This window comes from Amycolatopsis sp. cmx-11-51, from assembly GCF_047608665.1.
In the GTDB taxonomy this organism is placed as follows: Bacteria; Actinomycetota; Actinomycetes; order Mycobacteriales; family Pseudonocardiaceae; genus Amycolatopsis.
On record NZ_JADNQO010000004.1, the window covers coordinates 508,341 to 620,851 of the forward strand.

The window sequence follows — 112,511 nt, forward strand, 5'->3', positions numbered from 1 at the left end:
GCACCTAAACGTTTAGGCGCCTAACGTTTTGTCTCCGAACGATACTCCAATCGTTCGGGCACCCAACGATTGGTTAGACTCGTCACATGGAGAACTCGGCCGAGGAGATGCCTGCCCGGTGGCAGGGCCTGCCCAGCTGGCTGCTCACGCAGACGGCGAACCACGCGCATCGCCTGGTGACCGACGGGTTCTCCGCCGTCAACGCCCGGGGCTACCACTACCGCGTGCTGGCGACGCTGGAGGAGTTCGGGCCCGCCAGCCAGGCGACACTCGGCCGCCGCAGCGGAATCCACGTCAGCGAGATGGTCGCGACGATCAACGAGCTCGCCGAACGTGAACTGGTCGAGCGTGCCCCGGATCCCGCCGATCGGCGGCGCAACGTCATCTCGCTGACCACCGCGGGCAAGCGGCAGCTGCGACGGCTGGAAAAGCAACTGGCCGAGCGCCAGGACGAACTGATGGAGCCGCTGTCGCCCGGCGAGCGGGAGCGGTTCACCGAGCTGCTGTCGAAGCTGCTGGATCACCACAACCGGCGAACCGGCGAGGACTGGCTCGACTAGGCCGGTCTCGCGGATCGGGCACGGCGCCGGATTGTGGCCTTCCCCACGTGGACTGAACTGCGAATATCCAAGATCGAACGACAAAACGACTTCGTATTGTAGACACTCTGAGCGTGCTCCGAGAAGTCGACGATCTTGCTCAACCCGCCGGTCCCGAGGCGGCACCCCACCAGGGGCGTCCGGCGCGTGCGTTCGAGAGAGTTCTCGACCGGCTGGCCTGGTCGCCGTATCCGAGGGCGATCCTGCTGTATCTCGTGATCCGCACGGCCAGTGTCCAGTTGCTCGACCTGCTGGCCGCCGGGCGCGGCGGGACGCTGACCGATCGCCTGACCGCCTGGGACGGGCAGTGGTATCTGCGGTTGGCGGTGCACGGGTACGCCGATCTGCCGGGGACGCTGGACGCGGCGAGGCAGCCGTATTCGGACGCGCCGATGGCGTTCTTCCCGCTGTATCCGAAGCTCGTCGAGGCGGTGATGTGGCTCGGGCTCGATGTCGTCACCGCGGCGCTGGCGGTGTCGGTGCTGGCCGGGATGGTGCTCGCGTGCGGCTTGATCCGGATCGGGCGGGCGGTGTCGGCGGAGCGGGGTGACCGGACCGGTCTGCTGCTGGTGGCGCTGTGGGCCGGGGCGCCGATGGCGATCGTGTTCTCGATGGCTTACACGGAAGCGGTGTTCTGCGCGTTGGCGGTGTGGGCGCTGGTGAGTGTGCTGGAGCGGCGCTGGCTGCCTGCCGGGTTGTTCGCGTTCGCGGCAGGGCTGTCGAGGTCGACGGCGGTGGTGCTGGTCGCGGTGGTCGTCTTCGCGGCGCTGATCGCGGCCATCCGGCGCCCCGGGGAGCGGGCGCCGGCGCTGGCGGGTGCGGTGGTCGCGCCGCTGGGGGTGGCGGGGTACCTGGGGTTCGTGGCCTACCGGACGGGGAGCTGGACCGGTTGGCAGGACATCGAGCTGCGGGGCTGGAACACCGAGTTCGATTTCGGGGTGGAGACCTGGGAGTCGGTGCTGGCGCGGTTGACCGCGGACGACTCGGTGTTCAGCACGCTGACGGTGTTGATCCTGCTCGGGGCGGTGGCGCTGGTCGTGGTGGCGGTGTGCGCGCGGGTGCCGTGGCCGTTGACGCTGTACGGCATCGGGGTGCTGTTGCTGGCGATCGGTACGCGGGGGCTGCCTGACGCGAAGATCCGGTTCATCCTGCCCGCCTTCCCGGTGTTGGTCCCGATCGCGATCGGGCTGTCGAAGCGGCGGACGGCGACGGCGGTGGTGGCCGCGACGGCGTGGGTGGTCCTGGGTGCGTGGTTCTCGGCTCACGCGCTGACGGCGTGGCGGTACGCGATCTAGCCGGATTCCCTGCCGGAAGCGGCAGACACTGTATCGGCCTAGCCCGCCTGCCGGGTCCGATGGTCGGCGACGTGGACCCTGGTCGCGCAGCGGGTGGAGCAGAACCGGCGGCGTCCGTTGCGGGAGACATCGACGTAGACCGTTTCGCAGCCTTCGCGGGAGCAGACGCCGAAGCGGTCCGGAGCGTCGCAGACGAGGTGCGCGAGTCCGCCGGCGGTATAGGCGTGGACCCGGGCGACGGTGCCGGCGTGGGCGTCGACGTAGTGCAGGTGAGGCGCTTTGCCTTCGTGAGTGGAGATGTACGGCTTCGACGCGGAATCGAATAGCAGGGCGTTGACGAGGTCGACGCGCTCGGCGGGGTCCGCTTCGAAGACGCGGCGGAGTCGCCGGGTCCAGGCGACGATTTCGGTCGCTTCGCGCTTCTGGACGGCGGCGACCGTCATGCGGTCTTGGAAGATCGCGGTCAGCTCGACGGGCCCGGCGTCGTCACCGAGGTTCACCAGGTCGGCGGCGATCTGAGCCGCTGCCCCGCCGTAAGGGTTGAAGTGCATTAACTCATTACAGCACGATCGGGGCATGGAGTCGAAAGAGTGCCCGCGGTGCGGGTGGCCGCTGACCGAACTGCCCGCAAGCGCGACGAATTCACAACGGGTCTCCCGGGGGAGTCTCGAGTACATCCGGTGTCTGTGCGGGAGCTGGCTCGCACGCGTCGACGGTGTCGTGATCGGTGCGACGAAGTCCCAGCTGGGACAGGCTCAGCTCTGACGGTGGCGCGCGTCGGCGAGCAGTTGCGCGAGCGCGTGCACGGGAGAGGTCTCCAGTTTGTGCCGGTGGGCGTCATAGCGGTCGCGGGTGGTGCGGATGTCGGCGTGACCCAGCAGGTCCTGGACCTTCTGGACCGGGACGTCGTTGGCCAGCAACAAGGTGCCGGTGGTCCGCCGCGCGGTGTGCGGGGAAATGGTGTTCGCTTCGGCGAGTCCGGCAGCACGGGCCTGTGTCCGAAGAAGGAACCAGACGTCGCGCTGTGCCAACGGCTTTCCGCCGGGTTTGGTGCCGTCGTAGCGGTGGGGCATGGTCGCGAGCAGCGGGCCGGTCAGTTCGTCGGGGCGGACGCCGGTGCGGGCGGCACGCAGGTCGAGGTAGCGGCGTAGCGGGTGCTGGGCGGCGGGGACGAGCGGGACGAAGTCGCGGTGGCCGCCTTTGGCGGTGTAGCGCAAGATCGTGTGCCCGGCGTCGGTGTCGAGGTCGCGCACGGTCGCGGTGGTCAAGCCGGAGACACGCAACCCGGTGTAGAACAGGATCGCGACGACGGCGGCGTCACGCCACGACGGTTCGGTGTCGTTGGCACGGGCCCGGTTCTCCATGTGGTTCAGCAGTTTCGCCGTCGACTCGCCGCCGAGCGCCGGCAGCGGCGGGGTCTTGCCGGTCTTGGGCCGGTTGACCGCGGACACCGGGTTGCGGTCGGCGATGTCGTTGGACTGCAGGTACCGGTACCAGCTGGAGATGCCGGCGAGGGTGCGCGCGACGGTGGAATCGGCGGCCGGCCGGGGCACGCCGTCCCTGCCGGTGACGGTGAGGGTGTTCTTCCAGGCGTCGACGTCGGCGCGCCGGGCCGTCAGCGGGTCGAGCCCGGTGCGGGCGCACCAGCCGAGCCAGGCGGAGAGGTCGGCGTAGTACGCGCGGCGGGTGTGGTCGGTCTTGTCGGTTTCGAGCCAGAGCGCGGTGATGTGCCGGATCGCGTACCGGTCGAGCGGGTCGGCAGGCGGGAGCGCGGGCAGCAGCGCGACGGCTTCGGCGAGGACCTGCCGCCGGTTCTCGGCCCTGGTCTCCGGCAGCCCGGTCTTCGGTGGCTCCAGCGCGGCGGGAACGAGTTCGGCGGACATCGTGATCACCCTAACGCAAGGTGACCGCCACGAGTCGGTTCGCGTTTCGTGAACCAGGCGACGGCGAAAATCGAGCTGCTGGAGCAGATCCCGGTGACAGGGCCGATTCTGGCCCCGTCACCGGACTTCCGTTTCGCCGGGGCTCAGGTGTAGTAGCCCTCCACCGGAAGCCTGGCTTCGTCGAACAGCGCCGGACCCTCCAGCCGTACCGCTGGTGCGGTGGACGGCGGCTTGAGCGCGTTGACCTGCTCACCTGAGAGGGCGAACACGACCCGTCCCAGACCGGAGCGTTCGATGGCCCCCTGGCACATCCCGCACGGCTGGCAACTGGTGTACATCGTCGTCCCGGCCGCGACGGACGGCTCCAGTTCGCGCGCGGCCCAGACGGCGAGCTTCAGTTCCGGGTGCAGGCTGATGTCCGACTGCGACACCGTGGTGTTGTGTTCCTCGGCCAGAACCGAGCCGTCGGGGCCGACGAGAAGCGACCCGAAGGGCGGGTCGCCGTCCGTGCGGGACTTCGCGGCCAGCTCGATGGCGTGGCGGAGGAACTTCTCGTCTTCTTCGGTCATGATCGCTCCCGTTCCGGCCGGTATCGGCCCAGTTCCCAGTGTGCGGCCACGGTCGCCAGCGCCTGCCAGGCGGCTTCCGGGCGGAGGGTCTCTTCAGGGTCGCCGGAGAACGGGTCGAGCACGACCGTCTCGGCACCGAGGTGGCGAAGCCGGTCGAGGTCGTCGACGATCTGCTCGATCGTGCCTTCTCCGGCGAGGCGGTCCGGTCCGGTGACCGGACGGCCGGTGATGTTCAGCAGGATCCGCGGGGTGAACGCGGGGACGGGCCGGTCGTGGGCGTCGGCGATGGTCTTGACCCTGGTGAGCGCTTCGGTGAGCCAGGGGAGGGTGGCCCTCAGCGGATGCCAGGCGTCACCGACGCGGACGGCGCGGCGGATCCCCGCGTCGCTGTTGCCGCCGACCCAGATCGGGATGTCGCCGGCACGGTAGTCGGCGTCGTTCGCCCAGGCCTTCCGGACGGCGTCGAGATGGTCGTCGGTCAGCCGCCCCCGTTTCTCGAACGGGACATCGAGTGCTTCGAACTCCTGGCGGGCCCAGCCGGACGCGACGCCGAGCACGAGCCGTTCGCCGCTGAGCTGGTTCAGGTTCGCGGCCATCCGGGCGATCAGCAGCGGATGCCGGTACGGGACGATGAGCACGGTGGTGCCCAACCGGATCCGGCTCGTCACTCCGGCGAGCCACGACAGTGTCGTGAACGGTTCGTAGAACGGCGCCGGGTATTGCTCGGCGACGTCGGGGGTGATGGCGACGTGGTCGGACACCATGAGCAGGTCGTAGCCGAGGCCTTCGACCGTGGTGGCCCAGCCGCGGAGGATTCCGGGGTCGGTCCCCGGTCCGAAATTCGGGACATTGACACCTATTCGCACAGGTCAAGGCTATCCGTGCGGGGGAACGCCGGGAAGAGATCTTTCCCGGTGTAGCGGCGTTCGCGCCGTGGATCTGCCGGTATTCTGGCCTGATGACCGAGACTCTCGACGCGACGGACTGGGCGATCCTGGTCGAGCTCCAGAAGGACGGCCGTCTTCCGCTCACCGAACTGGGGAAGCGGGTCAGTCTGAGCGCGTCGGCGGCGACGGAGCGGGTCAAGCGACTGGAGTCGGCCGGGGTGATCACCGGCTATCGCGCCGACGTCGACCTCGAAAAGGCCGGGTACGTGGTGCTCGCGGTGGTACGGCTGAAGTACCCGGGCAGCAAGCACACGCCGTTGCACAAGCTCCTGGCGGAGCGCACCGAGATCCTCGAGTGCCTCCGCACGACCGGTGACGACTGCTATGCGCTGAAGATCGCGGCGCCGTCGATGGGGCGGCTGGAGGAGATCGTGAACGAGCTGGCGCTGTTCGGGAGCACGAACACCAACATCGTCTACAACCAGACGCTGCCCTACCGGGGGCCGCAGGGCCCGTAACCTCCCAGAGACCCATGACGTGCCATCTCGCCGACCGCCCTCGGAAGACCTCCCGGTAGAAGCCGCGTGCCCGCTCGCCGTCGTGGAACGGGATCTCGAAGTGCGCCACCCGTCCGGTCGTGGTCATCGACCCCTGTCTTGGCAGAGGACTTCGGCCTCCCCGAACCACCGGCGCAGCGCTCCGAGCAGCTCCTGCTGGTCTTCGCCGGCCCATGCCACGTGACCGTCCGGCCGCAGCAGCACGGCGGGTACATCCAGCTCTTTGCCGACGTCGACGACGTGGTCGACCCGGTCTCCCCAGTCCCGCACCGAAAGCCTGCCGGTCCGGTCGAGCAGCAGGCCGCGGCCGCCGTGCATGAGGCCGTAGAGATGCCCCTGCTCGAGTTCGAGGTCCCGCATCCGGCGGCCGAGCAGTTCGTGCCCGTCACCGAAGTCGTAGTGGATTCCGGTCGCGATGATTTTCTCGGTCAGGTACCGGTTCACCTCCTCGAAGTCCATCAGCTCCGACAGCAGCCGCCGCACAGCCTGGGCGCCCGGATCGAGTGACATCAGCAGCATCTGCGCGCGGGTGTTGTTCAGTACGCCGTCGGCCACCGGATGGCGTTCGGAGTGGTAGGTGTCCAGCAGGTCATCCGGTGCCCAGCCGTCGACCGTGGCGGCCAGCTTCCAGCCGAGGTTGAAGGCGTCCTGGATGCCGAGGTTGAGTCCTTGCCCGCCGACGGGTGGGTGGACGTGCGCGGCGTCGCCCGCCAGGAACACGCGGCCGACCCGGTAGCGCTCGGCCAGCCGGGTCGCGTCGCCGAAGCGGGAGAGCCAGCGTGGGGAATGCGCGCCGAAGTCGGTCCCGGCGGTGGCGACGAGCTGACGTTTGACCTCGTCGAACGACGGCGGGACCCGGGGATCTTCGCTCACGCCGTCGGCGGGCACGACGACCCGGTACACCCCGTCCCCGATCGGACCTGCGCCGAAGCGCAACTGGGTCTTGCGGACTTCGGTCATCACCGCGACCACGGTTTCCGGGTCTGCGGTCAGTTCCATCTCACCGAGCAGTGTCTCGACAGTGGTCGGCTCGCCAGGGAAATCGACGCCGAGGAGTTTCCGCACCGTGCTGCGGCCGCCGTCGCAGCCGACGAGGTAACGCGAGCGCAGCCGTGTTCCGTCGGCCAGTTCGACCTCCACCCCGTCTTCGTCCTGCCTCAGCCCGGTCACTTCGCGAGCGCGCCGGATCTCGACACCGGCCTCGGCGGCGTGTTCGATCAGCAGCCGGTCGGTGATGGTCTGGGGGATACCGAGAACGTAGGCGTGAGCGCTGTCCAGCGACGAGGCCGGTTTGACGATGCCCGCGAAGTACCCCGTGATCGGAGCCTGCTTGCCGTGCTCCAGGAATCGCTCCAGCATGCCTCGCTGGTCCATCACCTCGATGCTGCGCGCGTGCAGGCCCAGCGAGCGGACGACCTTGGTCGGTTCCGGCTCCCTCTCCAGGACGACCACCCGCACACCGTGCAGTCGCAGTTCGGCGCCCAGCATCATGCCGGTCGGACCGCCACCGGCGATGATCACGTCGATCAAGAGTTCCCCCTGTGTTCTCGTGGCTACGGCGGGAGATTCTGCGGTACGACAGGGGTCTTGCCGCAAGCCCCATGATGCGCTATATGTTGGAGGTGGCGGGGAGAGTCGATCTCCCTGCCTTTGCCATGTCCGGATGGTGTGACCTGCGTCGAACATGTCGGAGATGGGGCTCTGTAGGTCGTTCTTGACGACGCACGTGTTCGCGGACGGGGAACCGGAGCGCCCGTTCGGGATCGGTGCGATGATCGGCGGCGGTGCCAACGCCACTGTGCCAACGCCACTGTGGCCGCCCTGGCCGTCCGGGCTGCCCGGCGGGCGTTCGGCCCGGCACCGCAGGCGTGGCCCGAGGCCTCGCCGAATCTCGCGCTTCCGCCGCTGGATTCTCGTGATCAGCGCTCCTGACCGGCACCGTAACCGGCCGCTTCTCGCGCCTGCCCGACGTGGTATCCGGAGCGGCGAAATCGGCGTGGGCTGCTCGATCGCCTCCGGGCACAATGATCGGGATGTCCAGCAGTCCGCGCTCGGGAAGGCGCTGGTGAAGGGGGAATGGTGACGTCCTACCGGTAGGCGCGGCTCAACGGAATCGCGTCGTCGAGCCGGACGAGCTGGTGCTCAGACCGGTTCGTGCTGGGAGCGCCGGGCGTAGGCGCGGGCGGCGCGGGCCCGGTCACCACACCGGACCGAGCACCACTGGCGCCGTCCGTTGCGCAGGAAGAACCGGCTGCAGGGAGCCGACCCACAGGCTGCGATCCGCTCGGCGTCCGGCCCGGTGAGCAGGTCCGCGGCGTTGGCGGCGAGCGTCGCCAACGCGTGCTCGACGATCTGGGTGATCGGATGCGACGCGGCGCGGTACAGCCCTCGGATCGGGTCCCAATGCAGGAGTTCCGCCGTGGGGACTTTGCTCAGTGCATCGTTGACGGCGTTGAGGGCGCTCTGCGGAGCCGGTTGCGAGCAGGACCGCGAGGCGAGCAGTATCCGCACTTGCTCACGCAGTGAGCGGACCAGCGACGCGCACATCTCCCGCAGACCGGCGTCGATCGGCGCGAGTCCTTGGTCGACCAGCCAGTCCGTCACGGCGGCCGGGGTGCCGAGGAGATCGACGCACTGCCCGCCGGGCAGTGCGATCGCGGTGTTGGCGAGGGCGAGCGCGACGTACTGCTCCGCACCCGGCGCGGGCGGCAGGTCGGTACCGGCGGTGTCGTCCACGTCCTCATCGTAAGTGCCACTCAGTCCTCACGGAAACTATTGCACTTTTTCGTGAGGAAACGCTAGCGTCACTCACGGAAAGAATTAGGATTATCCGTGAGGTGGAAGATGAGCGAACAGTTCTCCGTCCAGGTCTTCGGCGGGCCGACCGCGCTGATCCACTACGGCGGCTTGCGGTTCCTGACCGATCCGACCTTCGACGAGCCCGGCTACTACGGGGAGCCTGACGGCAGGCCCGGCCTGACCAAGACGGCCCCGGCTTCGGCGAAGCCCACCGACCTCGGCCACGTCGACGCCGTCCTGCTGTCCCACGACGAGCACCCCGACAACCTCGATCACTCCGGCCGGGCACTGCTGGCCGACGTGCCATTGACACTCACCACGCCCAGTGGAGCGGGACGGCTGGGCGGCACCGCGAAAGGGCTGGAGACCTGGGAAGCGGTCGAACTGACCCGGCCGGACGGGGGAGCGGTGACCGTGACCGCCGCGCCCGCGCTCCACGGTCCGGAAGGGGCGGAGAAGGTCACCGGCGACGTCGTAGGCTTCGTGCTCACCGCACGGGATCTGCCGACCGTCTACGTCAGCGGCGACAACGCCTCGCTCGACGCCGTCCAGCAGGTCGCCGACCGGTTCGGCCCGGTTGACGCCACCGTGCTCTTCGCCGGGGCCCCGCGACTGAAGCCGGTTTTCGACGGCGCCCTGCTCGTCCTCGACAGTGCCCTGGCCGTGGAGGCGACGAAGATCCTCGGTGCCCGCACGGTCATTCCCGTGCACATCGACAGCTGGGACCACTTCACCGAAGGCCGTGACGACGTGGTGGCCGCGTTCACGGCCGCCGGTCTGGCGGATCGGCTGCAGTTCGGCTGACGCTGAAAGCCGCGGAGTTCGACATCCGCACCCCGCACTGGTTCGGCGCCACCGGCGCCGGTCCCGTCGAGTACCTGAGCCTCATCGGGCAGTAAGGCGAACGCGCGCACCTCCGCGTCGCGCCGTCCCGGTAGCAAGAAAGGAAGTACCGCCATTCCCACCGTGACACCGCAGATCCCCACCCCGGACGGTCAGGCCGACGCTTTCGCCGCCTTCCCCGACGGTGACGGGCCGTATCCGGGCGTTCTCCTCTACCCGGATGCCTTCGGGCCGCGCCCTGTCCTCCATGAGATGGCCACCGAACTCGCCGAGCACGGCTACTACGTCCTCGTCCCCAACGTCTTCTACCGGCACCGCCCGGCACCGGTGTTCGACCTTCCCGAGCACGTCACGGCCGAAAACCGGCCCGGGATCTTCGGCCAGATCATGCCCTTGATCGAGGCGCACACCACCGAACACGCCCTGCGCGACGCCGACGCCTACCTCCGATTCCTCACCACCCAGCCCGAGGTCCGCTCCGGTCCCGTCGCCGCGATCGGCTACTGCATGGGCGCCGTCCTCGCGATGCGCACCGCGACCGCCCACCCCGACCAGGTGGCAGCCGTCGCCGGATTCCACCCCGGCGCCCTGGTCACCGACGCGACCGACAGCCCACACCGACAGGTTCCGAAACTCACCGCCCAAGTCCACCTCGGACTCGCCGAGAACGACATGACAACCGGGGCCATCACCGAGATCAGCCAGGCGTTCGACACCGCCGGCGTCGGCTACACCTGCGAGATCTACCCCGGAACCGTCCACGGCTTCACCATGTCCGACACCGACGCCTTCGACCCCGAGGGATCCCGGCGCCACTGGGACCGGCTGCTCGACCTCCTCGGCCGCACCCTCACCTGGAGCCACTCGATCCAGACGTTGCGGAACCCCGGGTTCGCCCCGGGATCGCCGTGGTCCTGCAACCGGATCGGGGCAGGCGGCGGACTCTCCGGGCGACCGGCCCCGGTCTTGCCGTCGATCGCTACGTCGTCGTGCACCCGCTCCCCGTTCCACCACAGGCTCACCCGCGCGTCGGCGCCCTTGATGCCTTCGAGTCATAGCGCGCCGCGCGGAACCTGATGTCGTAGGTCTGCCACTTGCCCGGCGCGGTCGCCGCGTTCACGTCCGGCGCCTTCTTCGTGTAGCCGGTCGGGCCAGGACAGTCGGGGTTCGACTCCCCGGAACCGCACTCCCGACGCCCCTGTAGCCCAAACGCGCTTATAGAGGGGGAAGGTCACACGTGTCGTGCTCGTGGGCGGGGCTGGTGGTGGGGTGAAGGCTCCCTTCGCCGCGTCTGATGCGGCGAAGGGAGCCTTCGGCTCTGAGGTCATGACCGGGCCGGTGACGTGGGGACTGTGCGACATCGGAGGACGCCGGCGGTCCCCCGCCTGTGCGCGACACGTTTTGTCTTCCCCCCGAAGGACGCGTCCAGTCCAGGTTCAAATCCTGGGGGAGCAGCACGCCCGATCCCGAGGGTGTAGCGGCAGCACGACGGACTTTGGACCCGTCGGCCCAGGTTCGAACCCTGGACCGGGAGCCGACAGGTCGTGCCATACGCCTGCGAACGAGGCCAGCCTCAACAACGCCCAGCGAACCTTCACACCTTGTTGCGCGATCCCGGCGAACCCGTCTTACTCGGGCACCAGCTTCTCCACCGCGGCGACGCTGAGTCCTGCGGCGTCACCGACCAGTTGACTGTCGTGACCACCCCGCCTCCGGTGCCCGAAGCGCAAGCCGCTGACCAGGCACAATGCTCTCAGGTCGCCGCTGAGCGCCGAAATGCGACGACCGGGTGTCCTCTACCCCGGTGATTCTTTGTTCTCAACGAGCGCCTTCGCGAAACGACCTACCTACTTTGCGTGCCCAATCTGATCGAGCGCGACGGCCGAACGAGCCCCGTCTATAGGTACTCCGTCGATGCTCAGTCATAAGGGGCATTATCACGGTATCTCGCCTCGCCCGAAGTTACGCGTTAAGCGGACGCGTTACTGATTTAGCGTATCGCGTATCACCTCGAAAACCAGGTTCGCCAGGGAGCGCCGGATTTCGCCGGTGGCGATACCGGCGATCCGCAGGCGGTCGCCCCCCTACCGTGGCCGCATGAACTCACCGATCACGGGCACGGCTGCCGGAGTGCCGTTCACCGCGTTACCACCGGACGGCGACGAGAACACGCCGCTGATCGTCACCTGGCACATGCTGGACGCGCCGAGGTCTGACGCGGCGTTCGCCGCCGCGCTGCCGATGCACGGTCTGCCCGCGTGGCGGGTGCACCTCGGGATGCCGATGTGCGGGGCGCGGATGGTCGACGGCAGCATGGACGCCGGCCTGGCGCTGATGCGCGAGGACGTCCTGATGTCCTTACTGCACCCGTTCGTTCGGCAGGCGACCGAGGAGTTCCCGGCCGCGCTGGCCTCGCTCCGGGCACAGCTGCCGGTCGACGACGGCCCGATCGGAGTGCTCGGCGGCTCACTGGGCGGTGCTGTCGCGTTGCGGGTTCTCGCTGACACCGAGATCCCGGTCTTCGTCGGCGCCATCGTGAACGCCGCTGTCCGGATGCGGTCGGTCGTCGACCTGTTCCCCGGCGACTACCTCTATGACACTGAGTCCGAGAAGGCCGTCGACAGCCTGGACTTCGTTCCCAAGGCGGACGTCCTCGCCGAGCGGGCGCCGTTGCTAATCGTCAGCGGCGAGCGGGACCACCCGGATCTCCGCGCCGACGCGATCCGGCTCGCCGAGGCGATGGGGGACCGGTCCGAGCTGCTGTCGATTCCCGGGCTGGAACATCCGCTGGCCGAGGAGCCCGGCATCGAGCCCGCGCCGCAGCTGCCGTCGGCTCGCGAGGTGGACGCCGGGCTCACCGCCTGGTTCCGGCGCCACCTCGCGCGAACGGGCTAGCTCACCATGCCGCCGTCCACCCGCAGGACCGTGCCGGTCACGTAAGAGGAACGGTCACTCAGCAGCCACGCGGCCGCCTCCGCGACCTCCTCCGGCTCGGCCACTCGTCCCAACGGGGTCTGGGCGTTGAGCTGCTCCAGGATGCCAGGAGAGGCCTCGGCCCACTCGGTGAACATCTCGGTCATCGTCGTGCCGGGGGCGACGGCGTTGATGCGGATCCCTTCCGGGCCATAGGTGACGGCGGCCGAAGCGGTGAGGCTGTTGACGCCTCGCTTCATCGCGCCGTACGCGGGAAGGTCCGGGTTGGCCATCAGGCTGCCGACGCTGGTGTTGTTGACGATGGCGCCGGTTCCCGCGGTGGCCCGGATCGCGGCGATCTCGGCGAGCATCGCCAGCCACGGGCCTTTGAGGTTGACCGCGTAGATGTGGTCGAAATCGGCCTCGGTCACCTGGTCCATCGGGCCGGGCGGCACGTTCGTCGCGCCGTTGTTGAACGCGACGTCGAGCCTGCCGTGCAGTTCCACGGCACGGTCGACGGCCGCGCGCACGCTCGCCGCGTCACCCAAGTCGCACACCACGTGGTCCGCGATGCCGCCCGCCGCGCGGATCTCCTCGGCCACGGTCTTCAGCTGGAGCTCGGTACGGGCGGCGAGCACGACCTTGGCGCCTTCCCTGGCGAACAGCCGCGCCGCAGCGGCACCGATCCCTCGCCCGGCGCCGGTGATGAAAGCGACCTTGCCGTCCAGCAGGCCCGAAACAGTTGTGTTGGTCATGCCTCCGAGAGTTCACCGGCACCGAGGGTCTTATCCAGGCATCGCCGGTACCTGACTGCCGCGCCGCCATCGTCCACACTGGAGGGGTGGACAGACGACAACTGGGCGACTTCCTGCGCAGCAGGCGTGAGCGGATCACCCCCGCCGACGTGGGCCTGCCCGCCGGGCCGCGCCGCCGCACACCGGGACTGCGCCGCGAGGAGGTGGCGCAGCTGGCGTTCATCTCGACCGAGTACTACACGCGGCTGGAGCAGGCCCGCGGTCCTCAGCCTTCCCGCGAGGTCCTGGCGGGGCTGACCAGGGCGCTGCGACTGTCGGACGCGGAACGCGATCACCTGCATCACCTCGCGGGCGCCCCGCCCGGTCCGCCGCCGGGACCGTCCCGTGAGGTCCGCCCGAGCATTCTCGCGTTGTTGCGACGTCTTCCGCAGGCCGCGGCGATCGTGCTGTCCGCGACCTACGAGGTCATCGCCTGGAACGACCTCGCCGCGGCCCTGATGGAGGACTTCTCCGCGCTGCCACGCCGCGATCGCAACCTTGTCCGGCGCGCGTTCCTCGGAACATCGGAGCGACGGATGTACGGGGTGTCCGACGTCGACGAATTCTCCGCGAGCGCGGTCCGGAACCTGCGGGCCACCGCCGGCCGCTATCCCGACGATCCCGAAGTCACCGGACTGATCAGCGAACTCCTCGACGGTAGCGACGTGTTCGCCCGGCTCTGGGCCGCGCACGACGTGTGTGCCGCGCCCACCCTGTGCAAGACCTTCCAGCATCCGATGGTGGGCCCGGTGTCGGTGAACTCCGACGTCCTCGACATCAGCGACCGCGACCAGCAGGTCGTGATCTACACCGCCGAACCCGGCAGCCGGTCGGAAGAGGCGTTGCGGTTGCTATCGGTCGTCGGGACGCAGCGGATGGACGTCCCGCGCTGAACGTTTTGTAGGTTCCCTCGATACCAGTGGATCGACGCGCAGCGCGATCGCCAGCGCGAACCGGCCGGCCGGATCGTCGACCGTGCCACCGAACAGTGTCCGCAACTGCCGGATCCGGTATCGAACGGTCTGGACGTGGACGTGCAGTTCGCCGCCGATCGCCTGCGGCTGGTCAGGGCGCGCGAGCCACGCGGCGAGGGTGGCGGTGAGCCGTTGCCGCGCCGGTTCGGGCAGACCGGCCAGTGGCGCGAGGACGTCCTTCGCGAACTCGGCGGCGAGTTCGGGATCGGCGGTCAGCAACAGGTCGATGCGGTGATCTGTGGTGTGGACGAGGGCGCTGCCGCCGAGCGCGCCGGTGCGGGTCAGCCGCCACAGCGCACTCGCCCGGCGGGCGCTGAGCGCGGCCGAGCGAAGCGGCACCACCGGGCCGACCCCCGCCTGCTCGTGGCCGAGCAGGTCACGCAGCCTGGCGAGGTACCACTCGAACCGGTCGGCGGGCATGACGACGGCCGTGAGGTCGTGGTGGCGGCCGATCAGCACCCGTCCCGGCATCCGGTCGAGCAACTGCGGCGCGACATCGGCATTGGTGACGGCCACGACGAGACGGCCGGGCAACACCCACGCGGCCTGGCTCGCCGCGTCGTCGAGCACGTCGCGGGTGGGCGCCGGTTCGGTGAGCAGGAGGCCGAGGAGCCGGTCCCGCCGCGCTTGCCCGGCCCGCGCCGCCTGTGACCGCGCTTCGGCGTATCCGTCGGCGGCCGCGGCGGAAAGTTCCGCGATGAAGGCGAAAAGTGCCTCGCCGAGCTCGACGATCGCCTGGGTCGGCAGATCCACGGCGGGCGCCGCCGAGGTGAGCTGCCGCCAAACACCCAGCGCGGCCGACTGGTAGAAGCCGAGCATCTCCTCCAGGCTGCGGCCCGCGGTGTGCTGGGCCCTGCCTTGTGCGCGGTAGACCTCGCGGTCGGTGGTGATGTCGGGATGGCCGGTCTCGCTGAAGAAGGCGTCCAGTGCGACGTCGAGGGTGAGGTGGAGGTTCGCCGCGGTGCGATCGTCCAGCGGCGTCCGCAACCCGGCGCGGACCTGGTCCATCGCGGCGGACGCGATCGCGGCGGTGTCCGGCTCCAGCCGGGTCAGCACCGAGGCGTCCAGCCGTCGCCACGGTTGCGCCGACGGCGTAGTCATAGCGACAACATAGAGGCAACCTACAAAACTCCGGACAAGAACGCGCGGCTGGAATCTAGTGAGTCACCCACCATCCGGCGGACGCTGTTCGCGGCATTCGACGACGCATGCAGGAGGCGGCAGTGACACGTTCTCGCTGGAGAAGATTCGTTCGTAGCGCCGCGGTGGCGGGCACCGCGCTGACCCTCGTCGGAATCGGGACACCTGCCCTCGCGGCGGAACGCCAGGTGTACGTCGCCATGGGGGACTCGTTCTCCGCGGGCTCCGTCGTCCTGCCGCAGTCCGATCTGCTCACCTGCGCGCGGTCCGCGATCAACTACGCGGGCCTGCTGGCGAAGCAGCTCAAGGTCGACGAACTGCGTGACGTCACCTGCGGCGCCGCGACCACGGCGAACTTCCCCAACCCGCAGAAGGGCATCATCTCCGGCACCAACCCGCCGCAGTACGACGCGCTCTCGGCCGACACGACACTGGTGACCGTCGGCATCGGCGGCAACGACATCGGACTGGTCGGGCTCGCCACGTCGTGCGTGAACCTGCTTCCGGTGGGCGCGTCGTGTAAGGCGGCCAACACCGCGGGTGGCGTGGACAAGTACGCGAACAAGATCGACGCCTTCGCCGCGACCTACGGCACGGTCATCGAGACCATCCGTCAGCGCGCCCCGCAGGCGAAGATCGTCATGGTCGGCTACCCGACCGGGATCAAGCCCGGTGGCTGCTGGCCGGTCGTCCCGGTGCTGCCGCAGGACGCCGACTACATCCAGGCCAACATCGACCGGCTCAACGCGCGGATGGCCGAGCAGTCCGCGGCGCACGGCGCGAAGTACGTCGACATCCGGACGCCGAGCATCGGTCATGACGCCTGTCAGCCGATCGGCGTCAAATGGATCGAAGGACTGATCCCGTCGGTGGTGAACAACAGCTTCGCGCCGCTGCACCCGAACGCCGCCGGACTCGCGGCCGTGGTGCCGAGCATCCGCAAGGTGCTGTAGCCAACCGCTACTCGCCTACCCACGTGTGACATCGACGGCCCCGGCACGGCTGAGTGGGGAAGTTCCGGGACGTTGAACGTCCCGGAACTTCCCCACTCGGCCCATCCGGGGTTGACCAATCTGGGCGTGGATCGAAGCCAGCGGACAGGCCGATGCCGGTCCGCACCACTCACGAGCTGGTGATCAGGCGGTCGGCGCCCAGTACAGGAGCCGGTTCGGGGAACCGGAGCCCGGGTTGGTCACCTTGTTCGGGGTGGCCGCGTTGATCAGGGCGGTGGCCACCTGTGCGGGCGTGGCGGTCTTGTTGTTCTGCAGGAAACGGGCCGCGACGCCGACCACGTGCGGGGTCGCCATCGAGGTGCCGCTGATGGTGTTCGTCGCGGTGTCGCTGGTGTGCCACGACGACGTGATGCTCGTGCCCGGCGCGAAGATGTCCACCAGGCTGCCGTAGTTGGAGAAGCTGGACCGCGCGTCGGTGTTGGTGGTCGAGCCGACGGTGATCGCCTGGGTCACGCGGGCGGGGGAGAAGCCGGACGCGTTCGCGTTGGAATTCCCGGCGGCCACGCCGTAGGTGACGCCCGCGGCGATCGACCGGCGGACGGCGTCGTCGAGGGTGGTGGAGGCGCCGCCGCCGAGGCTCATGTTGGCCGCGGCGGGCTTGACGTGGTTCTTGGTGACCCAGTCGATGCCGCCGATGACACCGGCGGTGGTGCCGCTGCCGGAGTTGTTGAGCACGCGGACGCCGTAGATCGTGGCGCCCTTGGCGATGCCGTACTGCGAACCGGCGATGGTGCCGGCGACGTGGGTGCCGTGGCCGTTGCCGTCCTGGGCGACGGCGTCGTTGTCGACGAAGTCGTACCCGTTGCGGGCGCGGCCGCCGAAGGTCTGGTGGCTGATCCGCACGCCGGTGTCGATGACGTAGACGTTCACGCCCGCGCCGGTCGAGGTGTAGCTGTAGCGCTGGTCCAGCGGGAGGTTGCGCTGGTCGACGCGGTCGAGACCCCAGGACGGCGGGTTGACCTGCGTCGCGTCCGCGTGGACGACCTGGTTCTGTTCGACGGACACCACTGAGGGGTCGGCGGCGAGGCGCTTGGCCTGTCTCTCCGACAGGGTCGCGGAGAAGCCCTTGAGCGAGCTGCTGTAGACCTGCTCCACCTTCGCGCCGAAGCGACTGGCCAGCGCGCCCACGACGCCGGCATCCTTCAGCGTGACGATGTAGCTGTTCGGGATCGCTTCGGGGGCTCCCGCGGCGAGGATCTGTCCCTCAGCGGCCTGCGCGGGAGCGGCGGTCACGCTGATCGCCACTGCGACCGCGCTCGCCAATCCGGCACGGCACAGCCAACGCGCTTGTCTCATCTCTCGCATGTGTTCGTCCTGTCATTCGCAGGGGACCGGCCGGTCAAGACCACAGCGGCGGAAAGCGGTCCAGCTCGACCGCATGGGACGGCACCTGCCGAATCCCACGAAGATCGAGGTTATTGAGCGTTTGACATGGCCGATATCGACTGAATGGGGCAGGACCCGACCTTCGTCTGACGGCCATTGGCGGCGGGTGCCCTGCACGGAAAGTGCACGTCGCCCCCTCCGTACGCTGTGGACGGAACACCTGCCGAGCATCTGGAGTCCGAACCACCGTGCCTGTCACTTCGAGCCTGCGAGCCGACTGCGAGAACTGCTTCGGTCTGTGCTGTGTCGTCCCGGCCTTCGCGGCGTCAGCCGATTTCGCGATCACCAAACCGGCCGGACAGGCGTGCCCGAACCTGCGCGAGGACTCCCGGTGCGGCATCCACGACAAGCTCCGCAAGACGGGCTTCACCGGCTGCACGGTCTACGACTGCTTCGGCGCGGGCCAGAAGGTCTCCCAGATCACCTTCGACGGCGAGGACTGGCGGAAAGCGCCGAAGACGGCGAAGTCGATGTTCGCGGTCTTCCCGGTGATGCGGGACCTGCAGGAACTGCTCTACTACCTCACCGAAGCGGCCGCCCTGCCGACGTCCGCGACGATCCGCGACGACCTGGCGGCGCTCATCGACCAGACCGAGGCGATGACGCTGCAGCCGCCCGGCGTACTGCGGGAACTGGACGTCCACGCGCACCGGGGCGCGGTGAACGGCCTGCTGCTGCGGGCGAGCGAACTCGCCCGCGCCGATGTGCCGGGCAAGAAGAAGGACCGGCGTGGCGCCGACCTCATCGGCGCGAAGCTCAAGGGCTCGAATCTGCGCGGCGCGCTTCTTCGCGGGGCTTACCTGATCGGCGCGGACCTGCGTGGCGCCGATCTGCGACAGGCCGACGTCATCGGAGTGGACCTGCGCGACGCCGACCTCCGTGGCGCCGATTTCCGGGAGGCCCTCTTCCTCATCCAGTCGCAGTTGGACGCGGCGAAGGGTGACACGACGACGAAGCTGCCGGAGTCGCTCTCACACCCCGCTCACTGGTGATCCTTTGTGGACGATGTCTGCTGCGCGGAAAAGTGTGCATCGGATGAGCGGTTTGACTGCGAGACTGGGCCCATGCGTGCCGATCGCCTGGTGGCCACCCTCCTGCTGATGCAGGCTCGTGGCCGTGTCACGGCTTCCGAGCTGGCCGACGAACTCGAGATCTCGGTCGCCACGGCCCGGCGCGACCTCGAAGCGCTGTCGGCGGCGGGTGTGCCGGTCTACCCGCAGCCGGGACGAGGCGGTGGATGGTCGCTGATCGGCGGCGCTCGGACCGACCTCAGTGGACTGTCGGCGTCGGAAGCGCAGGCGTTGTTCCTGCTCGCCGGGCCGGCGGCGTCGATCTCACCCGAGGTCAAATCCGCGCTGCGGAAGCTGGTCCGGGCCTTGCCGAATACCTTTCGCGCCGATGCACAGGCCGCCGCGGACGCGGTCGTCATCGACCCGTCGCGATGGGGCGAGCGGGAGAAGGAACGGCCCGAACTGCTCACCGTGCTGCAGGCGGGCATCGTCCGTCGTCGCAAAGTCCGCTTCGGTTACGCGAAGAGGGGCGCGGAACCGGTCGAGCGGGTCGTGGATCCGTGGGGACTCGTGGACAAGGACGACGTCTGGTACCTCATCGCGGGCACCGAGAAGGGTCAGCGCACCTTCCGGGTCGATCGCATCTCCGACGCCGAGGTGAGTGACCTGCCCGCCGGGCGGCCGGACGACTTCGAGTTGTCGCGGGCGTGGGAGCAGGTGGTCGACCAGGTCGAGCGACGCCGGTCGGGGCTGGACGCGACCGTGCTCATCGCCGAGCGGCACCTGCCGATTCTGCAGGACCACTTCGGGCGCCAGTCCATTGTGGAGGGGACGCTCGACGACGGGCGCGTGCGAGTGACGGTGTCGGCACCGGTGGCGTGGATGATCGCCCAGCAACTCGCGGGCTGGGGCTCGATGATCGAGGTGCTGGGCCCGCCGTCGGTGCAGGCAGAACTCGCGCGGATCGGCGCGGAACTGGTCGAGCGCTACGCGACAGCAGTGCGGTAACCCTGAGGGCTGATGCCGTGCTCGCGTTTGAACGCGGTGCTGAGCGCGAACGAACTGCCGTAGCCGACCTGCCGTGCGACCGCGCCGATCGTGACGTCGGGGTGCTGGCGCAGCAGATCCGCGGCGAGTGCGATGCGCCAGCCCGCGAGATAGGCCATCGGCGGTTCGCCAACCGCGGCGGTGAACCGCCGGGCGAACGCGGCACGGGAGACACCGGTGTCGGCCGCGAGAGACGCCACCGTCCACGGCTCGGAAGGTTTGTGCTGCAACAGTTTCAGTGCCCGCCCGACGACGGGGTCGCGGTGGGCGCGGTACCAGGTGGGCGCCGCGGCGCCGGGCCGGTCGAACCAGGTCCGCAGCGCGGCGACCAGGAGCAGGTCGAGCACCCGGTCCAGGACGGCTTCCTGGCCCGGCGTGTCCTTGACGATCTCCCCGGCGAGCAGCGGCACGAGCGGATTCTCCCACTCCTCGTCCCGCACGACGAGCAGCGACGGCAGCGCGTTGAGGAGCCGTTTGCTGATCTCGCCTTCGAGCGGGTACGTGCCGGTGAGCAGCACGACGGGGCCATCCGGGTCGCTGCCCCAGGTGCGGACGCCGAAGTCGGACAGTTCGGTGAGGTGCTGCCCGTCCGGGGTCAGACATTCCTGCCCCGGCAGGATCATCGCCTGCGGCGGTGTGGCCGGATCATCGGCGACGACATACGGATCCGGGCCACGGGCGATGGCGATGTCGCCGGTGCCGAGACGGACGGCGTCCCCGTGATCGGGCACGACCCAGGACTCGCCGCGAACCTGGGCCATCACCGTCAGCGGTGCCTCGTCTGCGACGCGCAGTGACCACGGCGGGGTCATGACCGACTTCAGCAGGAACGCGCCACGCGCACGGGGTCCGTCGAGTAGTCCAGCGAGAGGATCCATGCCGCGAAGTGTAGACGATGAAACATGGAAGAGAGCCTCTGAACTATGTTCCGTCTCATCTCGGGGCGCTTAACTAAGGCCATGACAAACACGAAGAACAACGAGACGGTGCTGGTCCTCGGAGCGACGGGCAAGACCGGGCGCCGCGTGGCGCAGCAACTGACCGACCGGGGGATCGAGGTCCGGAAGGCCTCGCGGCCCGCGTTCGACTGGGACGACCGATCGACCTGGACGGCCGCGGTCACCGGCATCAGCGCGGCCTACCTGACCTACTACCCCGACCTCGCCTTCCCCGGCGCCGCCGAGGCGATCCGCGACTTCTCGAAGCTGGCCGTGGAACACGGCGTCCGTCGGCTGGTGCTGCTGTCCGGCCGCGGCGAGGAGGAAGCCGTGGTCAGCGAACAGGGTGTGCGTGACTCCGGTGCCGAGTGGACGGTCGTGCGGGCCAGCTGGTTCGCCCAGAACTTCAGCGAGCACTTCCTGCTGGAACCGGTGCTCGCCGGCGAGATCGTGCTACCCGCCGGGCAGGTGACCGAACCCTTCATCGACGTCGAGGACATCGTCGACGTCGTGGTGACCGCACTGACCACCGACGGGCACGACGGCCAGGTGTACGAGCTGACGGGGCCCCGGTTGCTGGGTTTCGCGGACGCGGCGGCGGAAATCAGTAAAGCTGCGGGGCAGGATGTCCGGTACGTTCCGGTTTCCGCGGCGGAGTTCGCCGCGGGCGCGGCCGAGCAGGGCGTGCCGGAGGAAGAGATCGAAGGCCTGACCGACTTGTTCACGCGGGTGCTCGACGGCCGGAACGAATCACTCACCGGTGACGTCGAGAAGGTGCTGGGCAGGCCCGCGAGGGACTTCTCCGAGTACGCGGCGAAGGCCGCGGCCACTGGGGTCTGGAATCGATGAGACGAGCGGGGATCGGAAGGGAGGCGACAGGAATGTCGACGCTGAGCGAAATCGTCCTGATCGCGGCCGTCATCGCGGCGGGGTTGATCGCGGGCTTGTTCTACGCCTACACATGCTCGGTCATGCCGGGACTGGCACGGGCCGACGCCCGGACGTACGTGACGGGGATGCGGGAGATCAACATCGCGATCCTCAACGGCTGGTTCGCACTGAGCTTCGGCGGTGCGCCACTGCTCGCCGCGGCGGCGGCGGCGCTGCACTTCCGATCGGAGCTGCGGTCCGCGCTGCCGTGGCTCATCGCGGGGTTCGTGCTGCTGCTGGTGATGCTGATCGTGACCATGGCGATCAACGTGCCGCTGAACAACGCGCTCGAAGCGGGCTTCGACGGGAACAACACCGACTTCGAGGCGCTGCGGGCGAAGTTCGAGGGCGTCTGGGAACGGTGGAACCTGGTCCGGACCCTGGCCGCGATCGGCGGCTTCGGTGCTCTGGTGGGCGGGTTGATCGTGCACGTCCGCGCCTGATCCGCCACCGCGCGTGTGATGAACGGACCTTTCCTAACAAAAATGTGTCAGGAAAGGTCCGTTCATAGTCGGCGGCGAAACCGCCATGGTCACCGGGGAAGTAGGTTGGCTCACCCCGAGAAGACCGGCGGCCAGGACAGCGGCCTCGTGCACGAGCTGCGCGGCCGAGGTCTCCCCGACACCGACGACAATCCGCGTCCTCGACGCCTTCAGCGCTCGTAGTCCGGGGGTGAAACTCCCGATCGCCTTCATCAGATGCACGATGAAGAACTCGAAGTTCTTCGCCATCTCCGGCCGGGACACCGCCTTCCGGCCGCTCGAAACCGGCGGTTCCTCGCTCCCGCTGCCGAGCAGGCGCTGCGGGAGATCCCGCGCGGGTCGTAGGTGATCACCGTGTGGTGCTCGGCGAGCGGGGCGAACATGCCGGAATCGGCTGCACCGCCGGGAACGCACGGCAGCACCGGACCGCTGCCGGTAACGGTTTTCGGGACTTGTCGCCCACCCACGAACGGCGTCAGGAGATTTCGGCGAGTTTCCCCGACAGGTAGGCGCGCTCGGCGTCGGTGCCGGTGAGCGCGAGCGCCTCGCGGTAGGCCTCGGCGGCGTCGGCGAACCGGTCGAGACGCCGGAGGAAGTCCGCGCGGGTCGCGGGAAGCAGGTGATAGCCGGGGAGGTTGCCGTCCGCAGTGAGCTTGTCGACCAGTTCCAGCCCGGCCTCGGGACCTTCAGCCATGGCGACGGCGACCGCGCGGTTCAGTTCGACGACCGGCGAGGGCACGAAACGCAGCAACTCCCCGTAGAGGGCCGCGATCTGGGCCCAGTCGGTGTCGGAGGCGCGGGCCGCCGTCGCGTGACAGGCGGCGATGGCGGCTTGGATCTGGTACTGCCCCGGCACTCCGCGACGGAGCGCGGTCTCCAGCAGTTCGGCGCCCTCGCCGATCTCGGCGGCGTTCCAGCCGCCACGGTCCTGGTCTTCGAGCGAAACAAGGGTGCCCTCGCCGTCGACCCGGGTGGCCCGGCGGGCGTCGTGCAGGAGCAGCAGCGCCAGCAGCCCGAGGACTTCCGGTTCGCCGGACATGAGGTCGGCGAGGACCCTGGCCAGGCGGATGGCCTCCGCGGACAGGTCGGGCCGCAGCAGATCGGTGCCCGCACTGGCCGAGTAACCCTCGTTGAACAGCAGGTACAGCATTCCCAGCACGGCGGACGTGCGTTCGGGCAGCAGATTCGACGGCGGAACGCGGTACGGGATGCCCGCGGTGCGGATCTTCCGTTTCACCCGGACCAGGCGCTGCGACATCGTCGCCTCGGAGACTAGGAACGCGCGGGCGATCTCGGCGGTGGTGAGCCCGGCCAGGGTCCGCAGCGCGAGCGCGACCTGGCCTTCCATCGGCAGGGCGGGGTGGCAGCAGGTGAAGATCAGGCGGAGCCTGTCGTCGCGGACGCCGCTCTCGTCCCACTCCGGCTCGGCGGCCGCGGTCAGTTCGGCGGCTTCTCGCAGCTTCTCCGCGCCGACGGCCTCCCGCCGGATCCGGTCGGTGGCGCGATTGCGGGCGGTGGTGGTCAGCCAGGCACCGGGTTTCGCCGGGATGCCGTCGCGGGGCCAGGTGCGCAGCGCGAGCGCGAACGCCTCCTGGACACACTCCTCGGCCAGATCCCAGTCGCCGGTGACCCGGATCAGGGTGGCGATCACCTGCCCCGACTCCTCCCGGAACGCCTGGGTGATCGCGGCGTCGAGTTCGGCGGTCATCGGAGCAGCCCTTCGAGCAGCGGAACGGTCTTCTCCGGTGGTGGGTACGCGGCGACCTCATCCCGCAGTCGCCTGGCCGTCTCCCGGTAGGCCGGTTCCCGCAGTACGGAGGACACGGCGTCCCGGATGTCGCCCGGTGTCGCCTCGATGACGTCGAGGACCACGCCGAGCCCGAGTTCGGTGACGCGGTCGCCGTTGTGGGGCTGGTCGGCGCCCATCGGCAGCAGGACCATCGGCAGTCCGTGCGCGATCGCGCCGAGCAGGCTGCCCGAGCCGCCGTGGGTGAGGACCGCGTCGCAGTACGGGAGGACGTCGTCCTGCGGCAGGTACTTCGCGAGGTGGATGTGGTCCGGCTGAGGGCCGAACTCCGCCGGGTCGATGAGATTCCCGACGGTCACCACGCAGGTCGCGTCGACCTCCCGCAGGCCGGCCAGCACCCGGCCGAACAGATCGCCGGACTCGGTGTTGAAAATCGTGCCGAGGGTGAAATAGAGCGTCGGCCGTCCCTCGACGTGCCAGCCCGGCACCGGGCCGCGGCCGGGAACGGGTGCGTGGAAGGACTGCGCGGTCGGTGGCAACGGGAAGCGGGGATCGCGGAAGCTCGCGGGGAACGGGGAGAGCACGAGATGGCGGTAGGCCATCTCCAGGTTCCGTTGCGGGGGAAGCCCGTGGTCGGCACGGACCTCGTTGAGCGCGGCGTCGACCAGATCGGGGCGGATGAGGGCACCGGCGGCGGTGACCAGGACGGTCGCGTGGGGAAGACCGAGCTTCTCCGCGACGATCATCGAGCCGTGGTCGGCTTCGTCGCACACGAGCAGATCCGGTGCCCAGTCCTCGCAGAGTGTCGAGATGTCCTCCGCGCGCCGGGGCGCGGTGCGGCGGACGAAACCGTCGCGGAGGTCGGCGTCCTCACGCTCCCGGTCGACGGGGAGCAGCGGGTGCCGGTCGCCCTCGCCGCCGAGGTTGGGGCCCGACGGGAAGGCGGTGAATCCGGCCGCCTCGACGATGGGGACCATCAGCGGCTCGCCGGTGAACGCGATCGTGTGACCCGCGGCGGCGAGCGCGCGGGCGATCGGGAGAAGCGGCCGGAAGTGGCCGTTGCCGCCGGCGAAGCTGAACAGGATACGCACGTGGTCGACCCTATCGGCGGGACCTACGGTTCTTCCCGGCGTTGCCCGCTTCCCACCCCACGGGGCAGCGCTACCCTGCTGCGGTGATCGATACGGACGCCGACGAAGTCCGGCTGTGCGCGTTGGAAGGCTGCGAGAATCCCTTGCCCCCGCCCGCGGTGGACGCCGAGGGGAAACGCAAGGGCGGCCGGCCTTCGGCCTACTGCGGTAAGACGCACGCCGACGCCGCGTCGCGGGCCCGGCGGGCGGCCGCGGTGGCGAGTGTGGCCGATCCGCTGCTCGAGGTCCGCCGGATCGCCGACGAGTTCACCCCGGCGGCGGCGTCGCTCGTGGAGCTGCTGGACACGATGCGCGCCCGGTTCGACGACGCCGCCGGGGCGGCGCTGGGCCGGGTCACCGAAGCCGAGACCGAGGCGGCCACAGCACGGCGCGAGGCCGAGGACGCCCAGCAGGCTGCGGCGAAGGCCGACGCCGCCCGTGCGACGGCGCTGGCCGCGTCCCGGGACGACAAGATGGCCAAGGCCAAAGCGGAACGCACCGCCGAACAGGCCTTGAAGGACGCGGAGGAGACCCGCCAGCGTTCGTGGACCGAGGTCGCCGCCCACGAACGAGCCCGAGGCGCCGCGGAAGCCGCGACCGTCGCGGCCGAACGCGCCCGCGACGCGCTGGTCTCCGATCTCCGGACGCTGCGGGAGGACTTCGCGGCCGTCCGGGACGACAAAACGCGGCTGACCGCGGATCTGGGCGAGCGGGACACGGCGCTGGCACGCGCGGTGGCCGAACTCGAAGCCTTGCTGGACCGGCTCGACGAGGCGAAAGCCCGGGTGACGGTGTCCGAAAAGGACTGCGCCGCCGCACGGGAGGAATCCGCCGGCCTCCGGGGCGAGCTGGATCGCGTCCGGGGCGAGCTGGCGCGGGAGCACACCGTCCGCAGCCTGGCCGAGGCGCGGGCGGCGGCGCTGGGTGAGGAACTGGAGCGCGCGCAGGCCCGTGCGGTCGCGGATCAAGCGCGGTACGACGACGTCGTGCGGCAGCTGGCCGAACTCGCCCGCCCGGCGGCCGTCGTGGAGGAAGCTCCTGTGGCCGAGGAGCCGCCGGCCTCGTAAGTGGCGATTCGGGTCAGAGCCAATCGTGTCTCGAATACCTGCCGTCGGGCGGCACGTGTGCTCGAAGGGACGACTCGCGGCGGGACCGGCTGCGTCCGCGTGTCGTCCGTCCAGTCACGCGTGTCGTCCGTCTGATCACACGTGTCGTCCCCTCAGTCACGCGAAACCACCAACTCGCTGCCCTCATGAGTGGCGATCCGGCCGGGAACCTGAATCGCCGCTCATGAGGGCAGCAGCTGCTCGACCCCGTCCAGGATCCGTGCCAGCCCGAACCGGAAGGTGTGCAGGGGCGCGCTCGCGGCACCGTGCGCCGCCCCGGCCGCCTGGCCGATCCGTGCCGCCAGCGGGAACAGTCCCGCGTCGGCCTCCGGGATCTCCGCGAGCACCGGGGCGCTGGCCGTCCACCACTCCAGGTCCGTCAGCCCGGACCGCCGCACGAGGCTCGCCGATTCGACCGATCCGCGTGCGATGCCCTGGACGAACCCGTTGACCATCGCCACCACGGCGTCCATCTCCAGATCGGTGAGCCCGATCGCGTCGACGGCGCCCAGTTCGCGTTCGTGTTTGGCGAAAGTGTTCGGGCCGAGGGGGAGGCGGCTGGTGGTGAGCTGGAGCAGCCACGGATGCCGGTGGTACATCTCCCAGGCGTCCTCGGCGAGGATCGTCACGGTGACCCGCCAGTCGTGGCTCGGCGGCGGGTCGGTCAGCTCGCCGTGTACCCGGTCCATCATCAGGTCGAGGAGTTCGGCACGGCTGGGGATGTAGGTGTAGATGGCCATGGGGGAGACCCCGAGCCGTTCCGCGCCGCGGCGCACCGACAGCGCGGCGATCCCCTCCGCGTCCGCGAGTTCGATCGCGGCGGTGACGATCCCCTCGACCGTGAGCTTCGGCTTGGGGCCGCGGCGAGGCTTTTCCCGCACACCCCAGAGCAGTTCGATGGTCCGCCGTGGATCGCCCGTCCCGGTGTGGTCCGCGTCGCTCATCCCGCTTCTCTCTACAGTGTACAGAATTGTGTTATCCTGAAATGTACACCGTACAGAGATTGGGGCTGAGTGACGTCTCACGACGGTTTCGACAGTGTCGTGTTCGAACCAAAGAATCCAGCGCGGACCAGCGGATTCGTCTTCTGGAACGCCGACGGGCACATACCGGCCGCCGAGGAGGTGACGGTCGCCCTGCCGGAGATCCGGACGGTGCCGTGCGTCCGGCTCCCGATGGCCGAGGCGCTCCCCGCGCTCCTGCGGCTGCGCACGAGTGACGACCCTTCCGCGTGCTTCTGGAGCACAGCGGCCACGGCGGCTTTGAAGCTCGCCGAGGCGGGCAGGCTGCTTCCCGGCATCACGGAGTCCGATGTGGACGCCTGGCGCGCGGGGCCCTTGGAGCCCGCCGATGCCTACTGGCTGCGCGAGCTGTCCGAGGCGATGCCACCCACGGCACGAGCGATCCCGGGCGAGGGAAATCTGTTGCCCGCACGGTATCCGCTGCTGCGCGCGTTCCTCGACGCCGTGGCCGACACCCTTCCCCGGACACCCGCGGCCGCGCAGGCGGCCGGCGTCAAGCCCTTCGCCGCCCCGCCCTCGCACCGCGTCCCGCAGCTGCGGGACTGGGCGGCCGAGGTCGCGGCCGGGCTGGACTCCGGCGTCCGGGTCTCAGTGCGGATCGAGGCACCCGGAGACGACTTCACCAGCGGCCGGTTCAGCGGGGTCGTCCAGGTGCACAGCCTCGCCGATCCGGGTGTCCTGATCGACGCCGCCGCGTTGTGGTCGGGTGACGACCGTTTCGGCCCGCGGGCGCGGATCGACGTGATGCTGGCTCTGCGCCGCGCCGCCCAGCTCTGGCCACCGCTGGAACCCCTGCTCGGCGCGGCTGTCCCCGACGAGGTCGGACTCCGCGACACCGACGTCACCGAACTGCTCACCACCGCCGCGCCGCTGCTGGCCACCGCGGGCATCGACGTCCATTGGCCCGCAGAGCTCGCCCGTGACCTGAGTGCGAAAGCCGTCATCGGCGGCGGTGCCGCGCCACCGGACAACCTCCCGGCGTTCTTCTCCGGCGGCAAACTGCTGCAGTTCGACTGGCAGCTGGCACTCGGCGGTGCACCGCTCACCGCCGCCGAGATGGATACCCTGGCCGAGGCTCACCGTCCCGTCGTGCGGTTGCGCGATCAGTGGGTACTCGTCGACCCCGCACTGGCGGCGAAGGCACGGGACCGTGCCCTGAAACCGCTGACACCGATCGACGCGCTCGGCGCCGCCCTGAGCGGGACGGCCGAGGTCGACGGCGAACGCGTCGACGTCCTCACCGACGGCTGGCTCACCGCACTACGGGAACGGCTGCTCGCGCCACCCGAACCGCAGGCGCCACCGCCGGGTCTGGCCGCGACCCTGCGTGACTACCAGATGCGTGGCCTGCAGTGGCTCACCGCGATGACGTCGATCGGGCTCGGCGGCTGCCTCGCCGACGACATGGGGCTTGGCAAGACGATCACGCTGATCTCGCTCCACCTGCATCGCGCCGAAGGCCCGACGCTGGTCGTCTGCCCCGCCTCCCTGCTGGGCAACTGGGAACGCGAGATCACCCGGTTCGCCCCCGGCGTCCCGGTCCGGCGGTTCCACGGCACCGAACGCTCGCTCGACGAACTCGGCGACGGCTTCGTCCTCACCACCTACGGCACCTTGCGCGTCGACCCGGAACCACTGGGAGGCATCCACTGGGGACTGCTGGTCGCCGACGAGGCCCAGCACGTTAAGAATCACCGCTCCGGCACGGCGAAGGCGTTGCGGACGCTGACGTCGTCGGCCCGGGTGGCGCTGACGGGCACACCGGTGGAGAACAACCTCGCCGAGCTGTGGGCGATCCTCGACTGGACCACCCCCGGACTCCTCGGCACGATGGCCGATTTCCGCCGGGTGTGGGCGAAACCGGTCGAGTCCGGAAAGGACCCCGACGCCGCGGAGCGCTTGTCCCGGCTGGTCCGCCCCTTCCTGTTGCGGCGGCGCAAGTCCGATCCGGGGATCGCGCCGGAACTGCCCGCCAAGACCGAGACGGACAGGCCGGTCACGCTCACCACCGAGCAGGCTGCCCTGTACGAGGCGACCGTGCGCGAACTGATGGCCGAGATCGCCGTCAGCGACGGCATCGCGCGCCGCGGCCGGATCGTCAAGCTGCTCACCGGGCTCAAACAGATCTGCAACCACCCGGCGCAGTACCTCAAGGAACCGTCGGAAGCGGTGCTGGACGGCCGGTCCGGCAAGCTCGAACTGCTCGACGAACTCCTGGGCACGATCCTCGCCGAAGACGGCGCGGTCCTGGTGTTCACGCAGTACGTCGCCATGGCGCGGCTGCTCGAACGCCATCTCGCGCAGCGCGGGATCACCACGCTGCTGCTGCACGGCGGCACCCCGGTGCCCAAGCGTGAGGACCTCGTGCGCCGGTTCCAGGCCGGTGAGGTGCCGGTGTTCCTGCTGTCGCTCAAGGCGGCGGGGACCGGGCTCAACCTGACCCGCGCCGATCACGTCGTGCACTACGACCGCTGGTGGAATCCCGCGGTGGAGGACCAGGCGACCGACCGCGCGTACCGGATCGGGCAGACCCGCCCGGTGCAGGTGCACCGGCTCATCGCCGAGGGCACGGTCGAGGACCGGATAGCGGCGATGCTGCGGGAGAAGCGCGCGCTCGCCGACGCGGTGCTCGCCGGTGGCGAGGCCGCCCTGACCGAACTGACCGACGCGGAACTGGCCGATCTGGTCGAGTTGAGGAGCCGCCGATGAGTACGCCCGACGATCGCGTCCGCGGCTTCCCCGCCTTCGGGGCCCAAGGCGCGCGAGGCCAGTTCGCTCGCTCGTGGTGGGGCCGCGCGTGGGTCAGCGCGATGGAGGACACCGCACTGGACCTGCGGCAGCTCAAACAGGGCCGTAAGTACGCCGCGGCGGGCCGGGTCGGCCCGATCACGGTCAGCCCCGGCCGTATCGCCGCCGTGGTCGACGACCAGGATGGCCAGTACCGCACCGAGGTCCGGCTCGCGGAGCTGACCGGTATCGAATGGGACCGTTTCCTCGACCGGGTCGCCTCCCGTGCCGGGCATCTCGCCGCCCTGCTGGACCGGGACATGCCGCACGACCTCGTCGAGGCCGCCGATGACGCCGGGGTGCACCTGCTGCCAGGGATCGGCGACCTGGACCCGGACTGCGACTGCCCCGGCTGGGAACTGCCGTGCCGCCACGCCGCGGCGCTGTCGTTCCAGGCATCGTGGCTGCTCGACGCGGATCCCTTCGTGCTGCTTCTGATGCGGGGCAAGGGAGAGCGGGAACTCCTCGACGAGTTGCAGCGGCGCAACGCGCCTCGGTTCGTGCGCACCGGTGACGACGACACCCCGGCCGAGCAGGCCTACGCCGACGAACCGGGCCCGTTGCCGGATCTCGCCGGGTTCGTACCCGCCGGGGGCCCGACCGTGCCGGACGCACCCGGTATCCCGGCGGAGACCTTCGCCCTGCTGGCCGCCAACGCGAGCCAGGCTGCCGAGGCACTCCTGACGTCGCAGCCGAAGCTCACCCGCAAGCAGGACGCCGTCCGTCTCGCCGCGACCCGGCCGGAGACCGCCGACAGGCTGCGCCCGGCGGAGAGCGGGGAGAACTTCGACCGCGCGGTACAGGCGTGGCGGCACGGCGGCCGAGCCGGTCTCGAGGTCCTGGAGACCGTGTGGACGCCGCCGTCGCAGGCGATGGGCCGGGCACGAGCCGCCTTCACCGAAGTGATGGACGATCCCGGCGAGGGCCTGGACGTCGAACGCAACCACTGCAGCGTCCACGGGACAGGCGTGCAGGTGCGGCTGGGCAAGGACGGGCTGTGGTACCCATACCGGGATCAGTGGCCCGACGGCCCGCCCGAAGCCGATCCCGCCGCGCTGTTCGCCGCGCTGCTCGGCTGATCCCACTGCCGTCCTCGCCGCAGTTCAGACAGTTGCGGCGAGGACAGGTGGAGGATCCGGTACCGGATCTCGTCCGACTCCGGCGCCTCGTCACGCCACAGGCTGTAGCGCACTATTTCCCACCCACGTGGATCGACGGCCAGCGCACCGGAATGCGCGCCGTCCTGCCGCAGGTGCTCGCGAAGCCCGTCGAGCGCTTCGCCCAGGAAGGCGACAGGGTCGGTCTCGGCGGGGATCCGCTCGACGTGTTTTCCCGCCGCCACGGGGGGAGTGCCGAACGCCGGTCCCTCCTCGAATCCGAGCACGGTCCAGTGCTGCACCGCGGGACGCCCGAACGAGTCGATGATGCCGCTGAACGGCCCTCCGAACAGGAAGGCGTTCATCCCGTCCTGGTCGTGCCACAGGTAGAAGGGCGCGTACTGGTTCAGCGTCGAGCCGTCGACGCCGCGCTCACGGATCCCGTACACCTTCAGTCCCAGGCCGCCGAAGTCGTCGAGCAGATGCCCGCGCGTGGTGACGCGTTCGCGGATGATGCCCATGTCGTAGTCGGCGGGGAGGGTGATCTCGTACTGCATCGCATGCATGCCGTACATACTAGTAGGTACAGAACTGTCATTTCCTGCTGAGCCGGACGATTCCTTCCCCACCCTGCACCGCGACGACGACGATCACCTGCCGGTTAATCTGGTGCGCCATCCCCGGCGGACCGGACACCGCCCCGCCCATCCCACCGGACGCGGGGGCCAGACCCACCTTCCCCGCCTGGACCGTGACCGCCAGCGGCCCGGCCCCGCCGTCGTTGGGAATCTGCTCACCGGTCCGCACCAGCACCTCACACTCCCCGTCGGAGCAAGCTCTCAGATTCCGCCCGTCCGCCGCGACGAACGGCGCACCGGACGGGGCCGCGACCCCGTCCAACGGCCCGTTCTCCACCGGCGGGCTCGAACTCACCGCGGCGAAGATCGGCGTCGGCTGGGCCGTCGCACAACCGGCGGCGAACAGCGCCAGGGGAACCAGGGCCAGGCATCTTCGGCGATCGACCATGACCGACGAACGTAGCCGACGAACGCGTCGCTGGATGCACCCGAATTCCGCAATCCAGCGGCCGTTTGCACTGATCAGCGGCCCGGCCGGAGCACCACGTGGTCAGCCGAGCACCGAGTGTCGAACTCAGACCTCCGCACGGGCGATGATTGCCCGCGTGTCCACACCGGACGGAAGCGTCCCGAACGCGACACCCCAGTCGCCGCCCAGCCGTGACGCGCAGAACGCGTCCGCCACCGCCGTCGTCCCGTGCCGCACCAACAACGAGCCCTGCAACACCAGCGCCATCGACTCGACCAGCCGCCGTGCCCGGTACTCGATGTCCGACAGATCGGACAACTCCTTGCGCAGCCTGCCCACCGCGTCGTCCAGCCGCGCGTCGGCACCGGACGCCTGCTCGACCTCCGTGAAGTACGCCGCCACCGTCTCCGGCTGCTTCGCCATCGCCCGCAACGCGTCCAGCGCCGCGACGTTGCCCGAACCCTCCCAGATCGACATCAGCGGAGCCTCACGGTAGAGCCGCGGCATCCCCGACTCCTCGACGTAACCGTTGCCACCCAGGCACTCCAGCGCCTCCACCGCGTGCGACGGACCACGCTTGCACACCCAGTACTTCGTCACCGCCAGCCCCAGCCGCCGGAACGCCTGCTCCTGCTCGTCACCCGGCTGGTCGGTCGCCGCCGCCAGCCGCATCCCGACCGTCGTCGCCGCCTCGGACTCCACGACCAGGTCCGCCAGCACGTTGCCCATCAGCGGCTGATCCACCAGGTTCGCCCCGAACGCCTGACGATGCCGCGCGTGGTGAATGGCCCGCACGGCGCCGTACCGCATCCCCGACGCACTCCCGACCGCACAGTCCAGCCGGGTGTTGTTCACCATCTCGATGATGGTGCGCACGCCGCGGCCCTCGTCGCCGACCAGCCAGCCGATCGCGTCGTCGTACTCGATCTCCGACGACGCGTTGGACCGGTTGCCCAGCTTGTCCTTCAGCCGCTGCAACCGGATCCCGTTACGCGAGCCGTCCGGCAGGACACGGGGGAGGAGGAAACACGACAGCCCACCCGGTGCCTGGGCCAACGTCAGGAACATGTCCGACATCGGCGCCGAGGTGAACCACTTGTGCCCGACGATCACATAGCTGCCGTCACCCAGCGGCCGCGCCGTCGTCGTGTTCGTCCGGACGTCCGACCCGCCCTGCTTCTCCGTCATCGACATCCCGGCGATCAGCCCGCGCTTCGTACTCGGCTCGCGCAACCCGAAGTCGTACTCCGTCGACGCCAGCAACGGCTCGTACCGCTCGGACAGCTCGGGATTGAACCGCAACGCCGGCACTGCCGCGTACGTCATCGAAATCGGGCAGGTGTGGCCTGCGTCGACCTGACCCCAGACGTACATCTTCGCCGCCCGCGCCGCGTGCGCACCCGGCCGGGAATCCCGCCACGGCGCCGCGTGCAGCCCATAGGACACCGCGACGTCCATCAGGTCGTGCCAGTGCGGGTGGTACTCGACCTCGTCGATCCGATTCCCGACCCGGTCGTGCGTCCGCAGCACCGGCTCGTTCTCGTTGACCAGCCTGCCCCAATCCTGAACGTGTTCACTCCCGGCCAGCCTGCCGAGGGCGTGCACCTCCGCCACCGCCCAGCCGGCGCCCGCCCGCTCCAGCCCCTCCAGCAGAGCCGGATCAGCGGCGACGTCGTACTCCGCCAACGGCGGCACCTGGTTGGTGACCTCATGAGTGACCGGCATCGGAACCTCCCAAAGAACGCAGGACGAAAGTGCGCAGCCCGGACACCTCGTCCGCACTGCCGGTGGTCAACGGGCCGATCAGCACCTCGGCCGCCGCCCCGACGAGCGCCGCCGCGGTGACCTCCGCGTCCTGAGCCGGGAGCACCCCGGCACGGACGCCATCAGCCACGTGCTGGGCCACCACATCGCGGAACGCGCGCCGGAACACCAGCCGCTCGGCCTCGATCGGCGCGTCGACAGGCTCGGCCAGCAACGCGTACGCCATCCGCGGGGTCTTCAGCGCACGGCTCGCGAAGGTGTCGAAGACCGCCACGACCCGCTCCGCCGGTGTGCCAGGCCGCTCCGACACCGCGCGTACCGCCTCGACCTCACGCGTGACGACCTTCCGGAACAACTCCACGACCAGTGCGGCCTTGGTGGGGAAGTGGCGGTACACACTCCCCACCGCCACCCCCGCCCGCTCCGCGACCGCCGACACCGAACACCCCGCGTAGCCACGCTCGGCCAACTGCTCCATGGCGGCGGCGAGGACGGCGTCGCGCTGGGCGTCCAGTCGCTCCTGGACCTTCGGGGTTCGGCGGTACGACACTCAAGAAGTGAAGCATTGATTCACACCTTCAGTCAACGAGTCCGCACGAGTTCCTCCAGAGCACCGGCGATGCCCTTCCGGTCATAAGCGCCGGTGGGCATGGTCGCGGAGTGGGCGTGCCGGACCACTCCATCCCGGTCGACCAGCAGGCTGCCGGACTGCTGCAAGGAACCGAACACCTTCTTCGTCAACCCGACAGCCTCATGCGGGGAACCACTCCGACCTGTCACTACCTGCAGCGACAGCCCACGCTTGGCCCGCCAAGCCGCAGCTTCCACCCGGCCCTCGGGAACGGCGACCAGGACCCGCACACCAGCGAGCTTCGCGAGGTCCCTCACATGGCTGTTGCAGACAGGACACGTGGTCGAGCGCATGAAATACAGCAGCAGATTGTCCGTGCCGCGGTGATCCGAGAGACGCACGACCTGCCCGGCAGTGTCCTCCAGGGCAGGGACCGTGGAACCGATTTCGAACATGACGACTCCTCGAGAGATCAGGGAACGGGGTTGCCGAGAAGGTCACGGACCGCCGCCCGCGCCCGATGCAGCCGGGACTTCATCGCGGCCGTACTCAAGCCGAGCGCGTCGGCGACCGCCCGGCCCGAATACCCCTGGATGTCACGCATGATCAACACGCGACGCTGGTCAGCGGGCAACTCGGCGATCACCGCCGCCACCCGCCGCGCCTCCAGCCGCCGCAGGACGTCGTCCTCCGCCGAGACCACCGCGTCCGACCACCCCAAGTCGTCCCCACGCAACGCCCGCCTCGCCCGGCGCAGGCATTCGTTGCGCACGATCCGGAACATCCACGACGCCAGCGCACCGGAAGCCCGCAAGGTGCCGATCCTGCGATACAGGATGATCAGCGCCTCCTGCGCGGAATCCTCCGCGTCCTCCGGCGAGGCACAGAGCGAGCGCGCGAAACGCTGCACATGCGGATGAGACCCCGAGACCAAAGCAGCGATGGCGGCCTCGTCCCCGCCCTGCGCGGCCACGATCAAAGACTCCCTCGGCCACTCGGCCTGCACGGCGACCTCCTCAAGCACCGGGCTTGTCCCGACCCCTACAAGAGCAGCCATCCAGGCCAAAGGATTCAGCCGTACACACGTGACCCCGCTCACGCCCCCAACACGCGACTCACCACCAGCCCGACGCCACCCGATGGCATGATCGCCGCTATGACATGGACCGCCCCCGAGGTGACCCGCCCGTCCGGCGACACCGCCGCCGACGAGCGCATTCTCCTGCCATCGCTCCTGGCCTGGCACCGCAACACCTTCCTCGGCAAACTCGCCGGCCTCACCGGAGAACAACTCGCCCAGGCGTCGGTCCCGCCCTCGAACCTCACCCTCCTCGGCCTCATCCGCCACCTCGCCAAGGTCGAACGCACCTGGTTCCGCCTGCGCTACGCCGCACAGGACATCGAACCCCTCTACGACCCCTCCCTCGGCAAGGACCACGACTTCGAGGTCATCGACGCCACCAAAGCCGAAGAGGCCTACAACACCCTCCTCGAGGAAATCCGCCTCGCTGACGAAGCCGCCGCCAACGGATCCCTCGACGACACCCTCGACCTCGACGGAAACCCGTTCTCGCTCCGCATGCTCTACGTCCACATGATCGGCGAATACGCCCGCCACAACGGCCACGCCGACCTCATCCGCGAACGCATCGACGGCACCACCGGCGCCTAGGAAGTGACCATGGAATACGGATTCATCGGCGCGGGTGAGATCACCGCCGCCATCGTCGAAGGCCTCAGCAAGGACATCGCCGACCCGCCCTCGATCTACCTCTCGCCACGCAGCCGCAGCGTCGGACAAGAACTCTCGGCACGCTTCGCCAACGTCAAAGTCTGTGACAACAACCAAGCCGTCGTCGACAGCTCCACCACGATCATCCTCGCCGTCCGCGCGCCGATCGGCGAAGAAGTCCTCCGGGACCTCACCTTCCGGCCCGAGCACGTCCTGATCAGCGCACTCGCCGGCGTCCGTCTCGACCAGCTTCGCGACTGGGCCGCACCAGCAGGCGACGTCGTCCGCAGCATCCCACTGCCCCCGGCCGCCCGCCGCCAAAGCCTCACGGCCATATACCCCGACAACACCGAAGCCCGAGCCCTCTTCGACAGCATCGGCGGCAGCGTCGTCCCCGACGCGGAAAAAGACCTCGAGATCTTCAGCGCCGCCACGGCCACCTTCGCCGCCCACCTCGACTACCTCGGCACCATCGCCGCCTGGATGACCGACCAGGGCATCGAAGACACCACCGCGACCACCTTCACCAGCCACATCTTCGGACAACTCGGCCAATCCCTGCTCTCGCAGACCGGCTCCCTCGAAACCCTCACCGGCAAACACATGACCCCCGGCGGGCTCAACGAACACTTCCTCACCGACCTGCGCACCCACGGCGTCCCCGACACCGTCCGGAACGCCCTCGACGGGATCCTCACCAGACTGCGCGACAAATGACGATCGTCGACAGACTCCGCGCAGCCGGATGCGTCTTCGCCGAAGACGAAGCCCGGCTCCTCAGCACCGAAGCCCGCACACCCGCCGAACTCGACGCCATGGTCCAACGCCGCACCGACGGCGAACCCCTCGAAGTCATCCTTGGCTGGGCCGAATTCCACGGACTCCGCATCGCCGTCGAACCCGGCGTCTTCGTGCCACGCCAACGATCCGAACTCCTCGTCCGCCACGCCGTCACCCTCGCCGGCCCCGGAGCGGTCGTCCTCGACCTCTGCTGCGGCACCGGCGCACTCGGCGCCGCCATCGCCGCCGAACTCGGCGAAATCCGGCTCTACGCGGCTGACATCGAACCCGCCGCCGTCCGCTGCGCCCGCGCCAACGTCGCCAAAGCCAGGGGAGAGGTTTTCGAAGGCGACCTCTACGAACCCCTCCCCGCGTCGCTACGAGGCCACGTCGACCTCCTCGTCGTCAACGCCCCGTACGTCCCCACCGACGCCATCGCGATGATGCCGCCCGAAGCACGCGACCACGAACCCCGCATCGCACTCGACGGCGGGCAAGACGGCGTCGACGTCCATCGCCGTGTCGCCGCCGAAGCTCCACAATGGCTCGCACCCGGCGGGCACCTGCTGATCGAAACCGGGGAGAGCCAGGCCTCGAACACAGCGGAAGCCATGGCACACAACGGATTGACCCCCGAAGTGATCACCGACGACGAGCTGTACGCGACGATTGTTGTCGGTGCCGGGGGATAGGGTCCCCGCCATGACCGACTACGTCCACATGACCCGCACCGCCTACGACACGGTCGCGGCCGACTACGCCGAACTCCTCCGCGGCCACCTCGCCGGATCCATCTGGGACCGAGCCGTCCTCGGCGCGTACACGGAACTCGTCCAAACCGCGGGCGGCGGACGCGTCGCCGAGATCGGCTGTGGACCCGGCCGCATCACCGAACACCTCCACGGACTGGGGCTCGACATCCACGGCGTCGACCTCTCGCCGGAGATGATCGCCGTCGCCCGGAAGTCGTACCCCCACCTGGACTTCCAAGTCGGGGAGATGCCCGGTTTGTCCATCGAGGACGGTGCGCTGGCCGGCGTCGTCGCCTGGTACTCGATCATCCACACCCCACAAGAGCGGCTGCCGGAGATCTTCGCCGACTTCCACCGGATCCTCGCCCCGGGAGGCCATCTGATGCTGGCGTTCCAGGTCGGCGACGAGATCCGCCACATCGAGCACGCATACGGACACGACATCTCGTGCGACGCCTACCGGCTGGCACCGGACAAGATCGCCGGACAGCTGGGGGAGGCGGGGTTCACCATGATCTCCCAACTCGTCCGTGAACCATCCGAAGAGTTCGAAAGCACACCGCAGGCGTACCTCATCGCCCGCAAGCAGTAGGTCATGGACGCCGAGCCTCGACGAGCCAGGCCGCCGAGTCGTAAAAGACGCCTCGGCCGGTCTGGTGCTCGGCGAGATCGGCACGCAAGGCCTCGATAGCCTTCGCACGCGGGGCCTCGTCCAGATCGCTCAACCGCCCGCCGTGCTGCTCGATGACGAACTCGGCCGCGTCATCGACGTCCCGGCCGAAATACATCGGCTTGTTCACCGCGGTCGACCGGACATCGGTGTACCCGGCGGAGGTCAGCAGTTCTTCGGTTTCGAGCGGGTCGCTGAGCGCGAGATTCGAGGACGGCGGCACCTCACGACCGGCCGCGAAGATCGTCCGGAAAGTGGTGATCCATTCGTTGAGCCCCAACGGTTGCCAAATCAGCAGTACGAGACGGCCGCCAGGACGCGTCGAACGGGCCAGGTTGGCGAACGCGGCCAGGGGAGTACCGAAGAACATCGATCCATGCCTGCTGATCACCACATCGAAGCCCGCCTCAGGGAACGGATGGACCTGAGCGTCCAGCTGTTCGAAGGCGACGTTGGGAACACCTTCCTGATCGGCGAGCCGACGAGCGAGGCCCAGCATCTCGCTGGAGAGGTCCACACCGAGCGCCGAACCGGCAGAGGCTTGCCGCGCCACGTCCCGCGTCGTCTGCCCGGCGCCACAGCCGACGTCGAGAATCTTGTCGGTCGGCTGGATCCCAGCCGCGGCGAAGAAGGCGTCACGGTAAGCGGCGACGCCGTCGTTGATTCGCTGAGCGCGCTTCGCCCACAGCGCGCCGTCCTCACCGTCCCACGCCTTCAGCATCCGCTCGTTGGACGGATCGACGTACACAGACATTTCGGCTACCCCCAAGTTTGATCTCGGGGAAGACCCTAGCGCAGCCCGTCCTGACACTTACTTGACATAATGTACATTATCGGCACTTTGGTCGGCCTGGACAATGAGCCTCAAGAGGGGTCTCTGGCAGGGTGCTGAAGGGGCCTTTCGTCGCATGTCATGAGGGGAAAGCTCCCTTCGTCGCGTGACATGCGGGCATGGTTCCCTTCAGCTCTCCCTGGACCAGCGGCCCCTTAGCCTCCCGAAGCGGCCAGGACGCCCCCGGCGACCCGAAACAGATGGTCCGATCACCCAAGCTTATTACGTCACTGTGACGAATCAATCCAGGCGTTCTTGGTCGTTGATAATCAATGGAGGCTTTCAGCTGCAGTGTGCCTTGTTGGCTCGCCTGGTCAGACGGCCCACCTTAAGTCCGAGGTCTTCCGCTGGCCCGTGCGTTACGAAAGGGTCATTCAGGACAAACGTCAGAAGAACCCATTTCTGACACTTCGGGAACCTTCGAGCGGACCAGGATCCCCCGCGAGAAGCTTCCGGGCCCATCACTCCGTTTCATGCATAATCGCTATTATGCATGAAACAGGATATAACTTAGTGTAAGACTGTCGGTGCCATGCGGTACAAGATCCTTATGAGGGTTTCCGAGGCACAGCAAGCCTTTTTCGCCGCACGTCGTCCCCGTAAGGATTCTCCTCACACCACTGACGCCTACCGCCGCGACCTCGCCGGCATCACCAGTCTTCTGCTCCGCGAGTCGGGCCGCTCCCCCGACGACCTCACCGTCGAGATGCTCACGGCCCAGTCGCTCCGGAACGCCTTCGGTGCCTTCGCGGACACTCACGCCAAGAGTTCGGTCCTGCGTGCGTGGTCGACCTGGAACCAGTTCCTCACCTTCTGTGTGTCCGACGGGCTGCTCGCGGGCAACCCGATGGGTGCGGTCGCCCGGCCTAAGGCACCGCCGCTGACGCCGAAACCGTTGCGGGGTGAGGAAACCCCGGAACAGTTGCTCGCGGCCGCCGCTGATGGTTCGCGCCGGACGCGGGATCCGTGGCCGGAGCGGGACGTACTGGTGATCGCGCTCGGCCTGGTCGCCGGACTGCGTGCCGCGGAGATGCGAGCGCTGACGGCGCGGTCGCTGGTCGGACGTCAGGGTGAGATGCGGTTGCACGTCCACGGCAAGGGAAGCCGCGATCGATCGATTCCGGTGCAGCCGATCATGGAGAAGATCATCGAGGAGTACTTGGCTTCCTGCCGCCGTCGCTTCCCACAGCAGCGGTTCGGGCCCTCCACTCCCCTCCTGCGGGATCGTGCCGGCGAGCCGATCGGCCGCGGTGCGCTGGAGTACCTCGTCAAGTCCTGCTATCGGTGGGCGGGTTTGCACGACCGCGTGCCGGTCGGGGCGAACCTCCACGCGTTGCGGCACACCTTCGCGACTCGGCTGGCCGAGGATGGCGCGACGGCGTCGGAGATCATGGCGCTGCTGGGGCACGCAAGCCTGGCGACCAGTCAGAACTACATCGAGGCGACGGGACGGGAGCAGCGGGCGGCCGCCGCGAGCAATCGGACGTATCGGGCGCTCGATGGGATCGTGTAGGTCAGCGGAGCTGTTCGAGGTCCTTGGCCGCTTGGGCGATTTCGTCGGCGAGGCCGCGGAGTTCGGCCAAGGACGCTCCATCGTCGGCCGCGGTGACGATGTCTTCGGCGGCGCAGCGGAGTTGGAAGAGCCGGTCCTGCAGGACGGCGATCTCGGTGTCGGAGAGGACGACGGCGTCTTCGGGGAGGCCGCTGCGCTGGAGTGCGGTGCGGCGTTCGTAGGCTCGCTGGCGACAGGATTGCCCACAGTAACGGCGGCGCCTGCCGACGTTACCGCCCTGTTCGAGCCGGCGGCCGCACCATCCGCAGTGTTTGGGTGCCCCCGCGCGGCGTAGCTCGGACACCTCTTCGGCGGACGTCTTCGGGTGCTCGGCCACTTCCCTCACGGTTCAGACCCTAGCTGGCCACTGGACGATCATGCCGGGGCCACGACCGAAGTGCACACTAGTGGGGTGCCGACACATTTTCCGTACCTCGCCGACCCACTACCGCGTGCCTTCGCCCATCGGGGCTGGCACCTCGGTGACCTGGAAGGACTGGAGAACTCTCTGCCGGCTTTCCAGCAGGCGGTGACGGAGGGTTATCGCTATCTGGAGACGGATGTGCACGCGACGTCGGACGGTGTGGTGGTCGTGCATCACGACGAGTCTTTGGACCGGGCGACTGACGGCGCGGGGTTGATCTCCCGGCAGACGTGGGCGCAGCTGCGGAACGTCAAGGTGGGCGGCCGTGCGCCGTTGTCGCGGTTGGAGGACGTCCTGGAGGCGCTGCCGGAGGCGCGGTTCAACATCGATGTGAAGTCGAACCAGGCGGTGGTGCCCTTCGTGCGGACGATCGAGCGGAGCGGGGCGCGCGATCGGGTCGCGGCGGCGTCGTTCTCCGATGCGCGGCTGGCGCGGATCCGGAAGCTGGCGGGTCCGAAGCTGGTGACGGCGATGGGGCCGCGTTCGGTGGCGGTGATGTGGGCGAACGGGTTTTTGCCGCTGGTGCCGTTGCGGGCGTTGGCGCGGGGTGCGATGGCGCAGGTGCCGGTGCGGCAGGGGCGATTGAAGGTGGTGGACCGGGCGTTCCTGCGGCAGGCGACGCGGGCGGGTTTCGAGGTGCACACGTGGACGGTGGACGATCCGGCGGAGATGCGGTTGCTGCTGGATCTGGGGGTGCACGGGATCGTGACGGATCGGCCGGATCTGCTGCGTGAGGTGCTTCAGGAGCGGGGCGCCTGGCCGTCCTGATCCCCGCGTTTAGTCCTCTAGTTGCGGTTTGACTCGCAACTAGAGGACTAAACGCGATGGGTTGGACGGGCTACCGGGGTGGTTTGCCGTTCCAGGCGGCGTCCCAAGTCTTGGGTCCGAGGCGGCCGGAGTCGTTGATGCCGTTGGCCCGCTGGAGGGCGAGGACGGCTTCGCGGGTCTTGTCGTAGTAGCAGCCGGTGCCGGTGAAGCCGTAGCCGTAGGCGTTCATTCGCAGTTGGAACACCTTGAGTGGTGGCGCGCAGTCGCCGTAGGCGTAGACGACGCCGGGCCAGGCAGGCTTGGGGCCGCCGGGCGGTGCGGGCGTCGGCTTCGGTTTGGGCGGGGGTGGCGGGGCGGGCTGTCCTCCCCCGCCGATGTAGGCCGAGTCGTCGTAGGACGGGACGCGTTTGCTGCGGGCGTCGCCGTCGTTGCGGAAGCCGAGTTTGCCGGCGCATTCCCAGGGTTGCCAGCCGCGCATGCGGTAGAGGTAGAGGGCCCGGTAGTCCTGTTCGCGGGGGCTGGCCTGGTCGGGTCTCCCCTGGCCGCCGACGCTGCGCCAGGTGGGCAGGTCGAACTGGTAGGCGCCGTAGTAGCCGTTGCCGGTGTTGATGTTGTAGCGCCCGCTCGATTCACACATGCGGAGCTTGGCCCAGTGGGAGCCGTGGGGATCCGCGGCGGCGGATCCGGTGGTGGCGATCTGCAGGCCCGTCACGGCGAGGGCGAGCAGGAGCGTTCTCGCCACTACGCGGTGTGCTGTGCGAAGGCGATGGGTCCTCATGAGCGGAACAGTAAGTACCGGTCACTTGCTTCACAAGCGTCACACCTTGCCCACCAGCCTCACATGAAACACACGTGGTTCGTGTCAGCGACACGCCGACGAAGGTCTGGGAGGTTGCCGGGAAGGGTTCGTCTCGCGTCGAAACGAACACGGTCCGGACTCGTGCCGGACATGTGGCTGTGATCACCAGTAGTCTCCCGCTGACCTCGACGTTCTCGACTTCAGGAGCAGTGCATGACGGTGGCCGTGACCCGTGAACGCAGGCGGGTGTGGCGGGCTTGGTACCTCTACGACTGGGCCAATTCGCCGTTCTATTCGTCGGTCATCACGGTGTTCGGAGCGCTCTATTTGAGCGAGATCGCGTCCGCGGATGCCAAGGCAAATTTCACCCTTAATGGGGACAGAGCGTGCACCGATTCGAGTGGAGCTTCGAGCACTCTGCAGAACTGCGACGTCTCGTTGTTCGGGCTGCATTTCCCGGCGGGGTCGCTGTGGGGGTATCTGCTGTCCATCGCGACGGTGACGCAGGTGCTGGTGCTGCCGATCGCCGGCGCGATCGCGGACCGGAGCAGGCATAAGCGGCGGATCCTCGGCGGGTTCGCGTTCCTGGGCGCGGTGGCGTCGGCGCTGATGTTCTTCATCTCGGGGACGAACTGGGAGGTCGGGGTTTGGACGTTCATTCTGGCCAACATCGGTTACGGCGGTGCGCTGGTCGTCTACTACTCGTTCCTGGTGGACATCGCGGAGCCTGATGAGCGGGACGCGGTGTCGTCGAAGGGGTGGGCGTTCGGGTATCTCGGCGGTGGCCTGGCGCTGGCGCTGCAGCTGGGGTTCTTCATGGGCCACGAGACCTTCGGGGTGAGCGAGGGGCTGGCCATCCGTATCTGCTTCCTGACGTCGGGGATTTGGTGGGCGGTGTTCACGTTCCCGGCGGTGCGGGCCCTCCCCCGGACTCATGTGCCGAAGTCGGCGGAGCGGGGCCTGTCGGTACTGACGGCCGGGTTCAAGGAGTTGAAGCGGACGATCGGCGAGGCGAAGGCCTATCCGCTGACGCTGGCGTTCCTGGGGAGCTATCTGGTCTTCACCGACGGGATCACGACGGTGGTGGCGGTGTCGGCGCAGTACGGCAAGGACGAGTTGAAGTACAGCACTCAGGTGCTGATCGTCACGATCCTGGTGATCCAGTTCCTGGCGTACGCCGGGGCGATGATCCATGGGGCGATCGCGGCCCGGATCGGGGCGAAGAAGACGATCCTGGGCAGTTTGGTGGCCTGGGTGGTGGTGTTGTGCTTCGCGTTCTTCATCGAGGCGGGGCAGCCGTTGCAATTCTACGCGGTGGCGGTCGGGATCGGGCTGGTGCTCGGTGGAACGAACGCGTTGTCGCGGTCGTTGTTCGGGCAGATGATCCCCGAGGGGAAGGACGCGCAGTACTTCTCGTTGTACGTGGTCGGCGAGCGGGGGACGTCGTGGCTCGGCCCCCTGTTGTTCGCCGCGGTCGGGCAGATCACCGGTTCGTTCCGGTACGCGATCATCGCGCTGGTGATCTTCTTCGTGCTCGGTTTCGTGTTCGTGTGGCTGGTCCCGGTGCGCCGGGCGATCGAGGCGGCGGGCAACCGACCACCGGCGGTGCTGTGAGGCGGGAGCGTGCCGATAGGGTCGAGCGTCGTGACCGTACTGAAGGAGAGTGGCCCGGATCCCACGGACGCGTTGTCGTCGGTGCCGGTGGCGGGTTCACGGCGGGGTGTGCCGGTCGTCGGGAAGTTGAAGTTCTGTTACGGGCCGATGGACTGCGGGAAGTCGACGCTGGCGTTGCAGATCGACCACAACCATGCGCGGCAGGGTCGCCGCGGGATGGTGCTGGTGCGGCATGACCGGTCCGGTGAGCCGCAGATCACCAGCCGGATCGGGCTGACACGTAAGGCGACCGAGGTGGGAAGTGAGACCGATCTGCGGTTGCTGGTGCGTGAGCAGTGGGCGGCGGGGCGGCACGTGGACTACTTGATCGTCGACGAGGCGCAGTTCTTGTCGCCCGATCAGGTGGATCAGCTGGCTGAACTGGCCGATGACGTTCAGATCGACGTGTACTGCTTCGGGATCGCGACGGATTTCCGGAGCGTGTTGTTCCCGGGTGCGGCGCGGTTGTTCGAGCTGGCGGACGAGCTGCAGCCGGTCCAGGTCGAGGTGTTGTGCTGGTGCGGGCAGACGGGACGGTTCAACGCGAGGGTGTCCGACGGTGAGGTGTTGCGCGCCGGGGACACCGTTGTGGTGGCGGATACCGAGCAGTTGCTAGTTGAATCTTCACCAGTATCACGTTCCGAGGGTGAGATGAACACGGTCCGTTATCAGGTATTGTGCCGTCGACACTTCCGACTGGGTGACCTGGGGCCCACCTCGGCTCAACACGGTCAGTTACGGTTGACGTGACAGGCGTACTACTAGCCCATCTGGGGGATATCCGCACCAAGATGGCCGTATTGACGTCACGCCAGAGCGCGAAATCACTCCTACTAGGAGAAGCTGTTGCCACCGGGTGATGCAGCTCATCGTGAGCAAGGACATGGTGTCCAGGGAATCTCCTGGCCTCCTTCGTCGTTGCATAGGGTGAGCATCACCCTGGCTCCACCCGGAGCTGACTGAAAGGACCCCCATCATGGCCGACCGTGTTCTCCGTGGAAGCCGGCTGGGAGCGGTCAGCTACGAGACCGACCGCAACCACGACCTCGCGCCTCGGCGCACCGTGCGCTACGCCTGCCCCAAGAACCACGAGTTCGAGGTGCCTTTCTCCGACGACGCCGAGATCCCTTCGGTGTGGGAGTGCAGGCTGCACGGCAGCGAGTCCGAGATCGTGGACGGCGGACAGCCGGAGCAGAAAAAGGTCAAGCCCCCGAGGACGCACTGGGACATGCTCCTGGAGCGCCGCTCGATTCCGGAGCTCGAAGATCTGCTCAACGAACGTCTCGCCGAGCTGAAGGGACGCAGGACCACCCGGTCCGCCTGACGCACGGCCAAGTAGCTAGCCCCACCTCGAACACAGCGAAGCCCCCGCGACCTCCCTTCGCGGGGGCTTCGCTGTGTCCGGGGACCAGCCGGGCGGTGCCGGCGGAACTCCACGCTTGATCAGCTCGGGTACATGCTGGTCACGTTGACGAACGTGCCGGTGATCCCCATGGCGTCGTCGGAAGCGAAGAATGCCAGCGTGGAGGCGACCTCGGCGAGACGCGGTGAGCGTTTGGTCATCCGGGCCTCCGTGAGGCCGGCGAGAATGTTCCCCATCATCTCCGGGCTCGCCGGCAGCTGGTTGTTGACGGCGGCGAGCTTCTCGGGAGTGAAGGTCTCCGGGATACCCGCGACCCAGATGCCGAGCGCGCGGACGCCGTGCGGTCCGATCTCGACGGCGAGATTGCGGATGTAGGTGTCCAGCGCGGCGTCGATCGAGCCGGTCGCGCCCATCATCGGGCTGCCGTAGGCGGATCCACTGTCGAGGGCGAGGATGACGCCGGACCCTGGGGTGATCATGTGCCGGGCGGCCGCGCGGGCGGTGATGAAGTTGGTCGTGACACCGGTGGTGATCGGGCGGACGTAGTCCTCGACCGACATCTCCACGAGCGGGATGCCCTGGACGTCGCCGCGTGGAACGAGGTTGAGGGAGATGTCGAGGCTGCCGGCCTCGGCCACGACGGACGCCGCGTGCTTCTCGACCGCGGTCTCGTCCAAGCCGTCGACGACGGCGACTTCGGCCAGTCCCCCGGTCTCCTTGATCTCGTCGGCTAGCTTCGTCAGTGCGCTGGTGACCGAAGCGACGGTGGTTTCCAGCAGGTCGGCGGTCTCCTCGGCCCTTCAGCCGAGAACGTCGTTGAGGATCACCACGGCCCGCTGCTTCGGTGGGAGGTGCTGGATGGCGGCGAGGAAAACCAGCTCCATCGTTTCCTTGGTTTCCGCGATCTCGCCGGGTTCGGCCTCCGCCGAGGCGAGCTGGCTGTCCGGGAAGGGTTGCAGCCAGGGCATGAACTGGGGCGGTTCGCCGTGCTGGTCGACGCCGGGCAGCTGGTCGTAGGGGCGAGGGACCCGTTTGTTGCGCCGCAGGAAATCGAGACAGGTGTTGGTGGCGATCCGGTAGAGCCAGGCACGGAAACTCGACCGGCCCTCGAATTCTTCACGGCCACGCCAGGCCCGCAGGAAGGTCTCCTGAACCAGGTCTTCCGCGTCGTCGTAGGACCCGACCATGCGATAGCAGTGGACGCGCAGCTCTCGCTGGTGCTGCTCGATCTTTCCGGCGAAAGCGACCTCGTCCAGCGTTTCCGTCACGGAGTCCGTCGTGACGTTCTCCTCCCTCCCCCGCAGGGTGAGCTGGGCGATCCGCCGTAACCTGCCGACGTCCGAAGTGAGGGCGGTGAGGTCGGCGAAGAAGGTGTCCGGCGGCTGAGGTGCCAGGCGTTTCGCGACGCGGCCGACCTCGGCGATGAGGGCTTCCACGTCGGGGGCGGGGTCGTGCCGTGACCGGTAGGCCCGCTGGCGGCACGCGGCCGAGCAATAGACGGCCGCACGCCCGCGCGAACCCGCCTTCGATGGCAGCGGGCCTTCGCACATTCCGCAGACCTTCCCGGTCACGGCTCACCCTCCCCCGAAGACGTCACACTCGGCCGAGTTACGCATTATGCGGCTTGGTAGCCCGGGATGTCCTCGACGCGGTGATAGACGGCGAGTCCGCGGGACAGCGCGATCGCGACGTCCTGGTCGGCGCCGGTGGAGTCCCCCGGCAAGCGCAGGACGGCGTCGCAGTGGTGCAGGAGCCGGTCGGCCGTCGGGTACATGACCTCCTTGGCGACCGGGTCGGCCACGGTCTTCCCGCCCGCGCCGCGTAGCACCGGCAGCGCGACCCATTCGCCGATCATCGGCACGTGCCCGCTGCGGAAGATCGGCCAGGCGGCCTCTTCGAGCCGGGCGAGGTTGCGGGCGAGAAGTTCGGGGTCGTCGCCGGTGCCGGAGCGGAACGGGCCGGCGATGAGGATCATCAGAGGTTTGGTCATACGACGAAGCCTAGTGTGCAACAATCGGCAAGAACAAGGAGGATCGTGCAGATGTTGGCTGCGCAGCGTCGAGACCTGTTGCTTACCCGTTTGAAGACCGAAGGCCGGATCGTGGCCAAGGACCTCGCCGCCGAACTCGGCGTGTCAGAGGACAGTATCCGCCGTGACCTGCGAGACCTTGCGGAGTCCGGGCTCTGTCAGCGGGTCTACGGCGGAGCACTACCCATCTCCCCCGCCACTGCGGACTACGCGACCCGCATGGCGGTCAGCGTCGCGGGCAAGCAACGGATAGCGAAACGTGCAACAGCGTTGATCCGGCTGGGGTCGACCGTCATCCTCGACGGCGGCACGACCGCGCTCGCGCTGGCGAAGGCGCTTCCGGCCGACCTCGAAGCGACGATCGTCACCCACAGCCCCACGGTCGCGGCCGCACTCGTCACGCATCCGAAGGTCGAGGTCTTCCTGATCGGCGGCCGGCTCTTCAAGCACTCCGCCGTCACCTGCGGCGCGGCCGCGGCGGAGGCGGCGATGAGGATCAACGCCGATTTGTTCTTCCTCGGCGTCACCGGTGTGCACCCCGGGACCGGGCTCACCACCGGTGATTCGGACGAGGCCGCGATGAAACGCACCCTCGCCAAACGGGCCGCCGACACCTACGTGCTGGCCAGCTCGGAGAAGATCGGCGCGGCCTCGCCGTTCACCGTGCTCCCCCTTTCCGACGTCGCCGGCGTGATCACCGACGCGGCGCCGGACGAACCGACGGTGAAGGAACTGGGGAAGCTCGGGGTGAGTGTGCTGGGGGTCAGTCCTTCTTGACCAGCCCGCGAAGCTGCTGCCAGCGACGCTTGATCCCCCACATACCGACCATGACGATCGCCTCGCGTACGACCGAACCGCTCATCTTCGACTGGCCGATCTCACGTTCGGTGAAGGTGATCGGCACCTCGACCACCTCGAACCCGGCGAGCTTCGTCCGGAACGCCAGGTCGATCTGGAAGCAGTAGCCGCGCGAGGCGATCTCGTCGAGCGCGAGCTTCTCCAGCACCGTCCGCCGGTACGCGCGGAAGCCGGCGGTGATGTCGTTGATCTTCATGCCGAGCGCGACCTTCGCGTAGAAGTTCGCCACCCAGGACAGCGCCTTGCGCTGGAACGGCCAGTTCACCGTGCTGCCGCCGGGGACGTAGCGAGAGCCGATGGACAGGTCCGCGTCCTCGAGTGCCGCCAGCACGCGGGGCAGATCCTCCGGCGCGTGCGAGCCGTCCGCGTCCATCTCGACGATGGTGGCGTAGTCGCGGGCGAGACCCCAGCGGAACCCGGCGACGTACGCGGCGCCGAGGCCGGCCTTCTCGGTCCGGTGCATGACCTGGATCCGCGAGTCGACCTTCGCGAGTTCGTCGGCGATGTCGCCGGTCCCGTCCGGGCTGCCGTCGTCGACGACGAGGGCGTTCACGTCCGGGAGAGCCTTGAGCAGGCGTTCCAGGATCGGGCCGATGTTGTCCCGCTCGTTGTACGTCGGGACCACCACCAGCACCGGCTCGATTTCCTGGGCCCCCCGTGGCGCCTGCGCCATCCGCTTTCCTCCGTGTTCCGGCGGGTCAGCCCGCCGCTTCCCTCGTTGCCTTGGCGGCGCTCGCGCGCCGGGTGCGAAAACGGAGTATGTACCCACCGGTAACCCCGGCGACCGCCAGTGCCAGCAGTCCGTACTCCGTCGTTACACCGAGTAGATCCGACAGCGTAGTCTGCTGCCTCAGCGGCACGCGCCCCACCAGGGAATCTGCGGTGAAAAGGCTGGTGGAGGCCGTGATCGAACCGTCGGGCGCGACGATCGCGCTGACCCCGCTGGTAGCGGAAACGACCACGGCGCGGCCGTGCTCGACCGCCCGCAGCCGCGACATCGCCAGCTGCTGGTAGCTCATCTCCCCCGGTCCGTACCAGGCGTTGTTGGTCGGCACGACGAGCAGTTCCGCGCCGTCGGCGACCGATTCGCGGGCGGGGTAGTCGAACGCGGTTTCGTAACAGATGAAGACGCCGACCTTGGTTCCCGCGACCGACAGCGCGGCGTTGGCGCCGTCACCCGGTGTCATGTTCGCCACGCTGTCGACGAACGGCGTCACCAGCTTCGCGACCTCACGGGCGGGGACGTACTCGCCGAACGGGACGAGCTGCTGCTTGGCGTAGCGCTGACCCGGGCCGGTGACCGGATCCCAGGCGAGCGCGGAGTTCTGGGCCGAGCCGTCCGGCAGCCGGACCAGCGCGCCGATGATCGCCTGCGTGCCGTAGTCGCGGACCATCTGGTCGACACCCGCGTCACCGGTGCGCATCGCCATCGCGGTCTCGGGCCAGATCAGCAGATCGACCTTGATGTCGCCCGCCTTCAGCTTTTCGAGCAGCCGGGCGCTCTCGGCGAGGTGGTTGCCGCGGAGTTCGTCGCGGCGGCCTTCCAGCGCCAGGCCGATGTCGGGGGCGTTGCCCTGCACCGTGGCGACGGTGAGTTCGCCGTCCTGGGCCTCGGTGCCGATCGTCGGCCACACCGCGAGTCCCGCCACCACCGGCACCAACGTCAGCGCGGACGCGGCCACGACGGAACGCCGGGGATCGGAACCCTTGAACCGCAAGCAAAGGGCCGCGATACCGAACCCGGTCAGCACGACGGCGAGACCGACCAGCGGAGCACCGCCGATCGAAGCCAGCGAGACGAACGCGCCCTCGGGCTGGCTGAACGCCACACGACCCCACGGGAACCCGCCGAACGGGAACCAGGCACGCGGCGTTTCCAGCGCGATGACCACCAGCGCCGCCCACAGGGGCCCGAGCGGCAAGTTCCACACGACGGTGGCGAAAGCCCCGCCGAAACCGAGATACACCGACAGCGCCATCGCCAGCCCGAGCCACGGCCACGGCCCGAAGTCCGGTCCGAGGAAGTCCAGCAGCCAGGTCAGCAGTGGCAGGAAGAACCCCATCCCGAACACGAACGCGTAGCCGAACGCGCCACGGAACCGGCGTCCGTGCACCACCAGCGCGAAGCCGGTGAACGCCAGCGGCGCGAGCCACCACAGCGGACGCGGCGCGAAACTCAGGTACAGCGTGAAACCCGACGCCGCGGCGATGAGGAAACGCAGGAGCCAGGCGCGGAAGAAGCGCTTGCGCGGCGCCGCTTCGGGGTCCGGGCTGGTCACGGTCGAGGACACCCCTGAACCCTAGGTCGTCCGGGTGAACACATCGTGGATGACCTGCCCGTCGCGGACCGTGCGCAGGCAGCGGGGCAGCGTCGCCCCTTCTTCCAGGTTCGGCAGCGGCGGCACACCCGCCCGCGGGTCGGTCGACCAGCGCTGTACCCGCGAGTCCGGTGTGGCGACGACCAGATCCGTGGCGTCCCAGATCGCGTAGTGCGCGGGAGCGCCCGGGACGAGGCTGCCGGTGACGCCGTCGTTGACCCCGGCGGCGCGATGCCCCGCGCGGGTGTGGGCGGTGAAGGACGCGCGAGCGGACAGCCCCGCGCCCGGGGTGCGGTGGTAGGTGCCGGCGCGGACGGTGGCCCACGGATCGACAGGCGTGACCGGCGCGTCGGAACCGAAGGCGAGCAGGAGCCCTTCGGCGGCCATGGCGGCGAAGGGATTGAGCTTCGCCGCTCGCTCGGCGCCGAGGCGGTCGACGTACATCCCGTGCGCGCCACCCCATTCCGCGTCGAACTGCGGCTGGACCGACGCGACCACGCCCCAGCCCGCGAGAGCGCGGGCCTGCTCGACGTCGATCATCTCGACGTGTTCGAGCCGGTGGTACCTGGCGGCCAGCGCCCGACGGCCGACGGTCTTCTCCGCGAGCCGGAATCCTTCGGCGACCTCGGCGACCGCGGCGTCGCCGATCACGTGGAAACCGGCCTGCAGTCCCGCTTCGGTGCAGGCGGAGACGTGCGCACCGATGGCGGCGGCGTCGAGGTAGAGCGTCCCGGAGGTGCCGTGCGCGTCGGAGTACGGCTCGTGCAGGGCGGCGGTACGGGAGCCGAGGGCGCCGTCGACGAACAGGTCGCCCGCCACTCCCCTGGCACCCAGCGCGCGGGCCGTGTCGCCTCCGCCGCGTTCGCCCCAGTAGCCGACGACCTCCGGCAATCCCGGTTCGGTGGCGAGCGCGAGCAGATCGGTGAGGTCTTCGGCGCCGGAGATGTCCGGGCCGGCGCATTCGTGGACGCTGACGATCCCCCTCGCGGCGGCCTCGGCGAGGAACGCGCGCTGGGCCTCGCGTCGCTGACCGGGCGTGATCGCCTCGCGCATCGCGGCGCGGACACGGTGGTGCGCGTCGCGGGTCAGTGGCCCGTCGGCCGACCAGCCCGCCGCGTCCCGCACACCGGGTGCCAGGGCGACGAGGGCGCTGGAGACGAGGGCGGAGTGGACGTCGACCCGGCTCAGGTACACCGGAGTCCCGTTCGCGGCCTCGTCGAGTTCGGCGCGGCTGGGCAGCCTGCCGTCGGTCCACCGGGACTCGTCCCAGCCGTGCGCGACCAGCACCTGGCCGGGCCTGGCGGTGTCACGGACCGCGGCAAGCAGTTCTCCGGCGCCGCGGATGTTGGCGAGGTTCAACCCGGTGAGGTGCAGGCCGGTAGCGGTGGCGTGGACGTGCGCGTCGACGAACGCGGGGGCGACGAACGCGCCGTCGAGGTCGATCACCTCGGCGTCGGGATGCAATGCCTTGGCCGGGCCGTCCTGTCCCACCCAGACGACAGTGCCGTCCGTGATCGCCATGGCGGTGGCGTCGGGGGCCGAGGGGCTGTAGATGCGCCCGCCGAGCAGGAGCGTGGTTCGTGCGTTCGTCACCTCCCGAGTTTGCAGCTTGCGGATGAGCACGGCGTGGTCAGGGCCGATGAAATGAGCCGGGGAGCCGATCGCGCTGTCGTGCCCATGCTCGGCGCCGCGACGATGCCGCCGTGTTCGAGTACCTGCGCACCGGTCGAACGCGGAGTCAATGTCCGCCTGACACACCGCGCACGACAGGAATATTTACGTCATCGGAACGATGTGACAGGATATTTTCACGCGTTTCCGACGATGAGGAGTATAAGTGACTGCGATCCAGGAGCCGACCTCGCCGGTAGCCGCCTACGATCAGCCCTACGACTACACCCGAGTCGAGCTGATCGAACCCGACTGGCGCCGCTTCCCCGGCTGGCATGACGTGACCGAGGCAGAGTGGCGCGACGCGCAGTGGCAGCGAGTGCACTGCATCCGCAACGCCAAGCAGCTGCGTGCCCTGATGGGCGACCAGCTCGAGGAGCGCTTCTACGAGGACATGCTCGCCGACCAGCGCGAGATGGCCACGATGTCGATGCTGCTGCCGCCACAGATGATCAACACCATGGCGCCCAACGCGGGCACCGACCCGACGAAGGTGACCGAGGCCTGGTACACCGACCCCATCCGCCGCTACATGCTCCCGGTGCGCAGCGACCGCGACACCGAGTGGCCGAGCCACCCGCACTCCGAACGGGACTCACTGCACGAAGCCGAGATGTGGGTCGTGGAGGGGCTGACCCACCGCTATCCGACCAAGGTCCTCGCCGAGATGATCTCCACCTGCCCCCAGTACTGCGGGCACTGCACCCGGATGGACCTCGTCGGCAACTCCACCGAGCAGGTCGAGAAGCACAAGCTCTCGCTCAAACCGGTCGACCGCCAGGACGCGATGATCGAGTACCTGAAGAAGACCCCCGGCGTGCGCGACGTGGTGGTGTCGGGCGGCGACGTCGCCAACGTGCCGTGGCCGCAGCTGGAGTCGTTCCTCATGCGACTGATGGACATCGACACCGTCCGCGACATCCGGCTCGCGACCAAGGCGCTCGCCGCCCTGCCACAGCACTGGATCCAGCCGAAGGTCGTCGAAGGCCTCGAGCGCGTCGCCGTCACCGCACAGCGTCGCGGCGTCAACCTCGCGATCCACACCCACGTCAACCACGCACAGTCGGTCACCCCGCTGGTCGCCGAAGCCGCCCGGACCGCGCTCGACGTCGGCGTCCGCGACGTGCGCAACCAGGGCGTGCTGATGAAGGGCGTCAACGCGACCCCCGCCGAACTACTGGACCTGTGCTTCGCACTACAGGGCGAAGCGAACATCCTGCCCTATTACTTCTACATGTGCGACATGATCCCGAACGCCGAACATTGGCGGGTTTCCGTGCACGAGGCACAAGAATTGCAGCACGCGATCATGGGCTACCTGCCCGGCTACGCCACCCCGCGCATCGTCTGCGACGTTCCCTACGTAGGAAAGCGCTGGGTGCACCAGCTCGCCGAGTACGACCGCGAGTTGGGCATCTCGTACTGGACCAAGAACTACCTGACCAGCGTAGACAGGGAAAACGTCGCCAACGCCGACGAGGCCCTGCAGCAGCGCTACCCCTACTACGACCCGATCTCCACCCTCCCCGAAGCCGGCCAGCGCTGGTGGCGCGACCAGCCTCCGATGGCCTGACCGGCCGACCCGTCAGGCAGGTCGCCGAGGGGGCGTTGAGGCTCATGAGCGAGCTTCAAACGCCCCCTCCGTCGTACCGGCTGTTTGTGCTGGTCAGTACCGGTTGCTACCGGTTGCGACCGGACATCAAACGGCCCGGAAACGGCCCAGAAATTCCACAGTAGACAGTCAGGCGGCCCGGAGGTTGAAACAGAGTGAGTCACTCGACGGCATGCCGTCCAGGCATATCCGGACCCTTTCTCGTCGCGTTCTTCATGGAAGTCCACGAGGAAACATCGGGGGCTGTGATTTAACGCTGCGAATTCCTCTCATTATGGGACAAGTGTATGGTGTGAATGCAAGTCTCACTCCGATCAGCAATTCGCGGGTATCATCCACATTTTGTGGTGATCGAGAATCGGCGCTTCCATGCGTAGGTGTCCAGGTTCTCGCGTTCCGAGACGGAACTTCGCCCGTCGATGCTGCGTAGGTACTCCGACAAAACCATCAGCTACTACCGCGCTCGCCTCGCGCACTACCAGCACTGGTGCCACACCCGCGGCTACCAGACCGGCACGAACACGATCACGACCAAGACACCGACGACTACCCCAAATACCGGCCCGACACCATCCGCCAGACCATTAGCGCCCTGGTCTTCTGGGCCGAACGCAGCACCGGCCACGCACCCGACGACCGCGCCGCCAAACAAACTCTCCGCCGCTTCACCGACACCTCCAACCACACCCCACCCACCAGCCTGGCGGGTCGCCGGACGACGATCACCACGACCACAACGCCCCACCATCCCGCGTCCGCTCGACGACGGCCGCGAGCGGACACCTCCAACAGCCAGCCCCGTACACAGCCAACCCTCTCCTCCCGTCGGCCGTCCTCCTGCTTTCGACGGCGGTGGCGCACGCCGCCTGATGACCGGAAGCGGCTTCCGCGAGAAGTAATCACGGCCCCGCCCGTCGGGTAATACGATGGCCGGTGATGACACCACCGGATCGTCCAGAGTGGCGATCGCGTGCATGGCTGGCCGCCTCCGCGGTGCTGGTCGTAGCCGCGGTCGCGTTGCTGGCTGTCGGAGCGAATGGACCAAGCGCGGTTGTAGTGCCGATTCTCGTCGTGGCCACGGCCATCGGAGTGACGACGTGGACGCTGGTTCGCGCGCGCAAGCGGCGCCTCGACTACGAAGCACGCCTCACGGGTTGGGCGGCAGAGCACGCCACGCACCATGAGCGGCTCCGGATCGCCCGGGAACTCCACGACATCGTTTCCCACGGCCTCGGCGTGATCACCCTGCGAGCCAGTGCGGCGAGGCGGGTCCAAGGAGACGTGCGGGAAGCCGAACACGAGCAGGCGCTCGTCGACATCGAGCAGGCGAGCCGGGACGCGGTCACCGAACTCAGACGTATGCTGGCCGTGCTTCGCGACCCTGCCGAGTACGACGCACCGTTGCAGCCCGTGCGGAAGCTGTCGGATCTTCCGGCCATCGTCGAGGCCGCCCGCTCGCTGGGTCTGGCGCCGCGGCTGGACGTCGGCGAACTCGGGGACGTTTCCCCTGGGGTGCAGGCGACAGTCTGTGAGATCGTCCGCGAAGCCGTCGCGAACACCGCGCGATACGCCGGACCGACGATCGCTCACATCGGTCTACGGCGTGACGGCGACACGATCGTCGTGACCGTCGAGGACGACGGGCCGCGAGGCGACTGGTCCCCCAACCGCGGTGCAGGCCACGGCCTGGCGGGACTTCGAGAACGCGCCGAGGTGCTCGGCGGCGGCCTGCACGCGGCACCGGCCGGGACCGGCTTCCGGCTCACCGCACGGCTACCCGACGGAGCATGGTGACGAATCCCGAACAGCCACCGATCCGGGTCCTGCTCGCCGACGACCAACGGCTGCTGCGGCACAGCCTGGCGATCATCATCGGCACCTCCCCGGACATGGTCGTCGTCGGACAGGCCGAGAACGGACCGCAGGCGGTGGAGATGGCGCGGCGGCTGAGCCCGGACGTCGTGCTGATGGACATCCGCATGCCCGGCCAGGACGGCATCGTGGCCACCAAGGAGATCAGCGCCTGCCCCGACCTGGCCGGGACCAGAATCCTCGTGCTGAGCATGTTCGAACTGGACGAGTACGTCTACGGTGCGCTTCGCGCGGGGGCGAGCGGTTTTCTGCTCAAGGACACCGAACCCGACGAGCTCATCGCCGCCGTCCGCCGGACGCAAGCCGGCGAATCCCTGTTCGCGCCCGGCATCCTCACGCGGTTGATAGAGCATTACGTCGCGGCGCCGCCGCACCGGAGCCCGCGTCCGCCTGCCGGGCTGACCCAGCGTGAGATCGAGATCCTCACGTTCGTCGGTCGCGGGCTGTCCAACACCGAGATCGCCGAGACGCTGACCATCTCCATCAAGACGGTGAAGACGCACATCAGCCGGTTGTTGAGCAAGCTGTCGGCCCGGGACCGCGCTCAGCTGGTGATCACGGCGTACGACCAGGGACTGGTGGTTCCGCGAAGCTGAGGCACGCGGTCAAGCGTCCCGCCGATGGAACGTGGTCGCGGAGAACCCCACCGCGACGAGCACCCAGCCCAGCACGACGGTCGAACCGCCGAACGCGACGAGGTCGTGACTTGCGGCGTCCGGCAGGTATGCCGCGAACGTGACTCGATCCCGGAGAAGCGGGCCCACGATGAAGTAGTACCCGAGCAGCCCGGTCACCGCCGGAACACTCCACCGCAAGACCGTCGCGACGGCGGCGGACAGCGCAGTGGTCAGCGCGAGATAGGCACTCGCTCCCACCGCGGCGGACCATGGTCCGCCGGCCACCAGGAGGCCGACCAGCACGGTGAAGATGGCCGCGGGGACGCTCACGATCAGCAGGGCGGCCATTTTGGCCAGATGCTGGGCGATCCGGCGTGGCATGGCGATGAGAGTCAGGTGAATCTGGCCGTCGCTGTACTCCGACGTCGCGGCGATGACGCCGAGGACGATGAACCCGGCCTGCGTGTAGCCGACGGGTGAGACGCCCTGCCGCGAAAACGCGATCGCGAGGACTGCCGAAACGCCGATTGTGCCCAGCACGGTGCAGTACGTCGCCGGCAGGCTGAGCAGTTTGAGTGTCTCGGCGCGGATCGCCCGGCCGCCCGTCATGCGTCCCTCCCGCGGAAGACCAGGAAGCCCGCGGCGAGCAACGCCGCGACCCAGGCCGTCATCACCAGGCCGCCGGTGACCGGCGCGAGCTGGACGGGCAGATCCACTCGCTTGATGAACATACGGATCCCGGCCAGGTCAGGGAAGAACACGGCCAGCGGCGTGAGTTTCGCGAGCAGGTAGGTGACCGTGACCACCGACGTGTTCAGGATCAGCACGGTGAGCGGCAGGATTCCGTTGCGCGTCAGCAATGTCAGACCGGACGCGAGCAGTGCCGTCAGTACCCAGTAGAGGACGACTCCGGGCAGACGCCCAAGGCCGCTGACGCCGGCTCCCTCACCCAGCAGTGCTTCGACTGTCATCAGGGTGATGGCCGAGGAGACCGCCGCCAGAGTGGCGATCACGGTGATCACCGCCGTCAGCTTCGCGATCAGCAACCGCCGCCGCGACGGCACGGCCGTGAGGCTCGTGGTGATCTGGCGTCCGCCACCGGCGCTCCTCCCCTCTGTGGTGTATTCGCTGCTCACCGCGACGACGCCAAGGATCACCGCCCCCACCACGCCGAACGCGAGTTCCTGGAACCCGATGTCTACGTTGCCGCCGCGACCGGCCGCGACCGCCGACTTCGCGTTGAGGATCGTGAGGGTGGCCGGGACCAGCACGCCGACCGCGACCGCGGCCCAGACCGACGGCAGGAAGACGAGCTTGCGCAGTTCGCCCCGATAAGCCCTCATCGCACGGCCCCCGAGGTGAGCGCGAAGAAGGCGTTCTCCAGGCTCCGGTGCCCGCCGACGACTTCAGCGAGCGTTCCCTGCGCGACGATCCTGCCGCCGTCGATGACCACGACGTCGTCGACCGTCTCGGACAGTTCTCCCATGAGATGGCTCGACAGCAGGACGGTACGTCCGTCCCGGGCGCGTTCGCGGAGGAAGCCGCGGATCCAGCGGATTCCTTCCGGATCGAGGCCGTTGACCGGTTCGTCGAGGACCAGTACCTCAGGGTCACCGAGCAGCGCCGCCGCCAGGGCCAGCCGTCGCCCCATCCCGAGCGAGTAGCCGCCGACGCGTTTGCCCGCGGCCTCGGACAAGCCGACCTCCGCCAGGGCCTCGTCCACCCTGCTACGGGGGATGCCGCCCGCCGCGGCGATCCACCTCAGATGCGCCCGTCCGGTGCGCGCACGATGCGCCCCCGAGCTGTCCAGTACGGCGCCGACCTTGCGCAGGGGATCCCGCAGCTCGGCGAAGGGAACGCCGTCGACCAGCGCGGTTCCCGAGGTCGGCCGGTCGAGTCCGAGCAGGATCCGCAGGGTGGACGACTTCCCGGCGCCGTTGGGCCCGAGGAATCCGGTCACCCTGCCAGGGCATGCTTCGAAACTGACGTCGGAGAGGATCGTCGCCGCTCCTCGTCGCTTGGTGAGCTGGTCGAACTTGAGCATCAGGTCTTCTTCCCGTCGGGTGCGATCACGTTGCCCGCCAGTCAATTCCAGCGGGACACCCGCGCGCGTCGGACCGGGGACCGATCATGTCCGAAGTCTCTGGGCCCTGGGTCTTACAGCCGCGACCTTCGGGTCATCTGAAGATGTGCCCGTGTTCCTCCGCTGCCGGATACTTGGGCGCTGATCGTCGGGATCTGACCGGCGAGCGACATTGTGCGATGTGGACGGGTGCGGCAGCGAGATCGTCGACGATGCCGGGAAATATCGTGACGCACCACCGTTCGTTTGACAGCCCGGACTGGTGACCAGAAACCCCATCGGGGGGCGGGATTCGCTTGTTACCTATCGGGTTTCGCCGAAGGTCCGTCGGTAGGCGCCGGGTGTGGTGCCGAGGTGCGCCCGGAAGCGGCGGCGCAGGTTGACCGCCGAGGCGAGTCCGACCCGGGTGGCGATGGCTTCCACCGGGAGGTTGGTCTGTTCCAGCAGTACCCGTGTCGCGTCGAGGCGCTGGCTGAGCAGCCACTGTCCCGCGCTGGTGCCGAGCTGTTCGGTGAACCGCCGGGCGAGAGTTCGGCTCGACAGTCCGGCGCGTTCGGCGAGCCGGCCGACGGTCAGGGTGTCGAGCTGGGTGGTGGCCCACTCCAGCAGTGGCGCCAAGGACTCCTCCGTCCTGGCCGGGGCAGGCGGGGTGGCGTACTGGAGTTGGCTGCCCTCCCGATGTGGGGGCAGCACCATGTTCCTGGCGATCTGGGCGGCGTGGGCCGCGCCGTGGTCGGAACGTACGAGGTGCAGGCACAGGTCGATGCCCGCGCCGGTGCCGGCGCTGGTCGCCACGTCGCCGTGGTCCACGTAGAGCACGTCCGGGTCCACCTGCACCTCGGGGAAGGTGGCAGCGAGTTGGGCGGTGTGGCGCCAGTGGGTGGTGGCGCGGCGGTCGTCGAGCAGTCCGGCCTGAGCGAGGACGAACGCTCCCGTGCAGATGGCGACGATCCGCGCCCCGCGCTGGTGGGCAGCCTGCAACGCCTCGATGACGGTCGGCGGCGCCGGTGTCTCGGGCGGCTGCCAGCCGGGGATGACCACGGTGTCTGCCTCCTGCAGGCCGCCCAGTCCAGCGTCGACGAGTATCGTGTAGCCGACGGTGGTCCGCAGGGGGCCGGGGCGTTCGGCGCAGATCCGGAAGTCGTAGTGGACCGGCACGTCCGGCCGGACGGTGCCGAAGACCTCGGCGGCACAGGCGAGCTCGAAGGGTGACCGGGGTGGGTTGAGCAGAGCCACCACCCGATGACGGTCCATGGCACGAATGTACCCACGAATGTCTTTCTGGACTCTCGGCCAGGAGGTGAACCCCGGTCACAGTGGTCTTATGAGTGTGCTGAGGACCGCGGTCCAGGTCGACGGCGAAACGGCCAGCTACCTGACCACGGGACAGGACGGACCGGCCGTGTTGCTGCTGCACGGAACGTATTGGAGCCGGGTGTGGCTGCCGGTGCTGGGCCACCTCGCGGAGGTGGGGCTGAGGCCCATCGCGGTCGACTTCCCCGGGCTGGGGCACTCGGGAGGCGAGCTCACCCTGGAAACGGCCACGGTCCCGGCCCTTGCGGACTGGGTGGTGCGATTCGCGTCCGTGCTGAAGCTCTCCGGGCCGATCGCCGTGGCAGGTCATGACATCGGCGGCGCCGTCGCCCAGCATCTCCTCGCGCACGATCGGCTGGCGATGTCCAGGCTGGCCTTGGTCAATTCGGTCACCTACGACTCCTGGCCAGCGCCTCACGTGGCCCGGCTCCTGGACGCCGCGCCGACGACCACCGCGGATGAGTTTCTCGCCGCTCGCCAGCAGGCCGTGACAACGGATCTGGCTGGTGCCGCCACCGAGCAGCGGATCGCTGACTATCTGGAGCCGTGCACCGAGCCGCGGGTCCGCCGCTCCTGGCTGGCCATGGCGGGCGCGGCCGAAAGCCGCTACACCCTTGATCTCGTTCCGGCACTGCGGCGGTCCACAACGCCCAAGTTGCTGATCTGGGGCGAGGACGACAGCTTCGAAAAGCTGGAGTACGCCGAGAAGTTCGCCTTGGAGATCCCGCAGACCACGCTCATCCGTATCCCAGAAGCGAAACACATCCCCACCGAGAACTCCCCCGGCCAGATTGCCCGCGCCCTGATCGATTTCTTCACGGCGTAGAGGTCCCACTGTTCTGTACGAGCAATCTGCGCTGTGTCGTCGTATATCTGCACGGCGAGCCTCGGGATGAGTCACTCGAAGACGAACCGCCGCAGGTGCTGAGAGTGCGGCGACCGCGCTGGAGACGCCGCATAGTCGCCGTGTCCGATCTGTCCCTCGCGTTGGAGGGGTGCAGGCCAGGTCGTTTCACCCCGGCGATTGGTGCCGATGCCAACGTGGATAGAGCACGTCACGAACATGTCCGCTACGCTGATCATGCAGGTCATAAGCGCCTTCGCACGAGTGCGGCCGGAAAGGTCCAAGATCTTCAGGAATGGGCGCACGAGGACCCTTCCTCGGCTCAGTGGGCCGTCCGCAACCCCATCCGCCGCGCCGACACCGCGGGCGGGGCGAGGTCGGCGAGACATTCACCCACGCCGGCCGCGAACCAGCGCATCGTCCCGGTCGCCTACAGCAAGGCCTACTACCGCGACCAGCCTCCACCGTTGATGGTCCTCGACCTGGCCGCTGAGGAGCGCGTCGACGTCGTCAAGCTCGAGCAAGAGCGTTCATGGCCTGGGCGGCGATCGAGGTGCTGCGCCACACGGGCGTCCGGGGTGAGGAACTGCTGGAGATCACCCACCTCGCGCTGCCACGAGGGCGAGAACTTGACGATAGCTTATCCGGGCCCCGGACGCCCTCGCGGACCGGACATCATGAAGGCCCGTCGAGGGGGCGTTCGGCTCATGTGGGAGCTTCGAACGCCCCCTTCGTTGTGACCACGGTCGTGCTGGTCAGAACCGGTTGCGACCGGACCTCGAACGGCCCGAAAACGGCACGGCATGCCGCCCAACCATATCCCGACCCTTTCTCGTCGCATTCTTCACGCGAAGCCATAAGACGACATCTTGAGTTTACCGCGATTCGACAAGCGAATTCCTTTCATGATCTATGAAGATAAAATGGATCTATTGCAAGCTGGGCCGGGTTGGTCGCATGCCTGGCGGCATTCCCGGGGATGGATGACAGGACCGGTTCCGGCGCGCCGGTTGAGCGATCAGGAGAACCGGCGTTGCGGGAAGATCGTGCGGGCTCGCCGATTCGCTTCGCAGACGGTGCGCAAGCAGCAGGCTTCAGGACTTGGCCTCCACCTTGATGGAGGTTGCATCGTAGCGTCCAGTAAGTCAGCCACGATGCGAGGAGCGAATCATGATTTTGGTGACTGGAGCCACCGGGCGAGTCGGCGGCAGTGTGGTGTCCCAGCTGCTGGATAAAGGTCTGTCGGTACGCGCGCTGGTCCGGGATCCGCAGCGAGCCCTGCTGCCCGACGGCGTGCACGTCGTGCGTGGCGACCTGGCTGATCCGGGCAGCCTCGGTCTCGCCCTGGAAGGGGTCGACTCGGTGTTTCTGGTCTGGCCCACCATGGAGGCGGACCATGCCGCGTCGCAGACCATCGCCGAGATCGCCAGACGGGTGCGGCACATTGTCTATCTGTCCAGCAACGGCGTATCCGAGGACACGACCGAGGGGATCCTGGGCTCCCACGCCAAGTTGGAGCGCTTGATCGAGGACTCCGGCGTGGAATGGACGTTCCTGCGTCCGGGCGGATTCGCCGCCAACACGCTGGCCTGGGCGGAACAGATCCAGGCGGAGGGTGTGGTGCGGTGGGTTCACGGCGCCGCCCGGCGGGCGTTGATCCACGAGCGAGACATCGCGGCGGTGGGAGTTATGGCGCTCACCGAGGAGGGACTCAAGGGAGCCAGGCCCACGATCACCGGGCCGGAGGCGATCACACAGTTCGAGCAGGCTCAGGCGATCGGCGCGGCGATCGGGCGCCCGGTGCGGTTCGAGGAGGTAACCCCGGAGGATGCCAGGCAGGAACTGTTCGCCGGTCTTCCGCCGGCATTGGTTGACGGCATCCTGGCCGCACACGCGGCCATGGTGACCCAGCCCGAGATGGTCACCGATACGGTGGAACAACTTACCGGGACTTCGGCGCGCACCTTCGGCGAATGGGCGGCTGACCACGCCGCCGACTTCAAGTCGTGATGGAGCACGCAAGTTCGGCGAGCGGGCCATCGTGCCGGGCGCCGACGGAGTGATCGACACGGTGTGGCCGTCCGGGCTCGCCGGAGCAGGAGGGCAGTCGGCCGTCACACAACTCGGGCAAGGCAGAGGGAACAGTGGTCGAGCGCACGCCATGGGGGTGGTTGTGCCGGCACGTCACCGACCGTGGTCACACCCGGTGTCCGGACGAGACGATCGTCCTTGTCACGCTAAGCTGGCCGCCCGCGATCTGGAGGTGCCGCCGGTGAAGGGAACTCGGAGTGCCGCCGAATGCCGTACGCGGGCGGAAGAAGTCCAGGACCTCCACGCGATCAGCCACCTCGCGCCGGAGCCGATCGGGCCGAGCACCGGCTTTCCGGTGGTCGTCAAGGACAACATCCACGTCGCGGGCATGCCGAACACCGCGGGCACCCCGGCTTTGGCGCGCCATGTTCCGAGTGAGCACGCGGGCGTGGTCCGCCGCCTGCTCGACGCGGGCGCCACCGTCATCGGCAAGGCGACCATGCACGAACTCGCGTTCGGCATCACCTGCGACACGACTCCCCTGGGTCCGGTGCGTAACGCCCGTGACCCGTCCCGCTTCGCCGGGGGCAGCAGCGGCGGAACCGCGGTGGCCGTCGCGGCGGGCATCGTCCCGGCAGGTCTGGGCACCGACACCGGGGGTTCGGTGCGCGTGCCCGCCGCGCTGAACGGGGTCTGCGGTTTCCGGCCCACCACGGGCCGCTACCCGTCCGACGGCATCACGCCGTTGAGCAGCACCCGGGACACGGTGGGGCCGATCGCCCGCACGGTCACCGATCTCGCGTTCCTCGACGCCGTACTCGCGGCGGAGAAACCGGAACCCCTGTTCGGACTCGCGCCGATCCGGCTGGGCGTGCCGCACGGTTTCCTGACCGGCGACCTGGCCGACGACGTCGAAGAACTGTGGACGGCCGCGCTGATCCGTCTGCGCGCGGCCGGGGTCACTCTGGTGCCGGTCGACGACACACCCCTCGCCGAACTCGTCGCCGATCAGGGCATGCCGCTGGTGATCCACGAAGCCGGCACCGGGCTACGGGCGTACCTCGCCAAGTACGTGCCGGAGATTTCGTTCGAGCAACTCGTCGACGAAGTCGCCGCGGCCGATGTCCGGGCGATCTTCGCCGAGTCAGTCGTGCCCGGCATCGAGCCGGCCGTCTACGAGGCCGCCCTCGCCAACCGCTCGGCCTTACGCCACGCCTACGCGAGGATCTTCGACCAGACCGGCATCGACGCACTGGGATTCCCCACCACACCAGCGACAGCCCAGGACTTTTCCTCCATCGAAGAGTTCATCCACCGTGGGCGCGCGGTCCCGACCTTCCCGACCTTCATCCGAAACTGCCAGCCCGGCAGCATCGCGGGTGTTCCCGGCCTGACCCTCCCGATGGGACAAGGCCGCGGTGGCCTACCCGCCGGGCTGGCGCTCGACGGCGCCGTCGGCGGTGACCGGAAACTGTTGGCGGCCGGGGCGTTCGTCGAACGGGTCCTGACGGTCTAGCCGGGCTCACTTTCGTCCGAACTGGACGATACCTTCAAAGCGGCCGCCCCTTCGTGCCTGGATGTGACCGCGGGCCGGCCTCATCCAGCTGTCTTCCCCGCACCGCCTCGGGTTCGTTGATGAGCGCCGCGTGTCTTGTCACCGTCCGTCCTGCCGCCCGATGATCGGCGCGACCACCCTGTTCGACCTCGAGCCAACGCGTTCGACCGGTGGCCGAGGGACAACGCCAGCGCTACGCCCACGGCCCGGAAAGGCAGCAGCTGGACAATGACCGCCAACCCCGGTCTGGCGACGTCGCCGACGATCCAGAACCGATACCCGTCGAACGACTTCGGTTCCAGGAACGCGACTCTCTCGGCGCAGGCCACGAGCGCGGCGCCAACGGCGGTGCCCGCCAGTGCCAGTACCAGACCGGTCGCGCGCCGCACGTGAACGGCACCCGTTCGTCGTCGTGCAGACCCGGAGTTCATAAGCGCGGGACAACTAGTTCACAGCGACCGCGGCCTCAGCAGCGGTCGAGCATGCTCGACAACGCGTTCCGCTCCGGGACCGTGATCGTGAGTCCATACGCGCGTTTGACCACGATCCAGGCTGTCGCATAGGTGCACCAGTAGGTCACCAACGGCGGCTTCCACTGATCGGGGGCCTTGTCGCTCTTCTGCTTGTTGACGTTGTCGGTCACCACCCGCAGCTGCGGTCCGGTCAGGTCGTTGGCGAACTGCTCGCGCCTGGACTGTTCCCACGACTTCGCGCCACTGGCCCACGCCTGAGCCAGCGGCACCACGTGGTCCACGTCCACGTCGGCCGCCTTCCGCCACGTCTCACCGTCATAAGGGCTACGCCACGACCCGGACACGGCAGTGCATTCCGCGTTGACCTCGACGTTCACGCCGTCGCGTTTCAGCAACTCCTCACGGACATCGCACTTGCCGGACACGGTCTTCCAATGCGGAAACTTGGCCCGGTCATAGCCGTCCAGGCCGCCGCGAACCGCGACCGACAGCTCCCCGAGACGCTTCCGCGCCTCGGCCACCGAAACCACCGGTGCCTTGCTGGAAGCCGCGCCGCTGGTCTCCGAACTTTCCGGAGCACCAGTCGGAATCTGACACCCCGCCAGCAACGACACTCCGATTACTGCCCATGCTGTCGCCTCGCCACTACGCCGAATCCCACCGCGCACGGTGCCCGCCTCCTCGTCGACGACCATGTCGCACACGGTCCTGACCAGTAAACGGGAACAGCGACGGCCACCGTGACCGGCGAACAGCGCAACTCGCCTCTGTCGTTCCCGACAAGGGAAGCAGTCATGCGAACCCTCCGGCCTTTTGGTGGATTGCCCTTCCAGGCTCGTTCCTGATGTGCTGCGAGTTCGTCCAAGGGGGGAAGGAACGGCGTGATCGACGCTGACCATGCGCGAGATCGCCGGCCTGCTGCATCTGTCCCACCGCACGGTCGAACGGCACGTGTCGAGCCTGATCGCCAAGACAGGACTGCCGGGCCGCATCGAACTCGGACGGTTCGCGGCCACCGCGGGCATCCTCCGGATCACCCCAGCAACCGGCTCGAGTGCCGACAGCGCACGACGGTCGATCTTCCCGTTGACCGTCAGCGGCAGCGTCTCCCGGTGGACGCAACGCCGGGGCACCATATGCGGTGGGACCTGGGTGCGGCAGCCACCGGCGCACGGTGGACGCGCCCGGATCCGGACCGGTGTAGTACCCGGTCAGCTCGTTGTCGGCGCCGGAAGGTCGCCGAACTGCTGGAACTGACCACCGGCGACTTCCCAGGCCCGAGGCTACTTCCCCTGCTGGCCACGGAGAATCGCACCCGGTTGTCCGCAAGGACCCGTCAGTCGGTGGTACGGGATCAGGACTATCAGGTCGCTCTGCTCGACCACACCGCCGACCCGGCGCGGCCGCGAGTCGCGCTCAGCGCGGACGCCGTGGTCTCCGAACGCGACGGGCGCGTCCTCGTGCGGCTGCCCGACGGACAGGAGTTCGACGTCCTGGAGGTGTTCTCCCAGGGGCTGACGCGGCTGGTGATGGACGCCTTCCAACCCGTCCCCGAGCTACCCCACACCCCGCGGACCACAGTGAACCATCTGGTCGTGGCACGGGAGAACCGGTTGCCCCGCTTCGTCTTCGCCGTGTCGTCAGCCGAACCGAGGCCGCTCTACGTCGACTTCGACAGCCCGGTCTACGTTCAGATCCTGGCGAAAGCCATCCGGCGGCTGACCAGGAAGGACCCGGACGCGACCCTCACCCTCACCGAAATGCTGCCCACTCCCGAACAGACGTGGCTGGCAGACGGCCACGGCGACACCTACACCGCCGAACTCCGCCTCGTCGCGGTGGATCAGCGACCCTGACCCCGCACCGCACCGCATCGAACGAAGCCGGTCACTGTCGGACAGCCGGGAACCCGTGCCGGGCGGCGATCGCCACGGCGCAGGCCAGCGCGGCCAATGCCACCGTGATCCACGGCAGCGGGGTCGCGGTTCCGGCCCGGTCGAGCACCGAACCACCCAGGTGCGCCCCGCCCGCGATCGCGAGGTTGAGGACCGGGAAGCGATCGATGCCTACCTGGAGCAGACTCGGCCACGTCCGCGCGGGCCGGAGGATCCGGCGGTGACGGCCTGAGCGACATGCACCAGGGCGGCGCGGTGCGGAAATCCAACGCGGTCGCTCCCATCCCTGCCTGTATTTGTCATGCTCGTCATCCCGCCTCTGCGGCACCCGCTCACCTCCGTCAAGGTCATCGGACGAGTTTTTCGCCGCCCAACAGGAAAAGGGGCTCTGGACCCTACAATCGCGGCCATGTCTGAAGTGGAGCGATCGGCGAGGCGAGTGGCTGATTCCGACCGCGAAAGGGTGGCTCAGCTGCTGTACGAGGCCATGGGGGCGGGCCAGATCACCACCGCCGAACTGGAGACGAGACTGGACGCCGTCTACTCGGCGAAGACCTTCGCGGACTTCGAACCCGTCGTCGCGGATCTCTCTCCGGTGAGCACCGACACCGAGGACGCACGAGGCGGACGGTCCTCCACCGCCGTTATGTCGGGCACTCGACGACGGTTCGACGGGCCGCTGCCACCGAAACATGTCAGCCGCGCCTTCTGGGGTGGCGTGCGACTCGATCTGCGGCACGCCGAAGTCGTCACCGATCCTTGCACGATCAGGGCCGTGGCGATCATGGGCGGCGTCAAGATCGTGGTCCCGGAGGACTTCGTCGTCGACGTCCGGGGAATCGGGCTCATGGGCGGATTCGGGACCGGCCGCGGTTCGGCGCCGCAGCGGCCGGCGGTCGGTGCGCCGGTGCTGCGCATCACCGGTTTCGCCTGGTGGGGTTCGGTGAAGGTGATCAGGAAGGCCCGCGAATCCCGGCGCAAGGTGATCATTCGCGGCCGGAGACGGTGAGCAGGTGACCACGCCGATCAGCGCGAGCGGGCGGGAACTGCCCGGCACCCACTTGGTCCTGACCGTCCTCGGCGGGCACGTGGTGTCCGAAGTGGACTGTGACCGCGTCCAGCGATCTTCGCCGAACTGAGGTCCGATATGGACCCGCAGCACGCTCTGGCTACCGCAGGCCACTCGCCAGTGTGAATCCGAGCTCCCTGCCCCGCGTCACGAGTTCTTCCCTGGCCGCCGGATGCGCGACGTGGTCGACTATCTGCTGCGCCTGCTCGCTCGCGTCGTTACCCCAGATGGTCGCGACGCCGTGTTCGCTGACCAGGAAACTGTGCTGGAACGACGTCACCGGCCCGGCCAGCCGGGGCACGACCGTCGAGACGTCGGCCTTCGGATGCCAGGACGGCAGCGCGATGATCGCCCGGCCACCGGGTGAATGCAAAGCCCCGACCACGAAGTCGGTCTGCCCGCCGAATCCCGAGTAGATCGCCCCTCGCACACGGCTCGCGTTGGCCTGCGCGAACAGGTCCACCTCGAGGGCGCTGTTCACCGAAACGAGACCTCGCTGCCGGGCGATCACGGCGGGGTCGTTCGTCTTTTCCGTGCGCAGCAAGCGGATCCGCGGATTGCGGTCGAGCCACCGATACAGCTCGACACTGCCGAACACGAACGACGCCGTCACCGGTTCCGCCGGATCGAGTGCCCCGGCGCGGTCGAGCGCGAGCACACCGTCGCTGAACATCTCCGACCAGATCGCGAGTCCGCGCCGTCCGGTCACCGCGGCCAGCGTCGCGTCCGGGATCCCGCCGATACCCAGTTGCAGGGTCGCGCCGTCCGCGACCAGCCCGGCCACCCGCTCACCGATGGTCCGCGCCGTGTCCCCCACCGGCCGCGGGACCGGCGACAGGAGCGGCTCGTCCGCATCGAGGGCGTAGTCGATCTCGCCGACCGGCAGAACGCCGTCGCCGTAGGTGAACGGCATGTTCGGGTTGAGCTGCGCGATCACCAGGCCCCCTCGGGCCCGCACCGCCTCGACGGCGGCGGGCAGAATGTTCACCTCCGTGCCCAGCGACACCACACCGTCCATCGGAACCGAGGTGTGCAGCAGGACGACGTCCGGCGGCAGCGCGTGCTTGAGCAGCTGCGGCACCAGCGACAGCCGGGACGGGAAGTACCGCAGCCCGGCGCGGCCACGCATCCCCGCACCCACGAACGGCGTCTCCAGCAGCACGCCCTCGCGGTCGGGCATCCCGGCCTGCGCGTTCAACGCGAACAACCGATACTCCGCCAGTGCCGCGTCCAGCACGTTCAGCGCCCGCATCGGGGTGGCGAAGTTCCCGCTCACCACCACCCGGGGCCGCGGTGCGGGGACGCCTGCCAGGACGGCACCGAGTTGACTCTCCGACAAGACGCGCATGAGCCGATCATGCCCGAGGAACCGTGCGGCGGCCCTGTACCGAGGCGGACGACACGCGTGACTGGATGCCGATCTCGCGTGCTTGGGCGCGGACAACACCACAGCCGGATTCCGCCACGAGTCACGTGTCCAGCCACGCGAGCAAGGAGGATTTCCGATGCTTGAGAACTTCAGCGGCCCGGTCGATCGCTGGGTCGACTCGGCGAGCGAGGTCAAATCGGTGATCGCGGCCCGGCCTCGCACCCAACCCCTCGTGCCGACGATCAACGCCACCACGATCGTGACAATCAGAGGCTGTCTCGCAGCGGCACGGTGATCTGCTTGAGCCAGGTGCCGGTGGTGAAGTCGCGAGCTTTGATCACGACGGCGCGGTGGGACACCTCGACCTGGAGGCCCTGGTTGAAGCTGCCGCCCAGGGACGCCTCACCGCCCTTGCCGTCGTCCACCCAGCCGGTCTGCACGGCGCCGGTGTTGACCACGGTGAAGCCTTCGAGGTTGCCGCTGCCCGGAACGACCCGGCGGGTCACTTAGTCCGACAGGGTGAGGTCCCAGTGGGTGTGCCCGGAGAACAGGAACACGTCCCGGTATCTGCCGAGCACCGCGAGCAGCCGGTCGGCCTGGAGGTAGTCGTTGAGGTAGAGCTTGTTGCGGGTGCCGGACACGGTGTTCGGCAGTGGGTGATGGGTCAGCACCATCACCGGCTTGCGCCACCGGTCCCAGTACGCCAGCCGCTGTTCCAGCCAGGTGAACTGCCGGTCGCTGATCCACACCTCGTCCCACAGCTTGGGGTCGTGGTACTTGGCGTAGCGCTCGGTGCCAAGGCACAGCACCGGCACCCCGTCGAACGAGGTTTCCGAGTAGACCGTGTTGCGCCCGGCGAAGTTGTAGAAGCTGCGGAACAGCGAGTCTTCGGTGGTGCCGTTGGGCCAGGTCTCCTGCGCGAGTGTGTCCGGGTCCCGCCACTTCGGCACATAGAACTCGTGGTTGCCGATGGCCCACGCCACTTTTCTCGGATGCGGGTGCTTGTCCAGCGTCGACCGCACCTGGGCGTACTCGAAGTCGTAGCCGCGCGGGGTGATGTCTCCCGCCACGCCGAGCCCGGCGCTACGGGGGTTGATGGCGTTGATGTCGTCCAGGGCCTTGCCGAAATCGGCCAGGTCGCCCTGGATATCGCTGATGATGTTGAACCGGACGGCCATGCCGAACGGGTCCCGGCCGGGGGTGGCCTCCGCCGGGACGCCGAGTGCGGTGGTCGCGGCCACCGCACCACCCGTGGCCAGCATGAACGACCTGCGATCCATCAGACACCCACATTTCAGCTACCTCGACACCGACAGCGCAAAGGTAGGATGTCTGAGCTGATCATTGGTGTCGTCGCGCCAGCCGGGGCGTGTACGCGAAGATAACTTCGGGCTCCGCCCGAGTGCTTGCAATCTGCCACCACTCGGCGCTACCTTTCCGACAAGTGGTTGCACTTTACAAGCGGAAGGGTCACGATGCTGAGACAGGTCGCGGAGGGCGTGCTGGTCCACCGGAGCGAGTTGCTCCGGAACAACACGGTTGTCGTGCAGGGCCAGGTCGGCGTGCTGGTCATCGACGCCGGGATACAAGACTCCGACATGGCTTGCCTCGCAAACGACCTTCGCGAGTTGGGCCAGCCCGTCGTGGCAGGCTTCTCGACGCATCCCGATTGGGATCACGTGCTCTGGCACGCCGAACTCGGCGAAGCACCCCGTTACGGCACGGCCCGCTGCGCGGCCCGTATGCGAAGCGTGCGGTCGAACACCGACTGGCGGACCCTCGTCGCCGAGGGACTACCCTCGGAAATCGCCGACGACATGTCACTCGACCTCTTCGGCCTCATTACCGATCTGCCTGCCGAAACCACGCACATTCCTTGGGATGGCCCTCAAATCCGGGTTATCGAGCATCCGGCTCACTCCCCGGGCCATGCGGCGCTGCTGATCGAAGAACGCGGGGTTCTCGTCGCGGGCGACATGCTCTCCGATGTCTTCATCCCGATGCTCGACGACTTCACCGACACCAATGACCCCATTGAGGAGTACCTCGTCGGGCTGCGACTGCTCGAGCCCGTGGTGAACGACGCTACTGTTCTCATCCCCGGCCACGGATCCGTCGGCAGGGCCGATCAGTTACGCGCACGGCTCGAACAAGATCGCGCGTACGTACATGCCTTGCGTGACGGCCAAGCACCCGATGACCCACGCATCGGCCCATCGGCGAAGCCCGGCTGGGAGTGGGTGAGTGACATCCACGAAGGGCAAGCTCAGAGCCTCGCCCGGAGGAACGAGCGCGACGGGACGCCCGGCTGACGCACGGTAGCGCTACCGTGCGTTCGTGACCCCAGCCGATGCCCGCGAAGCCCTCCAGTTCCACGCCTGCGTGCACCCCGACGTGGACGATCCGCGCTGGCAGAAGGGTTTTCTTGGCTCTCTGCGGCCCTTCACCGGCTTGCGCGAGGAGAACTTCCACGAGGTGATGTCGGCGTTGCGAGTCTTTGCCGAGCCACTACAGGCCGACATGGTGCCACGCGAGGTGATCTCCACCCTGGTCGGAATCTGTCACTTCGCGCGAGCCTGGGGCGTCGAGCCCGAGGGCATGCTCCGTCGAAACGATCTGATCGGCGACACGGACGTGGCTCGTCTCGACGAGTGGATCTCGACCATTTCCTACGCGCTGACCATGATCATGGACGGCGATGTCGCGGAGGCCTTCGACGAGTACGACCGTGCTCGTCGCCGACCCTGATCAAGGCACTTGCCCGAGTCACCACCGCAGAAGTTCCCCCGCTACAGGTACTGACTGAGGTCGTGGCCCTTCGGGTTCTTGATCCACTCGGTGCCGTCGGGTGTGGTGAACTTGCCACTGATGGTGTCGAACTTGGTGCCCAGCGGGGGCAGATCCGGCAGCGGGACGTCCATCTTGCTGTTCATCAGCCGTTGCGCGATGTCGGGGGTGATCCCGGTGTACTGGCTGTTGATCTCGACGTGGTCGCGGATCCCGCGTTCGAAGTCGTTCTCCGATTTGGGAAACTTCACCTCGTCACTGGGCTTGACCCGGAAGTCGATGCCGATGTCGGAGGCGTCCCGATTGGCGAGGGTGTTCTTCAGGTCGACGTAGGTTTGCAGACTCGATTCGAGTTTCTTGTAGTTCATGTTCGCGGTATGCGTCAGCGGGATCATGTTGTCGGCGGTGCCCGGCCCGCCCATGTCGCCGTTCTCGAGGTGCCCGCGGATCCACTTCTCATCGGCGCTCAGGAACTGGCTCTCCCCCGGCTTGGGATTCTTCTTCGGAGTGTTCTCCAGGGTCTCCACCAGCTTTTCACTCAGTTTGTTCTCCCCGTAGACGTCTCCGTTCTTGTCCACCTTGTTGCTGATGACCGAGTTCTTGTTCAGCGCGTCGACGTCGGTGACCTGCTTGGTGTCCGGCGTGTTGACGAAGTCCTTCCCCCTGGTGGAGTTCTTGTCGTAGGTGGCCCGGACTTCTTCGGTGGTGCCCGCCTGGTTCTTGCTGCGGCCACCGCGGTTGGCGTTGTCGTTCTCGGCACGCGGACGTTTCGAGCTGCCACCGGTGTTACCCGCGTTGTGCCCGGTGCCGGAGGTGTCCGGGCCGTCGACGAACTTGCGTTTCTTGTCGCACCACACCAGGCCCAGCGGATCCGAGCCCGCGGTCGGGTCGTGCGGGTAACCGGCCGGATCGGGCCCGGCGGGGAGTCCGAGCGGATCCTGGCTGAGGTAGCGCGCGGTGGCCGGGTCGAAATAGCGGTGCAGGTTGTAGTGCAGCCCGCTTTCCGCGTCCAGATACTGGCCGGGGAACCGCAGCGGCGTGCCCGGCGCACCGGCCAACGGCCTGCCCCACAGCGTCCAGCGGCCGGTCCAGCTCAGTACGCCCGCCGGGTCCAGCAGGTCGGTCGGCGTGCCGATGGAGTCGGTCACGAAAGCCCGGAACCGCATCTGCCCGGCGCCGTGCTCGGTCTGGGTGACCGGTTCCTCGGTGTCGGGCCGCCGGTCCCAGGTGGTGACGGCGACGCCCGCCGGACCGGTGTGCGTCTGTTCGATCAGTGAATTGCCGTCCCAGACGAAACGCACCTGTTCGAGTACCCGGCCGTCGGGGCCGAGCAGTTCCTTCGCCGTGCGCCTGCCGAGCGGATCGTAGCGATATCGCCAGCGGCGGCCGTCCGGCGTGGTGAGACCGGTCAGCCGGTTGCGCGCGTCCCAGTCGTAGCGCCAGATCCGGTCACCTTCATGCCGGGCGGTACGACGGCCGCTCGCGTCGTGCTCGTAACGGACCACTCCCGCGCTGGTGACCGTGTTGCGCTCGTACGCGCGCGGTCCGGTTTCGGGGTACGCGGTGTTCGTCGTCACCCATTGCACGACCTTGCCCGCCCGATCGTAGGCGATGTCCTCACGCACCCCGTCGACCAGGTGGGTGGTGATCCGTCCGGCCGCGTCGCGTCCGAACGACTCACCCCCGGCGGCGTCCCGAATCGCGGTCAGCTCACCGTCGTCTGACCTGGCGAACTCCCGGTGCCGCAGCACGGTGCCGGTCGCGTCGGTGAAAGTCTGGCCGACGATCCGGTCGTCGGCGTCGAACTGCTGCCGCAGCTGGGCGCCTCGGTCGACGCGCCGTCCGATCGGGCGGCCCTCGGCGTCGTAGGCGTAGTCGACGCTGTGGTCGGCGGTCGACAGCACGCTCGGCCGCTCTGCCTTGTCGAAGGACCACACGCTGGTCGCACCGGAGGGGGTACGCCTGCTGATGGTGCTCCGCGCGGGGTCGTACTCGAAGACCACTTCCTGCCCATCGGTGACGGTGCGGACCATCCGGCCGTTCTCGTCCCGATCGAATTCCACCACGGACTCGCCGTCGTCGGCACGGACCAGCTCGCCGACCGCGTCGTAGGCGTAGGTGGTCTCCGTGTCTTCGGTACGGATCCGGACCAGGTTGCCGATCAGGTCATAGCCGTAGTCCGTGGCCCGGCCGGCGGGGTCGACGGACCGGATCAGCTGGCCCGCCGCGTCGTAGGCATAGGTGTGCGCACGGCCGTCGAAGTCGGTCTGCCGGACGAGGCGGCCGGCCGGATCGTATTCGTAGGTCCAGGTCAGTCCGTTGGGATTGGTCACCACGGACGGCCGCAGCTCGGTGTCATAGGTGTACTGGGTCCGCCCGCCAGCCGGATCGATCTCCGCGGTCAGCATGTCGAACGGGCCGTACTCACGCCGAGTCGCGCGACCCGCCGGATCGACGTGTTCGACCTCGTTGCCCTCACTGTCGTAGCGCCAGCTCTGCCGCTCGCTCAGCGAGCCGACCCGCCAGGCCCGCAGCCCCTCCACGGTCCAGCCGATCCGGGCCCGTCCCCTGCCGTGCGGGACCGAGCGTGGCCGTCCGAACAGATCGTTGTCCTCGGCCTCGGTGTCGTCGGGATTCGGGCCGGTGTCGAGGTTGATCGAGGCGGACACGCCGACCGGGTCCTGCCGCGGATCCGGTCCCCGACCGTCCGGGTAGGCCCGGTAGCGGGTGTGGTCACCCTCGTCCGCCAGCAGCCCGTCGACCACGCCGTCCTCGGACCGGTTCACCAGCACCACGCTGCCGTCGGGCCGGGTGACCTTCGAGATCTCGCCTTCGGCGTTGTAGGTGAAACTCGTCGTCCGGCCGAGCGGGTCGGTCTTCGACCGCATCCGGTCCCGGTCGTCCCAAGCGAAAACGGTGGTCGCACCGAATGGATCGGTTTCGCGCACCACGTGGTGCGCCGTGTCGAGCTCGAACACCGTGACGTTGCCAAGGGAATCGGTATAGCGGGTCCGCTTCGGCTCGTAGTCGAAAGTGCAGTCGAGGAACCCGCGATCGCCCACGGTGCGCACACAGCGCCCGGCCGCGTCGTAGACGTAGCGGTACCAAATCCCATTGCGGTCCTGCCAGCCCGCCAGACGGCCGTCCGGGTCGTAGTCGAACCGCAGGGCCCGGCCGGAGGAGTTGGTCACCTCGGTGAGGTTTCCCGCGTCGTCGTACCCGTAGCGCATGACGACCACGTTCTGGCCCTGCAACGGATCGGTCATCCGCAGCGCACGCACCCGGCCGCGGTCACGGTCGATCTCCAGTACCCGCCCGTCGGAGTGCCGCCAGCGCACCCCCGAACCCTCCCCGTCGTGGTCGACCTCGATTCTCGGCCCGTCCTCGCCGAGCTCGAACGCGGTCAGCGGCAGCACCCTGGCCGGGGCACCCGCGACCGGCGCGAAACACAGCGTGATCCCGGAGTCCCAGGTCAGCAGCCGGTAAACGCCCGTCTCGTCCACCATCAGCACTCGCGACGGCCCGGCGAGAGAGTCCATCGGCCGTCCCGGCTCCGGCAGCGGGAACGTCAGGACCGTGCCGTCGTCGGAGAAGAAGCGGGCGTGTTCGGCGGTGAACTCCAGCCGTAGGTCGGCGGTCGACGACCAGGATCGGCCGAAGCCGGTGCCCTCCCGGTAGCTCGACATATGCGTGCGGCGGATCCGGATGGGCAGCGGTCCGGCCAGCGAAAGGTCGTCCTGCACCATCACGACCTCTCCGGTGGCGATGTCGATCGGGTCGCCACAGAGGTTCAGTTCGTCCGGCGCGGAGTGCTTGGGCGGAGGCTCGGTACGGGCCGGGGGCGGGCTTCCCTTGGTTCCACCGCCGGAACCACCCTTTGCACCCGAAGGAGTGACGTTCTCGCCGGGCGGGTTGGGGTTGCCGTTCTTGTCCCCGCCGCCGGAGCCACCTTTGTCGCCGCCGGGGTTGCCCTTGTCCCCGGACGGGCCGGAATGGTCGCCGGAAGGACCGGTGTGATCTCCTGACGGACTGGTGCCGTCGTCCTTGGGGTCGGGTTTGGGGTCGGGCGCTTTGGTCTTGATGTCCTTGAGCTTGCCGGCGGGTTTGACCGTCCCGCCTTTGAGGTTCTTCAACGCCTTCCCAGCGTCGTCGAACAGATCCCCGGCCTTCTTCAACAGCGGGATCAGGCCTTTGAGCGCCTTCACCAGCTTCGTGGTGAGTCCGGCGATCTTCGACGCCGTCTTCGCCACCGCGGCCACCACCTGCGGCACCACCCACGTCAGCCCGATCCCGAGCGTGAACACCACCTGCAACGCCCACGAAATCAGGTGCCCGATGAGTTCGGCGATGATGTCGCGGACCAGCGTCCGGACCGCGGCTACGACCTCCCCCGCCGTCTTGACCCCGCTGGCCGCGCCTTCGGTCCCTTTCTGAGCGCTCTCCATCAGCGTCGACGTGTTCTTCGCCTGCTTCCGGTACGCGTCGGCCGCTTCCCCCGTCCAGCTACCGAGGTCCTTCTGGACCAGGTCCACCAGCTCGACCGCGACGTCCCCGATCTCCTTGGCGACGTTCGTCCACGTCTCCGCCTGCGCCGCGATCTCGTCCGCGTTGCCGGTGAGAGCGTCGAGAGCCTCCTTCAGCGGGCCGACGTGCTCGATCAGCCAGCCGACCCCGGCGGCGAAAACCGCCCCGATCGGGTCCATCACCGCGGTCAGCGCGTCCAGCGCGGTCCCCACCGCACCCAACGCGACCGAAGCCCAGTCGCCGCTCTCGATCGCCGACTTCAGGTCGAGGGCGCCCTCCAACAGCGGCACACCCGACACCGCCGTCGTCGAGTCCTTCACCGGCGCGACCAACGGATTGCTCATGACTCAAGATTCAAGCACGCCACGTTCGGCCGACTCCGAAGCGTAGCTAGGGTGTCAGCGAATTCCAGAGTTCGTCACAGTGGTGTTGACGAGAGATCTCGGTAGTGAGCTGGCTGTCCCCCGCGGCGTGGAGCGACATGACGACGGGATTGTCCTCGGTGTAGGGCTCCCAGCGTGGCGTGCCGTCCACGGTGGGGTTGCCGGTGCGGGCGAAACCTGTCCACTGCGCGACGAGCTGGTCGGACAGTACTTGCAGGTTGGGGTTGAGCTTGACGCCGTCCGGGAGCAACAGGAGCCACTCGGCGATGTGGTAGGCGCCGTTCGGTTTGGTGGGGTCGAGGAAGAACTGCGGCGGCACGTCCGTGGCGTCCATCTGGTAGGCGTAGACCGGGATGTGCCGCGCCAGCCGTTCGTTGTTCAGCATGGCGGGGCAAACCGAGTTGGAGTCGGCCACGATGGTCCGGAAGGCCAAGAACGGGGCGGGCGAGGGGAACCGCGTCAGCGGATACGTCCGCCGGACAGCGGGAGCGTGCTCGCCGTACTGCTCGCGCACCAAGCGGTCGTAGTCGGCCGGGGTCGACGCGGAAGGCAATTGGGTCTCGTCGCGTGCCACGCCGTGGATCAGGGCCACGTCGTTGACGTGCCCGGTGGCGAAGGCCTCTCCCGGCGACATCGGCAGTGTCGTGCCGTTCACGATCGGCGCGATCGTTCCGTTGTCGGGTTCCCTTCCGTGATCAGCTTGTTCGAGCAGGGCTGCGGCCGGTAGCCCGCGAAGGCATGCTCCGGCCTCGGCCGCGTTGCCGCAACCGAGGGCGGCAGCGAACCGCGCACCGGCACGCTGGGCCTGCTGTTCCGTTGGCAGTTTCGCGTTGCAGTCCTGCGCCTGCCACACGGTGTTCACGCCGAGCAGCGAGTTGTACTCCCCGCTTTCGCTGATACCGCGCTGGAACAGCCCCGCTGAGGCAGGTGAGGCGGTGTGGGCGCAGACGCTCGACCCGCCCGCGGAGGCGCCGTAGATCGTGACGTTGTGCGGGTCACCGCCGAACCGCGCGATGTTGCGCCGCACCCAGCGCAACGCGGCCTGCTGGTCCTGCAGCCCGTAGTTGCCGGCATGACGGCCGAACGCCTCGTGCGCGAGGAAACCGAAGATCCCGAGGCGGTAGTTGACCTCCACGCTGATGACCTGGCCCGTCGTCACCAGACGGCTCGCGTCCTGCGGCTTCCACAGCAGGAACCCGCCGCCGTGGATTTGCACCATCACCGCCAACGGACCGGGTCCCACCTTGGCGGGCACGCGGACAGTCAGGTTGAGGCAGTCCTCGTTGTCCGAACCCGGACCGGCACCGGATGGTTGCGGGCACTGGTTGCCCTCCGTCGTGGCGGCGAACGGCTCGGTCCACGGGGCGGGCCGCCGTGGCGGCTTCCAGCGCAGGTTCCCTGTCGGCGGTGCGCCGTAGCGGATCCCTTGCCATGAACGGACATCGGCTCCCGCGATACCGCACACCGGCCCGTCGTCGGTCACCACCGTGGTGCCCGCCGAGCAGGCCGGTGCGGCTCGCTGCCCCATCTTCAGATCGCCTGCCATGGACGCCGAAGCGGTCAGCGACAGCGCCATCAGCACGACGACGGCCACGGCGAGCTTTCGGTCGAGTCTCATCCGTCCTCCACGTACCGAACAAAGGTCTGCCGAATTGGACGCGATAACCTCCAGTCTGGCCATCGCCCAGCAGGGCACAACCTCCGTTCGGTGGCGCCGGAATTGTCAAATTCCGGGCCACCATGGGCTTTCGCGGAGATCCGGATTCAGCGATCAGTGCCCGAAGTACCCCTTGAACAGGATCTCGCTGATCCTGGTGGTGGTCTCCTTTCCGGTTTCGAAACCGTTCTGGATGACCTTCGTGTTGTTCATCAGGGCGAGGGTGTACCGCTCGTTCGGTCCGACGAAACCGACCGAGTTCATGATCCAGGAGCCGTCGTCGTTGTCGTCGGACCAGCCGTCCTTGTTCCCCGGCCGCGCGGCGGAACCGGCTCCCCAGACACCCCACTGCTGGTTGACGTCGACGGTCCTCATCTCGCGGACGATGTAGTCACGGTGCTGCCGGGGCAGCCGCGTCAGGACGTAGTTGACCAGCCGGTCCAAGTCGTTCGCGGTGGTCAGGATCCAGCCCCAGTGGTGCGGGTGCTGATCGGTGAACCGCATGTCGGTCATACCGTAGGCAGGGAACCGCTTGGCGAACTCGGCCTCCCCGCCGTACCGGGTCCACAGCGTGTGGGCGGCGGCGTCGTCACTGGAGTTGAGCATCCGGTGGATCAGGTCCCGGTCCTCGGCGGTCAACCGGACGGCCCCGGAGTCGTTGCGCAGCAACAGGTCGACGACCATCGCCAGCTTCGGCGTGGAACAGGCCCAGATCAGGGTCCCGGCGGCCGCGCTCCGGTAGACGGCACCGGTCCACCGGTCACGGAGGACGATCCCGGTCTCGCCGGGCCTGCTGTCGGCATAGGCCTGAGCACGCGTGATCCGCGCTTGGAGTTCCCGGTCGAAGCGGGTGGTCGCCCCGGCGGGCGCGGCGGAGGTCAACACCACAACGGCCAGCACCACGGCCAAAATGGCGGAAAGTCTCTTCTTCATGTGTTCCCCAGAGTTAGGCGGCGGTCTTTCCTGTGTTTTCAGGCGTTCGGGAGCCACTGAGGTTGCCACAAACTGAGCTATAGTGACGGCGGTCACTTCGCGGCCCGATGCGCTCGGCGGCGGGCGGATGCGGCCGTACCGGATCGAAGACGCCACCGTGTCGGAATCCCTGGCCCTTGCGCGTGCCATGACGGTGAAGGCCAAGCCGCCGGGCTGAACCTGAGTGGTGGCTGGAGCATCGTTTCAGAACGACTCCTGGCCCACAGACGGGTGATCACCGCGTTCGAGGGCGCTCGCCGCGGAGACCGGCACGCTTTGCGCGCCGGACTTCTGCGTGAACTCGGGTGGCGTGATCTTCCTTCGAAGCAGGTTCTCGGCCAGGAGATCGGGAACGTGATCACCGATCTCCTGGCGCGCACGGAAAGTCGCGGTATCACGACCACGCAGGTGCCCCATGACCTGGCAACAGACGCGGCTCGAGGCTACTTCTTGATCTCGTAGCGCAGCAGTGTCAGGCCATTTTCGAACAACGTGGCCTCGACCGGCTTCAGGTCCTGTCGATCCTGGAAGACGCGCGTCCCCTTGCCGCGTGACACCGGGCAGACCAGCAGCCGGATCTCGTCGACATGGCCGGCGTCCAGCAGCGAGTGCATGAGTTTCAAGCTCCCCCACAACCAGATGTCCTTGCCGTGCTGCTCCTGGAGCCCCTGGATGGTGGCGGCCGGGTCGCGCGTCACGGTCGCGGCGGGGAAGTCACCCCAGGGCGCGTCGTCCAGCTTCGACGAGGCGACGAACTTGGTGAGGTTGTTGAGCTTCTTGCCGTATTCGCCCTGGTCCTCGGCGTGCGGCCAGTAGTCCTTGGACTGAGCGTAGGTGTTCGCGCCGAGAATCAGCGTGTCGAGCGAGTCGATGAACCCCATCACGCTCGCCTTGAACGCGGGGTCGCTCTTCTCGGAAAAGGGCTCCACTGACACGAAGCCGAGCCCGCCGTCTTCCTCCGCGGCGATGTTGTCGACGGTGACCCACTGCTGGACTATGAGCTTGCGCATGGTTGCCCTTCCGGTCTGTGCGCGGCCACGTCGGCCGCTTCTGCCTCTGGGACGGAGCCGCCACGCCGGTCTCGACATCCCGGTCACGGCGGACGATGCCGAGTGAGCCGCCCCAGCGCTCGCAGGCGTTCGCGAGACCGGCGTCGGTGTACTCCACGACGATCACGTTGCCGCCGAACGCCGGGACGTACTCATCGCAACTGTCCTGCTCACCGCATTCCTCGGCGACGGCGAAGTCGAGTCCGTTGGCTGCCGGTTCCCGGCCTGCGTTTCCCTCTCGGCCAGCAGGCCCTTGGAACACGTGAAGCTGTCATAGTTGTCCGGCTCGATCGCCTGGTAGCCCTTGGCCGCGCAGTCGTCGGTCCACGCGTTCACCTTCGCCACCACCCGCCCGCGCTTGTCCTCGGTCCGCAGATCGAGCAGGGCTTCACCACAGGCGGCTATTCGTCGCAGGGGCACACCAGTTGCGGAGCTTGATGAACAAGGGTTCGGGGACTCCGACCTGATCGGAACGGCGCAGCAGATCCTCAAGGCGGCAGGGTCGCCGCAAGGCTCGACGGGGCGACCCGCAGGCCGCACGAATCCGTCAAGCCCGGGGAGGTCGCCCTTCGGCGCGTTGCAGCCGTTCGATGGTTTCGTCGATCCAGTCGACCCAGGTCTGCGCCATCATCTCGCCGGCGCGGCGGACCGAGTCCCAGATCAGGGGATCGAGTTCGTCACCATCGGCGAGGTCGGTGGCCGCGGCGATCTGCTGAGGAAGCTCCTCGGCGAGCCTGTCGCGATCCTTGACGTGGAGATCACGCATCACCCGGAGCTGGGTTACCGTGTCCTCGGTGGAGCGGGACCCGGAGAAGAAGAACCGGACCAGGAACGGCACCCGGATCGGGTCCCGTTCGGTGACCAGTTCGCCGAGCCAGGCGTCGAAGGCCTCTCGACCGGCGTCGGTGGCCGAATACACCCGCCGGTCGGGCCTGCTCTGCTGCGGCTCCACTTCGGACACCACCAGGCCGCCGTCCTCGAGCTGGCCCAGTGTCCGGTAGATCTGGCTGAGCTGGGCGGGCCACACGAAGTGGATGCTGGCGCGGATCGCGGTGGCCAGGTCGTAGCCCGTCATCGGTTGCCGCAGCAGGAAACCCAGTAGGGCGAATCTGAGCATGGGGCTCCTTCCGGCGGCGACCGGAAGAGTATCAACCGGATCAGGCCTGGTCCGCGTGCCGGGCGAACCACGTTTCGAGCAACTCGGTGACCTGCTGAGGTTCTTCGCGGTGTGGCCAGTGCCGCGTTTCGAGCCAGTGCAGTTCGGACTCCTCGCACCGGGCGGCGCTGGGTTCGGCGAGATGCTTGCCGAGCGCGCCGTCACGGCGTCCCCAGATGATCTGGGTCGGAACGCGGACCGACAGGTCGGGCTTGGGACCCGTGGTGCGGAGGGACGGCAGCATTGACCGGAACATCGCGCGGTACCAGAACAGTGGCCGCTGGATCGCGCCTGGATGACGCCAGACGACGCGGTGCCGGTCCACGTCGGCGTGGCTCAGAACGGCTCCGTGCTTGAGCATCGAAGCGACGACCGCGCCACCACGGGCGCCGAGGATCGCCTCGGCGAGACCGGGGATCTGGAACGCCACCATGTACCAGCTCCGCAGGAGCTGAGAAGGTCGTCGGGTCAGTGCTTCGGCGAAGACCTCCGGATGCGGGCAGTTGACGATGGTCAGGGATCGGACCAGATCCGGCCGTTCGATCGCCACCATCCAGGCGACCGCCCCGCCCCAGTCGTGCCCGACCAGATGGACCGGCGCGACCTCCTGCCGTTCGATGAGCAGCGCGATGTCCTTGACCAGTTCGGGCATCCGGTAGTCGGCGACCGTCGCGGGCTTGGACGACAGGCCGTAGCCACGCTGATCCGGCGCGAGCACCCGATAGCCCCGCCCGGCCAGCGCGGTCATTTGTGGCTCGAAAGTGAACCAGAGATCGGGCCAGCCGTGAAGGAACAGTGCGGCGGGCCCGTTTTCGGGACCGTCGGTCTCGACGTGGAGCAAGACGTCGTCGACGTCCACGAACCGCGGCTGGAACATGGGGGCTCCTCGTTCGGGGAAAGGTTCAGGCGGCTCCGAGCACGGCGGCGACGGTCGCGGAGAGGGTGCCGGGATCGCGATCCCGCAAGGGGCGCAGCACCCGCCGGGCGATCCGCGGCGCGCCGAGCGACGAGACCGGCCGATGAAGATTGAGCACGTCGTTGAACGCCGCCGCCACTTCGGGGTCCAGCGCCGCCGCTCGTTCCAGCCGGTCACGGTAGCCCGCGCCGACCCTGGCCGTCCAGGGTGATCGGACCCCTTCGGCGCGGCAGCCGTAGCGGAGGTCTTCCCCCACGGCGAGGCGCCAGGCCTCGGCAGAGGTCGCGGCCACGGCGCGCGCGACGCGGCGCTCGAACCCCGGCCGCGATGCGCCGCCCTCGGCGATGAGCATCCGGCCGAGGGCGGTCGCGGAGAGTGCTGCGACGCTCATGCCCTGGCCGTAGATCGGGTTCGCCGCGCTGGCGGCGTCGCCGAGCACGACCACGCCGGACGGCATCTCGCGGCTTCGGTCGTAGTGGTGCCGGGTGTTGTCGCGGACGCGGAAGGTACGGATCGGGCCGACCGGCGTCGACCGGCGGAGCGCCTCGGCCACCACCGGCGCGGTCAGCCGGTCGGCGAAGTCACGCAGTTCCGCTATCTCGGTGGGCACCGGCGCGTTCCGGCCGATCGAGCCGAACGAGATGTGCAGCCTGCCGTGTTCGACGCGAAGCACCACACCGCCGACCGACGAACCGGATACCCCTTGGCCACCGAGGATGATCAGCCACTCGGGATCGAAGGACGGATCGGGTTCGGTGACCACGCTGGCATACCGGACGTCGGAGTGGACGATCGAGACCGGCGGGGGCCGGTAACCGATCCGTTCGAGCCACTCCGGCAGTCGCGAGCCGCGGCCGGACGCGTCGACGACCAGATCGGCGCCGAGACCGCCATCGGCGGTCCGGACCCCGGTGACCCGGCTGCGGGTCCGGTCGGTCAGCAGTCCGGCGGCGAGTACCCCGTCTCGGATCACGACGTTCGGCAACGCCCGCACGCGAGCCCGGATTGTGCTCGAGCAGGATCCGGCTGGCACCGAAGCCACCACTCCACCAGGCGGGTATCCGGATGGTGGCCCCGCCGCGGACCAGGAAGATCGACCGGTCCCCCATCGCGGGATCGCCGGAGCCCGGCGTCAGCGCGCCTGCCGCGTCCAATTCGGCGGACAGGCCGGGGAACAGGCCGGCCAGTACCCGGCGACCGGACCCCAGCAGGCCGTGCGCGTGATGCGACTGGGGAACGAATCGCCGATGGGCCGGCCCGTCCGGAAGCTCGTCACGCTCGACCACGACCACCTCGTCGTAGTGCTCGGACAGGACTCGCGCGGCCACGAGACCGGCCGTCCCCGCACCGAGTACCACCGCTCGACCTTGTCCGGCATATGGCATCATTCATATATAACTTGTTGAGTATTCCCCGTCAACTGTCCTAGCCGAGTTCCGCCGAGGAGGGGACGACGACGGCATAGAGGTCACCGATCGTGGCGAGAGCGGCGCGGTGAACGTGACACAACTGTGAGTCATGAATCCGGCGGCGTCGACCAGTTCTCCCAGCCGAGTGCCGACGAACGAGTTCGGTACGGTCTTCACCACGCCACACCGCCCCGGTGGTCAAGCCCAGGTCATCGAATTCCCGGTACCGGCCCCGAATGAGGACCCACTCACCGAGGTGCTGAACTGGTCTCAGTCCCATTTGGACAGACCGCAGAACATCGACCGGCTCGCCGCGCAGGCGTACATGAGCCGGAGCACCTTCACCCGCGCGTTCCGCCCGAACCGGGACCACCGTCCACAACTGGCTTGTCACACAACGTCTCGCCCGGACCCGGTACCTTCTCGAAACGACCACCCTTACCATCGTCTTCGCGGCGCAGACCGGTTTCGATACAGCCGCGCCCCTCCGCGAGCACCTCGCCACCACACCGACCCGCTACCGAGTGATGAGTTATAGCCAGGGGGCAGGATCGCGGTCCGTGAAGGCCCCCTTGAGGGACCCAGAGTCCCTCAAGGGGGCCTTCACGGACCTGGAACGCCGCCAGTCTCCGTGAGTGAGCAAAAGCGCGACAGGACGACTACTGGACGGGACCACAATGCTCGATGGCGTCGAGCAGAATGGAGCCGGCGAGCTCGACCACCTCGGCGGTCACGGTGAGCGGGGGCATCAGCCGGATCACGCTGTCGTCGCGACCGCCGAGTTCGACGATCAGTCCTCGCCGCAGCGCGTACGCCTGGACGGCGCGGGCATAGCCGACGGCCGGTCGGCCGTCGTGGGGGTCGGCCAGCTCGATCCCCCACATCAGGCCGAGGCCACGGACCTCGCGGACCCACGGGTGGTCGCGCACGGAGCGGAGCCGCTCTTCGAGCTGGTGCCCGCGGTGCCGGACATTGCCCAGCACGTCGTCGCGCCGGACGACGTGGACGGCCGCGGTGCCTGCCGCGAACGCGGCCTGGTTGCCGCGGAACGTCCCCGAGTGCGCGCCGGGCGCCCAGCTGTCCAGTCGCTGGTCGTAGAAGATGACCGCCACCGGCAGGCCCATGCCGCTCAACGCCTTCGAAGCGACGATCACGTCGGGCTCGATGTCGTACTGCTCGAACGCGAACCACGTTCCGGTACGGCCGCAGCCGGTCTGTACCTCGTCGACCACGAGCGGGATGTCCAGCTCCGCCGTGAGCGCGCGGACACGCCGGACGAAGTCGCGGTCGGCCGGGATGACCCCGCCCTCGCCCTGCACGATCTCCAGGATTACCGCGGCGGGCAGGGGAATCCCGCCATTGGGGTCGCGCAGGGACCGCTCCAGCAAGCCCACGCAGTTGGTCGCGCAGGTGTCCCGGGAGAGCCCCACGGGGCAACGGGCGCAGTAGGAGTACGGGAAGAAGTGCACACCGGGCACGCCGTTGGCGATCGGCCGTTTCTGGGCGACGAGACCGGTCAACGCCATCGCGGCATGGCTGGAACCATGGAATCCGCCCTGGAAGGACACCAGCTCGCCACGTCCGGTCGCGGTTTTGCAGAGTTTGATCGCGGCGTCCACCGCGTTGGCCCCGCCAGGGCCGCAGAAGTGCATCCGCATCCGCGAGCGCAGACCGGGCGGCAGCATGGACAACTGGGCGTCGATGAACTCGCGTTTGGCCGGCGTCGGGAAATCCAGGCCGTGGGTGAGCACGTAGAGCTGTTCCGTGGCCGCGTGCACCACCTCGGGATGGTTGTGGCCCAAGGAAAGCACACCCGCCCCGGCGAGGAAGTCGATGAAGACGTTCCCGTCCACGTCCCACAGGTAGCTGCCCTCCCCGCCGGCTATCGCGATCGGCAGGTTGCGCGGGTAGGCCCGCGCGTTGGATTCCCAGCGTCGCTGGTGTTCGAGGTACTCGGCCGAGCGAGGCCCTGGCAGATCGCCGTCGACCCGCGGCGCCAGCTCGGGTTTCGCCGTGGGGGTGTAGGTCATGGCAGGCTCCTTGCCGCGGTGATCTCTTCCGCCGTGTCGAGTTCGACCGCCGGATTGGCGTGCCAGCGGGTCCGCGCCGGGACCGCGGTGCCCTTCATCAGGAACGCGTCCGCTTCGGCGATCGCCCCCTCTTCCATCGTCACTCCGTAGTGGACGAACGCGCCGGTGCCGATCGTGCACGCGGCGCCGATGACGATGTGGTCGGATTTGAACGTGCCGTCCTCCAGCGAATGCGCCTGCAGGACGGTGTGCAGGTTGAGCACGCAATCGTCGCCGATGCTCACCAGGGACTTTTCCGGGATGGCGGCGCCGTCGTCGAAGACGCGGCGCCCGATGCGGACCCCGAGGCAGCGCCAGAGGAGGGTCTTGAACGGCGTCCCGTCGAACAGGTTGAGGTAGCGGCCGGGGCTGAGCTTCCAGAACCGTTCGTGCCGCCAGAAGACGGGATCGTAGATCGAACAGAACCGCGGCCGCAAAGCGCGGAAACCCTGCACGCAGAGTTCGGCCAGTACGAGGAACGACACCGAGAACAGCAGCGTGGCCACGATCCCACCGCCGACCGCGAGGGCACCGAACCGATCGTGCAGGGCACCGGCGGTCGTCCCGATCAGCATCACGCCGAGCAGCTGAAGCCAGTGCACCAGCAGGTAGACGAACATGGTGCCGGTGTTGTGCCGGTTCTTCGCCCTCATGCCACGGCGCAACGCGTCTCCTTTGCCGAGGTGCTCGAACCCGGTGTCACGGCGGACGGTCCTGGGGATTTCGAACGCGGGAGACCCGAGCAGGCCGACGTTCTCCCGGACCGGGCCGTCCAGGGGAACCAGGACCTTGGTGGCCAGCAGGCAGTTCCGGCCCACGCGCGCGTCGGGCGGATAGCCGATCTCGTTGCCCAGGAACGCCTGCGGCGGGACGGAGGTCCGGCGCAGGCGGAACGACGAAGCGGAGAAGTCCGCGTTGAACAGCGAAAGGCCGTCCGAGACCATCGTCCCGGTGCCCACCGTGCTGAGGAACGGCGTCTCGTGCCTGAGTTCGACCCCGAAGTTGGATCCGGTCTGCTCGACCTTCGACAGGTCGTACCCCAGCAGGCGCAGGTAATGCACGATGTAGCTGCTGTCACCGAACAAATAGGTGAACGAGCGCAGGTTGGTCAGCCGCGCGATCACCCGCTGGATAGCGAAGTGCCTGCCGTAGAGCGGGTAGACCCTGTCCGGCTCGAGGAACCGGTTGAGCAGGCGCGGGATCGTGAGGACGACCGCCAGCCCGGCGAGCAACGCCCCGAAGTACAGCAGGGCGGAATTGGCGAGCTGGCCGCGGTAGAACGCCCAGCTCGTGAAGTCCACCGCCGTCGTGAACCAGCGATCGGCAAGCAAGTCCGCACCACCCAAGGTCACGGGAAGCGTCAGCAGCAGCAGGACCAATAGGCTGGACACGCAGAAGGCGAACGGCCTGAGCCTGCCGCGGGCGACAGTTCCCAGCGCCCGGTAGTCCACTGTGGAGGGGCGGGCGGGCGATCCGTGCCAGCGTTCGCCGTCGGGCACGGTCTGCCCGGCGTTCAGTGACGACGAGTGGCCGAGCTGTGCGTCGTCGCCGATCGTGGTGCCGATGTCGAGCACGGTCATCTCACCGACGAACGCGTTCTCGCCGAGGGTGACCCTGCCGGTCTGGATCCGGCCCGCCCTGGCGCGGTAACACGGGAAGAACGCGTCCTTCCGGACGACCGCCCCGGCACCGACGCTGAGCAGATCGGTGCAGACCGGCGGGTTCCTGGACAGGATCACGGCGCCCTTGCCGATGTCCGCGCCGAGTGCCCGCAAGTAGAAGGAATACAACGGCGTGCCGATGAACAGCATCAGCGGACTGAACCTGATCAACGTCTTGACCGTCCAGAAGCGCAGATAGCCGGGACTCCAGAGCGGGATCTCCCCCGGTTTCCACCGTCCGACGAGCACCCACTTCGCCAGGATCGGCACCGTGGAGAGGACGGCGAAGACGATGAGCCCGAGCCCGACCGCGCGCGCATAGCCGTCGACGAGTCCGGTCGCCGCGGTGATCCAGGCGAAACCCCTGTCCAGGAGCCAGCCGGAGCCGGCGGCATAGGCGAGGAACGCCAGGAGCTGAACCAGTCCACAGAGGACATAAGACACGGTACCGGCGCGGTATGGCTCCTCGGCCCGTGCCGCCGTGGACTGGACCGAGGAAGGAAGCGACTCGGCGAGACCGCGAACAGTGGGATTGAGGTACACGTCCCTCGCCGACAACGGCGCGAGATCGCCGCGTTCCCGGACCAGCGCGCAGAACTTGGCCAACAGCAGCGAGTCGGCCCCGTAGTCGGCGAAAACGTCTCCCGTCACCGAGATCCGCTCGACGCCGAGGACACGGCCCAACGCGTCCGCGAGGTGCTGTTCGGTCTCGGTGGCCGGTGCCACGTAGTCGGTGAGGCCTGCCGCAGCTCGCGGGCTGCTCGGTGCCGGGAGGTGTTTGCGGTCGGCTTTGCCCGCCGGTGTCAGGGGGATGTGGTCGAGCTGTTCGAGATAGGCGGGCACCATGTAGCCGGGAAGCAACTCCCCCAGCCGTCGCCGCAGTTCACCGGCGTCGACGCTCGCTCTGTCGCGGCGCAGGCTGTAGTAGGCGACCAGTTCGGTTCTACCGGCTTCCGGATGGTGGGTGTCGACCACCGCCTGCGCGATTCCGGGGATCCGCAGCAGGACCGATTCGATCTCCGTGAGTTCGACGCGGTAACCGCGGATCTTCACCTGCGTATCGGCGCGGCCGTGGTACTCGATCTCCCCTTCCGGGGTGATCCGGCCCAGGTCACCGGTGCGGTAGATGCGGTGGGACGGGTTGTGCCCGATGCCGACGAAATCCGGGATGAACGCGCGCTCGGTCAGGTCGGGACGGTTCAGGTAGCCACCGGCGAGCCCGACCCCGGCGATACCGATTTCCCCCAGTTCGCCCGCGGCCAGCGCCCGCGGCTCGTCGGGATCGAGGATGACGACCGAGTAGGTGGGCAGCGGGACGCCGATGGTCACCGGCTGGTCCGGTCGCAGCACTGCCCAGGTCGCGGTGACCGTCGCCTCGGTCGGGCCGTAGACGTTGAGGAACCGCCGGTCCGGCCGATACCAGCGACGGACGAGGTCTTCGGGGCAGGCCTCACCGGAGACCAGGAGGAACCGCAGACGCGGCAGGTCCTCGTCGAGGCTGGCCAGCAGGGTCGGGACGCAGCACAACGCGGTTACGCCGTTGTCCCGCAGGAATTCGTGCAGTTCGTGGCCCACGAGACTCGTGCCACCGGGTTTCGGCACGAGGGTCGCGCCGGACAGCAGCGGGACCCAGATCTCCTCGACCGAGAAGTCGAACGCGATCGTCATCCCCTGGTAGACCCGATCGGTGCCGTGGATGCCGTAGACGTCGGCGGCGACCCGGACGAAGTTGCAGATCGAGGCGTGGTCGATCGTCACGCCTTTGGGCTGCCCGGTCGAACCGGACGTGTAGACGACATAGCAGAGTTCGTCTGCCGGGACGCCCTTCTCGGCCGCGCTGAGCCGGTCACCCGGCAAGGCGGCGATCCGGTCTTCGTCCTCGTCGAGACAGAGCAGAGCGACACTGCCCGGCTCGAAGCGGTCACGCAGCCCCGAGATCGTCACCACCAGCCGGACACCGGCGTCCCGGACGATGTAGCCCAGCCGCTCGTCCGGAAAACCCGTGTCCAGCGGCACATACGCCGCGTTGATCTTGAGGACGGCCAGCATCGCGACATAGGGATGCACCGGTTCGTCGAACAGCAACCCGATCCGGTCACCGGGCCGCACCCCGTGCCCTCGCAAATGACGGGCGAGGCGATTGGCCTGCTCGTCCAACCCGGCGAACGTGAGTTTCGTGCCCGCCGCGTCCACCGCGAGGCGATCACCGAGACCTTCTGCGCGCAAGCGATCGCAGAGCCCCTCGTACAACTGTTCCAGCCGCTGACCGCTGCTCCACCGGATCCGCTGTTCGTACCCGTCGCACGTCAGGACCAGGCTGTCGGTGGTGAACAGGCCGGCAGGCTGTCCGTACGGGCTCATGTCCGGTCCTCCGCCAAGCCGAACGAGTCGTGCAGCGCCCGGACGGTGGTGTCGACAGCCTCGACGGGAATCACGACGGTGAGCCGCGACTGCGAGGTCGTCATCGCCGGCACCGTGACGCGGTGGTCGGCGAGGACCCGCAGCAACTCGGGCAGGCAGCCGGGCGGATCCAGCAGCGCCGTACCGACCACGGAGACCGAGCCGAGGTCCTCGAGAACCGTGGAACGGGCGCCCAGCTTCATCGCGAGCTCGGCGATCGGTTCATTGAGCGGCTCCGAACCCCGCACGGTGAACCGCAGTTCGCCGGGATCGGGCCAGCTCAGGTTGTCCGGCTTCACCCCGCACCGGGCGAGAATCGTGAGTACGCGGGCGTAATGGTCCGCGTCGGAGGCCGAAACCTCGACCCTTACCAGCCGCACGTCGCGATCATGTGCGATGCCGATGACACGAGTGGCGTCCTCCAGGGACGATTCCGCCGCCGTGACGACGGTGGAAGGTCCAGGACTCGAAGAATGCTTCACGCGCACCGCCACCCCATGACGGCGGGCGAGCTCCACGGATCTGGGGTGCAGCACGCGGGCACCGAGACCGGCGAGCTCGACCATGGCGTCGTAGGAAATCGTCCTGACCGGCCGGGTGTCCGGCACTATCCGGGGGTCGGCGGTGCGGACACCGTGGACGTCGGTGCAGATCTCGCACTCGGAACCGCCGAGCGCGGCCGCGAGCGCCACCGCAGTGGTGTCGGAACCGCCTCTGCCCAGCGTCAGCAGCTCGCCGTTCGCGTCCCGTCCCTGGAACCCGGCGACCACGACGACCTGTTCGTCGCGCAGCCGCGCGATGATCCTCGCGGGGTCGACCCGCGCGATCGTTCCCGCTCCCGGTTCGCCGCTCACCTCGATCCCCGCCTGGTCACCGGTCAGTGACACGGCCTTGACGCCACGCTCGGCCAGTGCCAAGGCGAGCACCGCCGCGGAGACCTGTTCGCCCGTCGCCATCAACTGGTCGAGCTCTCGAGGAACCGGTGGCTCGCCGAATTCTCCGGCCAGCGCGATCAGCCGGTCGGTGGTATCGCCCATGGCCGACACGACCAGGATCACCCGGTTCCCCGCTTCGACGAGCGTGGCCACGTCGGCAGCCACCTCGCTCACCATTCGCGGCGTGGCCAGCGACGAGCCCCCATATTTTCGTATGACCAGTTTCTCGCTTCGCGTCGACCGAGAGGGTGGAACCAAACCGACATCGAGACCTTGGGTACGATTCACCATTTTCCTTAATAGATCGCCGACCTGGCCGGGTATGCGAAGCGACCACACTGCCACAGAAGTGCTTGCCTGCCAGAGCCTTCCCAAGCGTTGGACTCAGTCGCCGCGCGGCGGCGTCACAGCATTGAAAAGTAGTGCGAGAAACTTTTGGCGGGTACCTCCATCCGTACGAAAGACCGGAAGGCAGATCCCTCGGGGTCATAACCCGGCGGCATCACACAATGACATGCGCTTGAACAGCCCAGTTCGATGGAATTAGGTCATATGAATGACGAATTCCGATCCGCTTCGAAATTCGGGTGAACGGCCGAACGTCAATGCGAAATGGATTTCCATGCAGTGCCGAAATGTACGAGATCCTCTAGCGGGCCGAAATCCGTCAAAACGGCGATAGTTCGCTCGATGGCCGAAACCTCTCGTGCTCCGAGGTGCTCCGGGCCTGGTCCGACCGCCTTGCACTTGGACGTATACGTCTATGATTGAGCCGGTGCCCTTGGACGCTTCACAGAACAGCCTGGTGCTGCCGCTGCTCGGATTCCTCGTCGAGCAGCCCTCGCACGCTTACGAACTGACCTCGCGCCTGCGTGAGCGATACGGGCACCTGCCGGTCACCCGCAGCACCGTCACGTCCCTGCTGAAGGCGCTGACGCGGACCGGGATGGTCGCCTCCCGCGTCCCGGAGCGGGTGGGCAACCGGCCGCCGCGCACGGCCTTCGAATTGACCGAAGCAGGTATGGCGGATTTCCGCGGGAAGATCGAGGCGGGACTGCGTAAGAGCCAGGTCGCCTCCGTGGATTTCACCTTGGCCGTCGCCTACGCCGGGGCACTTCCCGCCGATCACGCGTTGTCCATTCTGGACGCTCGCGCTGACCGGCTCGACCAAGAACTCGTCACCCTGCAAGAAGAACCCGACGGCGTGGCCGAGGTGCACATGCTCGAGGTCGCCTACTGGCGCACCATCATCGCCACCGAAACCGGTTGGATCAGGAAGCTGACTTCGCGGATCCGATCACACGACATCGACTGGTCGGGAACGCGACCCGACGGGCACAGGAGGACCGAAGGGTGAAGTTCGGCATCTACCCAGGCGGGCGCGCGGGTACCGTCTGCTCACACCCGCCCGACCTCTCCGCGATCCGGGACCTCGCCGAAGACCTCGCGGGCTACCAACCCTTCGTCATCCGGGAATACGCGCACTTCTTCGGCGACACGACACCACCGTGGCACCGACGGCGGCTCGACCGAATTACTCGATCGCGCCGCCGCCGACTTCCGCCAGGTCGTTGCCGAGCAGCCACGAACTCACGCCGGAGCCGGTCGCCTCGGGCGGCCACATTGGCTACAGCGTCGCGAACCCGTGGCGGGGCCAAGGGCACGGAACGCGGATCCTGACGGCTCGGGCCGCGCCGGGTCATCCTGGCCAACGGCGGCTTCCCGGATGGTCGAGTCAACGACGAGGACCGATTCTGGATAGCGAGATCCCCAGCGGGCGAGCACCCATAACCCGCCTGCGGATTCCGAACGAGGCGCGCGTGTCGGCCAGGGATCGGAGTTCTCGGCGACGTCTGTCCCGGCCGGTGCGCCCTACTTCGGTGGCTGGAAGCCGCCGATCTTCTGTTCGAGGAGTTCAGCCAGCCGCAGCGGGGTGCGGTCCTCGAACATCGGGCCGATGAGCTGCACTCCGACCGGCAGGCCTTCGGGGGACCGGCCCGCGGGTATGGCGGTGGCAGGCAGGCCGGGCATGGTGGCCAGACCTGCCCAGACGAGCTGGTCGAAGTACGGGTATTCGACGCCGTCGATGTCGATACGCCGTTCCAGCGGATTGGGATTGTGGTCATGCGGGAACGCGGGTGTCGGCGTGATCGGGCACACCACGGCGTCGAACTCGGTGAACAGCTGGCGCCAGCCGTGGCGGTGGAGTTCGCGGCGGTTGTTCGCCTCGATCCAGTCATGGTGGCTGAACACCATGGCGCGCAGCCGCACGGCGTCGAGACTCTGATCGTCCGAGTTCAGTCCGGCGGCGCGGATCCGCAGCTGCGCGTGCGATTCGATGGGGAAACGTGCGACGGAGCCCGAGATCAGCAACTGCGTGTAGAGCGTCGCGGCTTCGGCCAGGTCGGGCAGCAGCGGACTGTGCCGTTCGACGTGGGCGCCGCCGTCGGCGAGCGCGGCGGCCACCCGGTTCACGCCCGCCCGCACGGCGGACCCGGTCGGGAGGAGCGGATGCTCGTCGAGGACCAAGACCCGGAAATCGCGGAGCCGCTCGTGGCGCGCGGGTGGCAGCGTCACGTCGTAGGCGACGCCGAGCGTCAGCGGGTCCGGCCCGGCCATGACGTCGAGCAGGAGCGTGAGGTCGTGGGCGGTGCGTGCCATCGGACCGACGACGGCGAGGTCGAGTTCGACCGGCAACGCCGGCTCGGGTGGCGCGACCATGCCGCGGTTCGCCACCAGCCCGAGTGTCGGCTTGTGCGCGTATACGCCGCAGAAATGCGCGGGGGTGCGCAGTGAACCGGCGATGTCGGAGCCGATGGACAGCGCGCCGAACCCGGACGCCAATGCCGCCGCCGACCCGCCGGAGGATCCACCCGCCGTGCGGCCGTGCTCCCACGGGTTGTTGGTGGTGCCGTAGATGTCGTTGAAGCTTTGGATATCCTGCAGCCCCAACGGCACATTGGTCTTACCGAGCACCACCGCGCCCGCGGCTTTGAGCCGCGACCCCTGTACCGCGTCCTCGGCGGGCATGAAGTTCCGGTGCGGCGGCATGCCCCAGGTCGTCGGCAGTCCGGCGATGTTGTAACACTCTTTGACTGTCACCGGAATGCCGAGCAGCGGCCGGTCCTCACCACGCGCGCGTGCCTGATCGGCGCGGCGCGCGGCGGCCCGCGCTCGGTCGAAGTCCGGCACACAGATCGCGTTGATCGCCTTGTCGTCACGCTCGATACCGGAAATCACTTCGTCGGTCAGTTCCGTCGAGGTCACATCACCGGCACGCAACGCGGCAACGAGTTTCTCGGCCGTCTGAAAGTTCCACTCCATGAATTCGAAGCTATCGGCCCGCCCCCGAAGACACGAAATTACGGTTGGCGCAACGAGGAAACCGAACGGGTCACCATCACCCACGGATTCCACCACTGAAGATGACAAACCGCAGGTCACAGTGCCGAAAGCGACCCAACCTCACCCGTGCAGGCCATGAAACGCCGCATCCCGCAACAGGATCGATGTCTCAATTTTGCCCCGCTGACCATTGCACTTTCCGGCCGCCATGCGTCGACGGGCAATCATTGTCATTTCTTATCAACGACCACTCTTGCCGCTTACCGATCATTCTCGTGAACGCACGGATATACCAATGGGCGGACCAGTGCCGGTACGATCAGGGCGAGATAGTCGAAGATGGTCTGTTCGCGGATATCCTGATCTCATGGGCTCGCCAGAGATGTTCAGCCCGCGAGGGCCTGCGTGATTTGGCGGGTGGTCTGTGCGGCAACACGCGGGTTGATGGCGGCGTAGGAAATGTAAGCGTTCAAACCGGTGGCCAGGGCCCAGCCGCGACCACGGGTCCAGGTGGCATCGTCCACATCGAGCGCGGCGCGGAAGGTGGCTCGCGTGTCAGGCGACATGAGGGTGAAGGCAATGATCAGGTCGCGGGCCGGGTCGCCCGTTCCAAGCTCACCGAAGTCGATGACCGCGCTGAGGCGACCCTTGGTCATCAACAGGTTGCCGGTGTGGAAGTCGCCGTGGAACCAGACCGGTGGACGATCCCAACCGGGGGCAGCGAGCGCGGCGTCCCATAACTCGCCCATCACCGCGGTGTCGAACGAGTCTTCAACTTTCGTGATGGCGGATCGCGTCGCCTTGTCCCGTGTGGCCAGCGGCTGACCGGTGAGGTCCTCGGTCGTTTCGGAGTCCAACCGGTGAAGTGCGGTCAGGAACTCGGCCAGCGCACCGGCGGCGTCGTGCGAGCCGGACAGGGCATCGACGGTCGCCACCTCACCGTCCAGCCAGCGCGACACCGCCCATGGCCACGGATAGCCGAAGTCCGGTTCTCCCACCTCCACCGGTTCGGGGACGGCCAGGGGCAGGTGCGGGGCGAGGCGAGGCAGCCACTTTGCTTCTTTTCTCGCCTGCGTGATCGCGCCGGCGTGGCGAGGGAGCCGAACGGACAGTTCCTCGCCCAGCCGGTAGATCACATGGTCCGAGCCTGCCGGGGCGAACTGAAGCAGTGGCAACTCGGCCCACTGAGGGAACTGTGTATCGACCAGACACCTCGCCAGTGCGGCGTCGATCGCAGGGGTTGTCTCGACGGTCAAGAACAGCTCCTGCAAGTAGGCCGTAGCAGTGCTTCCACGAGAATGCCCCTATCAGTTGTCGGTAGGGTGTCATGGCCTCGGAGTGTGTTCAACCAGGTTTGCCCGGGGACGCATCGCGGACCAAAGCGCCGCTCAGCGCCAAGCCGAGCGGTCGGGCCTCTCCGAGCAGCGTGTCCCCTGGTACTGACCTACAGCTCTGGCCTCGATGCCGGACGGTTCGACGGGTGGCAGGTGGAAACGAGTTGTTCCAGCCATCGGGTCGTCTCGGCGTGGCCCGGTGCGGACCGCGATGACTCGGAATTGAGCCAGCACTGAGTCAGCAGCGGGAGAACTCACGGGCGAAACCGTCGAGGTTGGAAAGCAGGCCCCGCCGATAACGAACACAAGAAAGTCATCGTCGCGGCTGCTCATGATCCGAGCATGGCTCGACACTGAAGTCCGCTCACGCCGGTGAGCGATCGTCGGCCGACACCATTCCGCTTCGACCCGACGGATGAAGGTGTCGGCGTTCGAGGCACTGGCCTTCGGCGAGCCGTGCGGTGACCTTTGTCGCCGCCCATGCTGCGCTGGACGGCGGTCCGCCGACGGATGAATAGCAGGACCACGCTTTCGCTCCGCAGCGCCGCCTCGCGGTCAGCTACCGACCTCGTAGTCGGGTCGCTCGTTGAACGGCAACTTGTGGAGTCCCTCTTTCTCGATGCGCTTGCTCTGATTCGACTCTCCGGCGGCTGTGGACCGTCCGCTGTACCGGTAGAGGCCATCGCCCGCGTTGGCGATGAAGACGGTGCAGTCGTAACCGTCATCGACGAGCGGGTAGCCGTCGACATCACTGTTCCAGGATGTCAGCTTGCCGACGTACGCGTGGGGGTACTTGCGCCTATAGGCGTTGAGGTAGGTGTCTAGTTGGACGTAGGCCTTGCCAGGCGCATAATATTGATCGCCGTCGGATTTGATCTCACCAACATAAATCCACATTTCGCCGAGGCCGTCGTCTTCTCGCTCATCCTTGACCGCGACGAGATCCGCCCGAAGCATTCCACCGAGGGGGTTGTCCACCTCGGCCTCGATGACGAGTTCGTAGTTGTCCGCCAGGTGGCTTTCGAGAAACGCGCCCTGGACCAGCCGGGTAGATCGTTTCCGATATCGGTGGCGATCTTGCTATCGTTACGCACGCCGGAAACCGTTGCCACTTTGTTCCCTTCCGCCTGTGGAACCACCTTTAGAGCTGCGCCCCTGAAAATGATCAGGATTGATTCTGGCAGCGCGGATGTGTCCCGGCATACGCCCAAAGGAGCGAAGATTGATCGTTCCCACGTTCGCCGATGCCTTGGTGGCCGCAGGGTGCCATTTCCCCACACCGATCAGGTCATGCTCTCGGCCGGCTCACGCCACTGTTGCCAAGTGTCGAGCCGCTGCTGGTGGACGTTCTCGGCGATCGGGTGCGGGTCGACCAGTCCGAGAATGATCTCCGCGGTGTCCGATGGCCTGCCTGATCGGGGCCGCCAGGCCCACACCATCGCCGGAGCCGAGGATCAGGTGATCATCGGTTACCAGCCGGAGCCCGGCAGCGCTTCGGTCGACGCTCTGACCAGGCTGTTTTGGTCAGAGGGTGTACTGGCGAGACGACGGTGTCACCATCATGATCGGCGACACCGTCGCCCGCCAGTCCACTTTCAAGAGATCAGTACGGTGTCAAGGACCGACATTCTTCGCCGATCAGACCGGGATATCGCCTGGTGTCCCCCACTGGGTGGTGAACAGGCCGAGGCCGTACCAGTTCCCGTTCGCCGGACGCCAGACCACGAAGTCGGCCCGCGGGTCGCCACCGAAATTCCCTGCCAGGGGAACATCGCCCGCGGTACCCCACTGCTGGGTCGCGATGCCGAGTACGTACCAGTAGCCGGTGTTCGGCCGCCACACGGCGAAGTCGGCACGACCGTCCGCGTTGAAGTCACCGGCCACCGGAACGTCACCGGCAGTGCCCCATTGCTGGGTAGCGATGTCCCGCACGTACCAGTAGCCGGTGTTCGGTCGCCAGACGGTGAAGTCGGCACGACCGTCCGCGTTGAAATCGCCGGACACGGGAACGTCACCGGCAGTGCCCCACTGCACGGTGGCGATACCGAACACATACCAATAGCCGTTACTCGGTCGCCAAACGGTGAAGTCCGAGCGGCCGTCGCCGTTGAAGTCGCCGGTCAACGGGACGTCTCCGGGGGTACCCCACTGCCGGGTCACCACGGTGCCGGTGCTGCTCTGGATGATGTACCAAACACCGTTGCTCGGCCGCCACACGGCGAAATCGGCCCGGCGGTCGCCGTCGTAGTCCGCGGCCACCGGTACGTCACCTGAGACACCCCACTGCTGAGTCGCCACGCTGCCGTTGCTGCTGCGGATCACGTACCAGCCGCCATTACCGGGACGCCACACCGCCTTGTCGGCGAACCCGTCCCCGTCGAAGTCAGCGGCGGGCTTTTGCGAGGCGGGCGAACCGAGGATGCCGACGTCGGCGGCGTCCGCGCTCGCGACCGATGGCACGACGAGCAGACCCGCGAACAGACCCGCTATCGCCATCCCCGTCCGAATGGTTCTTCGCATTTTCCGGAACCCTTTCCACTCTATGGATGTACGCTTCCCAGTTCGCTCCCATTGACCGAAGATACGCACCGGAATGCCTACAGGCTGGCGCGGAAACGTGCCCCTGTCAGCAAAGGTTCCGTCCAGTGGACCACGTGAGGGGGATTTCGATGGAGACCGGAAAAAGACCCAGAAGCGTCCTCGGCGGCGCTTTCACCCTATTGGATGCCTTGGTACGACATAAAGGTGAAGCTGGATTGACCCAGCTGGCCAATTCCTGCTCGATGCCGAAATCCACCGCACACCGATTGCTCGAGCAATTGACCGCACTGGAGGTTGTCCAGCGCAGCGAAAACCGCTACCGCGTCGGCGCGCAGGCATTCCGGCTCGGCCAATCGTGGCAGCCCTATCCACGATTGCTGGAGCTCGCCCGCGGTCAGCTCCGGTGGCTGTTCGCGGCCACCCGAGCCAGCTCGGTGTTCGCCGTCCCGTGTGACGGCGACATCCTGATCGCCGCCAGCCTCACCCTGCCGGAGCACGACCTCCTCCTGCGGCCAGGGACGACCGTGCCGCAGCACACCGGCCACTTTTCGCCAGGCTGGCAAGCCAAACACGGTCTCGTTGTCGCCGAAGCACCCGTCAGGCTGCCGACCGGCGAGACACTTGGTTCGATCGCGGCCGCGATCGCCGTGCGGCAGCCTGCCCGAGCGGTGTCCGACGCTGTCGCCCGCACCGCCCGCACCCTCAGCGCGGCACTGGTGCACTGACACAAACTTCGATTGCCGCGATGAAACAGGAGAAGGTAGCTGCGGCGAAGAATGGCTGCCCGAAAGGCAGCGACTCCGGCGTCGCGAAAATACGGTTCTCAGTCGGCGCCACGGCGGAAGGCCGCACGATAGGCCCTTGGCCGTCGTCCTGTGTGCTTGGCGAAGAGCGCGGCGAAGGTCCCGGGGTCCCGGTAACCGACCGTGGAACAGATTCCGGCGACAGTGCGGTCCGTCGTTTCGAGGAGGTGACGGGCACGCCGGACGCGCGCGGAATGCAGGTATTCGAGCGGGCTCTGCTCGGCCTCCTCCGCGAAGCGCCTCAGCAATGTCCGCGTGCTGACATTGAAAGTGCGGGCCAAAGCGGCCAGATCGTATCGGGCGGCAAGGTTCTGATCGAGCCATCGCATGACCCGGCGGGAGAATTCGTTGCCAGGCCGCGGAAGGAGTCGCGCGTCGACGTAGGGAGTCTGGGACGACCGCGCGTCGTCGACCAGTGCCACCCGCGCCGTCGTCCGTGCCACGTCAGCACCGCTGTGTTCGCGGATCAGTTCGAGCGCGAAGTCGTACATGGCGCCGAAGGCCGCTGTCGTGGTCACTCCCTTGTCAGTGACGACGAGGTGCTCGGGCTGGACATCGGCCTCAGGGCAGCGTTGAGCGAGTTCGTCCGCGAAGAGCCATGACGTGGTGGCGCGGCGATGGTTGAGAAGTCCTGCCTCGGCGAGCAGAAACGCCCCGACACAGATCGAGACGACGGCTTTGCCCGCGGCGGCGTGCGAGCGGATCGCCGCGACTTCACCGGAGAGACCCGTGACTTTCGCGTCGATGTCAAGGCCCGGCACGAGCTCGAAACCCGGCACGAGGAGAACGTCGACTTCACGCAGCGGAAAGACGGTCAACGTCATACCGCCCGATGCGACGACTCGGCGGCGAGGCGAGACGACGGACACCTCGTATCCGGCGCGGTCCGGGCCCGCCACGTGCGCGGCCATCGTGAGGAGATCGGGGACGCCGAACACTTCGGATGCGAAGCAGCCTGGATAGGCCAGGACGCCGACTCTCAGCATGTGGCGAGATTACCCCTGAAGATGGCGATCTGGCCTATCACCGCCGATGGGCGCGTTGGTCCAGGCTGTCGGTGTGCAAGGACATCTCGACGACGCGATCACCGACTTCTCCCGCCGCACTCTGGAGGTGGACGGCGTGACGAAGACGGTCTACGTCGCGGGTTCCGGACCTGCCGTGGTGCTGATGCCCGAGATGCCCGGCATCAGCCCCGACGTACTTCGGTTCGCGCGATGGGTGCGGGGCGCGGGATTCACCGTCTTCGTTCCCTCGCTCTTCGGGACCGACGGCGCCTATCCCACCGCCGAGGCCGGCCAGCAGGTGGCCCGCCGCGCGTGCGTAAGTGCCGAGTTCCGGGCGTTCGCCGGCGGCGGCACCAGCCCCGTCTCGACGTGGCTGCGCGGGCTCGCACGGCTCGCCCACGCCGAATGCGGCGGTCCCGGGGTCGGCACGATCGGCCTGTGCTTCACCGGCAACTTCGCCCTCACCATGGCACTCGAGCCCGCCGTCATCGCGCCCGTGGTCAACCACCCGTCCCTGCCGCTGGACGACCCGGGCGGGCTGGAACTCGGCGACGAAGACGCGCTCGCGATCCGGGACCGCGTCCTGCGCGATGGCCTGACGGTTCTCGCCTACCGCTTTGAGGGCGACCGCTGGTGCACCGGCCAACGTTTCGCCGCTTACCAAGCCCTCCTCGGTGCCGCCTTCGACGGCCGTGTCCTGCCGAGCAGTGCCGCGAACACCGACCCGCCCCCGTTCTTCCGGGACGTGGTCGGCACCCCGCACAGCGTCGTCACCGCTCACTTCGTCGACGCCGAGGGGCATCCGACGGTGCGAGCCAGGGACGAGATCCTCGCCTACCTCAGCGACCGCCTGCGTCCTGTGCCGTGATGGAGGCGATCTCCCACAACCCCAGCGACTTGTCCGCGTAGGCGCCGTTCTCTTCCGTGCAGCCTTCAACCAGCACCGCCAGCGGCTCCGGGAACCCGAACGGTTCCCGGCACAGGTTCAGCGGCCGCCAGTCGCCCGTCGCGATGTCGATGTTGGTGCCCAGTTCGGTGAACGTCGTGGTGAGCAGGTACCGGGAGCCGCTCCGCCGAAGGTTGCGCAGCGCCCGCTCGATGTCGGCGAAGCTCAAGTGGACAAGGCAATCCCGGCACAGCACCAAATCGGCCTTCGGCAGCGGATCGCCGGTCAGATCGAGTACCCGGAACTCCCGCATCGGATCGTCCCGGAAGCGCTCGGCGTTCATTTCGACCAGCTCGGTGACGATGTCGGCCCCGATGTACCGCTTCAGATCGAGATCGACCGCACTGAGCCAGCCGAAGTCCCCGCACGGCAGGTCGAGCAGGGTGCGCACGCCGAAACGGTCGAGAACGTCCGGCAGCTGATCGCGCAGCTGCTGTGTCTGCACCGACTCGGACCCGGGCCCGGAAACCGACGAGGAACTCCACAACCGGGATCGGAAGATGTAGGTGAACCGATCCTGGTTCTCCATGCGTTCGAGCTCGTCGGCGACTCGTCGGAAGTTGCGCTGCGCGGTGGTGATCGGCCGTTCGTCCACGCTCCCATCGTAGGGCGACCCGACCGAGGTGCGCGACTGAGTCCACTGTGGACGGTGTGAACTCCGCCGTGCACTGGATCTCGACCCCGACGCGCGCGATCACCTGTTCCGGCTGGCCGGGGCGACACCGGACAGCACACCCGCCCCGTCGCCCCGGGCCGTGAGCCCCGAACTGCGGCAACTCATGGACGGCTACCCGCACACTCCCGCTTTCGTGCTGAACCGCGTCTTGGACGTATTGGCCACCAATGCCCTCGCCGACGCGCTGCTCTCGCCCTTCCGGGTCGCGGGCAACCTCGCCCGGATGACGTTCCTCGACCCCGCTGGACGGCAGTTCTACGCACGGTGGGACTGGACCGCGCAGGCCACCGTGGCGAACCTGCGGATGGCCGCGGGCTTCGACCCGCACGACGCCGGCCTGCGAAGCCTGGTGGCGGAACTCAGCGAAGGCAGTGCGCACGTCCGCGACCTGTGGGAGACCCACCACGTGCGCGGCAAGACCCGCGAGCCCAAACACCTCGTGCACCCCGACGTCGGCCCGCTGGTCCTCACCTATCAGGCATTCGACGTGCGCAGCGCCCCGGCCAGCAACTGTTCATCTACCACGCCGAACCCGCCACTCCCACCGCTCACGCCCTCGCACTGTTGAGCAGTCTTCGTGCCCGCGAAAACATGTTCGGAGTGTGACCACCCGAACAGAGCAGTCACTCGCTGTTCGTGAGCCGAGCGGGGCGATAACGGGGGACGAACTGCCCGATCGAGTGAACTCAACGTGAGCGGGGATGCTCGAAGCTCGCCGATTTTGGCCGAAGTTGGCGGTAATCCGCACTTGCGATCAGCATCTTTCATACTCGCGAAGGCTCCGCACACGGTGTCCTCGATGAAGCTTCCGACCTGCGGAGATCAGTGCTTCGACGCACATCGTGGTGGCCTGGCACGATCCCGGAAACGCAAGCCGGTGGACTGTCGAGCCCGCCTGACGGTGCTCGTCCGTTCGGCGCCTCTGACTACTTTGGGTAGTCTTCGGCGTCACCCAGACCGTTGAGCGACGCGTGCATACCGTTCAGCGCGACACACGCAGTACTACTGAACGGTCACATTCTGCTTTCGCCAAGATGTTCTCAGCCGGACCGAGTGAAGAGCCGGTAACGCACGCGTGGCCCCCTGCTGTCACAGGAGGCCACGCGGATGTCCATTCGCCCGCTCGCTAGAACAAGGACAGGACAGTCGTGACCCTACAGCCTGATAATGCGAAGACACCAGACAACGGCCCGCCCCAACGGGTCAAAGTCGTCATCGAGCACATCGAAGAGCCGCCTCGCCGGGTCGCCACTTCCGCGGAAATGATCCGCGCGGCGCGGCCTCTGCTGAGGACCCCGGGCCGCCATCGCAAAGTGCAGACCCGCGACAGCTGGCTCTGCCTGGCGATGGCGGTTCTCGCCGGCTGGGCCCCGACCTTGCGGATGTGCCTGCTGCTGACGATCGGCGGCGGGATCATCGTCGGCGTCGTGAAGATCAGCACTCCGGAGTTCGGTGCGTCGGCCGGGACCTGCCTCGGTCTCCTGACCCTCTTCGGCGCCTGGATCGTCAAAGCCCGTCAAGGAAAACAGCGGCGGGAGCCGAGTTTGTAACCCGGACTTCGCCTCGCGCCGGCCGAGTCGCTGGCGCGGGGCAACCGATTTCGGCCGACCGAGGTCCGCAGGTCCGTGAAGGTCCCCTTGCACCTACTGTCCTACGTCGAAAGTTCGTGCGTCCAGCGGGAACCTGGATCAATCCCCGCACTCACGTGCTCAGAGCCGTATTTCGCGTGTTTGGAGACCGCACACGCGAGATCCGCCTCCAAGCACGCGAGTTACGTCTCTGATGTACTTCACGCGCGCGGGGACGCCAGTACAGATTTCAAGGGACGAAAAGGCTCTTTGTCGAAAACTCTTCACACTCACCAGGCGCTCTCCGGTTAACTGATCGCGAAGTCCCTGACATGTGAGGAGATCTCGTGCGGAGAGCTGGAAGACTGGGGGCCCTGGCCGTTTCGGTGCTAGCGGCGACCGCAGCACTGGGCAGCCCGGCGTTGGCCGAAACCGTGCGGTCGTTCCACACCGCGCTCGACCCCGCTTCGGTGCGGGAGTCGGTGCACTACCTGGTCCGGACCTACCAGGTGAACGAGCAGGAGGCGTTGCGCCGTCTGGAATTGCAGACCGACGGCATCAAGCTGGACGAGCTGCTGCGACGCGATCGCGGCGCCGAGTACGGCGGCATGTGGCTCGACCAGGTCAAGGGCCAGCTGGTTGTGGCCATGACCAAACCCGCGGCGGCGGAGCCGTATCTGAAGGCGATGCCCGTCCAGGCCGATGTCCGCACGCAACAGGTCCAACACTCGTTGCAGCAGCTCACGGCGGCGAAGGAACGCGTCGCGGCCAAGGTCGGCGCTGGGCCGGGAGCGGTCTACCTGCCGTCGGTGAGTGAGTCCGAAAACCGCGTCGTGCTGTGGGAACGTGACTGGGTGGCGCGGGAGAAGGTCTCCATGCGCGCCACCGGCGACGTCGTGACCGTCGAAGTGAACACCGCCCGCCAGGCCGCGGCGGCGGAACCGGGAATGGTCGTCTCCCGCGTCCTGAAGAACCCGAACGCGCTGTCCACGCCGAACGTGGATCTCGGTTTCTGTCATCCGCTCTACTGCACCAACTATGGTCCGATGCGCGGCGGCCTCCGGCTGGACATGAAGCGGGACGACGGCACCTGGGGCGGCTGCACCAGTGCCTTCAACCTGCGGTCCACCGGCGGCGGTTTCCCCGGCAAGGGCTGGGTCCTGACCGCTGGCCACTGCATGCGGACCAAGACCAACAACACGCCGACCCAGCACAACGGCAACGCGGTCGTGCAGCAGCACGGCATCGAGAAGAGTTCGTACCCGTACGACTACGCGGCCTTGCCGTATGTCGACGACGCTGCGGCCACGAAATGGCTCGAGGGCCAGGCCGGCCGCAACCGGGTGCTGAAGTACTGCCGCAACGGTGGCATGGACAGCAATGCCGACACCCCGTGCGGTACACAGGCCACCTCGGTGGACGAGTACATCACCGGCACCCGCAAGCTCGCCGATATCAAGGCGGGCTATGTCGTCTGCGCCAGCGGGACCGCGTCGAGCGCGGTGAACTACCCCGATTCCGTCGACAGTGGCGCGGGCGCCGGCTACCTCGTCGGGACCCGCTGTGGTCGTGTCCTGTCGACGGACGTCGGCATCAACACCGATCTGTGCGCCCGTCCGGGCGACAGCGGCGGACCGCTGTTCAGCCAGGCCGATCACGCCGCGCTGGGCATCCTGATCGGCAACCAGCAGTCCCGGTCGGGTCCCTGCCAGGCCGGTGAGCTGAACAACTACGCGCCGATCGAGACGATCACCACCGATCTCAGCGAGCGGATCGCCGGCAAGGGTTCGAAGTTCGCGGTCATCACGACTCCGAACGGCTGATCTCGAAGTACATGAAGGCCCCCTTCACTGCGTCCGGCGCCCCGGCAAAGTCGAGGTCTTGCAGGTCAGGCGGCTATTGATCAACAGAGGTTGAGGGACATGCCCCCCTCGGGTACACGCCGAGCGGGGAGGATTTCGGACGTTGAACGTCCCGAATCCTCCCCGCTCGGCCCCTTGCGGGCAGTAGCGATGCCAAGCCCGGATTACCACCAGCAGCTCTGCGACTTCGCCGAGCCCCTGGCCCTCAAGGTAGGGAAGGAGGCCTTCACCGACTTACGCGAGCCCCCGAAGGCTTCGCGCGCACTGACGTTCAGGACATCGCCCGGTCAGGCACTCAGCAAAGGGCCCTCGTACCGCAACGCGTCGTCCTCGCCGTACACCCGGACCGTCAGCTCCGGTCGATCCCACGGCGCGAAAACCTCGTCGACCGTCTGAGGCGTCGGCCCCAGGTCGACATCGACGGCGAAGGTGTGGGCCACGATGTCGGCCGGGACGACGACACCGTCCGCGTCGGCCACCTCCAACCGGCGTACCCCGGCGTCGACCGCTCCGAGCACTCCAGGCCGCGAACTCCACACCGCGAACCCTCGCTCGGTGGTGTCGTTCCCATATCCACCGCTCATGATGTTGAACAGCGGACGCTCTCCCTCCCGGAAGACGCACTCCGCCTCGGCACCCGAATCGTTGTAGGCCAGCAGCCGCCCGCTCGCGGCGCTCGTCCCGAGCCGGGCCCCGGCGTGCCAGCCCGCGTGCGAGACGGCCTCCGTCGAACCCGCTGCCTCCGCCGCCCGGTAGAGCTCGGTGAAGGCCGTCAACTCCGCTGTCCACTGCGTGGTTTCTTCATCCCTTGGTGGAGCCACTACGCGTGTACTCTCCTCTCCGCACTGTCCACAATGGTCACTGCCGAGGTTGCCATACGCCGATGTCGATCGCATCGGGGTTTTCCCGGAGATCACTACTGGCCGCTGCACCGTTCCGTGCAACCCACGTCCGGCGACCACGGAACGTGGGTACTCGGATCCCAGGAGTACGGCAGGTTGCGCCGAGTAGAGCAATCTCGCGGGTTTCCCGTCATGGGGTTTCCCATCGCCCGTCGGAGTGTCACCGGGGCAAACCCGGTGACACTCCGACGTAAAGGGGTCAGGCTGATGACCGCGCAGAGCACGATCACGGACGAGATCGGCGAAATCGGTGTCTGGCTGATGGGCGAGTTCGGCGGCCGCGTGCCCGCGACCGTGATCAGCCGGGTGCTCAACGCGAGCAGGCGCGACCTCGAAGGTCGCATCGACCCCGAGGAACTGGGCGAAATGTTCCACACCCTCTGCCGGTTCCGGCTTCAGCGGATCACGGTCAAGATCCCTGACACTCGCGTTCCGTGAGCGGCACGGTGACGGTCTTGAGCCAGACGTATTGAGCGAGGCCGACGCCGCTGGCCTTGAATCCGCCGAAGGGGCCAGCGAATGACGACCAGCACCTGACCAACTGCGCCTCATATGGAGCGGCGATGTCACGCACGGTGTGCGAGGGTGGCCTCATGGCCGCTTCGCGCAGACGATTCCCCGTGTCCTGGACCACCGTGACACCGGTCCTCGCCATCGTCGTCCTGGCCCTGAGCTGGGGCCGTGATCTCGGCCCGGTGCCGGTGGCCATCGTCGCGCTCGCCCTCGGCGCGACCGTGCTGGCCGCGGTGCATCACGCCGAAGTGGTCGCGCATCGTGTCGGAGAACCCTTCGGCTCACTGGTGCTGGCGATCGCGGTCACCATCATCGAGGTCGCGCTGATCGTCACGATGATGTCCTCCGGCGGCCCCGAGGCAGGGACGCTGGCCCGCGACACGGTGTTCGCCGCCGTGATGATCACCATGAACGGCATCGCCGGCATCTCGCTGATGGTCGGTGCCCGTCGCTACGGCGAGACGCACTTCAACCCGGAAGGCAGCGGCGGCGCCCTCGCCACCGTGGCGACCCTCGCCACCGTCAGTCTCGTGCTGCCGACGTTCACCACCAGCACCCCCGGCCCGGCCTTCAACGGCACGCAACTCGCGTTCGCCGCGATCGCTTCCCTGCTGCTCTACGGCCTCTTCGTGCTCACCCAGACCGTGCGCCACCGCGACTTCTTCCTGCCGGTCGACACCGACGGCTCGGTCAAGGAGGAAGAACACGCCGAACCACCGACCAACGAAGACGCGCTGACCAGCCTGGGGCTTCTCCTCGTCGCGCTGGTCGCCGTGGTCGGCCTCGCCAAGGTGGAGTCACCCGCGATCGAAGCGGGGGTCAGCGCGGCAGGCTTCCCGCAGTCGTTCGTCGGTGTCGTGATCGCCCTGCTGGTCCTGCTGCCCGAAACCCTGGCCGCGACGCGGGCCGCCCGGCGCGACCGGATGCAGACCAGCCTCAACCTCGCCTACGGTTCGGCGATCGCGAGCATCGGACTCACCATCCCGACCATCGCGCTGGCGTCGATCTGGCTGGACGGGCCGCTGCTGCTGGGCCTTGGCGCGACCCACATCGTGCTACTCGCGTTGACGATCGCGGTCAGCGTGCTCACCGTGGTCCCCGGCCGGGCGACCCGGCTGCAGGGCGGCGTGCACCTGGTGCTGCTGGCCTCCTTCCTGGTGCTCGCCGTCAACCCGTGACCCGAGTCCTCTTCGGACGGTGTTCTGTCGGTGGTCACGGGTAATCTCTGCCTCGTGAACGCTCGGGATCGCATCCAGGAACTCGCCGATCAGATCGTCGTCCTTCGCGACGCCTACTACCGGGGCTCGCCGAAAGTGGCCGACGCCGACTACGACGCGATCGAAGACGAGTTGCGGGGGCTCGTCGAGGCCAACCCCGAGCTGACGCCGGACCCGAACCCGCTGGACCAGGTCGGCGCGCCCGCCGTGCTGCACGCGCCCATCCGGCACTCGCGTCCGATGCTCTCGCTGGAGAAGGCGACCAAACCCGAGCAGGTCGCGGCGTTCTTCACCCGCTTCCCAGGGCAGTCGGTGGTCGTCATGCCGAAGCTGGACGGCCTGTCGCTGGCACTGGTCTACGAGAACGGCAGGCTCGCCCGAGCGGTGACCCGTGGCGACGGGACCACCGGTGACGACGTGACCATGCTGGTGCGGGCGCTGACCGACGGCGTCCCGGAGAAGGTCGAGGCGCCCGGACGGGTCGAGGTGCGCGGCGAGGCGGTCATGCTGCGCTCCACCTTCGCCGCGTACAACAAGGTGCACTCGGACAAACCGCTGATCAACCCGCGCAACGCCGCCGCCGGCACCCTGCGGGCCAAGGACCCGGCCACCGTCGCCGAACGGCGCCTGCGGTTCTTCGCCTTCGACCTGTCCACCGAACCCGACAGCGCGGAAACCGATCTCGACGGCGCACTGCGGACGCTCGGGTTCACCGCCGCCGACATGCGCCACTGTGAAGACGCCGAAGCGGCGCAAGCCGTCATCACTACCATCGAGCAGCAACGCCACGACCTCGACTACGACCTCGATGGTGCCGTGCTGCGCCTGGCGGATCGAGATGCCTACGCCGCCGCCGGAACCCGGTCCAGTTCGCCCCGCGGCGCGCTGGCGTTCAAATTCGCCGCCGAAGAGAAGACCACCTTGCTTGCCGACGTGGTCTGGGATGTCGGCAAGACCGGCAAGATCGCACCCGTCGCCTGGCTGGAGCCAGTTTTCGTCGGCGGGACCACCGTCACCCGGGCGACGCTGGCCAACCAGGAGGTCATCCGCGCTCGCGGCATCAAGATCGGCGACACCGTGCTGGTACGCCGCGCCGGTGACGTGATCCCGTTCGTGGCGGGTGTCCTGGACGTCTCCAAGCGCACCGGCGAGGAGCGGGAGATCGTGCCGCCGTCGGTGTGCCCGTCGTGCGAAGAGCCCTTGACCGAACAGGGCAACAGCCGGGAACTGTTCTGCACCAACGTCGCCTGTCCCGCCCAGACCGTCCGGCGGCTGATCCATTGGGCCTCACGGGCGGCCGCGGACATCGACGCGATCGGCGGGGTCTGGATCGAGCGGCTCGCCGAGGCCGGGATCCTCGAACACCCGTCGGACTTCTACCGGCTCACCAAGGAAACGCTGCTGGAATTCGACCGCATCGGCGACGTCTCCGCCACTCGCATGATCGAGTCGATCGACGTGAGCCGCGCCGTCGGCCTGCGCCGGGCGCTGATCGGGCTGGCGATCCCGATGGCCTCCGAAGGCACCGCCGCACGGCTGTGCCGGGCGGGTTTCGGTTCGCTGGAGGACGTCGCCGACGCGGGCGAAGAGGGCCTCGTCGCCGTGGAGGACATCGGCCCGAAGGTCGCCGCGTCCCTGATCGAGCACCTCACCCGGCTGCGCCCCGAACTCGAGCGGCTGCGGGAGGTCGGTGTCTCGCTGGACGTGCGTGAAGAGGACCTCCCGCCGGTCGTCGTGGCCGGTGCGCCGTTGGAAGGAAAGACGGTCGTGGTCACCGGGTCGATCAGCGACCCCCGCTCCGGTGAGAAGGTCCCGCGCCCGACCTTCCAGCGGTTGTGCGAGAAGGCGGGCGCGACCACCGCGTCGTCGGTCTCGGCGAACACCGACATGCTCATCACCGGCGCCGACGTCGGGGCAAGCAAGATCACCAAGGCCGAAAAGCTCGAAGTCAAGGTCGTGGACCAAGGGGTGATCTGGCAGCAGTTGATCGCGGCAGGCGTCGTCTAGCCTTCGCTGCGTTTCGTCCTCTAGTTGCGATACTTGCACGCGCAACCACCGCAACTAGAGGACTAATTGCGGGGCTTCGGCTTGTACCACGGACAAGGACGGCACTGGGTCCATCGCGACCATGCTTAGTGCGAGCTGCGGTGGCAGCTCCGCCGGGACCGCTCTGAGCGAGGTGTCGTCGGCGTAGCGATCGTCGGCCGCCCACCAGGCGGCGTTGAGCTTCGCCGAGATCAACAGGCGGTCAGGATCCTCGCAGTCCGGGTGCGCGAGCATGACAAGCCCGCCTTCCCGATCTGCTCGCGCTCCTCTTCGGCGAACCCGCACTCCCCCGCCCACGCGATCAGCCGCCGGTCGACCTCCTCACCGAGTGAATCTTTGATCCGTTCAGCCGGGTTCCTCCGCCACCAGAGGAACCACGATGGAAGCGGGAGTGCGGGCAATGGTCCCTTGGGTGTTCCTTTCCCTGGCATTCGATGGCGTTGCGGCGCGTCGAGAGGTCAGCGCGCGACCTCGACGTTCTCCAGAACGCCGAGCGCGTCGGGCACGAGCACGGCGGCCGAGTAGTACGCGCTGACCAGATAGGTGGCCACGGCCTGTTCGGTGATGCCGTCGAAGCGCACGTTCAGACCCGGCTCGTACTCGTCGGGCAGGCCGGTCTGGTGCAGCCCGATCACGCCGTTGTCCTCCATCCCGGTCCGCATGGCGAGGATCGAGGACGTTCCCGCTTCGGTGATCGGGATCTTGTCGCAGGGCAGTAGCGGCACCCCGCGCCACGCGGCGACCACCTTGCCGTCGACCGTGGTGCCCTCCGGGTACAACCTGCGCCGCGTGCATTCCCGGCCGAACGCGGCGATCGCGCGCGGATGGGCGAGGAAGAACTTCGTCTTGCGGCGGCGGCTGACGAGTTCGTCCATGTCATCGGGAGTCGGCGGGCCGGACCGGGTCTGGAACCGCGACTTGAGGTCCGCGTTGTGCAGCAGTCCGAATTCGCGGTTGTTGATCAGGTCGTGTTCCTGCCGCTCCCTCAGCGCCGCCACGGTCAGCCGGAGCTGCTCGTCGAACTGGTTCATCGGCCCGTTGTAGAGATCGGTCACCCGAGTGTGCACGCGTAACGCCGTCTGGGCGACGGCCAGGTCGTACTCACGCGGTGAGATCTCGTAGTCGACGAACGTGCCCGGCAGCGGCGGCTCGCCGTCGTGCCCGGACGACATCTCGATCTCCGCCTCACCCCTGGCGTTCTGGGGTTTCATCTCCCGCGCCAGCAGGTCCTGCACGTGCCGGCGCATGGCCTCGGACCGGCCGTTGAGGTCGGCGAAGTCGTCGGCGCGCAGGGTCAGCACGATCACCGGGGTGATCGCCTTGACGGTGAACGGCCAGTTCCGGTCGATCCCGGCGAGCATCTCGTCACCGAAGTGGTCGCCGTCGGCCATGCTGCCGACGACGGCCTCGTTGCCGTACGCGCCCGGCGCCACCTTGGCGACCTTGCCGTGGGCGACCAGCACGACCTCGTCGAGCGGGGAGCCGTGGCTGACGATGATTTCGCCGGGCTGGTACTCGTGCTGCACGAACCTGTCGGCGAGCGCGGTGAGCGTGTCCTCATCGTCGAAACCGCGCAGTAGCGCCAACTCCGCAAGTTCTTGCGGAACGACCCGAACGTCGGTGCCGACGTTGGTGAAGCTCACCCGCCCGTCGCCGACCGCGTACGTGAGCCGCCGGTTGACCCGGAACGTGCCACCGGTCGCCTCGACCCAGGGCAGCATCTTCAGCAGCCACCGCGGCGTGATGCTCTGCATCTGCGGTCGCGTCTTGGTGGTCGTGGCCAGATTCCGCGCGGCCGCGGGGCCGAGACTGAGCCGCCGGTCGGCATCCGGCGTCATGGCGGTCATCCTTCGCGACCGAGTTCGGCGGCTTCGAGCACGGCCAGCGCGTCGGGCACGAGCACGGCGGCGGAATAGTACGTGCTGACGAGGTAGGAGATGATGGCCTGTTCCGAGATTCCCATGAAGCGGACGTTCAGCCCGGGCTCGTACTCGTCGGGCAAGCCGATCTGACGCAGGCCGACCACGCCCTGGATCTTCTCGCCAGTGCGCATCAGGAGCACGGAACTGGTGCTGGTCTTGCTGACCGGGATCTTGTTGCAGGGCAGGATCGGGACTCCGCGCCAGGACGGTACCTTGTGCCCGCCGAGATCGACGCCGGTCGGGTAGATGCCCCGTTTGCTGCACTCGCGGCTGAACGCGGCGATCGTGCGCGGATGGGCGAGGAAGAAGCCAGGTTCCTTCCACACGAGGGAAAGCAGGTCGTCGAAGTCGTCAGGAGTCGGCGGCCCGGTGCGCGTCGCGATGCGCTGGGAGAAGTCAGCGTTGTGCAGCAGACCGAAATCGCTGTTGTTGATCATCTCGTGTTCTTGCCGCTCACGCAGTGCCTCGATGGTCAGGCGGAGCTGCTGCTCGGTCTGGTCCATCGGATGGTTGTAGAGGTCGGAGACGCGGCTGTGGATCCGCAGCACGGTCTGGGCGACGCTCAGCTCGTATTCGCGCGGCTCGGTCTCGTAGTCGACGAATGTTCCCGGCAGCAGCGGTTCGCCGTCATGCCCGGAGGAGATGT

106 protein-coding genes, 1 tRNA gene and 7 pseudogenes (1 of these 114 only partly in view) are annotated in these 112,511 nt (G+C 68.0%); 50 read left to right on the forward strand and 64 right to left on the reverse strand.

All coding sequences use genetic code 11. The annotated features are described in order from the left end of the window. Positions 1–86: 86 nt before the first annotated feature. Both ACM6LU_RS18960 and ACM6LU_RS18965 read left to right on the forward strand, forming a co-directional pair. On the forward strand, positions 87–560 hold the full coding sequence (locus ACM6LU_RS18960) for a MarR family winged helix-turn-helix transcriptional regulator (RefSeq protein WP_414939029.1): 474 nt from the start codon (positions 87–89) through the stop codon (positions 558–560). Between the two features lie 113 nt (positions 561–673). After that, entirely contained in the window at positions 674–1,894 is a 1,221-nt protein-coding gene (locus tag ACM6LU_RS18965; RefSeq protein ID WP_414939030.1) for a hypothetical protein, read from the forward strand. A 38-nt stretch (positions 1,895–1,932) separates the two neighbouring features. Here ACM6LU_RS18965 and ACM6LU_RS18970 read toward each other — a convergent pair whose 3' ends face one another. The 4 genes from ACM6LU_RS18970 to ACM6LU_RS18985 all read right to left on the reverse strand — a co-directional run bounded on the left by ACM6LU_RS18970 (position 1,933) and on the right by ACM6LU_RS18985 (position 5,212). Beyond that, positions 1,933–2,445: a CGNR zinc finger domain-containing protein gene (locus ACM6LU_RS18970; RefSeq protein ID WP_414939031.1), complete on the reverse strand. Its 513-nt coding sequence runs from the start codon at positions 2,443–2,445 to the stop codon at positions 1,933–1,935. 204 nt (positions 2,446–2,649) lie between these two features. Then, on the reverse strand, positions 2,650–3,777 hold the full coding sequence (locus tag ACM6LU_RS18975) for a tyrosine-type recombinase/integrase (RefSeq protein ID WP_414939032.1): 1,128 nt from the start codon (positions 3,775–3,777) through the stop codon (positions 2,650–2,652). A 143-nt stretch (positions 3,778–3,920) separates the two neighbouring features. Further along, positions 3,921–4,346 carry a nucleoside deaminase gene (locus tag ACM6LU_RS18980; protein ID WP_414939033.1) on the reverse strand — a complete coding sequence of 142 codons (426 nt, stop codon included), beginning with the start codon at positions 4,344–4,346 and terminating at the stop codon, positions 3,921–3,923. Continuing rightward, complete coding sequence (locus tag ACM6LU_RS18985; protein WP_414939034.1) at positions 4,343–5,212, reverse strand: TIGR03619 family F420-dependent LLM class oxidoreductase; 870 nt, start codon at positions 5,210–5,212, stop codon at positions 4,343–4,345. The genes ACM6LU_RS18980 and ACM6LU_RS18985 overlap by 4 nt, the downstream gene beginning before the upstream one ends. 92 nt (positions 5,213–5,304) lie before the next feature. Here ACM6LU_RS18985 and ACM6LU_RS18990 point away from each other — a divergent pair, with 92 nt between their 5' ends. Beyond that, on the forward strand, positions 5,305–5,751 hold the full coding sequence (locus ACM6LU_RS18990) for an Lrp/AsnC family transcriptional regulator (protein ID WP_414939035.1): 447 nt from the start codon (positions 5,305–5,307) through the stop codon (positions 5,749–5,751). Between the two features lie 73 nt (positions 5,752–5,824). On the opposite strand, the pseudogene ACM6LU_RS18995 reads toward ACM6LU_RS18990, so the two are convergent. Together ACM6LU_RS18995 and rox are read right to left on the reverse strand one after the other, a co-directional pair. Beyond that, a pseudogene (locus ACM6LU_RS18995) lies at positions 5,825–5,878 on the reverse strand (VOC family protein); the annotation flags it as partial. Further along, on the reverse strand, positions 5,875–7,320 hold the full coding sequence (rox, locus tag ACM6LU_RS19000; RefSeq protein WP_414939036.1) for a rifampin monooxygenase: 1,446 nt from the start codon (positions 7,318–7,320) through the stop codon (positions 5,875–5,877). The gene rox and the pseudogene ACM6LU_RS18995, both read right to left, overlap by 4 nt. 184 nt (positions 7,321–7,504) lie before the next feature. On the opposite strand from rox, the gene ACM6LU_RS19005 reads away from it, so the two are divergent. After that, positions 7,505–7,873 (forward strand): hypothetical protein, encoded by a 369-nt coding sequence (locus ACM6LU_RS19005; RefSeq protein ID WP_414939037.1) that lies wholly within the window; start codon positions 7,505–7,507, stop codon positions 7,871–7,873. 59 nt (positions 7,874–7,932) lie between these two features. Here the strand turns inward: ACM6LU_RS19005 and ACM6LU_RS19010 are convergent, their stop codons facing one another. Beyond that, the gene (locus ACM6LU_RS19010) at positions 7,933–8,526 is read right to left on the reverse strand and encodes a CGNR zinc finger domain-containing protein (protein ID WP_414939038.1); all 594 of its coding nucleotides are present in this window, start codon (positions 8,524–8,526) and stop codon (positions 7,933–7,935) included. Positions 8,527–8,634: 108 nt separating this feature from the next. Here ACM6LU_RS19010 and ACM6LU_RS19015 point away from each other — a divergent pair, with 108 nt between their 5' ends. Continuing rightward, entirely contained in the window at positions 8,635–9,393 is a 759-nt protein-coding gene (locus tag ACM6LU_RS19015; RefSeq protein ID WP_414939039.1) for an MBL fold metallo-hydrolase, read from the forward strand. Between the two features lie 153 nt (positions 9,394–9,546). Next, positions 9,547–10,284 (forward strand): annotated as a pseudogene (locus ACM6LU_RS19020) (dienelactone hydrolase family protein); the annotation flags it as partial. An 11-nt stretch (positions 10,285–10,295) separates the two neighbouring features. Here ACM6LU_RS19020 and ACM6LU_RS19025 read toward each other — a convergent pair. Beyond that, positions 10,296–10,573: pseudogene (locus ACM6LU_RS19025) on the reverse strand (DUF1080 domain-containing protein); the annotation flags it as partial. A gap of 323 nt (positions 10,574–10,896) precedes the next feature. On the opposite strand from ACM6LU_RS19025, the gene ACM6LU_RS19030 reads away from it, so the two are divergent. Further along, positions 10,897–10,966, forward strand: a tRNA-Gln gene (locus ACM6LU_RS19030). Positions 10,967–11,529: 563 nt separating this feature from the next. Beyond that, on the forward strand, positions 11,530–12,327 hold the full coding sequence (locus tag ACM6LU_RS19035; RefSeq protein WP_414939040.1) for an alpha/beta hydrolase family protein: 798 nt from the start codon (positions 11,530–11,532) through the stop codon (positions 12,325–12,327). Here the strand turns inward: ACM6LU_RS19035 and ACM6LU_RS19040 are convergent. Further along, positions 12,324–13,100 carry an SDR family NAD(P)-dependent oxidoreductase gene (locus ACM6LU_RS19040; protein ID WP_414939041.1) on the reverse strand — a complete coding sequence of 259 codons (777 nt, stop codon included), beginning with the start codon at positions 13,098–13,100 and terminating at the stop codon, positions 12,324–12,326. The genes ACM6LU_RS19035 and ACM6LU_RS19040 overlap by 4 nt on opposite strands. Positions 13,101–13,186: 86 nt before the next feature. Between ACM6LU_RS19040 and ACM6LU_RS19045 the strand changes: the two genes are divergently transcribed. Next, positions 13,187–14,032 (forward strand): helix-turn-helix transcriptional regulator, encoded by an 846-nt coding sequence (locus ACM6LU_RS19045; RefSeq protein ID WP_414939042.1) that lies wholly within the window; start codon positions 13,187–13,189, stop codon positions 14,030–14,032. Here the strand turns inward: ACM6LU_RS19045 and ACM6LU_RS19050 are convergent. Continuing rightward, positions 13,991–15,214 carry a helix-turn-helix domain-containing protein gene (locus tag ACM6LU_RS19050; RefSeq protein WP_414939043.1) on the reverse strand — a complete coding sequence of 408 codons (1,224 nt, stop codon included), beginning with the start codon at positions 15,212–15,214 and terminating at the stop codon, positions 13,991–13,993. The genes ACM6LU_RS19045 and ACM6LU_RS19050 overlap by 42 nt on opposite strands. A 164-nt stretch (positions 15,215–15,378) precedes the next feature. On the opposite strand from ACM6LU_RS19050, the gene ACM6LU_RS19055 reads away from it, so the two are divergent. Beyond that, on the forward strand, positions 15,379–16,206 hold the full coding sequence (locus ACM6LU_RS19055; protein WP_414939158.1) for an SGNH/GDSL hydrolase family protein: 828 nt from the start codon (positions 15,379–15,381) through the stop codon (positions 16,204–16,206). Positions 16,207–16,389: 183 nt separating this feature from the next. On the opposite strand, the gene ACM6LU_RS19060 is transcribed toward ACM6LU_RS19055, so the two are convergent. Next, complete coding sequence (locus ACM6LU_RS19060; RefSeq protein WP_414939044.1) at positions 16,390–17,571, reverse strand: S8 family peptidase; 1,182 nt, start codon at positions 17,569–17,571, stop codon at positions 16,390–16,392. 269 nt (positions 17,572–17,840) lie between these two features. On the opposite strand from ACM6LU_RS19060, the gene ACM6LU_RS19065 reads away from it, so the two are divergent. Both ACM6LU_RS19065 and ACM6LU_RS19070 read left to right on the forward strand, forming a co-directional pair. Next, positions 17,841–18,644: a pentapeptide repeat-containing protein gene (locus ACM6LU_RS19065; protein ID WP_414939045.1), complete on the forward strand. Its 804-nt coding sequence runs from the start codon at positions 17,841–17,843 to the stop codon at positions 18,642–18,644. A 72-nt stretch (positions 18,645–18,716) separates the two neighbouring features. Then, on the forward strand, positions 18,717–19,670 hold the full coding sequence (locus tag ACM6LU_RS19070; RefSeq protein WP_414939046.1) for a helix-turn-helix transcriptional regulator: 954 nt from the start codon (positions 18,717–18,719) through the stop codon (positions 19,668–19,670). Here the strand turns inward: ACM6LU_RS19070 and ACM6LU_RS19075 are convergent. Beyond that, positions 19,649–20,587: an AraC family transcriptional regulator gene (locus ACM6LU_RS19075; protein WP_414939047.1), complete on the reverse strand. Its 939-nt coding sequence runs from the start codon at positions 20,585–20,587 to the stop codon at positions 19,649–19,651. The genes ACM6LU_RS19070 and ACM6LU_RS19075 overlap by 22 nt on opposite strands. 81 nt (positions 20,588–20,668) lie before the next feature. On the opposite strand from ACM6LU_RS19075, the gene ACM6LU_RS19080 reads away from it, so the two are divergent. Beyond that, positions 20,669–21,496, forward strand: coding sequence for an NmrA family transcriptional regulator (locus ACM6LU_RS19080; RefSeq protein ID WP_414939048.1), 828 nt, complete (start codon positions 20,669–20,671; stop codon positions 21,494–21,496). A 32-nt stretch (positions 21,497–21,528) separates the two neighbouring features. After that, positions 21,529–22,020 carry a DUF1772 domain-containing protein gene (locus ACM6LU_RS19085; RefSeq protein WP_414939049.1) on the forward strand — a complete coding sequence of 164 codons (492 nt, stop codon included), beginning with the start codon at positions 21,529–21,531 and terminating at the stop codon, positions 22,018–22,020. Positions 22,021–22,053: 33 nt separating this feature from the next. Here the strand turns inward: ACM6LU_RS19085 and ACM6LU_RS19090 are convergent, their stop codons facing one another. From ACM6LU_RS19090 to ACM6LU_RS19100, 3 genes are all read right to left on the reverse strand, one after another. Continuing rightward, positions 22,054–22,473 carry a hypothetical protein gene (locus ACM6LU_RS19090; protein WP_414939050.1) on the reverse strand — a complete coding sequence of 140 codons (420 nt, stop codon included), beginning with the start codon at positions 22,471–22,473 and terminating at the stop codon, positions 22,054–22,056. Positions 22,474–22,534: 61 nt separating this feature from the next. Then, on the reverse strand, positions 22,535–23,767 hold the full coding sequence (locus tag ACM6LU_RS19095) for an RNA polymerase sigma factor (protein WP_414939051.1): 1,233 nt from the start codon (positions 23,765–23,767) through the stop codon (positions 22,535–22,537). Continuing rightward, positions 23,764–24,897 carry a glycosyltransferase gene (locus ACM6LU_RS19100; RefSeq protein WP_414939052.1) on the reverse strand — a complete coding sequence of 378 codons (1,134 nt, stop codon included), beginning with the start codon at positions 24,895–24,897 and terminating at the stop codon, positions 23,764–23,766. The genes ACM6LU_RS19095 and ACM6LU_RS19100 overlap by 4 nt, the downstream gene beginning before the upstream one ends. Before the next feature lie 83 nt (positions 24,898–24,980). Between ACM6LU_RS19100 and ACM6LU_RS19105 the strand changes: the two genes are divergently transcribed. Beyond that, positions 24,981–26,003 carry a hypothetical protein gene (locus ACM6LU_RS19105; protein ID WP_414939053.1) on the forward strand — a complete coding sequence of 341 codons (1,023 nt, stop codon included), beginning with the start codon at positions 24,981–24,983 and terminating at the stop codon, positions 26,001–26,003. A 221-nt stretch (positions 26,004–26,224) separates the two neighbouring features. Here the strand turns inward: ACM6LU_RS19105 and ACM6LU_RS19110 are convergent, their stop codons facing one another. Beyond that, positions 26,225–26,986, reverse strand: a complete 762-nt coding sequence (locus ACM6LU_RS19110) for a TetR/AcrR family transcriptional regulator (RefSeq protein ID WP_414939054.1) — start codon at positions 26,984–26,986, stop codon at positions 26,225–26,227. Between the two features lie 69 nt (positions 26,987–27,055). Between ACM6LU_RS19110 and ACM6LU_RS19115 the strand changes: the two genes are divergently transcribed. Both ACM6LU_RS19115 and ACM6LU_RS19120 read left to right on the forward strand, forming a co-directional pair. After that, entirely contained in the window at positions 27,056–29,773 is a 2,718-nt protein-coding gene (locus ACM6LU_RS19115; RefSeq protein WP_414939055.1) for a DEAD/DEAH box helicase, read from the forward strand. Beyond that, positions 29,770–30,930 (forward strand): SWIM zinc finger family protein, encoded by a 1,161-nt coding sequence (locus tag ACM6LU_RS19120; protein ID WP_414939056.1) that lies wholly within the window; start codon positions 29,770–29,772, stop codon positions 30,928–30,930. The genes ACM6LU_RS19115 and ACM6LU_RS19120 overlap by 4 nt, the downstream gene beginning before the upstream one ends. Here ACM6LU_RS19120 and ACM6LU_RS19125 read toward each other — a convergent pair. The 6 genes from ACM6LU_RS19125 to ACM6LU_RS19150 form a co-directional block, all read right to left on the reverse strand. Beyond that, the gene (locus tag ACM6LU_RS19125; protein WP_414939057.1) at positions 30,867–31,514 is read right to left on the reverse strand and encodes a DUF4865 family protein; all 648 of its coding nucleotides are present in this window, start codon (positions 31,512–31,514) and stop codon (positions 30,867–30,869) included. The two genes, ACM6LU_RS19120 and ACM6LU_RS19125, sit on opposite strands and share 64 nt — an antisense overlap. A gap of 28 nt (positions 31,515–31,542) precedes the next feature. Then, entirely contained in the window at positions 31,543–31,974 is a 432-nt protein-coding gene (locus tag ACM6LU_RS19130) for a hypothetical protein (RefSeq protein ID WP_414939058.1), read from the reverse strand. A 126-nt stretch (positions 31,975–32,100) separates the two neighbouring features. Then, positions 32,101–33,720: an acyl-CoA dehydrogenase family protein gene (locus ACM6LU_RS19135; protein ID WP_414939059.1), complete on the reverse strand. Its 1,620-nt coding sequence runs from the start codon at positions 33,718–33,720 to the stop codon at positions 32,101–32,103. Further along, positions 33,704–34,309 (reverse strand): TetR/AcrR family transcriptional regulator, encoded by a 606-nt coding sequence (locus tag ACM6LU_RS19140; protein ID WP_414939060.1) that lies wholly within the window; start codon positions 34,307–34,309, stop codon positions 33,704–33,706. The genes ACM6LU_RS19135 and ACM6LU_RS19140 overlap by 17 nt, the downstream gene beginning before the upstream one ends. A 32-nt stretch (positions 34,310–34,341) precedes the next feature. After that, positions 34,342–34,785 carry a peroxiredoxin family protein gene (locus tag ACM6LU_RS19145; RefSeq protein ID WP_414939061.1) on the reverse strand — a complete coding sequence of 148 codons (444 nt, stop codon included), beginning with the start codon at positions 34,783–34,785 and terminating at the stop codon, positions 34,342–34,344. A gap of 17 nt (positions 34,786–34,802) precedes the next feature. Continuing rightward, positions 34,803–35,336: an RNA polymerase sigma factor gene (locus tag ACM6LU_RS19150; RefSeq protein ID WP_414939159.1), complete on the reverse strand. Its 534-nt coding sequence runs from the start codon at positions 35,334–35,336 to the stop codon at positions 34,803–34,805. A 150-nt stretch (positions 35,337–35,486) separates the two neighbouring features. Here ACM6LU_RS19150 and ACM6LU_RS19155 point away from each other — a divergent pair, with 150 nt between their 5' ends. The 4 genes from ACM6LU_RS19155 to ACM6LU_RS19170 are packed head-to-tail and all read left to right on the forward strand — an operon-like array spanning position 35,487 to position 38,186. After that, the gene (locus ACM6LU_RS19155; protein ID WP_414939062.1) at positions 35,487–36,002 is read left to right on the forward strand and encodes a DinB family protein; all 516 of its coding nucleotides are present in this window, start codon (positions 35,487–35,489) and stop codon (positions 36,000–36,002) included. Between the two features lie 9 nt (positions 36,003–36,011). After that, complete coding sequence (locus ACM6LU_RS19160) at positions 36,012–36,779, forward strand: NAD(P)-binding domain-containing protein (protein ID WP_414939063.1); 768 nt, start codon at positions 36,012–36,014, stop codon at positions 36,777–36,779. Further along, positions 36,776–37,534: a putative protein N(5)-glutamine methyltransferase gene (locus tag ACM6LU_RS19165; protein WP_414939064.1), complete on the forward strand. Its 759-nt coding sequence runs from the start codon at positions 36,776–36,778 to the stop codon at positions 37,532–37,534. The genes ACM6LU_RS19160 and ACM6LU_RS19165 overlap by 4 nt, the downstream gene beginning before the upstream one ends. A 10-nt stretch (positions 37,535–37,544) precedes the next feature. Continuing rightward, entirely contained in the window at positions 37,545–38,186 is a 642-nt protein-coding gene (locus tag ACM6LU_RS19170; RefSeq protein WP_414939065.1) for a class I SAM-dependent DNA methyltransferase, read from the forward strand. Between the two features lies 1 nt (position 38,187). Here the strand turns inward: ACM6LU_RS19170 and ACM6LU_RS19175 are convergent, their stop codons facing one another. Continuing rightward, positions 38,188–39,018, reverse strand: coding sequence for a class I SAM-dependent methyltransferase (locus ACM6LU_RS19175; protein WP_414939066.1), 831 nt, complete (start codon positions 39,016–39,018; stop codon positions 38,188–38,190). A 610-nt stretch (positions 39,019–39,628) separates the two neighbouring features. Here ACM6LU_RS19175 and ACM6LU_RS19180 point away from each other — a divergent pair. Then, positions 39,629–40,609 carry a tyrosine-type recombinase/integrase gene (locus tag ACM6LU_RS19180; RefSeq protein WP_414939067.1) on the forward strand — a complete coding sequence of 327 codons (981 nt, stop codon included), beginning with the start codon at positions 39,629–39,631 and terminating at the stop codon, positions 40,607–40,609. Between the two features lies 1 nt (position 40,610). On the opposite strand, the gene ACM6LU_RS19185 is transcribed toward ACM6LU_RS19180, so the two are convergent. Further along, the gene (locus tag ACM6LU_RS19185; RefSeq protein ID WP_414939068.1) at positions 40,611–40,994 is read right to left on the reverse strand and encodes a hypothetical protein; all 384 of its coding nucleotides are present in this window, start codon (positions 40,992–40,994) and stop codon (positions 40,611–40,613) included. Positions 40,995–41,060: 66 nt separating this feature from the next. Here ACM6LU_RS19185 and ACM6LU_RS19190 point away from each other — a divergent pair, with 66 nt between their 5' ends. After that, positions 41,061–41,840, forward strand: a complete 780-nt coding sequence (locus tag ACM6LU_RS19190; protein ID WP_414939069.1) for a glycerophosphodiester phosphodiesterase — start codon at positions 41,061–41,063, stop codon at positions 41,838–41,840. Positions 41,841–41,910: 70 nt separating this feature from the next. Here the strand turns inward: ACM6LU_RS19190 and ACM6LU_RS19195 are convergent, their stop codons facing one another. Further along, entirely contained in the window at positions 41,911–42,618 is a 708-nt protein-coding gene (locus ACM6LU_RS19195; protein ID WP_414939070.1) for a transglycosylase family protein, read from the reverse strand. Between the two features lie 234 nt (positions 42,619–42,852). Here ACM6LU_RS19195 and ACM6LU_RS19200 point away from each other — a divergent pair, with 234 nt between their 5' ends. The 3 genes from ACM6LU_RS19200 to ACM6LU_RS19210 all read left to right on the forward strand — a co-directional run bounded on the left by ACM6LU_RS19200 (position 42,853) and on the right by ACM6LU_RS19210 (position 45,616). Beyond that, a complete protein-coding gene (locus ACM6LU_RS19200; protein WP_414939071.1) occupies positions 42,853–44,253 on the forward strand; it encodes an MFS transporter in 1,401 nt (466 codons plus the stop codon). 30 nt (positions 44,254–44,283) lie between these two features. Next, positions 44,284–45,042 carry a thymidine kinase gene (locus ACM6LU_RS19205; protein WP_414939072.1) on the forward strand — a complete coding sequence of 253 codons (759 nt, stop codon included), beginning with the start codon at positions 44,284–44,286 and terminating at the stop codon, positions 45,040–45,042. 226 nt (positions 45,043–45,268) lie between these two features. Further along, a complete protein-coding gene (locus tag ACM6LU_RS19210; protein WP_005151365.1) occupies positions 45,269–45,616 on the forward strand; it encodes an RNA polymerase-binding protein RbpA in 348 nt (115 codons plus the stop codon). 119 nt (positions 45,617–45,735) lie between these two features. Here ACM6LU_RS19210 and ACM6LU_RS19215 read toward each other — a convergent pair whose 3' ends face one another. Genes ACM6LU_RS19215 through ACM6LU_RS19225 form a run of 3 tightly spaced genes read right to left on the reverse strand, consistent with a single transcriptional unit; the run spans position 45,736 to position 47,645 of the window. Continuing rightward, the gene (locus tag ACM6LU_RS19215) at positions 45,736–46,434 is read right to left on the reverse strand and encodes an SDR family NAD(P)-dependent oxidoreductase (RefSeq protein ID WP_414939160.1); all 699 of its coding nucleotides are present in this window, start codon (positions 46,432–46,434) and stop codon (positions 45,736–45,738) included. A gap of 21 nt (positions 46,435–46,455) precedes the next feature. Further along, entirely contained in the window at positions 46,456–47,226 is a 771-nt protein-coding gene (locus ACM6LU_RS19220) for a sigma-70 family RNA polymerase sigma factor (protein ID WP_414939073.1), read from the reverse strand. A 44-nt stretch (positions 47,227–47,270) separates the two neighbouring features. Then, positions 47,271–47,645: a DUF4406 domain-containing protein gene (locus tag ACM6LU_RS19225; protein WP_244197414.1), complete on the reverse strand. Its 375-nt coding sequence runs from the start codon at positions 47,643–47,645 to the stop codon at positions 47,271–47,273. Positions 47,646–47,696: 51 nt separating this feature from the next. Here ACM6LU_RS19225 and ACM6LU_RS19230 point away from each other — a divergent pair, with 51 nt between their 5' ends. Then, positions 47,697–48,461: a DeoR/GlpR family DNA-binding transcription regulator gene (locus tag ACM6LU_RS19230; protein WP_414939161.1), complete on the forward strand. Its 765-nt coding sequence runs from the start codon at positions 47,697–47,699 to the stop codon at positions 48,459–48,461. Here the strand turns inward: ACM6LU_RS19230 and ACM6LU_RS19235 are convergent. From ACM6LU_RS19235 to ACM6LU_RS19245, 3 genes are read right to left on the reverse strand one after another with little or no spacing between them, the layout of a single operon-like run. Further along, positions 48,448–49,215 carry a polyprenol monophosphomannose synthase gene (locus ACM6LU_RS19235; RefSeq protein WP_414939074.1) on the reverse strand — a complete coding sequence of 256 codons (768 nt, stop codon included), beginning with the start codon at positions 49,213–49,215 and terminating at the stop codon, positions 48,448–48,450. The genes ACM6LU_RS19230 and ACM6LU_RS19235 overlap by 14 nt on opposite strands. Before the next feature lie 25 nt (positions 49,216–49,240). Continuing rightward, positions 49,241–50,833, reverse strand: a complete 1,593-nt coding sequence (gene lnt / locus ACM6LU_RS19240) for an apolipoprotein N-acyltransferase (protein WP_414939075.1) — start codon at positions 50,831–50,833, stop codon at positions 49,241–49,243. Positions 50,834–50,842: 9 nt separating this feature from the next. Further along, positions 50,843–52,453 (reverse strand): amidohydrolase, encoded by a 1,611-nt coding sequence (locus ACM6LU_RS19245; protein WP_414939076.1) that lies wholly within the window; start codon positions 52,451–52,453, stop codon positions 50,843–50,845. A gap of 244 nt (positions 52,454–52,697) precedes the next feature. Between ACM6LU_RS19245 and ACM6LU_RS19250 the strand changes: the two genes are divergently transcribed. The 3 genes from ACM6LU_RS19250 to ACM6LU_RS19260 all read left to right on the forward strand — a co-directional run bounded on the left by ACM6LU_RS19250 (position 52,698) and on the right by ACM6LU_RS19260 (position 56,611). Continuing rightward, positions 52,698–54,104, forward strand: coding sequence for a KamA family radical SAM protein (locus ACM6LU_RS19250; RefSeq protein ID WP_414939077.1), 1,407 nt, complete (start codon positions 52,698–52,700; stop codon positions 54,102–54,104). A 1,110-nt stretch (positions 54,105–55,214) separates the two neighbouring features. Next, positions 55,215–55,937, forward strand: coding sequence for a sensor histidine kinase (locus tag ACM6LU_RS19255; protein WP_414939078.1), 723 nt, complete (start codon positions 55,215–55,217; stop codon positions 55,935–55,937). Continuing rightward, positions 55,931–56,611, forward strand: coding sequence for a response regulator (locus ACM6LU_RS19260; RefSeq protein ID WP_414939079.1), 681 nt, complete (start codon positions 55,931–55,933; stop codon positions 56,609–56,611). The genes ACM6LU_RS19255 and ACM6LU_RS19260 overlap by 7 nt, the downstream gene beginning before the upstream one ends. Before the next feature lie 9 nt (positions 56,612–56,620). Here ACM6LU_RS19260 and ACM6LU_RS19265 read toward each other — a convergent pair whose 3' ends face one another. The 4 genes from ACM6LU_RS19265 to ACM6LU_RS19280 all read right to left on the reverse strand — a co-directional run bounded on the left by ACM6LU_RS19265 (position 56,621) and on the right by ACM6LU_RS19280 (position 59,969). Next, the gene (locus ACM6LU_RS19265) at positions 56,621–57,241 is read right to left on the reverse strand and encodes a hypothetical protein (protein ID WP_414939080.1); all 621 of its coding nucleotides are present in this window, start codon (positions 57,239–57,241) and stop codon (positions 56,621–56,623) included. Next, positions 57,238–57,975, reverse strand: coding sequence for an ABC transporter permease (locus tag ACM6LU_RS19270; RefSeq protein ID WP_414939081.1), 738 nt, complete (start codon positions 57,973–57,975; stop codon positions 57,238–57,240). Before ACM6LU_RS19270 ends, ACM6LU_RS19265 begins: the two co-directional genes overlap by 4 nt. Further along, complete coding sequence (locus ACM6LU_RS19275) at positions 57,972–58,676, reverse strand: ABC transporter ATP-binding protein (protein WP_414939082.1); 705 nt, start codon at positions 58,674–58,676, stop codon at positions 57,972–57,974. Before ACM6LU_RS19275 ends, ACM6LU_RS19270 begins: the two co-directional genes overlap by 4 nt. A gap of 342 nt (positions 58,677–59,018) precedes the next feature. Further along, the gene (locus ACM6LU_RS19280) at positions 59,019–59,969 is read right to left on the reverse strand and encodes a helix-turn-helix domain-containing protein (RefSeq protein ID WP_414939083.1); all 951 of its coding nucleotides are present in this window, start codon (positions 59,967–59,969) and stop codon (positions 59,019–59,021) included. A gap of 70 nt (positions 59,970–60,039) precedes the next feature. Between ACM6LU_RS19280 and ACM6LU_RS19285 the strand changes: the two genes are divergently transcribed. From ACM6LU_RS19285 to ACM6LU_RS19295, 3 genes are all read left to right on the forward strand, one after another. Then, entirely contained in the window at positions 60,040–60,855 is an 816-nt protein-coding gene (locus ACM6LU_RS19285) for an alpha/beta fold hydrolase (RefSeq protein ID WP_414939084.1), read from the forward strand. 1,188 nt (positions 60,856–62,043) lie between these two features. After that, positions 62,044–62,883, forward strand: a complete 840-nt coding sequence (locus ACM6LU_RS19290; protein ID WP_414939085.1) for an NAD(P)H-binding protein — start codon at positions 62,044–62,046, stop codon at positions 62,881–62,883. 262 nt (positions 62,884–63,145) lie between these two features. Beyond that, complete coding sequence (locus ACM6LU_RS19295) at positions 63,146–64,420, forward strand: amidase family protein (RefSeq protein WP_414939086.1); 1,275 nt, start codon at positions 63,146–63,148, stop codon at positions 64,418–64,420. Between the two features lie 80 nt (positions 64,421–64,500). Here the strand turns inward: ACM6LU_RS19295 and ACM6LU_RS19300 are convergent, their stop codons facing one another. Together ACM6LU_RS19300 and ACM6LU_RS19305 are read right to left on the reverse strand one after the other, a co-directional pair. Next, positions 64,501–64,890: an iron chelate uptake ABC transporter family permease subunit gene (locus tag ACM6LU_RS19300; RefSeq protein WP_414939087.1), complete on the reverse strand. Its 390-nt coding sequence runs from the start codon at positions 64,888–64,890 to the stop codon at positions 64,501–64,503. 35 nt (positions 64,891–64,925) lie between these two features. Then, positions 64,926–65,627, reverse strand: coding sequence for a DUF1524 domain-containing protein (locus ACM6LU_RS19305; RefSeq protein WP_414939088.1), 702 nt, complete (start codon positions 65,625–65,627; stop codon positions 64,926–64,928). Positions 65,628–65,829: 202 nt separating this feature from the next. On the opposite strand from ACM6LU_RS19305, the gene ACM6LU_RS19310 reads away from it, so the two are divergent. The 4 genes from ACM6LU_RS19310 (at position 65,830) to ACM6LU_RS19325 (ending at position 67,966) form a co-directional block, all read left to right on the forward strand. Further along, positions 65,830–66,189, forward strand: a complete 360-nt coding sequence (locus ACM6LU_RS19310) for a response regulator transcription factor (protein ID WP_414939089.1) — start codon at positions 65,830–65,832, stop codon at positions 66,187–66,189. An 86-nt stretch (positions 66,190–66,275) separates the two neighbouring features. Beyond that, on the forward strand, positions 66,276–66,788 hold the full coding sequence (locus ACM6LU_RS19315) for a hypothetical protein (protein WP_414939090.1): 513 nt from the start codon (positions 66,276–66,278) through the stop codon (positions 66,786–66,788). A 448-nt stretch (positions 66,789–67,236) separates the two neighbouring features. After that, positions 67,237–67,836: a DUF1707 SHOCT-like domain-containing protein gene (locus ACM6LU_RS19320; RefSeq protein WP_414939091.1), complete on the forward strand. Its 600-nt coding sequence runs from the start codon at positions 67,237–67,239 to the stop codon at positions 67,834–67,836. Between the two features lie 4 nt (positions 67,837–67,840). Next, positions 67,841–67,966 (forward strand): hypothetical protein, encoded by a 126-nt coding sequence (locus ACM6LU_RS19325; protein WP_414939092.1) that lies wholly within the window; start codon positions 67,841–67,843, stop codon positions 67,964–67,966. Positions 67,967–67,996: 30 nt separating this feature from the next. On the opposite strand, the gene ACM6LU_RS19330 is transcribed toward ACM6LU_RS19325, so the two are convergent. The 3 genes from ACM6LU_RS19330 to ACM6LU_RS19340 all read right to left on the reverse strand — a co-directional run bounded on the left by ACM6LU_RS19330 (position 67,997) and on the right by ACM6LU_RS19340 (position 70,545). Then, positions 67,997–69,244, reverse strand: a complete 1,248-nt coding sequence (locus ACM6LU_RS19330; RefSeq protein WP_414939093.1) for an acetyl-CoA hydrolase/transferase family protein — start codon at positions 69,242–69,244, stop codon at positions 67,997–67,999. A gap of 287 nt (positions 69,245–69,531) precedes the next feature. Beyond that, positions 69,532–69,771 carry a DUF4073 domain-containing protein gene (locus ACM6LU_RS19335; protein ID WP_414939094.1) on the reverse strand — a complete coding sequence of 80 codons (240 nt, stop codon included), beginning with the start codon at positions 69,769–69,771 and terminating at the stop codon, positions 69,532–69,534. Continuing rightward, entirely contained in the window at positions 69,772–70,545 is a 774-nt protein-coding gene (locus ACM6LU_RS19340; protein WP_414939095.1) for a metallophosphoesterase, read from the reverse strand. A 195-nt stretch (positions 70,546–70,740) separates the two neighbouring features. Here ACM6LU_RS19340 and ACM6LU_RS19345 point away from each other — a divergent pair, with 195 nt between their 5' ends. Next, positions 70,741–71,577: an MBL fold metallo-hydrolase gene (locus ACM6LU_RS19345; RefSeq protein WP_414939096.1), complete on the forward strand. Its 837-nt coding sequence runs from the start codon at positions 70,741–70,743 to the stop codon at positions 71,575–71,577. A 25-nt stretch (positions 71,578–71,602) separates the two neighbouring features. Beyond that, positions 71,603–72,013 (forward strand): hypothetical protein, encoded by a 411-nt coding sequence (locus tag ACM6LU_RS19350; protein ID WP_414939097.1) that lies wholly within the window; start codon positions 71,603–71,605, stop codon positions 72,011–72,013. Positions 72,014–72,054: 41 nt separating this feature from the next. On the opposite strand, the gene ACM6LU_RS19355 is transcribed toward ACM6LU_RS19350, so the two are convergent. From ACM6LU_RS19355 to ACM6LU_RS19365, 3 genes are all read right to left on the reverse strand, one after another. Continuing rightward, positions 72,055–76,920 carry a DUF6531 domain-containing protein gene (locus tag ACM6LU_RS19355; RefSeq protein ID WP_414939098.1) on the reverse strand — a complete coding sequence of 1,622 codons (4,866 nt, stop codon included), beginning with the start codon at positions 76,918–76,920 and terminating at the stop codon, positions 72,055–72,057. A 46-nt stretch (positions 76,921–76,966) separates the two neighbouring features. Continuing rightward, positions 76,967–78,577: a carboxylesterase/lipase family protein gene (locus tag ACM6LU_RS19360; RefSeq protein ID WP_414939099.1), complete on the reverse strand. Its 1,611-nt coding sequence runs from the start codon at positions 78,575–78,577 to the stop codon at positions 76,967–76,969. A gap of 153 nt (positions 78,578–78,730) precedes the next feature. Next, positions 78,731–79,549, reverse strand: coding sequence for a serine hydrolase (locus tag ACM6LU_RS19365; protein WP_414939100.1), 819 nt, complete (start codon positions 79,547–79,549; stop codon positions 78,731–78,733). Between the two features lie 82 nt (positions 79,550–79,631). Between ACM6LU_RS19365 and ACM6LU_RS19370 the strand changes: the two genes are divergently transcribed. Then, a complete protein-coding gene (locus ACM6LU_RS19370) occupies positions 79,632–79,766 on the forward strand; it encodes a hypothetical protein (RefSeq protein ID WP_414939101.1) in 135 nt (44 codons plus the stop codon). A gap of 26 nt (positions 79,767–79,792) precedes the next feature. Here ACM6LU_RS19370 and ACM6LU_RS19375 read toward each other — a convergent pair whose 3' ends face one another. The 7 genes and pseudogenes from ACM6LU_RS19375 to ACM6LU_RS19405 form a co-directional block, all read right to left on the reverse strand. After that, positions 79,793–80,005: a hypothetical protein gene (locus tag ACM6LU_RS19375; RefSeq protein WP_414939102.1), complete on the reverse strand. Its 213-nt coding sequence runs from the start codon at positions 80,003–80,005 to the stop codon at positions 79,793–79,795. A gap of 26 nt (positions 80,006–80,031) precedes the next feature. After that, entirely contained in the window at positions 80,032–80,598 is a 567-nt protein-coding gene (locus ACM6LU_RS19380) for a dihydrofolate reductase family protein (RefSeq protein ID WP_414939103.1), read from the reverse strand. Between the two features lie 154 nt (positions 80,599–80,752). Next, a pseudogene (locus ACM6LU_RS19385) lies at positions 80,753–80,899 on the reverse strand (hypothetical protein); the annotation flags it as partial. A gap of 20 nt (positions 80,900–80,919) precedes the next feature. Next, positions 80,920–81,177, reverse strand: a pseudogene (locus ACM6LU_RS19390) (hypothetical protein); the annotation flags it as partial. A gap of 7 nt (positions 81,178–81,184) precedes the next feature. Next, positions 81,185–81,754, reverse strand: coding sequence for a PadR family transcriptional regulator (locus ACM6LU_RS19395; RefSeq protein WP_414939104.1), 570 nt, complete (start codon positions 81,752–81,754; stop codon positions 81,185–81,187). Between the two features lie 40 nt (positions 81,755–81,794). Then, positions 81,795–82,670, reverse strand: a complete 876-nt coding sequence (locus ACM6LU_RS19400) for an alpha/beta fold hydrolase (protein ID WP_414939105.1) — start codon at positions 82,668–82,670, stop codon at positions 81,795–81,797. A 25-nt stretch (positions 82,671–82,695) separates the two neighbouring features. Then, positions 82,696–83,703 (reverse strand): NAD(P)/FAD-dependent oxidoreductase, encoded by a 1,008-nt coding sequence (locus ACM6LU_RS19405; RefSeq protein WP_414939106.1) that lies wholly within the window; start codon positions 83,701–83,703, stop codon positions 82,696–82,698. 13 nt (positions 83,704–83,716) lie between these two features. On the opposite strand from ACM6LU_RS19405, the gene ACM6LU_RS19410 reads away from it, so the two are divergent. Further along, positions 83,717–84,115 carry a hypothetical protein gene (locus tag ACM6LU_RS19410; RefSeq protein WP_414939107.1) on the forward strand — a complete coding sequence of 133 codons (399 nt, stop codon included), beginning with the start codon at positions 83,717–83,719 and terminating at the stop codon, positions 84,113–84,115. Positions 84,116–84,777: 662 nt separating this feature from the next. On the opposite strand, the gene ACM6LU_RS19415 is transcribed toward ACM6LU_RS19410, so the two are convergent. Genes ACM6LU_RS19415 through ACM6LU_RS19425 form a run of 3 tightly spaced genes read right to left on the reverse strand, consistent with a single transcriptional unit; the run spans position 84,778 to position 91,474 of the window. Beyond that, the gene (locus ACM6LU_RS19415) at positions 84,778–86,148 is read right to left on the reverse strand and encodes a diaminobutyrate--2-oxoglutarate transaminase family protein (protein WP_414939108.1); all 1,371 of its coding nucleotides are present in this window, start codon (positions 86,146–86,148) and stop codon (positions 84,778–84,780) included. After that, positions 86,145–90,209 (reverse strand): Pls/PosA family non-ribosomal peptide synthetase, encoded by a 4,065-nt coding sequence (locus ACM6LU_RS19420; RefSeq protein ID WP_414939109.1) that lies wholly within the window; start codon positions 90,207–90,209, stop codon positions 86,145–86,147. Before ACM6LU_RS19420 ends, ACM6LU_RS19415 begins: the two co-directional genes overlap by 4 nt. Next, positions 90,206–91,474, reverse strand: coding sequence for an aspartate kinase (locus ACM6LU_RS19425; protein ID WP_414939110.1), 1,269 nt, complete (start codon positions 91,472–91,474; stop codon positions 90,206–90,208). Before ACM6LU_RS19425 ends, ACM6LU_RS19420 begins: the two co-directional genes overlap by 4 nt. A gap of 484 nt (positions 91,475–91,958) precedes the next feature. On the opposite strand from ACM6LU_RS19425, the gene ACM6LU_RS19430 reads away from it, so the two are divergent. After that, entirely contained in the window at positions 91,959–92,540 is a 582-nt protein-coding gene (locus tag ACM6LU_RS19430) for a PadR family transcriptional regulator (RefSeq protein ID WP_414939111.1), read from the forward strand. 515 nt (positions 92,541–93,055) lie between these two features. Here ACM6LU_RS19430 and ACM6LU_RS19435 read toward each other — a convergent pair. The 5 genes from ACM6LU_RS19435 to ACM6LU_RS19455 form a co-directional block, all read right to left on the reverse strand. Next, positions 93,056–94,507 (reverse strand): amidase, encoded by a 1,452-nt coding sequence (locus ACM6LU_RS19435; protein WP_414939112.1) that lies wholly within the window; start codon positions 94,505–94,507, stop codon positions 93,056–93,058. Between the two features lie 407 nt (positions 94,508–94,914). Further along, positions 94,915–95,784, reverse strand: coding sequence for an aminoglycoside phosphotransferase family protein (locus ACM6LU_RS19440; RefSeq protein WP_414939113.1), 870 nt, complete (start codon positions 95,782–95,784; stop codon positions 94,915–94,917). 633 nt (positions 95,785–96,417) lie between these two features. Next, a complete protein-coding gene (locus tag ACM6LU_RS19445; protein WP_414939114.1) occupies positions 96,418–96,840 on the reverse strand; it encodes a hypothetical protein in 423 nt (140 codons plus the stop codon). A gap of 305 nt (positions 96,841–97,145) precedes the next feature. After that, entirely contained in the window at positions 97,146–97,301 is a 156-nt protein-coding gene (locus ACM6LU_RS19450) for a hypothetical protein (protein ID WP_414939115.1), read from the reverse strand. Between the two features lie 199 nt (positions 97,302–97,500). Next, entirely contained in the window at positions 97,501–98,382 is an 882-nt protein-coding gene (locus ACM6LU_RS19455; protein ID WP_414939116.1) for an FG-GAP repeat domain-containing protein, read from the reverse strand. 149 nt (positions 98,383–98,531) lie between these two features. Here ACM6LU_RS19455 and ACM6LU_RS19460 point away from each other — a divergent pair, with 149 nt between their 5' ends. Continuing rightward, positions 98,532–99,128 carry a helix-turn-helix domain-containing protein gene (locus ACM6LU_RS19460; RefSeq protein WP_414939117.1) on the forward strand — a complete coding sequence of 199 codons (597 nt, stop codon included), beginning with the start codon at positions 98,532–98,534 and terminating at the stop codon, positions 99,126–99,128. A gap of 98 nt (positions 99,129–99,226) precedes the next feature. On the opposite strand, the gene ACM6LU_RS19465 is transcribed toward ACM6LU_RS19460, so the two are convergent. Then, positions 99,227–100,192 (reverse strand): GlxA family transcriptional regulator, encoded by a 966-nt coding sequence (locus tag ACM6LU_RS19465; protein WP_414939118.1) that lies wholly within the window; start codon positions 100,190–100,192, stop codon positions 99,227–99,229. A gap of 46 nt (positions 100,193–100,238) precedes the next feature. Here ACM6LU_RS19465 and ACM6LU_RS19470 point away from each other — a divergent pair, with 46 nt between their 5' ends. After that, positions 100,239–101,081, forward strand: coding sequence for a dienelactone hydrolase family protein (locus tag ACM6LU_RS19470; protein ID WP_414939119.1), 843 nt, complete (start codon positions 100,239–100,241; stop codon positions 101,079–101,081). On the opposite strand, the gene ACM6LU_RS19475 is transcribed toward ACM6LU_RS19470, so the two are convergent. Continuing rightward, the gene (locus tag ACM6LU_RS19475) at positions 101,053–101,754 is read right to left on the reverse strand and encodes a class I SAM-dependent methyltransferase (RefSeq protein WP_414939120.1); all 702 of its coding nucleotides are present in this window, start codon (positions 101,752–101,754) and stop codon (positions 101,053–101,055) included. The genes ACM6LU_RS19470 and ACM6LU_RS19475 overlap by 29 nt on opposite strands. Positions 101,755–101,815: 61 nt before the next feature. Here ACM6LU_RS19475 and ACM6LU_RS19480 point away from each other — a divergent pair. The 3 genes and pseudogenes from ACM6LU_RS19480 to ACM6LU_RS19490 form a co-directional block, all read left to right on the forward strand. Further along, positions 101,816–102,441, forward strand: a pseudogene (locus tag ACM6LU_RS19480) (transcriptional regulator); the annotation flags it as partial. 542 nt (positions 102,442–102,983) lie between these two features. Continuing rightward, positions 102,984–103,385, forward strand: a complete 402-nt coding sequence (locus tag ACM6LU_RS19485; protein ID WP_414939121.1) for a hypothetical protein — start codon at positions 102,984–102,986, stop codon at positions 103,383–103,385. A gap of 365 nt (positions 103,386–103,750) precedes the next feature. After that, positions 103,751–105,226, forward strand: a complete 1,476-nt coding sequence (locus ACM6LU_RS19490; protein ID WP_414939122.1) for a trypsin-like serine protease — start codon at positions 103,751–103,753, stop codon at positions 105,224–105,226. 326 nt (positions 105,227–105,552) lie between these two features. Here the strand turns inward: ACM6LU_RS19490 and ACM6LU_RS19495 are convergent, their stop codons facing one another. Further along, a complete protein-coding gene (locus ACM6LU_RS19495; protein WP_414939123.1) occupies positions 105,553–106,041 on the reverse strand; it encodes a hypothetical protein in 489 nt (162 codons plus the stop codon). A 333-nt stretch (positions 106,042–106,374) separates the two neighbouring features. Between ACM6LU_RS19495 and ACM6LU_RS19500 the strand changes: the two genes are divergently transcribed. The 3 genes from ACM6LU_RS19500 (at position 106,375) to ligA (ending at position 109,904) form a co-directional block, all read left to right on the forward strand. Next, positions 106,375–106,605 (forward strand): hypothetical protein, encoded by a 231-nt coding sequence (locus ACM6LU_RS19500; RefSeq protein WP_414939124.1) that lies wholly within the window; start codon positions 106,375–106,377, stop codon positions 106,603–106,605. A 155-nt stretch (positions 106,606–106,760) separates the two neighbouring features. Continuing rightward, positions 106,761–107,858 carry a calcium:proton antiporter gene (locus ACM6LU_RS19505; RefSeq protein WP_414939162.1) on the forward strand — a complete coding sequence of 366 codons (1,098 nt, stop codon included), beginning with the start codon at positions 106,761–106,763 and terminating at the stop codon, positions 107,856–107,858. Positions 107,859–107,912: 54 nt separating this feature from the next. After that, positions 107,913–109,904 carry an NAD-dependent DNA ligase LigA gene (ligA, locus tag ACM6LU_RS19510; protein ID WP_414939125.1) on the forward strand — a complete coding sequence of 664 codons (1,992 nt, stop codon included), beginning with the start codon at positions 107,913–107,915 and terminating at the stop codon, positions 109,902–109,904. A gap of 93 nt (positions 109,905–109,997) precedes the next feature. Here ligA and ACM6LU_RS19515 read toward each other — a convergent pair. From ACM6LU_RS19515 to ACM6LU_RS19525, 3 genes and pseudogenes are all read right to left on the reverse strand, one after another. Next, positions 109,998–110,374, reverse strand: a pseudogene (locus ACM6LU_RS19515) (hypothetical protein); the annotation flags it as partial. A 27-nt stretch (positions 110,375–110,401) separates the two neighbouring features. Beyond that, positions 110,402–111,790 carry a family 2B encapsulin nanocompartment shell protein gene (locus ACM6LU_RS19520; RefSeq protein ID WP_414939126.1) on the reverse strand — a complete coding sequence of 463 codons (1,389 nt, stop codon included), beginning with the start codon at positions 111,788–111,790 and terminating at the stop codon, positions 110,402–110,404. Then, on the reverse strand, positions 111,787–112,511 hold the 3' portion of the coding sequence (locus tag ACM6LU_RS19525) for a family 2B encapsulin nanocompartment shell protein (protein ID WP_414939127.1). 697 nt of this gene lie beyond the right edge of the window; 725 of the gene's 1,422 nt are visible here — the last part of the coding sequence; its start codon lies beyond the right edge, outside the window; the stop codon is at positions 111,787–111,789. The genes ACM6LU_RS19520 and ACM6LU_RS19525 overlap by 4 nt, the downstream gene beginning before the upstream one ends.

Bases quoted from the DNA above. Each gene is read 5' to 3' on its own strand.
- ACM6LU_RS18960 (WP_414939029.1), top strand. From the start codon at position 87: ATGGAGAACTCGGCCGAGGAGATGCCTGCCCGGTGGCAGGGCCTGCCC.
- ACM6LU_RS18970 (WP_414939031.1), bottom strand. From the start codon at position 2,445: ATGCACTTCAACCCTTACGGCGGGGCAGCGGCTCAGATCGCCGCCGAC.
- ACM6LU_RS18975 (WP_414939032.1), bottom strand. From the start codon at position 3,777: ATGTCCGCCGAACTCGTTCCCGCCGCGCTGGAGCCACCGAAGACCGGG.
- ACM6LU_RS18980 (WP_414939033.1), bottom strand. From the start codon at position 4,346: ATGACCGAAGAAGACGAGAAGTTCCTCCGCCACGCCATCGAGCTGGCC.
- ACM6LU_RS18990 (WP_414939035.1), top strand. From the start codon at position 5,305: ATGACCGAGACTCTCGACGCGACGGACTGGGCGATCCTGGTCGAGCTC.
- ACM6LU_RS19015 (WP_414939039.1), top strand. From the start codon at position 8,635: ATGAGCGAACAGTTCTCCGTCCAGGTCTTCGGCGGGCCGACCGCGCTG.
- ACM6LU_RS19035 (WP_414939040.1), top strand. From the start codon at position 11,530: ATGAACTCACCGATCACGGGCACGGCTGCCGGAGTGCCGTTCACCGCG.
- ACM6LU_RS19040 (WP_414939041.1), bottom strand. From the start codon at position 13,100: ATGACCAACACAACTGTTTCGGGCCTGCTGGACGGCAAGGTCGCTTTC.
- ACM6LU_RS19050 (WP_414939043.1), bottom strand. From the start codon at position 15,214: ATGACTACGCCGTCGGCGCAACCGTGGCGACGGCTGGACGCCTCGGTG.
- ACM6LU_RS19060 (WP_414939044.1), bottom strand. From the start codon at position 17,571: ATGCGAGAGATGAGACAAGCGCGTTGGCTGTGCCGTGCCGGATTGGCG.
- ACM6LU_RS19070 (WP_414939046.1), top strand. From the start codon at position 18,717: ATGCGTGCCGATCGCCTGGTGGCCACCCTCCTGCTGATGCAGGCTCGT.
- ACM6LU_RS19075 (WP_414939047.1), bottom strand. From the start codon at position 20,587: ATGGATCCTCTCGCTGGACTACTCGACGGACCCCGTGCGCGTGGCGCG.
- ACM6LU_RS19080 (WP_414939048.1), top strand. From the start codon at position 20,669: ATGACAAACACGAAGAACAACGAGACGGTGCTGGTCCTCGGAGCGACG.
- ACM6LU_RS19085 (WP_414939049.1), top strand. From the start codon at position 21,529: ATGTCGACGCTGAGCGAAATCGTCCTGATCGCGGCCGTCATCGCGGCG.
- ACM6LU_RS19095 (WP_414939051.1), bottom strand. From the start codon at position 23,767: ATGACCGCCGAACTCGACGCCGCGATCACCCAGGCGTTCCGGGAGGAG.
- ACM6LU_RS19110 (WP_414939054.1), bottom strand. From the start codon at position 26,986: ATGAGCGACGCGGACCACACCGGGACGGGCGATCCACGGCGGACCATC.
- ACM6LU_RS19120 (WP_414939056.1), top strand. From the start codon at position 29,770: ATGAGTACGCCCGACGATCGCGTCCGCGGCTTCCCCGCCTTCGGGGCC.
- ACM6LU_RS19125 (WP_414939057.1), bottom strand. From the start codon at position 31,514: ATGCATGCGATGCAGTACGAGATCACCCTCCCCGCCGACTACGACATG.
- ACM6LU_RS19130 (WP_414939058.1), bottom strand. From the start codon at position 31,974: ATGGTCGATCGCCGAAGATGCCTGGCCCTGGTTCCCCTGGCGCTGTTC.
- ACM6LU_RS19135 (WP_414939059.1), bottom strand. From the start codon at position 33,720: ATGCCGGTCACTCATGAGGTCACCAACCAGGTGCCGCCGTTGGCGGAG.
- ACM6LU_RS19145 (WP_414939061.1), bottom strand. From the start codon at position 34,785: ATGTTCGAAATCGGTTCCACGGTCCCTGCCCTGGAGGACACTGCCGGG.
- ACM6LU_RS19155 (WP_414939062.1), top strand. From the start codon at position 35,487: ATGACATGGACCGCCCCCGAGGTGACCCGCCCGTCCGGCGACACCGCC.
- ACM6LU_RS19160 (WP_414939063.1), top strand. From the start codon at position 36,012: ATGGAATACGGATTCATCGGCGCGGGTGAGATCACCGCCGCCATCGTC.
- ACM6LU_RS19165 (WP_414939064.1), top strand. From the start codon at position 36,776: ATGACGATCGTCGACAGACTCCGCGCAGCCGGATGCGTCTTCGCCGAA.
- ACM6LU_RS19170 (WP_414939065.1), top strand. From the start codon at position 37,545: ATGACCGACTACGTCCACATGACCCGCACCGCCTACGACACGGTCGCG.
- ACM6LU_RS19175 (WP_414939066.1), bottom strand. From the start codon at position 39,018: ATGTCTGTGTACGTCGATCCGTCCAACGAGCGGATGCTGAAGGCGTGG.
- ACM6LU_RS19180 (WP_414939067.1), top strand. From the start codon at position 39,629: ATGCGGTACAAGATCCTTATGAGGGTTTCCGAGGCACAGCAAGCCTTT.
- ACM6LU_RS19195 (WP_414939070.1), bottom strand. From the start codon at position 42,618: ATGAGGACCCATCGCCTTCGCACAGCACACCGCGTAGTGGCGAGAACG.
- ACM6LU_RS19200 (WP_414939071.1), top strand. From the start codon at position 42,853: ATGACGGTGGCCGTGACCCGTGAACGCAGGCGGGTGTGGCGGGCTTGG.
- ACM6LU_RS19210 (WP_005151365.1), top strand. From the start codon at position 45,269: ATGGCCGACCGTGTTCTCCGTGGAAGCCGGCTGGGAGCGGTCAGCTAC.
- ACM6LU_RS19225 (WP_244197414.1), bottom strand. From the start codon at position 47,645: ATGACCAAACCTCTGATGATCCTCATCGCCGGCCCGTTCCGCTCCGGC.
- ACM6LU_RS19230 (WP_414939161.1), top strand. From the start codon at position 47,697: ATGTTGGCTGCGCAGCGTCGAGACCTGTTGCTTACCCGTTTGAAGACC.
- ACM6LU_RS19235 (WP_414939074.1), bottom strand. From the start codon at position 49,215: ATGGCGCAGGCGCCACGGGGGGCCCAGGAAATCGAGCCGGTGCTGGTG.
- ACM6LU_RS19260 (WP_414939079.1), top strand. From the start codon at position 55,931: ATGGTGACGAATCCCGAACAGCCACCGATCCGGGTCCTGCTCGCCGAC.
- ACM6LU_RS19265 (WP_414939080.1), bottom strand. From the start codon at position 57,241: ATGACGGGCGGCCGGGCGATCCGCGCCGAGACACTCAAACTGCTCAGC.
- ACM6LU_RS19270 (WP_414939081.1), bottom strand. From the start codon at position 57,975: ATGAGGGCTTATCGGGGCGAACTGCGCAAGCTCGTCTTCCTGCCGTCG.
- ACM6LU_RS19275 (WP_414939082.1), bottom strand. From the start codon at position 58,676: ATGCTCAAGTTCGACCAGCTCACCAAGCGACGAGGAGCGGCGACGATC.
- ACM6LU_RS19280 (WP_414939083.1), bottom strand. From the start codon at position 59,969: ATGGACCGTCATCGGGTGGTGGCTCTGCTCAACCCACCCCGGTCACCC.
- ACM6LU_RS19285 (WP_414939084.1), top strand. From the start codon at position 60,040: ATGAGTGTGCTGAGGACCGCGGTCCAGGTCGACGGCGAAACGGCCAGC.
- ACM6LU_RS19290 (WP_414939085.1), top strand. From the start codon at position 62,044: ATGATTTTGGTGACTGGAGCCACCGGGCGAGTCGGCGGCAGTGTGGTG.
- ACM6LU_RS19300 (WP_414939087.1), bottom strand. From the start codon at position 64,890: ATGAACTCCGGGTCTGCACGACGACGAACGGGTGCCGTTCACGTGCGG.
- ACM6LU_RS19305 (WP_414939088.1), bottom strand. From the start codon at position 65,627: ATGGTCGTCGACGAGGAGGCGGGCACCGTGCGCGGTGGGATTCGGCGT.
- ACM6LU_RS19310 (WP_414939089.1), top strand. From the start codon at position 65,830: ATGCGCGAGATCGCCGGCCTGCTGCATCTGTCCCACCGCACGGTCGAA.
- ACM6LU_RS19320 (WP_414939091.1), top strand. From the start codon at position 67,237: ATGTCTGAAGTGGAGCGATCGGCGAGGCGAGTGGCTGATTCCGACCGC.
- ACM6LU_RS19330 (WP_414939093.1), bottom strand. From the start codon at position 69,244: ATGCGCGTCTTGTCGGAGAGTCAACTCGGTGCCGTCCTGGCAGGCGTC.
- ACM6LU_RS19340 (WP_414939095.1), bottom strand. From the start codon at position 70,545: ATGGATCGCAGGTCGTTCATGCTGGCCACGGGTGGTGCGGTGGCCGCG.
- ACM6LU_RS19345 (WP_414939096.1), top strand. From the start codon at position 70,741: ATGCTGAGACAGGTCGCGGAGGGCGTGCTGGTCCACCGGAGCGAGTTG.
- ACM6LU_RS19355 (WP_414939098.1), bottom strand. From the start codon at position 76,920: ATGAGCAATCCGTTGGTCGCGCCGGTGAAGGACTCGACGACGGCGGTG.
- ACM6LU_RS19360 (WP_414939099.1), bottom strand. From the start codon at position 78,577: ATGAGACTCGACCGAAAGCTCGCCGTGGCCGTCGTCGTGCTGATGGCG.
- ACM6LU_RS19365 (WP_414939100.1), bottom strand. From the start codon at position 79,549: ATGAAGAAGAGACTTTCCGCCATTTTGGCCGTGGTGCTGGCCGTTGTG.
- ACM6LU_RS19375 (WP_414939102.1), bottom strand. From the start codon at position 80,005: ATGGGGCACCTGCGTGGTCGTGATACCGCGACTTTCCGTGCGCGCCAG.
- ACM6LU_RS19380 (WP_414939103.1), bottom strand. From the start codon at position 80,598: ATGCGCAAGCTCATAGTCCAGCAGTGGGTCACCGTCGACAACATCGCC.
- ACM6LU_RS19395 (WP_414939104.1), bottom strand. From the start codon at position 81,754: ATGCTCAGATTCGCCCTACTGGGTTTCCTGCTGCGGCAACCGATGACG.
- ACM6LU_RS19400 (WP_414939105.1), bottom strand. From the start codon at position 82,670: ATGTTCCAGCCGCGGTTCGTGGACGTCGACGACGTCTTGCTCCACGTC.
- ACM6LU_RS19415 (WP_414939108.1), bottom strand. From the start codon at position 86,148: ATGACCTACACCCCCACGGCGAAACCCGAGCTGGCGCCGCGGGTCGAC.
- ACM6LU_RS19420 (WP_414939109.1), bottom strand. From the start codon at position 90,209: ATGAGCCCGTACGGACAGCCTGCCGGCCTGTTCACCACCGACAGCCTG.
- ACM6LU_RS19425 (WP_414939110.1), bottom strand. From the start codon at position 91,474: ATGGTGAATCGTACCCAAGGTCTCGATGTCGGTTTGGTTCCACCCTCT.
- ACM6LU_RS19435 (WP_414939112.1), bottom strand. From the start codon at position 94,507: ATGGAGTGGAACTTTCAGACGGCCGAGAAACTCGTTGCCGCGTTGCGT.
- ACM6LU_RS19450 (WP_414939115.1), bottom strand. From the start codon at position 97,301: ATGGTGTGGGCCTGGCGGCCCCGATCAGGCAGGCCATCGGACACCGCG.
- ACM6LU_RS19455 (WP_414939116.1), bottom strand. From the start codon at position 98,382: ATGCGAAGAACCATTCGGACGGGGATGGCGATAGCGGGTCTGTTCGCG.
- ACM6LU_RS19460 (WP_414939117.1), top strand. From the start codon at position 98,532: ATGGAGACCGGAAAAAGACCCAGAAGCGTCCTCGGCGGCGCTTTCACC.
- ACM6LU_RS19465 (WP_414939118.1), bottom strand. From the start codon at position 100,192: ATGCTGAGAGTCGGCGTCCTGGCCTATCCAGGCTGCTTCGCATCCGAA.
- ACM6LU_RS19470 (WP_414939119.1), top strand. From the start codon at position 100,239: ATGGGCGCGTTGGTCCAGGCTGTCGGTGTGCAAGGACATCTCGACGAC.
- ACM6LU_RS19500 (WP_414939124.1), top strand. From the start codon at position 106,375: ATGACCGCGCAGAGCACGATCACGGACGAGATCGGCGAAATCGGTGTC.
- ACM6LU_RS19505 (WP_414939162.1), top strand. From the start codon at position 106,761: ATGGCCGCTTCGCGCAGACGATTCCCCGTGTCCTGGACCACCGTGACA.
- ACM6LU_RS19520 (WP_414939126.1), bottom strand. From the start codon at position 111,790: ATGACCGCCATGACGCCGGATGCCGACCGGCGGCTCAGTCTCGGCCCC.